Origin of the sequence: Burkholderia sp. AU33545 (assembly GCF_020419685.1) — a bacterium.
GTDB lineage: Bacteria > Pseudomonadota > Gammaproteobacteria > Burkholderiales > Burkholderiaceae > Burkholderia > Burkholderia diffusa.
This window is the reverse complement of sequence record NZ_JAIZRQ010000002.1, coordinates 343,943-458,427: the sequence shown is the minus strand read 5'-3', so window position 1 is coordinate 458,427 and position 114,485 is coordinate 343,943. Positions and strand designations below refer to the sequence as shown.

101 protein-coding genes and 5 pseudogenes (2 of these 106 running past the window's edge) are annotated in these 114,485 nt (G+C 65.4%); 60 read left to right on the top strand and 46 right to left on the bottom strand.

Going from position 1 to position 114,485, the window contains the following annotated elements; genetic code table 11:
• The 15 genes from tssC to LGM71_RS07845 form a co-directional block, all read left to right on the top strand.
• Positions 1-1,028 carry the 3' portion of a type VI secretion system contractile sheath large subunit gene (gene tssC, locus LGM71_RS07915; RefSeq protein WP_226114552.1) on the top strand. Its footprint begins 466 nt before the window's first position, so only the last 1,028 of its 1,494 coding nucleotides appear in the window; its start codon lies beyond the left edge, outside the window; its stop codon occupies positions 1,026-1,028.
• A 92-nt stretch (positions 1,029-1,120) separates the two neighbouring features.
• Entirely contained in the window at positions 1,121-1,606 is a 486-nt protein-coding gene (locus LGM71_RS07910; protein ID WP_226114551.1) for an Hcp family type VI secretion system effector, read from the top strand.
• Positions 1,607-1,685: 79 nt separating this feature from the next.
• Positions 1,686-2,189 (top strand): type VI secretion system lipoprotein TssJ, encoded by a 504-nt coding sequence (tssJ, locus tag LGM71_RS07905; protein ID WP_226114550.1) that lies wholly within the window; start codon positions 1,686-1,688, stop codon positions 2,187-2,189.
• A 31-nt stretch (positions 2,190-2,220) separates the two neighbouring features.
• Entirely contained in the window at positions 2,221-3,567 is a 1,347-nt protein-coding gene (gene tssK / locus LGM71_RS07900) for a type VI secretion system baseplate subunit TssK (RefSeq protein WP_226114549.1), read from the top strand.
• 52 nt (positions 3,568-3,619) lie between these two features.
• Positions 3,620-4,882, top strand: coding sequence for a type VI secretion system protein TssL, long form (tssL, locus tag LGM71_RS07895; RefSeq protein ID WP_226114548.1), 1,263 nt, complete (start codon positions 3,620-3,622; stop codon positions 4,880-4,882).
• Between the two features lie 26 nt (positions 4,883-4,908).
• Complete coding sequence (tssM, locus tag LGM71_RS07890; RefSeq protein WP_226114547.1) at positions 4,909-8,958, top strand: type VI secretion system membrane subunit TssM; 4,050 nt, start codon at positions 4,909-4,911, stop codon at positions 8,956-8,958.
• A gap of 14 nt (positions 8,959-8,972) precedes the next feature.
• Entirely contained in the window at positions 8,973-10,190 is a 1,218-nt protein-coding gene (gene icmH / locus LGM71_RS07885) for a type IVB secretion system protein IcmH/DotU (protein ID WP_226114546.1), read from the top strand.
• A 172-nt stretch (positions 10,191-10,362) separates the two neighbouring features.
• The gene (gene tssF / locus LGM71_RS07880; protein ID WP_226114545.1) at positions 10,363-12,252 is read left to right on the top strand and encodes a type VI secretion system baseplate subunit TssF; all 1,890 of its coding nucleotides are present in this window, start codon (positions 10,363-10,365) and stop codon (positions 12,250-12,252) included.
• 64 nt (positions 12,253-12,316) lie between these two features.
• Entirely contained in the window at positions 12,317-14,491 is a 2,175-nt protein-coding gene (locus LGM71_RS07875) for a type VI secretion system Vgr family protein (RefSeq protein WP_226114544.1), read from the top strand.
• Positions 14,488-15,405: a hypothetical protein gene (locus LGM71_RS07870; RefSeq protein WP_226114543.1), complete on the top strand. Its 918-nt coding sequence runs from the start codon at positions 14,488-14,490 to the stop codon at positions 15,403-15,405. Before LGM71_RS07875 ends, LGM71_RS07870 begins: the two co-directional genes overlap by 4 nt.
• A gap of 12 nt (positions 15,406-15,417) precedes the next feature.
• Positions 15,418-18,594 (top strand): T6SS effector BTH_I2691 family protein, encoded by a 3,177-nt coding sequence (locus LGM71_RS07865; protein ID WP_226114542.1) that lies wholly within the window; start codon positions 15,418-15,420, stop codon positions 18,592-18,594.
• The gene (locus tag LGM71_RS07860) at positions 18,591-19,406 is read left to right on the top strand and encodes a DUF6708 domain-containing protein (protein WP_226114541.1); all 816 of its coding nucleotides are present in this window, start codon (positions 18,591-18,593) and stop codon (positions 19,404-19,406) included. The genes LGM71_RS07865 and LGM71_RS07860 overlap by 4 nt, the downstream gene beginning before the upstream one ends.
• A gap of 49 nt (positions 19,407-19,455) precedes the next feature.
• On the top strand, positions 19,456-20,253 hold the full coding sequence (locus LGM71_RS07855) for a DUF6708 domain-containing protein (protein ID WP_226114540.1): 798 nt from the start codon (positions 19,456-19,458) through the stop codon (positions 20,251-20,253).
• 58 nt (positions 20,254-20,311) lie between these two features.
• Entirely contained in the window at positions 20,312-20,899 is a 588-nt protein-coding gene (locus LGM71_RS07850; RefSeq protein ID WP_226114539.1) for a DUF6708 domain-containing protein, read from the top strand.
• A gap of 255 nt (positions 20,900-21,154) precedes the next feature.
• A complete protein-coding gene (locus LGM71_RS07845; protein ID WP_226114538.1) occupies positions 21,155-21,412 on the top strand; it encodes a PAAR domain-containing protein in 258 nt (85 codons plus the stop codon).
• A gap of 324 nt (positions 21,413-21,736) precedes the next feature.
• Here LGM71_RS07845 and LGM71_RS07840 read toward each other — a convergent pair whose 3' ends face one another.
• A complete protein-coding gene (locus tag LGM71_RS07840) occupies positions 21,737-22,015 on the bottom strand; it encodes a MurR/RpiR family transcriptional regulator (RefSeq protein ID WP_226114537.1) in 279 nt (92 codons plus the stop codon).
• 129 nt (positions 22,016-22,144) lie between these two features.
• On the opposite strand from LGM71_RS07840, the pseudogene LGM71_RS07835 reads away from it, so the two are divergent.
• Together LGM71_RS07835 and LGM71_RS07830 are read left to right on the top strand one after the other, a co-directional pair.
• A pseudogene (locus LGM71_RS07835) lies at positions 22,145-22,599 on the top strand (gamma-glutamyltransferase); the annotation flags it as partial.
• 95 nt (positions 22,600-22,694) lie between these two features.
• A pseudogene (locus LGM71_RS07830) lies at positions 22,695-22,892 on the top strand (dicarboxylate/amino acid:cation symporter); the annotation flags it as partial.
• A gap of 2 nt (positions 22,893-22,894) precedes the next feature.
• On the opposite strand, the gene LGM71_RS07825 reads toward LGM71_RS07830, so the two are convergent.
• Both LGM71_RS07825 and LGM71_RS07820 read right to left on the bottom strand, forming a co-directional pair.
• Positions 22,895-23,284: a DUF3331 domain-containing protein gene (locus LGM71_RS07825; RefSeq protein ID WP_226114536.1), complete on the bottom strand. Its 390-nt coding sequence runs from the start codon at positions 23,282-23,284 to the stop codon at positions 22,895-22,897.
• 44 nt (positions 23,285-23,328) lie between these two features.
• Positions 23,329-24,621, bottom strand: coding sequence for an NAD(P)/FAD-dependent oxidoreductase (locus tag LGM71_RS07820; RefSeq protein WP_226114535.1), 1,293 nt, complete (start codon positions 24,619-24,621; stop codon positions 23,329-23,331).
• Positions 24,622-24,767: 146 nt separating this feature from the next.
• Between LGM71_RS07820 and LGM71_RS07815 the strand changes: the two genes are divergently transcribed.
• A complete protein-coding gene (locus LGM71_RS07815; protein WP_226114534.1) occupies positions 24,768-25,421 on the top strand; it encodes a TetR/AcrR family transcriptional regulator in 654 nt (217 codons plus the stop codon).
• Positions 25,422-25,445: 24 nt separating this feature from the next.
• On the opposite strand, the pseudogene LGM71_RS07810 reads toward LGM71_RS07815, so the two are convergent.
• Positions 25,446-25,734 (bottom strand): annotated as a pseudogene (locus LGM71_RS07810) (LysR substrate-binding domain-containing protein); the annotation flags it as partial.
• A 3-nt stretch (positions 25,735-25,737) separates the two neighbouring features.
• Between LGM71_RS07810 and LGM71_RS07805 the strand changes: the two are divergent.
• Positions 25,738-26,031, top strand: a pseudogene (locus tag LGM71_RS07805) (SDR family oxidoreductase); the annotation flags it as partial.
• 33 nt (positions 26,032-26,064) lie between these two features.
• Here LGM71_RS07805 and soxR read toward each other — a convergent pair.
• Positions 26,065-26,541, bottom strand: coding sequence for a redox-sensitive transcriptional activator SoxR (soxR, locus tag LGM71_RS07800; RefSeq protein WP_124628937.1), 477 nt, complete (start codon positions 26,539-26,541; stop codon positions 26,065-26,067).
• A gap of 79 nt (positions 26,542-26,620) precedes the next feature.
• Between soxR and LGM71_RS07795 the strand changes: the two genes are divergently transcribed.
• The 4 genes from LGM71_RS07795 to LGM71_RS07780 all read left to right on the top strand — a co-directional run bounded on the left by LGM71_RS07795 (position 26,621) and on the right by LGM71_RS07780 (position 34,342).
• Positions 26,621-27,829 (top strand): efflux RND transporter periplasmic adaptor subunit, encoded by a 1,209-nt coding sequence (locus LGM71_RS07795; protein ID WP_226114533.1) that lies wholly within the window; start codon positions 26,621-26,623, stop codon positions 27,827-27,829.
• A gap of 13 nt (positions 27,830-27,842) precedes the next feature.
• On the top strand, positions 27,843-31,016 hold the full coding sequence (locus LGM71_RS07790; protein WP_226114532.1) for an efflux RND transporter permease subunit: 3,174 nt from the start codon (positions 27,843-27,845) through the stop codon (positions 31,014-31,016).
• On the top strand, positions 31,013-32,509 hold the full coding sequence (locus tag LGM71_RS07785; RefSeq protein WP_226114531.1) for an efflux transporter outer membrane subunit: 1,497 nt from the start codon (positions 31,013-31,015) through the stop codon (positions 32,507-32,509). Before LGM71_RS07790 ends, LGM71_RS07785 begins: the two co-directional genes overlap by 4 nt.
• Positions 32,510-32,824: 315 nt before the next feature.
• Positions 32,825-34,342: a purine-cytosine permease family protein gene (locus LGM71_RS07780; protein ID WP_226114530.1), complete on the top strand. Its 1,518-nt coding sequence runs from the start codon at positions 32,825-32,827 to the stop codon at positions 34,340-34,342.
• A gap of 138 nt (positions 34,343-34,480) precedes the next feature.
• Here the strand turns inward: LGM71_RS07780 and LGM71_RS07775 are convergent, their stop codons facing one another.
• The 3 genes from LGM71_RS07775 to LGM71_RS07765 are packed head-to-tail and all read right to left on the bottom strand — an operon-like array spanning position 34,481 to position 35,763.
• Positions 34,481-35,236, bottom strand: coding sequence for a glucose 1-dehydrogenase (locus tag LGM71_RS07775; protein ID WP_226114529.1), 756 nt, complete (start codon positions 35,234-35,236; stop codon positions 34,481-34,483).
• Complete coding sequence (locus LGM71_RS07770; RefSeq protein WP_226114528.1) at positions 35,233-35,463, bottom strand: hypothetical protein; 231 nt, start codon at positions 35,461-35,463, stop codon at positions 35,233-35,235. The genes LGM71_RS07775 and LGM71_RS07770 overlap by 4 nt, the downstream gene beginning before the upstream one ends.
• A 57-nt stretch (positions 35,464-35,520) precedes the next feature.
• Positions 35,521-35,763, bottom strand: coding sequence for a VOC family protein (locus tag LGM71_RS07765; RefSeq protein ID WP_226114527.1), 243 nt, complete (start codon positions 35,761-35,763; stop codon positions 35,521-35,523).
• A gap of 480 nt (positions 35,764-36,243) precedes the next feature.
• On the opposite strand from LGM71_RS07765, the gene LGM71_RS07760 reads away from it, so the two are divergent.
• On the top strand, positions 36,244-36,855 hold the full coding sequence (locus tag LGM71_RS07760) for a cysteine hydrolase family protein (protein ID WP_226114526.1): 612 nt from the start codon (positions 36,244-36,246) through the stop codon (positions 36,853-36,855).
• 868 nt (positions 36,856-37,723) lie between these two features.
• Entirely contained in the window at positions 37,724-38,842 is a 1,119-nt protein-coding gene (locus tag LGM71_RS07755; RefSeq protein ID WP_012366341.1) for a porin, read from the top strand.
• Between the two features lie 188 nt (positions 38,843-39,030).
• Here the strand turns inward: LGM71_RS07755 and LGM71_RS07750 are convergent, their stop codons facing one another.
• The gene (locus LGM71_RS07750; protein WP_226114525.1) at positions 39,031-39,429 is read right to left on the bottom strand and encodes a GreA/GreB family elongation factor; all 399 of its coding nucleotides are present in this window, start codon (positions 39,427-39,429) and stop codon (positions 39,031-39,033) included.
• 513 nt (positions 39,430-39,942) lie between these two features.
• Between LGM71_RS07750 and LGM71_RS07745 the strand changes: the two genes are divergently transcribed.
• Positions 39,943-40,272, top strand: coding sequence for a DUF4148 domain-containing protein (locus LGM71_RS07745; RefSeq protein WP_059468447.1), 330 nt, complete (start codon positions 39,943-39,945; stop codon positions 40,270-40,272).
• 153 nt (positions 40,273-40,425) lie between these two features.
• Here the strand turns inward: LGM71_RS07745 and LGM71_RS07740 are convergent, their stop codons facing one another.
• Entirely contained in the window at positions 40,426-40,887 is a 462-nt protein-coding gene (locus tag LGM71_RS07740) for a CBS domain-containing protein (protein WP_059608487.1), read from the bottom strand.
• 177 nt (positions 40,888-41,064) lie between these two features.
• Here LGM71_RS07740 and ribA point away from each other — a divergent pair, with 177 nt between their 5' ends.
• The gene (gene ribA / locus LGM71_RS07735) at positions 41,065-41,715 is read left to right on the top strand and encodes a GTP cyclohydrolase II (RefSeq protein ID WP_059468449.1); all 651 of its coding nucleotides are present in this window, start codon (positions 41,065-41,067) and stop codon (positions 41,713-41,715) included.
• A gap of 375 nt (positions 41,716-42,090) precedes the next feature.
• Here ribA and LGM71_RS07730 read toward each other — a convergent pair whose 3' ends face one another.
• From LGM71_RS07730 to LGM71_RS07720, 3 genes are all read right to left on the bottom strand, one after another.
• On the bottom strand, positions 42,091-42,849 hold the full coding sequence (locus LGM71_RS07730; protein WP_226114524.1) for a hypothetical protein: 759 nt from the start codon (positions 42,847-42,849) through the stop codon (positions 42,091-42,093).
• 52 nt (positions 42,850-42,901) lie between these two features.
• Complete coding sequence (locus tag LGM71_RS07725; RefSeq protein WP_059608485.1) at positions 42,902-43,510, bottom strand: acyl-homoserine-lactone synthase; 609 nt, start codon at positions 43,508-43,510, stop codon at positions 42,902-42,904.
• Between the two features lie 208 nt (positions 43,511-43,718).
• A complete protein-coding gene (locus tag LGM71_RS07720) occupies positions 43,719-44,162 on the bottom strand; it encodes a DUF4902 domain-containing protein (RefSeq protein WP_124628955.1) in 444 nt (147 codons plus the stop codon).
• Between the two features lie 73 nt (positions 44,163-44,235).
• On the opposite strand from LGM71_RS07720, the gene LGM71_RS07715 reads away from it, so the two are divergent.
• Positions 44,236-44,955, top strand: a complete 720-nt coding sequence (locus tag LGM71_RS07715) for an autoinducer binding domain-containing protein (RefSeq protein WP_059526503.1) — start codon at positions 44,236-44,238, stop codon at positions 44,953-44,955.
• 49 nt (positions 44,956-45,004) lie between these two features.
• On the opposite strand, the gene LGM71_RS07710 is transcribed toward LGM71_RS07715, so the two are convergent.
• The 5 genes from LGM71_RS07710 to LGM71_RS07690 all read right to left on the bottom strand — a co-directional run bounded on the left by LGM71_RS07710 (position 45,005) and on the right by LGM71_RS07690 (position 50,955).
• Positions 45,005-45,712 carry an MgtC/SapB family protein gene (locus LGM71_RS07710; protein WP_124628959.1) on the bottom strand — a complete coding sequence of 236 codons (708 nt, stop codon included), beginning with the start codon at positions 45,710-45,712 and terminating at the stop codon, positions 45,005-45,007.
• Positions 45,713-46,043: 331 nt separating this feature from the next.
• Positions 46,044-47,588 carry a TolC family protein gene (locus LGM71_RS07705; protein WP_226114523.1) on the bottom strand — a complete coding sequence of 515 codons (1,545 nt, stop codon included), beginning with the start codon at positions 47,586-47,588 and terminating at the stop codon, positions 46,044-46,046.
• Positions 47,575-49,635 (bottom strand): FUSC family protein, encoded by a 2,061-nt coding sequence (locus LGM71_RS07700; RefSeq protein WP_226114522.1) that lies wholly within the window; start codon positions 49,633-49,635, stop codon positions 47,575-47,577. Before LGM71_RS07700 ends, LGM71_RS07705 begins: the two co-directional genes overlap by 14 nt.
• A complete protein-coding gene (mdtN, locus tag LGM71_RS07695; protein WP_226114521.1) occupies positions 49,616-50,665 on the bottom strand; it encodes a multidrug transporter subunit MdtN in 1,050 nt (349 codons plus the stop codon). The genes LGM71_RS07700 and mdtN overlap by 20 nt, the downstream gene beginning before the upstream one ends.
• Positions 50,662-50,955 carry a hypothetical protein gene (locus tag LGM71_RS07690; RefSeq protein ID WP_124904925.1) on the bottom strand — a complete coding sequence of 98 codons (294 nt, stop codon included), beginning with the start codon at positions 50,953-50,955 and terminating at the stop codon, positions 50,662-50,664. Before LGM71_RS07690 ends, mdtN begins: the two co-directional genes overlap by 4 nt.
• A 506-nt stretch (positions 50,956-51,461) precedes the next feature.
• Here LGM71_RS07690 and LGM71_RS07685 point away from each other — a divergent pair.
• The gene (locus tag LGM71_RS07685; RefSeq protein ID WP_059608477.1) at positions 51,462-52,610 is read left to right on the top strand and encodes a metallophosphoesterase; all 1,149 of its coding nucleotides are present in this window, start codon (positions 51,462-51,464) and stop codon (positions 52,608-52,610) included.
• A 7-nt stretch (positions 52,611-52,617) separates the two neighbouring features.
• Here LGM71_RS07685 and LGM71_RS07680 read toward each other — a convergent pair whose 3' ends face one another.
• Complete coding sequence (locus LGM71_RS07680) at positions 52,618-53,205, bottom strand: malonic semialdehyde reductase (protein ID WP_059608503.1); 588 nt, start codon at positions 53,203-53,205, stop codon at positions 52,618-52,620.
• Between the two features lie 253 nt (positions 53,206-53,458).
• Between LGM71_RS07680 and LGM71_RS07675 the strand changes: the two genes are divergently transcribed.
• The 3 genes from LGM71_RS07675 to LGM71_RS07665 all read left to right on the top strand — a co-directional run bounded on the left by LGM71_RS07675 (position 53,459) and on the right by LGM71_RS07665 (position 55,907).
• Positions 53,459-54,064, top strand: coding sequence for an alpha-ketoglutarate-dependent dioxygenase AlkB family protein (locus tag LGM71_RS07675; RefSeq protein ID WP_059608476.1), 606 nt, complete (start codon positions 53,459-53,461; stop codon positions 54,062-54,064).
• Between the two features lie 316 nt (positions 54,065-54,380).
• A complete protein-coding gene (locus LGM71_RS07670) occupies positions 54,381-54,587 on the top strand; it encodes a hypothetical protein (RefSeq protein ID WP_174912242.1) in 207 nt (68 codons plus the stop codon).
• A gap of 375 nt (positions 54,588-54,962) precedes the next feature.
• The gene (locus LGM71_RS07665; protein ID WP_124904921.1) at positions 54,963-55,907 is read left to right on the top strand and encodes an IclR family transcriptional regulator; all 945 of its coding nucleotides are present in this window, start codon (positions 54,963-54,965) and stop codon (positions 55,905-55,907) included.
• Between the two features lie 112 nt (positions 55,908-56,019).
• Here the strand turns inward: LGM71_RS07665 and LGM71_RS07660 are convergent, their stop codons facing one another.
• The gene (locus LGM71_RS07660) at positions 56,020-57,099 is read right to left on the bottom strand and encodes a porin (protein ID WP_124628972.1); all 1,080 of its coding nucleotides are present in this window, start codon (positions 57,097-57,099) and stop codon (positions 56,020-56,022) included.
• Between the two features lie 445 nt (positions 57,100-57,544).
• On the opposite strand from LGM71_RS07660, the gene LGM71_RS07655 reads away from it, so the two are divergent.
• The 16 genes and pseudogenes from LGM71_RS07655 to LGM71_RS07580 all read left to right on the top strand — a co-directional run bounded on the left by LGM71_RS07655 (position 57,545) and on the right by LGM71_RS07580 (position 71,877).
• Entirely contained in the window at positions 57,545-57,862 is a 318-nt protein-coding gene (locus tag LGM71_RS07655; RefSeq protein WP_006758060.1) for a non-heme iron oxygenase ferredoxin subunit, read from the top strand.
• 1 nt (position 57,863) lies between these two features.
• Positions 57,864-58,175 carry a recombinase-like helix-turn-helix domain-containing protein gene (locus LGM71_RS07650; protein WP_059608472.1) on the top strand — a complete coding sequence of 104 codons (312 nt, stop codon included), beginning with the start codon at positions 57,864-57,866 and terminating at the stop codon, positions 58,173-58,175.
• Between the two features lie 54 nt (positions 58,176-58,229).
• Positions 58,230-59,306 (top strand): aromatic ring-hydroxylating oxygenase subunit alpha, encoded by a 1,077-nt coding sequence (locus LGM71_RS07645; RefSeq protein ID WP_059608471.1) that lies wholly within the window; start codon positions 58,230-58,232, stop codon positions 59,304-59,306.
• Positions 59,299-60,069 carry an SDR family oxidoreductase gene (locus LGM71_RS07640; RefSeq protein WP_124628974.1) on the top strand — a complete coding sequence of 257 codons (771 nt, stop codon included), beginning with the start codon at positions 59,299-59,301 and terminating at the stop codon, positions 60,067-60,069. The genes LGM71_RS07645 and LGM71_RS07640 overlap by 8 nt, the downstream gene beginning before the upstream one ends.
• 33 nt (positions 60,070-60,102) lie before the next feature.
• Positions 60,103-60,630, top strand: a complete 528-nt coding sequence (locus LGM71_RS07635) for a cupin domain-containing protein (protein WP_009692519.1) — start codon at positions 60,103-60,105, stop codon at positions 60,628-60,630.
• 18 nt (positions 60,631-60,648) lie between these two features.
• A complete protein-coding gene (locus LGM71_RS07630; RefSeq protein WP_226114520.1) occupies positions 60,649-61,545 on the top strand; it encodes an alpha/beta fold hydrolase in 897 nt (298 codons plus the stop codon).
• Positions 61,542-62,399 (top strand): IclR family transcriptional regulator, encoded by an 858-nt coding sequence (locus LGM71_RS07625; protein ID WP_059608468.1) that lies wholly within the window; start codon positions 61,542-61,544, stop codon positions 62,397-62,399. Before LGM71_RS07630 ends, LGM71_RS07625 begins: the two co-directional genes overlap by 4 nt.
• Entirely contained in the window at positions 62,396-63,193 is a 798-nt protein-coding gene (locus LGM71_RS07620; RefSeq protein ID WP_059686267.1) for an SDR family oxidoreductase, read from the top strand. The genes LGM71_RS07625 and LGM71_RS07620 overlap by 4 nt, the downstream gene beginning before the upstream one ends.
• The gene (locus tag LGM71_RS07615) at positions 63,186-64,856 is read left to right on the top strand and encodes a thiamine pyrophosphate-binding protein (RefSeq protein WP_059686269.1); all 1,671 of its coding nucleotides are present in this window, start codon (positions 63,186-63,188) and stop codon (positions 64,854-64,856) included. The genes LGM71_RS07620 and LGM71_RS07615 overlap by 8 nt, the downstream gene beginning before the upstream one ends.
• Positions 64,849-65,676: an aspartate dehydrogenase gene (locus LGM71_RS07610; RefSeq protein WP_059608465.1), complete on the top strand. Its 828-nt coding sequence runs from the start codon at positions 64,849-64,851 to the stop codon at positions 65,674-65,676. Before LGM71_RS07615 ends, LGM71_RS07610 begins: the two co-directional genes overlap by 8 nt.
• A gap of 89 nt (positions 65,677-65,765) precedes the next feature.
• Positions 65,766-67,256, top strand: a complete 1,491-nt coding sequence (locus LGM71_RS07605; RefSeq protein ID WP_124628982.1) for an aldehyde dehydrogenase — start codon at positions 65,766-65,768, stop codon at positions 67,254-67,256.
• Between the two features lie 18 nt (positions 67,257-67,274).
• Positions 67,275-68,237, top strand: coding sequence for a VOC family protein (locus LGM71_RS07600; protein ID WP_059608463.1), 963 nt, complete (start codon positions 67,275-67,277; stop codon positions 68,235-68,237).
• The gene (locus LGM71_RS07595) at positions 68,234-69,478 is read left to right on the top strand and encodes an NAD(P)/FAD-dependent oxidoreductase (RefSeq protein WP_226114519.1); all 1,245 of its coding nucleotides are present in this window, start codon (positions 68,234-68,236) and stop codon (positions 69,476-69,478) included. The genes LGM71_RS07600 and LGM71_RS07595 overlap by 4 nt, the downstream gene beginning before the upstream one ends.
• 28 nt (positions 69,479-69,506) lie before the next feature.
• Positions 69,507-70,907, top strand: coding sequence for an MFS transporter (locus tag LGM71_RS07590; RefSeq protein ID WP_226114518.1), 1,401 nt, complete (start codon positions 69,507-69,509; stop codon positions 70,905-70,907).
• Positions 70,908-71,113: 206 nt separating this feature from the next.
• Positions 71,114-71,296: pseudogene (locus LGM71_RS07585) on the top strand (DUF3079 domain-containing protein); the annotation flags it as partial.
• Between the two features lie 179 nt (positions 71,297-71,475).
• A complete protein-coding gene (locus LGM71_RS07580; RefSeq protein ID WP_226114517.1) occupies positions 71,476-71,877 on the top strand; it encodes a PPC domain-containing DNA-binding protein in 402 nt (133 codons plus the stop codon).
• Between the two features lie 36 nt (positions 71,878-71,913).
• Here LGM71_RS07580 and LGM71_RS07575 read toward each other — a convergent pair whose 3' ends face one another.
• From LGM71_RS07575 to LGM71_RS07560, 4 genes are all read right to left on the bottom strand, one after another.
• Positions 71,914-73,200 (bottom strand): NRAMP family divalent metal transporter, encoded by a 1,287-nt coding sequence (locus LGM71_RS07575; RefSeq protein ID WP_226114516.1) that lies wholly within the window; start codon positions 73,198-73,200, stop codon positions 71,914-71,916.
• A gap of 432 nt (positions 73,201-73,632) precedes the next feature.
• Complete coding sequence (locus LGM71_RS07570; protein WP_059608455.1) at positions 73,633-73,881, bottom strand: hypothetical protein; 249 nt, start codon at positions 73,879-73,881, stop codon at positions 73,633-73,635.
• Between the two features lie 469 nt (positions 73,882-74,350).
• A complete protein-coding gene (locus tag LGM71_RS07565) occupies positions 74,351-74,785 on the bottom strand; it encodes a universal stress protein (protein ID WP_059608454.1) in 435 nt (144 codons plus the stop codon).
• 210 nt (positions 74,786-74,995) lie between these two features.
• Positions 74,996-75,148: a hypothetical protein gene (locus tag LGM71_RS07560; RefSeq protein WP_226114515.1), complete on the bottom strand. Its 153-nt coding sequence runs from the start codon at positions 75,146-75,148 to the stop codon at positions 74,996-74,998.
• Between the two features lie 21 nt (positions 75,149-75,169).
• Between LGM71_RS07560 and LGM71_RS07555 the strand changes: the two genes are divergently transcribed.
• From LGM71_RS07555 to LGM71_RS07530, 6 genes are all read left to right on the top strand, one after another.
• Positions 75,170-76,654 carry an amidase gene (locus LGM71_RS07555; RefSeq protein WP_226114514.1) on the top strand — a complete coding sequence of 495 codons (1,485 nt, stop codon included), beginning with the start codon at positions 75,170-75,172 and terminating at the stop codon, positions 76,652-76,654.
• Positions 76,655-76,900: 246 nt separating this feature from the next.
• Positions 76,901-77,593, top strand: a complete 693-nt coding sequence (locus LGM71_RS07550) for a hypothetical protein (RefSeq protein WP_059608452.1) — start codon at positions 76,901-76,903, stop codon at positions 77,591-77,593.
• 127 nt (positions 77,594-77,720) lie between these two features.
• A complete protein-coding gene (locus LGM71_RS07545) occupies positions 77,721-78,554 on the top strand; it encodes an arylamine N-acetyltransferase family protein (RefSeq protein ID WP_226114513.1) in 834 nt (277 codons plus the stop codon).
• Between the two features lie 93 nt (positions 78,555-78,647).
• A complete protein-coding gene (locus tag LGM71_RS07540) occupies positions 78,648-78,824 on the top strand; it encodes a ribbon-helix-helix domain-containing protein (protein ID WP_226114512.1) in 177 nt (58 codons plus the stop codon).
• A gap of 1 nt (position 78,825) precedes the next feature.
• Positions 78,826-79,176 carry a VOC family protein gene (locus LGM71_RS07535; RefSeq protein WP_124904887.1) on the top strand — a complete coding sequence of 117 codons (351 nt, stop codon included), beginning with the start codon at positions 78,826-78,828 and terminating at the stop codon, positions 79,174-79,176.
• A 10-nt stretch (positions 79,177-79,186) separates the two neighbouring features.
• On the top strand, positions 79,187-80,047 hold the full coding sequence (locus LGM71_RS07530; protein WP_226114511.1) for a class I SAM-dependent methyltransferase: 861 nt from the start codon (positions 79,187-79,189) through the stop codon (positions 80,045-80,047).
• A 25-nt stretch (positions 80,048-80,072) separates the two neighbouring features.
• Here LGM71_RS07530 and LGM71_RS07525 read toward each other — a convergent pair whose 3' ends face one another.
• The 4 genes from LGM71_RS07525 to LGM71_RS07510 form a co-directional block, all read right to left on the bottom strand.
• Complete coding sequence (locus tag LGM71_RS07525; protein WP_226114510.1) at positions 80,073-84,914, bottom strand: NAD-glutamate dehydrogenase; 4,842 nt, start codon at positions 84,912-84,914, stop codon at positions 80,073-80,075.
• Positions 84,915-85,210: 296 nt separating this feature from the next.
• The gene (locus LGM71_RS07520) at positions 85,211-85,399 is read right to left on the bottom strand and encodes a 4-oxalocrotonate tautomerase (protein ID WP_014898956.1); all 189 of its coding nucleotides are present in this window, start codon (positions 85,397-85,399) and stop codon (positions 85,211-85,213) included.
• A 60-nt stretch (positions 85,400-85,459) separates the two neighbouring features.
• Positions 85,460-86,236: a class II aldolase/adducin family protein gene (locus LGM71_RS07515; RefSeq protein WP_226114509.1), complete on the bottom strand. Its 777-nt coding sequence runs from the start codon at positions 86,234-86,236 to the stop codon at positions 85,460-85,462.
• Entirely contained in the window at positions 86,211-87,104 is an 894-nt protein-coding gene (locus LGM71_RS07510) for an urea transporter (protein ID WP_226114508.1), read from the bottom strand. The genes LGM71_RS07515 and LGM71_RS07510 overlap by 26 nt, the downstream gene beginning before the upstream one ends.
• Positions 87,105-87,375: 271 nt before the next feature.
• On the opposite strand from LGM71_RS07510, the gene LGM71_RS07505 reads away from it, so the two are divergent.
• Complete coding sequence (locus tag LGM71_RS07505) at positions 87,376-87,930, top strand: putative glycolipid-binding domain-containing protein (protein WP_124629023.1); 555 nt, start codon at positions 87,376-87,378, stop codon at positions 87,928-87,930.
• Here the strand turns inward: LGM71_RS07505 and LGM71_RS07500 are convergent.
• From LGM71_RS07500 to LGM71_RS07480, 5 genes are all read right to left on the bottom strand, one after another.
• Entirely contained in the window at positions 87,891-88,805 is a 915-nt protein-coding gene (locus LGM71_RS07500; RefSeq protein WP_226114507.1) for an alpha/beta fold hydrolase, read from the bottom strand. The two genes, LGM71_RS07505 and LGM71_RS07500, sit on opposite strands and share 40 nt — an antisense overlap.
• A gap of 4 nt (positions 88,806-88,809) precedes the next feature.
• The gene (locus tag LGM71_RS07495; protein WP_124629027.1) at positions 88,810-89,715 is read right to left on the bottom strand and encodes a metal-dependent hydrolase; all 906 of its coding nucleotides are present in this window, start codon (positions 89,713-89,715) and stop codon (positions 88,810-88,812) included.
• Entirely contained in the window at positions 89,712-90,650 is a 939-nt protein-coding gene (locus tag LGM71_RS07490) for an SDR family NAD(P)-dependent oxidoreductase (RefSeq protein ID WP_226114506.1), read from the bottom strand. Before LGM71_RS07490 ends, LGM71_RS07495 begins: the two co-directional genes overlap by 4 nt.
• Before the next feature lie 21 nt (positions 90,651-90,671).
• Positions 90,672-92,255: a flavin-containing monooxygenase gene (locus LGM71_RS07485; RefSeq protein ID WP_226114505.1), complete on the bottom strand. Its 1,584-nt coding sequence runs from the start codon at positions 92,253-92,255 to the stop codon at positions 90,672-90,674.
• Between the two features lie 243 nt (positions 92,256-92,498).
• On the bottom strand, positions 92,499-93,173 hold the full coding sequence (locus tag LGM71_RS07480) for a lysoplasmalogenase (RefSeq protein ID WP_226114494.1): 675 nt from the start codon (positions 93,171-93,173) through the stop codon (positions 92,499-92,501).
• 454 nt (positions 93,174-93,627) lie between these two features.
• Between LGM71_RS07480 and speB the strand changes: the two genes are divergently transcribed.
• A complete protein-coding gene (gene speB / locus LGM71_RS07475; RefSeq protein WP_226114492.1) occupies positions 93,628-94,590 on the top strand; it encodes an agmatinase in 963 nt (320 codons plus the stop codon).
• A 190-nt stretch (positions 94,591-94,780) separates the two neighbouring features.
• Here the strand turns inward: speB and LGM71_RS07470 are convergent, their stop codons facing one another.
• Complete coding sequence (locus tag LGM71_RS07470) at positions 94,781-95,455, bottom strand: class I SAM-dependent methyltransferase (protein WP_226114490.1); 675 nt, start codon at positions 95,453-95,455, stop codon at positions 94,781-94,783.
• A 254-nt stretch (positions 95,456-95,709) separates the two neighbouring features.
• On the opposite strand from LGM71_RS07470, the gene LGM71_RS07465 reads away from it, so the two are divergent.
• On the top strand, positions 95,710-96,096 hold the full coding sequence (locus LGM71_RS07465; protein ID WP_124904063.1) for a hypothetical protein: 387 nt from the start codon (positions 95,710-95,712) through the stop codon (positions 96,094-96,096).
• 680 nt (positions 96,097-96,776) lie between these two features.
• On the opposite strand, the gene LGM71_RS07460 is transcribed toward LGM71_RS07465, so the two are convergent.
• Positions 96,777-97,856, bottom strand: a complete 1,080-nt coding sequence (locus tag LGM71_RS07460) for a linear amide C-N hydrolase (protein ID WP_226114488.1) — start codon at positions 97,854-97,856, stop codon at positions 96,777-96,779.
• 1,216 nt (positions 97,857-99,072) lie between these two features.
• Positions 99,073-100,047 carry an SDR family NAD(P)-dependent oxidoreductase gene (locus LGM71_RS07455; RefSeq protein ID WP_226114485.1) on the bottom strand — a complete coding sequence of 325 codons (975 nt, stop codon included), beginning with the start codon at positions 100,045-100,047 and terminating at the stop codon, positions 99,073-99,075.
• A 127-nt stretch (positions 100,048-100,174) separates the two neighbouring features.
• Between LGM71_RS07455 and LGM71_RS07450 the strand changes: the two genes are divergently transcribed.
• Positions 100,175-100,807: a TetR/AcrR family transcriptional regulator gene (locus tag LGM71_RS07450; protein ID WP_226114483.1), complete on the top strand. Its 633-nt coding sequence runs from the start codon at positions 100,175-100,177 to the stop codon at positions 100,805-100,807.
• A gap of 214 nt (positions 100,808-101,021) precedes the next feature.
• Here LGM71_RS07450 and LGM71_RS07445 read toward each other — a convergent pair.
• From LGM71_RS07445 to LGM71_RS07410, 8 genes are all read right to left on the bottom strand, one after another.
• Positions 101,022-102,163, bottom strand: a protein-coding gene (locus LGM71_RS07445; RefSeq protein ID WP_413226860.1) for an IS3 family transposase whose coding sequence is annotated in 2 segments (ribosomal slippage) — positions 101,022-101,926 and positions 101,926-102,163 — 1,143 coding nt in all. Because the reading frame shifts where the segments join, the coding sequence is not laid out codon by codon here.
• A gap of 87 nt (positions 102,164-102,250) precedes the next feature.
• A complete protein-coding gene (locus LGM71_RS07440; protein ID WP_226114482.1) occupies positions 102,251-103,261 on the bottom strand; it encodes a hypothetical protein in 1,011 nt (336 codons plus the stop codon).
• A gap of 416 nt (positions 103,262-103,677) precedes the next feature.
• On the bottom strand, positions 103,678-104,322 hold the full coding sequence (locus LGM71_RS07435) for a trimeric intracellular cation channel family protein (protein WP_226114481.1): 645 nt from the start codon (positions 104,320-104,322) through the stop codon (positions 103,678-103,680).
• Entirely contained in the window at positions 104,319-105,587 is a 1,269-nt protein-coding gene (locus tag LGM71_RS07430) for a M20 family metallopeptidase (protein ID WP_226114479.1), read from the bottom strand. Before LGM71_RS07430 ends, LGM71_RS07435 begins: the two co-directional genes overlap by 4 nt.
• A 617-nt stretch (positions 105,588-106,204) precedes the next feature.
• Complete coding sequence (locus tag LGM71_RS07425) at positions 106,205-107,185, bottom strand: sulfonate ABC transporter substrate-binding protein (protein WP_226114474.1); 981 nt, start codon at positions 107,183-107,185, stop codon at positions 106,205-106,207.
• Positions 107,186-107,308: 123 nt separating this feature from the next.
• Complete coding sequence (locus LGM71_RS07420; RefSeq protein WP_124623148.1) at positions 107,309-108,148, bottom strand: MerR family transcriptional regulator; 840 nt, start codon at positions 108,146-108,148, stop codon at positions 107,309-107,311.
• Between the two features lie 9 nt (positions 108,149-108,157).
• Positions 108,158-108,718 carry a GNAT family N-acetyltransferase gene (locus LGM71_RS07415; RefSeq protein ID WP_059607114.1) on the bottom strand — a complete coding sequence of 187 codons (561 nt, stop codon included), beginning with the start codon at positions 108,716-108,718 and terminating at the stop codon, positions 108,158-108,160.
• 95 nt (positions 108,719-108,813) lie between these two features.
• On the bottom strand, positions 108,814-109,728 hold the full coding sequence (locus tag LGM71_RS07410; protein WP_226114471.1) for a LysR family transcriptional regulator: 915 nt from the start codon (positions 109,726-109,728) through the stop codon (positions 108,814-108,816).
• 125 nt (positions 109,729-109,853) lie between these two features.
• Here LGM71_RS07410 and LGM71_RS07405 point away from each other — a divergent pair, with 125 nt between their 5' ends.
• Positions 109,854-110,852 carry a quinone oxidoreductase family protein gene (locus LGM71_RS07405; protein ID WP_226114469.1) on the top strand — a complete coding sequence of 333 codons (999 nt, stop codon included), beginning with the start codon at positions 109,854-109,856 and terminating at the stop codon, positions 110,850-110,852.
• An 87-nt stretch (positions 110,853-110,939) separates the two neighbouring features.
• Here LGM71_RS07405 and LGM71_RS07400 read toward each other — a convergent pair whose 3' ends face one another.
• On the bottom strand, positions 110,940-112,454 hold the full coding sequence (locus LGM71_RS07400) for an MDR family MFS transporter (protein ID WP_226114468.1): 1,515 nt from the start codon (positions 112,452-112,454) through the stop codon (positions 110,940-110,942).
• 228 nt (positions 112,455-112,682) lie between these two features.
• Between LGM71_RS07400 and LGM71_RS07395 the strand changes: the two genes are divergently transcribed.
• Positions 112,683-114,242 carry a methyl-accepting chemotaxis protein gene (locus LGM71_RS07395; RefSeq protein WP_226114466.1) on the top strand — a complete coding sequence of 520 codons (1,560 nt, stop codon included), beginning with the start codon at positions 112,683-112,685 and terminating at the stop codon, positions 114,240-114,242.
• A gap of 53 nt (positions 114,243-114,295) precedes the next feature.
• On the opposite strand, the gene LGM71_RS07390 is transcribed toward LGM71_RS07395, so the two are convergent.
• Positions 114,296-114,485: the 3' end of an ATP-dependent helicase gene (locus LGM71_RS07390; RefSeq protein WP_059607118.1), read on the bottom strand. The gene runs 1,475 nt beyond the window's last position; the window shows 190 of its 1,665 coding nt (coding positions 1,476-1,665); the start codon falls outside the window, past its right edge; it ends in the stop codon at positions 114,296-114,298.

Below are 114,485 nucleotides of genomic sequence, written 5' to 3'. Positions count from 1 at the left end.
CTTACGGGTGCATCGTGGCCGACTACTACTTCGACCATACGCCGCCGGACGTCGATCTGCTCGGCTCGATTGCGAAGGTGGCGGCGGCCGCGCACACGCCGTTCGTGACCGGTGCGGCCCCGTCGGTGCTGCAGATGGAGTCCTGGCAGGAACTGGCCAACCCGCGCGATCTGACCAAGATCTTCACGCAGAACCTCGAATACACCGCGTGGAATTCGCTGCGCAATACCGAGGATGCGCGCTACATCGGCCTCGCGATGCCGCGCTTCCTGGCGCGCCTGCCATATGGCGCGAAGACCAATCCGGTCGACCAGTTCGATTTCGAGGAAGACACGAACGGCTCGAACCACAGCCGCTACGGCTGGGCCAACGCGGCCTATGCGATGGGCGTCAACATCAACCGCTCCTTCAAGCAATACGGTTGGTGCTCGCTGATCCGCGGCGTCGAATCGGGCGGCACGGTCGAGAACCTGCCGTGCCACACGTTCCCGACGGACGACGGCGGGATTGACATGAAGTGCCCGACCGAGATCGCGATTTCGGATCGTCGCGAGGCCGAGCTGTCGAGGAACGGCTTCATTCCGCTCGTGCATCGCAAGAACACCGGTCACGCGACCTTCATTGGCGCCCAGTCACTGCAGAAACCGGCCGAGTATCACGATCGCGACGCAACCGCGAATGCCAACCTATCCGCACGTTTGCCGTATTTGTTCGCGTGCTCGCGCTTCGCGCATTACCTGAAGTGCATCGTGCGCGACAAGATAGGCGCATTCAAGGAGCGCGAGGACATGCAGCGTTGGCTCAACGAATGGATCATGCATTACGTTGACGCCGATCCCGCGAACTCGTCGCAGGACACGAAGGCGCGCCGGCCGCTTGCGGCGGCGGAGGTGCTCGTCGAGGACGTGGAAGGCAATCCCGGCTACTACCAGGCGAAGTTCTTCCTGCGCCCGCACTTCCAGCTTGAAGGGCTGACAGTTTCGCTTCGACTCGTGACGAAGCTGCCGTCGATCAAGGAAGCCGCCTAACCAATCAGTGGGTCCCGCAGGGCCGGGTAGCGGGATGCTTCGCACCCGATGATCGGCCAGTTCTCAATCGTTTAATAAAAGGAGTACTACGCATGGCACAGGACATTTTTCTGAAGATCGACGGCATCAACGGCGAATCGCTCGATGACAAGCACAAGGACGAAATCGAGATCCTGAACTGGGACTGGGAAATCCAGCAGGAATCGTCGATGCATTCGGGTAGTGGCGGCGGCGCGGGCAAGGCGACCGTCAAGGATCTCACGTTCGAACACAACATCGACCGTGCGAGCCCCAACCTGATGAAGTACGCGCTGACGGGAAAGCACATCGACCAGGCCGTGCTGGTGATGCGCAAGGCGGGCGGCCACCCGCTCGAATACCTGAAGCTCACGATGAGCGACGTGATCGTCACGCGCGTGAAGCCGTCCGGCAGCAAGGCAGGTGAAGAGAAGAGCCGCGAGACGGTGTCGCTGTCGTTCTCGAAGGTCAAGCAGGAGTATGTCGTGCAGAACGCGCAGGGCGGCAGCGGCGGTGCCGTCACGGCGAGCTTCGACATCAAGGGCAACAAGGAAGCGTAAGTGCGGGGCGCCGCGCGTGGCCGAGAAGTCGTGTTCTCCGCGCGCGGCGCGTTTCGCGCTTCATCGAGGGGAATTCTGCATGCGTTCGATTCTGACTGCCGCTTCGCTCGCCGGTGTCGTGCTGCTCTCGGCCTGTGCGAGCGGCGAACCGAAGCCGAAGGAGCCGGTTCGGCTCGAACTGGCCGTCAAGGCGGCATCCGACGTCAATCCGGATGATCGCGGGCGCGCAGCGCCGATCGTGATACGCATCTATGAGCTGAAGAACGACAACGCATTCGCGGCGGCGGATTTCTTCACGCTGGAGAACCAGGAGAAGACCGTACTGGCCGACGACGTCGTCAAGCGCGACGAGTTCCAGTTGCGGCCTGGAGAGCATCGGAAAGTCGTGCGGCGGCCCGCTCCGGAAACGACCGCCATCGGCGTGATCGCGGCTTATCGCGATTTGCCGAACGCGGTGTGGCGGTCGGTCTACACGATGCCCGCTGCGCCTGACAAGGCGTGGTACCGCTTCACACCCAAGGTGAAGCTGACTGTCGATCTAGAGGCCAGGGCCGTCAAGATCGAGGAAGCGAAGAAGCAATGAAACACGTCGCGCAACACAACGGACGAAATGTATGAGCTGGTACGCCAAGGTCGCCTGGCAGGAAGGGTTGTTTTTCAGACCACAACTGTTCCAGCAACAGGAACGCTACTTCGAGAAGTACGCACACATGCGTGCGGCGCCGCTGTCGCCATTCTTCTTCGGCTTCGCGCATTACGGGCTTGATCTGGAGTCACTCGCGCTTGGGAAAGTGATCGTCAAGTCGGCCGCAGGCGTGTTCGCCGACGGCACGCCGTTCGATGCGCCGGGGAATACCCCGCTACCGCCACCGTTGACGATCCGCCCGGAACACCTCGACCAGGTGATCTATCTGGCGGTGCCGGTGCGCTTGCCGAACTGCGAGGAAACGACGTTCGAAAACACTGCGGATTCGATGGCGCGCTATCAGGTATTCGACACCGAGCTGCGCGACTCGAATTCGGTCGGACTGGCACCCGAGTCCGTGCAGTTGTCGAACCTGCGGCTGCGACTCGTACCGGAGAAGGAACTGGGCGATGCATGGATCGGCCTTGCGCTGACGTGCGTGAAGACCATCCGCGCGGACGGGAGCATCGAACTGGACGACACGATTGTGCCGCCGGTGTCCGGATACGGCGCGAGCGATTTGCTGACGAGCTGGATCACGAAGATCCACGATCTGGCCCACCTGCGCGCGAATGCGCTGTCGCAGCGGCTGGCCGGCACCGATGACACGACTGCGAGTGCGGCGACGGTTACGGATTACCTGCTGTTGCAGATCCTGAACCGATACGAGCCATTGCTGCAGCATATGCTGCGCGTGCCTACCACGTCGCCTGCCGATGTTTACACGCTGCTGATCGCGATGGCCGGGGAGCTTTCGACGCATCTGCGCACGAATACGCGCCGCCCGCTCGATACGCATCCGCCTTATCGGCATACGACACCGCATCTTTGCCTGAAGCCGGTGGTCGACGACACGCATCGGCTGCTCAATGCCGTGCTGGTGCGCAGTGCGCAGAGCATCGCACTCGAGGATCGGGGCCACGGCATGCGCAATGCGGTGGTCGATCCGGTGGATATGCAGGGCTTCGCTTCGCTGGTGCTGGCCGTGCATGCGGCGATGCCGCCCGATGCGCTGCGGCAGCAGTTTCTCGCGCAGGCGAAGGCGGGGCCCTCGGAAAAGCTGCCGAGCCTGGTGCGCAGTCATTTGCCGGGTATCGGCATGCAGGTCCTTCCGGTGCCGCCGCGACAGATTCCGTTCAACGCTGGATACATCTATTACGAGTTGATGCAGGGCGGGGCGCTGTGGGAGGAGGTGGTGCGCCATGGTGGGATCGCGCTGCACGTAGCCGGCGACTTCCCGTCGCTCGAGCTTGAGCTGTGGGGGGTTCGCGCGTGAATACCGAAAGTTCCTCCCGGAATTGTGGAATCGCGATCAGCGACGTATCGCCATGAGCAATCAATCTACCGGAACGAGTCCGTCGGAGAGCGGAACGAAACCTGATTCCATCAATCGGGAATCGAATGCGTCCAGCGGGTCGGGTATTCCTTTCCGAGAACGCCTGATTGCCGTCGAACGGGCGACGAATCCGTTGCGCGAAGCGGCATGGCCGCTTCTTCGAGCACTCGCCGAGATGCCGAATCATCTCGACGCGGGTGAAACATTCGTACTGCACGACCTGCTCACGCAGGAGGTGCGTACCTTCCAGAAGCTGTGCGAGCAGGCCAATGTTCGACGCGATCATGTGATCGGGGCCCGGTATTGCCTTTGCACGGCGCTCGACGAGGCCGCGGGACGAACCGAGTGGGGGAAAGAGGGCTCGTTCGGCATCCAGTGGATCAAGGCCGGGCTCGCCACGACGTTCCACGAGGATCGCGATGGCGGAGACAAGGTTTATCTGTTGATCGCCCGATTGCTCAATGAGCCAGGGGAGCATCTGCCACTCCTGGAAGTCATCTACGAGATGCTCAGTCTCGGCTTCGAGGGACGTTACCGGCACGAAACGAACGGAACGCGCAAGCACGAAGTGATTCGTCAGCGGCTCTATAACGAAATCACCATGCGGCGCGGATCGGCGCCCGCGAAGCTGTCGCCGCATTGGCAGTCGGACGCGAAGGGCAAGCGGCTGTCTTTTCACGATTTCCCGGTGTGGATCAGTGTTGCGTTCCTGTCGGTCATCCTGCTCGCCATCTTTGGCTGGTTCAAGTACGAGTTGATGAGCCGGAGCGCTTCGGTGCAGAAGCAGATTGCCGAGATCGGTCGAATGACGCCGCCGCCGGCACCACCGAAATTGCACCTGAAGCAGCTCCTGAAGGACGAGATTGCGGCGGGCACGGTTGGCGTTGACGAAGATGCACGTTACAGCGCGGTGACGTTCCGTGGAGATGCGATGTTCCAGCCCGGAAGCGTCGCGATCAAGAGTTCGATAGCACCGCTCGTTGCGAAGATTGCCAGTGAAATCGTGAAGGTGCCTGGCAAGGTTACCGTGCTCGGCTACACGGACAACGTGCCGATACGCAGCCGCCAGTTCCCTTCAAACGAGGCGCTGTCGGAGGAGCGGGCAACGCAGGTCATGCAGATGTTGCAGTCGGCTGGCGTCCCCCCTGGTCGCCTTGAAGTGGTCGGCAAGGGCGATGCCGATCCGATCGGTGACAACGGTACAGCCCAGGGGCGCGCGCAGAACCGGCGCGTCGAGATCGTCGTCGCGCAATAACGCGGGGCCCGCTTCCGGAAACGTATATGAAGAAGTTTCGCTTGTTTCTCGCATCCCGGCAGTTTCTCGGGTTTCTCGCGCTGATCGTTGCGGCGCTGGTCATCTGGTTCGTCGGGCCATTCTTTTCGTTTGGCGGCCTCAAGCCGCTTGCCGGTGCAGGCATGCGTGTGCTGCTGATCAGTCTGCTGCTCGTAGGGGTATTGCTTTGGCTCGCGGATCGGTCGACGCGCATTGTGTTTGTTGCACTGTCCTGCCTGCTGATCTGGTACGTGTCGCCCTTGCTGTCATTCGGCCGGACCTCGCCGTTTGAGCCAGCTGCCGTACGGCTCGCGGCGATTGCAGTGGTGGTGACCGTCTTCGTTGTCTACCGGATGTTCCGGCTCTGGCAGCGCGCGCAGGAAGACGAGGAATTCCTGAAGAAGATGCTGCACTTCGGCCGCAAGAAGGCGCAGTCACCCGCCGCGCGACGGCTGCAGAAGGTCGACGCCATTGTCACGAGTGCGATCGCGCGATTGAAATCGATGCGCACCGGCGCAAGAGGGCCGGGAAAGCTGTTTCAGGGAAAGCGTTACCTCTACGAGCTGCCGTGGTACATCTCGCTGGGCTCCAACGGTTCCGGTAAGACGAGTGCGTTGCTCAATGGCGGGTTGTCGTTCCCGATAGCAGAACAGATGCAACGTGCGGTCGCGGCGTCGGCCGGCGACGCGAATGCCGTGGATTGGTGGTTCACCAATGAAGCGGTGCTGATCGATACGACCGGTTACTACACGCGTCACGGTACATCGCCGGCCACGGAGCTGGACGCTCCGATTGATCTGCCGGATCCACGGGTGGTCAAGGACGGTGACGGGACAAAAACGGCCGGAGAAGGCAACGCATCGACCGTGCACGCCGCTGCAGGGGCTGCGTCGAGCGGAAATGTCTTTCAGTTTCGAAACGATACGCGCGAATGGCGCGAATCGCTCGACCGCGCTGAATGGCTGGGCTTTCTCGGTATATTGCGCAGGCATCGGCCTCGTGCCCCCATCAACGGTGCGCTGCTGACCATCGAGCTGACCACGCTGGCGCGCGCGGACGAGCAGGCGCGTATTGCCGAAGCGTCCGCGCTGCGGGCGCGTCTGGCTGAATTGCGCCAGGAGCTGGGGATCCGCTTCCCCGTCTACCTGCTGGTGACCAAGATGGATCGCCTGACGGGATTTCCCGAGTATTTCGGTGCGTTGACGGCCGAGAGCCGTGGGCAGGCATGGGGTTTTACGCTTCCGCAGAGCAATGGGGCAATTGCGAAGGAAGGTTTGCGCGCGCGTTGTCGTGATGAATTGACTCAACTGGCCGATCAGTTGTCGAGCACGGCTCATACGCGCCTTCAGGATGAAGACGAGGCCAGGAAAAATCGCCAGCTCATTCTGTTGCCGAAGGAGTTTTCGGCGCTGATCGAGCCGCTGGTCGACCTGATCGATCGTGTGTTTCTTGATTCGCGCTATGACAGCACGCAGCTTCATTCGAGCCTTCGCGGCGTCTATTTCACCAGTGCGCAGCAGGCGGGCAGCGCGGTCGTCGCCGAGCGCGACACGATCGTTCAACGTCTTGCACCTAAACGGTGGCAAGGCGGATCTGGTAAAGGCGACGGCAATTGGAGCTTCTTCCTGCATGATGTGCTGACTCGCGTCGTGTTTCCCGAAGCGCATCTCGTCAGTCCCAACCTGCGGTGGGAATACCGCTATCGGTTGCTGCGCCTGATCGGTCATGCGCTTGCCTTGCTGTTGTTCGTCTGGCTCGCGCTCGGCCTGCGCGTGAGCTTCGGTCACAACAGCGACTATCTCGACGTAATTGGGCGCAAGGTAACGGCGCTGGCGACGCGCGTCACGCAGTTCTACAAGGAACCGAAGCCCGCAGCCGTACCCGATGTGCTGACCGAAGCGCACTATTTGCCCACGGTTCCCAATCTGGATTTGTCGAGCCCAGTCAGCACCTGGCGCTATGGCCTCTATACGCCTCCGGAGATCGTGAAGGAAAGCGGTCGCACGTACGACGCGCTGGAGGACAATCTGCTGCTGCCGCAGATCGTGCGACGTATGGAAGACGTGATGTCCGGAGCGATTGCCGGCAAGGATGCGAAGACGGTTTACGACGCGCTGCGCGTGTATCTGATGCTGTACGACCGGGACAAGTACAACGCTGCCGATATCAAGGCATGGGTGCTGGATGATTGGGCGCGAACGGACAGCGCGGCAGTGTTCGGTGGCCGCGCCTCGATGATCGATCATGTCCAGCGGCTTTTCTCGGGCGACCGCGTCGTCCAGTCGCCGCTCATTCGCAACGATGCGCTGATTCAGCAGACCCGGGCGTTTCTCGACGGCAGCAACGCGACGGATCGCCTGTACCAGCGGGCAAAAGTAGCCATGCTGAAGGCGGCGCCGGACGAGTTCACCTTGCTTCGCGCGGTCGGCCCGCAGGCCGGCACGGTGTTCACCCGGGCAAGCGGGCAGCCGCTTTCGCGCGGCGTGCCGGGCCTGTTCACGTTCGACGGTTACCGGAACCTGTTCGCCAAGCGGTTGCCGGAATTCGTGCAGCTCGCCCGCGACGACGACGCCTGGGTCATGGGGCGTTCGTACCTGGGCGAGGCTCAAAAAAAAACGGCTGAGATCGTGAGCAATGCGATCGGGGCGGACGATGCGCTGACGGATGCAGTTCGCCGTGAGTATCTGGCCGAATATGCGCAGCAATGGGATGCGTTTCTCAACGACATCCGGACCGTGAGCGGCACGAGCCTCGCATTCGATCTGCAGGTGCTGCGCAGATTTGCGGCACCGGACTCGCCGCTTGTCCGGCTTACGCGGGCGGCCGTGCGCGAAACCACGCTCGCACAAGTCGTTTCCGGTCAGGATGGATCGTTGCTGCAGAAGGCAGCTGATCAGATTGGTCAGAAAGCGGACAAGTCGCTCGGCATTCGCGCGTCCGAGCGTGTGGAACGCGAGCTGGTCGACACGCATTTCGCCGCGTTGCGCGAGGTGGTGACCGGCAGCGCCGAGACGGGAGCAGGCACGCAAGCAACGGCCGCCCAGGCCGGCAAGTCGGGCCTCGACGAGGTTACGAACCTGCTGAACGATTACTACACGGCGCTGACTATTTCCGACAACGCGTTGTCGAACAACAGCATGCCGCCGGCAAACGATACGTCGGCAAAACTCAAGATGTCGGCGGATACGATGCCGGCGCCGTTTCGTGCGGTGCTGCTCCAGCTTGCCGCCAGCGGCTCGCGCGAAGTCAATCAGGGCATCGGGCAACTGCTCTCGCGCCAGATGCAGGCGTTGGTCGGGGATACCTGCCGGCTTGCCATCGAAGGCAATTATCCGTTCTCTCCGAACAGCAAGCGCGACGTCAGTATCGGCGACTTCACGCGGGTCTTCGCACAAGGCGGCGTCATCGACGACTTCTTCGTGAAAACGCTGGCACCGTTCGTGGATACGTCGACCAAGCCTTGGCGCTATCGAACGCTGCCGGGGGCGACGGAGCCGGTGCAGGGGCCGGACCTGGAACCGTTCGAGCACGCGAAGGCGATTCGCGATACGTTTTTCAATGATCCCGGCCGTAAGCAACTGACGTGGAAGGCCGACATCCGGATTCCCGAGCTCGATCCGACCATTACGAGCCTGTCGCTCGACATCGACGGTCAGACGACGCTTTACCGACATGGTCCGGTTGCGCCGTTCACGGTGTCGTGGCCGGGGCCGCGCGGTGGGGTGCATACCGAAATCACGGTCAGCCCGCGGATTCATCCCGACACGTCGACGATTGCGGCGGACGGCCCGTGGGCACTGATGCGGCTTCTGCAGAAAGGGCAGGTCGTCGAAGCGGCAACGGCCGGCCGTACCCGCATCGCGCTCGATTTCGATGGCCGCAAGGCGGTGCTCGACGTCACGAGCGCCGGGAGCGTCGCGAATCCGCTGACCAGCAATGTCCTCACGACATTCCGGTGTCCCACGACGATGCCGTTGTTCAACCTGGTGGACAGCGGCCCGCCGGCCGGATTGCCGCGCGGCGCCGTTCCGGTTCCGTCGCTCGACGCATCACATTGACCAGGACGGGAGGAATGGCGCAATTGCTTGAACATTGGGAAAACCGTGCCGGCGCACAGACATCGTCGATCGCCGTGCGCCTCAGGGCAGCGGAGCAGGCCGTCAATCCGTTACTCGAAGCGGCGCGTACGCTGTTGCAAGCTTTGGCGGATATGCCTGATCGGCTCGATGCCGACGGTATCGCATGGCGACGCCAGTGGCTGGAATCAGAACTGAGGGTGTTTGCGCGCGTGTGCGGCGAGCTTCGGCTTCGGCCCGAGCATGTCAGGTGCGCGAGCTATTGCCTGTGTTCGGCGCACGACGAAGCTGCCATGCAGACGAATTGGGGAGCGGGGCAAACCGGCGGCTTCGACTGGCAGACAAGCGGTCTGGCGGTAGCGCTGGGACACGATCGCCAGGGTGGGGACCGCGTGTTCCGGCTGATCGAAGACGCGCTGCGCAATCCTCGCGAACACCTCGATCTGATCGAGGTGTTTCAGGCCGTGCTCAATCTGGGCTTTCAGGGGCGTTATCGTTTCGTGAGCGGCGGCCGGCAGCAGCTTCAGGCCATTCACGAGCGCATACATGATGTGGTGGTCACAGGCGGACTATGTGCGGATCGCGACGTGGTGCCTGTTCGGTCGGCAAGACTGCCGGTCGAGCCTCGGATCCGCTCCCGCCCCTTCGTGCGCCGGTCCCGCAGGTGGATCGTCGGCGGACTTGTCGGGGCATTGCTACTTGGGGCCGGGGGATATGCGGCAGTGGAGCGTTGGACGCGCAGTATGCGCGAGCAGCGCGGCGCGTTCGCACTCGATGCGCTGGCAAGGCAACTCGAAGACCGGCTCAGGGATGAAATCGCTGCAGGGAATGTAGAGTTGATCCGCGATGCTGGAAAAAGTGCAATGACGATCCGATTCGGAGGGATGTTTGTATCCGGTGATTCAACCGTAGCCCCGTGGGGCGCATCCATCGTGGCGCTGGCCGGTCGGGAAATTGCCGGATTGATTGGCAATGCGAACGTACTGGTGGAAGGATACGCGGACAACTCGCGAGTCAGTCAGTCGCGTCGGGGATCGAATCAGGCTCTTTCAGAGGCGCGTGCCCGGCAGGTTGCGCAGATTCTTGTCTCGGCCGGCGTACCCGTGAAGCGTGTCGAAATCGTTGGAAAAGGCGATGCGGATCCTTTGGCGGACAACGGCACGGCTCAGGGGCGAGCCAGAAACCGTCGCATCGAGGTGACGGTGTCTGATTGATTCGTTATGGCAATCGGAATCGTCTGAATCGAGACGCATGCGCCGCGAACGCATTTGTTTGGCCAAACGTATTCGGGGTGTTTTTTGAGATGTTCACTGCGGCTAACATCTGACGGATTGCTGACGAACATCGCATCGAATCGCTAACCCGGAAGTACGAACTGCTTACGTCATGGATCCTCGTCTTCTTGCTGCGTACAACCAGGAGCTGCTCTATTTCAAGGAACTCGCGGCGGAGTTTGCCGACATGTACCCGAAGGTTGCGCGTCGGTTGGGTATGCAGTCGGGTGAGATCGGCGACCCCTATGTCGAGCGCCTGATTCAGTCGGCGAGTTTCGCGGCCGCGCGAATGCAGATCAGGATCGATGCGCGGTTTCCGGAATTTTCCGAGCGTCTGCTTGAAACCGTCTATCCGAATTTCATGGCGCCGACGCCATCGATGTCGGTCGCACGATTGCTTCCCGATCCCAGGGAGGGCGACCTGACAAACGGCTTTGTGGTCCGACGCGGTGCCCGGTTTGTGGGCGAGGTTCCGGATGGAGAACAAACACCCTGTGTGTTTACATCCAGCCAGGATGTCGCGCTTTACCCTCTCGAGATTGTCGATGCGAAGTTGACGGGCATTCCACCCGATATCCCGATGTTGCAGCGTTGGGTGCCAGCCGACAAACGGGTAAAGGCGGCGCTGCGCTTGCGCGTCCGCACGAGCAACCAGCGCAACATGGCGGAATTGACAGGACTCGATCGCTTGCCCGTGTACCTGTCCGGCGAAGCGTCGATCGCTTCGAAGCTGTTCGAATTGATCCATGCGGCAGGGATCGCAACGATCACGGGCGCGCCGGGTGAGTTCGGTACGTCGGGTGCGTCGTTCCACGCCGTCCGTGAAGGTGCAGTCGTACATGAAGGGCTGGAGCCGGGGCAGGGCCTGCTGCCGCTGACCTCACCCAGGTTCCACGGGCATAACCTGCTTCATGAGTTTTTCTCTTGTCCGGCTCGCTTTCACTTCTTTACGTTGACGAATCTGAAGAGAGGGCTGGCCGCGGTTCGTGGGCGCGAAGCCGAAATCGTCGTGCTGCTCGATCAAACGGGGGGCGAGTTGGCGAATCATGTCAATGCTCGATGCTTCGCGCTTTTCTGTACGCCGGTCATCAATCTTTTCCCGCACGCCGCCGACTCGATCGAGCTGCCATCCGGCAACGCGGAAGTGTTGTTGCGTCCGGTCCCGCTGAATCCGATGGACTACGAGGTGTTTTCGATTGATCGCTTTTACGCGAAGCTCGATGAGGACGCGGAGAGGCAGGAATTCATGCCGCGCGATGCGATGTTGCCGCGGGACGAGGGCGGACATGGGCGGTATTACAGAATCAGGCGCGAGCAATTCGTGCGGTCGAATACCGTGAGGCGCTATGGCACGCTTACGCCGCATTCAAGTACCGAATGCTACGTGTCGCTCGTCGACGAGGACGATCGACCGTATCCCGAGCGCATGAGCTGTGCGGCTGCCCATGTGTGGTTGACCAACGGCGATCTGCCGACTCTCTTCCATCGCCGTGGCGGACGTAGGCTGACGCCGGACATTTCGATGCCGATTGAACACGCTGCGCTTGTCCATCCACCGTCACCTCCACGGCCTCCGCTGGCGCAAAGTGACGTCGCGTGGGATTTGATCCGGCAACTGGGCTTCGACGGTCAGGCGTTGATGGATGCGCCTGCTGACGATGCGGCCCGCAGCTTGCGTCAGGCACTGAGCCTGTTCGTGTCTCCCGATAACACGCGTCAGCTACGCCAGATCGACAGTCTCGTCGGTATCAAGATCGGCGCCATCACCAGGAATTTGCCGGGCAATGGCCCACTCCGATTCGGCCGTGGCCTGGCCGTCGAGCTCACTGTCGACGAACGCGAGTTCGATGGCGTGAGTCCATATTTGTTCGGCTTGATTCTGGACCACTACCTGGCGCGATGTGTATCGGGACATTCGTTTATCCAGACGAGCCTCGTTTCCTTGCAGCGTGGTGCTGTCATGCGGTGGCCGGTGCGCATGGGAATGCGTGGCGTCGCGTGAACAGCGGTGCTATTTCAACTTGATCAAATAGACCGCTGTCGAGCGGCGTATTACGAGGGCTGTCATGTTGAGCTTCACTTCCAACCGAACGATTTCAGTGAGAGGCGTTGCACTGCCGAAGTCGTCTCAAGACGAACCGCTGCTGGAGCTGCGCGCGATTCACGGCCAGGAAGCGCTGTCCGAGGTCTACACGTACACGCTGGATCTGGCGACCCCTTCCGAGCCGTTCGTAGGTGAAACCCAGGCGGCCAATCTCGACCTGAAGTCGATGATCGGCAAGGAACTGACGGTGGTGGTCCAGCTGGACGGCATGGGCACGTACGCTGCGGGACAGCCGGGCAACACCGGCCGGGCGAACGTCGGCGCGGGCGAGCGCGAGATCAGCGGACTGGTATTCGAAGCACGCTACCTTGGCCAGGACAATCGTCGGGGCCGATACGAGCTCAAATTGAAGCCTTGGATTGCACTGGCGGCAGAGCGCAAGGACTACCGGATCTTCCAGAACAAGACGGTGATCGAGATCGTCGACGAGGTGCTCAAGAGCCATTACCTGTACTCGTACGACAAGCGCCTGGGCGAGATGTATTCGAAGCTCGAGTATCAGGTTCAGTACGGCGAGACGGACCTCGATTTCATTCAGCGGCTGATGCAGGAGCACGGCATCTACTGGTTCTTCGAGCACACGAACGGGTTCCACCGGATGGTGCTGGTCGATAGCGTGAGTGCGCATCGCCCCGTGGAGAGCGAAGCGTATCGGACGCTGCCGTACTACCCGCCGGATCAGCGCATCGACCAGGAGCATGTGAGCCGGTTCGACGTCTCGCAGAGCCTGCAGGCCGGGGTGTGGACGACGGACGACTACGACTTCCACCAGCCGAAGGCGAAGCTGACCGTGAATCGCCAGTTGCCGCAGAACACGGCGCAGAACGACCTTGAGCGCTACGAGTGGCCGGGCGACTACGTGGAGAAGAAGGAGGGTGAACAGTTCGCTCGAATCCGGATCCAGGAGTTGTACGCGAGGGGCGACCGGGCATACGGCCAGGGGAACTTGCGCAACGTGGTGTGCGGGACGGTGTTCACGCTGGCGAACTACCCGCAGGGCGATGCGAACCGCGCCTATCTGGTGATCGCGTCAAGCATCCGCGCGACCGAGATCGGGGACGTCAGTGGCCAGGGACAGAGCCGGTTCGAGACAGAGTTCGTGGTGCAGCCGCGTACGGTGATGTACCGCCCGGCGCGCACGGTGAAGAAGCCGCGCACGACGGGCCCGCAGACGGCGATGGTGACGGGCGCGCCGGGTAGCGAGATCTGGACCAACCAGTATGGGCAGGTGAAGCTGAAGTTCCACTGGGATCGCTCGCCGGCGATGGACCATACGTCGTCGTGCTGGGTGCGGGTGGCGTATCCGTGGGCGGGTCAGAACTACGGTTCGATACATGTACCGCGGGTAGGCAGTGAAGTGATCGTGGACTTCGAGAATGGGGATCCGGATCGTCCGATCGTGACGGGTCGGGTCTACAACGCGATGTCGATGCCGCCGTGGGAACTGCCGGAGAACGCGACGCAGAGCGGGACGCTGACGCGCTCGACGAAGAACGGCGGCTACGAGAACGCGAACGCGATCCGCTTCGAGGACAAGAAGGGCGAGGAGGAGCTGTGGATCCACGCGGAGAAGGATCTGCGAACGGACGTGGAGCACGACGAATCGCACGTGGTGGAACACGATCGGAGAAAGTCGATCGAGCACGACGAAACCACGACGGTGGGCCACGATCGGAACGAGACGGTCGGGAATAACGAGCAGGTCGCCATCAACGAGAACCGCTCGCACCGGATTGGCAACAACGACCTGAAGAAGATCGGCAACAACCATGTGGTGGAGATCGGTTCGGATCGTACCGAGACCGTGGGGAATCATCGACGTGACCGGATCGGGGCGAACCATACGACCGAGACGGGGGGGCATGCCGAGCACGCCGTGCAGGGGCAGTACAAGCTTCAGGCCGGTCAACGCATTACCCAGACGACCCGGATGGCAGAAGTGAACGCCTCGGATCGCATCGTCATCAAGGGGCCGGGCGGCACGATCACCGTCGATGCAGGCGGCGTGACCATCGAAGCCGTGGCGATCAGGCTGAAGGGCCCAGTGACGCAGTCGAGCGGCGCAGGTAACGGGTTGAGCATGAGCGGCACGCCATCGCCGGGCCGGCTGGCCAACTGTTCGGAGAGCACGCGATGAATGCGCCATCGAATCGGGAGAGGCTTGCCGCCGCGCATCGCGATGCCGATTATTTCTACCTGCTGGTTGATCCGCTGGCGAGCGGCGCGGGTTACAGCCCGATCAGCTTGCCGAATCTCTACGACGCGCTGGGCGATGCGGCAGTGACGCTGATCGAGCGTGCTGACCTTGCCTATGCGCCTGATCATTGCCCGCGTCTCGTGACGTTGGCTTCGCCCGGTTCGATACCGGATCCCGACTTGCTGGATGCCTCGTTGAGCTATGCCGAGGCAGAAGCCGGCAACGACAAGCGCTATGTGTGTGGATGGTTGAGCAGCGCAGAGGCACCGGAGTTACTGGCGCTCGATATTGCACAACGCTGCATCGTCGATCGAGGCGACGAAGCGGCATTCGTTCCGCTATTCGAGCCGATACGCCACGAACTGCTGGCGGCGCTGGCTCCCGACGAGGCGGCATCGTGGCTCGGGCCGGTCAAGCGCTGGCTGTACCCGTCCGCTAACGGAGAAGTCCTGCAGACGACGGAGCGACGCGGCGATGAGCGCCCGGTATCGGCCAACAGCCTGACCGTGCAACGGGATGTCCCGTCAGTTGTTCGCATTCTGGCTGGATGGCGTGCATCGCTGTCGTTGCCGCTGAGCTATGCCCCTGCCCGGGGACACGGCTTGGAATTGCCCTCGGATGCAGCGACGCGCGCGTGGCGTGAATTGCAGGATGCACGCGCGTTGGGATTGAACATGCTCGAGGATCAGATCGTGTTCGCGCTGCACCGGCTGAACCTGCATCCGAAACTGGACGAGTACTCGATCGTCCGCGAGGCGATTCACCACGCAGTGGCGACGGGTACGCCGCTCGCGGATCAATTCGATCGCTTCAGCGATACGACATGGGCGCAGATTCTGTCGGCCCGGCGATAAGGAGAATGAACTATGGCGGTCTCCGCTCAACTGAACGAATGTTCGAAACAAACCGCGCAATGCGATCCCGCCCGATGCAAGTCGTGCAAGCGGACGGGTATTCCGATTCTGCCGTTGCGCAAGGCCGTGACGCCGATTTTCGGGAAGCGGTCGATTTCGATGGAAGCATCGGGCTTCAACGAATCGCTGCGCATGCTACGCGCGGGTTACCTGTATGTGCTGCTCGACGGCAATGTCTGGCAGGCATACCAGGTGACCTATCAGGGCGCGCTGCGTCAATTCGACCCGCTGCAATCGCCGCCGCTCGACGCGGACGGCAACATTCCGCCGCTGCCGGAAAGCTGCATCAGCAATGGAGATGAGGTGGCGGCGGCGTTTCTGAACATCAGCGGCAACTATAGAAAAGCGCAGATCGCATTTGCGAACGACCCGTGGCCGAAGGAAGTGCTGAATGCCTATCGCACTGGCAAATCGCCGATGTCGCGTTTTGCGACTTACGACATCGCCAAGCTGAAGTCGGACCCGTCGAGCGCCGGCGCCGACAACGACAGCAACGCGATGGGCCTGACCCAGGTAACCGAGCTGGGTTCGAAGGTCTGGGAGTTCGTGGCGAATTCGGTGGATTTTCACAGCGTGCATGGGTTCTATGCACGTGCGCACCGGGTGGCCGCGATGCAGGCGTTCGTCACGTCGAGCGTGGCGAAATACCAGTTCAAGAAAGGCGTGCCGGTTCTGATCCTGCCTGATGCGGTCGGGATGGTGCAGGAGTACAACAGCCTGCGCGTCTATTGGATGCAGCAGCTTCAGAACTATGCCGGCGATCCGGAGAATCAGTACAAGTGCTTCACGTCGCAGGCGTTGTTGAAGCTCAGGGAGGTGGAAGCCGGGTGGGCCAAGCAGGAAGGTTTGGCGGCTGCGAAGGAGCAGGTCAAGCGCGTGAAGGACTGGAATTCGAATCCGGTGCTGGCGAACAAGGCCGCGCTACCGCCTGTCAACGTCGGGCAGGTTGCCGATCGAGTGGCGAAAGAGAAGACGAAAGCGTATCACCGGCGCCTGGAAGATGCCTACGATGAGTCGCTCCGCAGCAAATTCCAGACCGCGTATGACAACAAGATCAAGTATTTCGAGTCGCAGATCGATGCATTCGGCAAGCATTGGGATCGCTGGTGCGGGACGGATAGCTGGATGCGCCAGTGCGAGCACGATTACGACGGCGACAATCTGAAATCGGGATCGTGCCATGCGTACGCGAACATGATGGCCATCTGCATAGCGGGTGGGCCATCGGGTGCGCCAGCGCAGCGTGATCCGAAGGATCCGAAAAAGCCACCGCTGCTGATAGATGCGACGCAAAAGCGTTGGGAAAAATGGCTGCGCGACCCGAAGAGTCCGGTTTATCAGGCGCTATTGGCGAAGAACAAGAACTTCCTGGCGGGGTTGATGCCGAGTTCCGATGGCCTGAACGATTCGTCCAAGTTGTATGGGGCCATTCGCACCGCGGTCGAAAGCAAGGACATAGGCGGGGCATTCCTGCAGCCGAAGATCAAGCATACGGCCGGGGTGCTGTTGATGGCGGTGAATAGTGCAGCGATCAGCCTGTCGGCGAATGTCGGCGAGGAGGTGTCGAAGTGGGTGCGGAACTTGAATATCGGATGTCAGTACCTCTATAGCCGCACGCAACCCACGCGATTCCAGGTGGACCTGACGCTGACGGAATACATGTCGCTGCTCTCCGAGTCTCTCCATCGAGGCATGGAGAGCGGTGGAAAGAAAGTGCGTTCATTGCTGCTGGGAGGGCTGATCTCGATTCCGAATCCCAAGTTGAGGAATACGGTGATCAAGGTCACCGGCTGGGCCATGGATAGTGCCGAATCGATTGGCAAGCGATTGCGCGACCTGGCGGGCAAGCCGAGTGGCGAAGCACTTGCGATCGGCAGTCTGTCGATGCGGTCGCTGGTGATGCTCGAGACGTTCGATCCGGCGGCCAGGAAGTTTTTCCAGGCCGTGAAGGTGAGAAGTAGCGATGCGGTGAAGTTCACGCAGATCACCGCGGTGTCGATGCATCGGAGATCGGGGCCGCAGAGTTTGCTGTTTTCGGCGGTGGCGCTGTGGATGTCTTATGACAGTTTGAAACAGTCGATGGACAGTGTGAAGACGACGGTGGGCGCGGCTTATCCGGAGGCGGAGATCGGTGCGGTGTCTGCGTCGATTGGTGCACTGGCGGCGGTGGTAGAGACTGTGGGGGTGTCGCTGAAGGCGTTCTCGAGTAGTGCGAGGACGGCGGCCAGGATGGGCGGGGCGTCGCGTGCCACGGTGGCGACGTTGAAGAATGTGGCGGATGTTGGTGGTGTGCTCGTTAAGGGGGCTGGGTGTGCGTTCGCGGCGCTAGCGTTTTTGGATGCGGCGCAGAGTGTCATGATGGTTAGACGGGCGGCGAAGCAAGGCGACGGGAAGTCTGAGATTGCATACAAGGTTTCACTGGGGCTTTCATTGCTAGCAGGTGTCTTTGGCGTTGCTTCCACTGTTGTCATGGTGGGTGTTTTTTGGGGGCCGTTGGGAATTGCCGCTGTCTTTGGTGTCTTGGCTTACTCTGCAACCAAGTGGGGGCAATCCGAAGAGTCTACACCGGTCGAAATATGGGCGCGCCGATGTGTGTTTGGAAAAAATAATGGAAGTCTGCTTTCCTGGAAAGCACCAGATCAGGCGGGCGACGCCGTTGCTGCACTGAATGCTGCATTATTGGGATTCAGTGTTGATGTTGGCTTTGAGAATGAATGGGATGCGGTGAGTGGTATGGGGGGTGTCGATGTAATAACAGCCAGCCATCAGACGCTGAATTACAGAATTGTGATGCCTAATTTCGACCCCATAATTTCTGCGTATGCGTATACCGTAAATGTGACGCGGCGTGGTGGTAAAACACAAGTGCTGACAGGTGGCCATGAAAATACCCAGGCGTTGGCGAACATTCAACCACCGCCTAATGGTAAGGCCGACTACAAATTCGATATGTCGAGGGGCAAATCGTCCAAGTCTACGAGGTTAGGTAAGCCAAAAATTGTAAGTGGAAGAATTCACCTGAACCCTGATAGCAAAGTCGTTGAGGTATCGATAACGGCTAGGTTTTATAAGGATCGTGTGGATGAGTACGGCTTTGCTGAAATAACATCTCAGGAAAAGTTGCAATGACGATTCAACCAAAGCTGAATCCTCCAGTTCGCGGCTGGCAAGCTGATTTGCCTGGGCCAAATTCTTCGCCAAATGATGAGCCGGGCTTGAGTGGAGATTTGCTTAATCACCTTGATGACGTATATTTGGAAATTGCTCGCTCATTTTTGAGTGTTAGGGGGGTGTTGTTTTGGTTAAATATTATTTGCATTCCAGTTTATTTTTGGTGTGCTGGTGGAATATTTGAATATCCGGATGATATTTTTCTTGTGACGATAAGTGTTGTGTTTGTATCCAGTTGCGTGTGGGGGGTACTGGTAATGTTCCGGATGGATATATCTCCTCCAAGAGATCTTCCTCTGCGCTTCAACCGGATGCGCCGCAAGATGTATGTGTATGAGATTGATGTGGTCTGGTGGAACCCGTTTATCCGCTGGCCGATTCGAGCTGTTGCTTACGACTGGGATGATGTTCGGGCCGAAGCATGGCAGAAGCAAGGCGCACTCAACGGTGGCCACGTGATGAAGTGGGGCGTGGTGTTGTCAGTTGTCAAGCCGGGCACGAACGAGGTGATCGATCGGTTCCAACTGGGGGCGAAAGGTGACGGTGAAGCAACATGGGCCTATATCTGTACGTACATGCAAGAAGGTCCGGGTTCACTGCCGCCGCCTGATTACCCGCCACGCGACAACGAAGACGAGCGCACATTGAACATAGCGTACCTATTGGCCCCGAAGGTGAACTGGCCTGCCGAGATGGACATCGAATCGCGAACTGCACCTGCGGATTCGGCCTGTCGTGCCTCGATTGTTGGCGGGGCATCACGATGGTAGTCGAGTCAAATGCCTTATCGAGCATGGCTTGCATCTCTCGGGACTCGCGATGATTCGACCGAAATTGAATCCTCCCACGCGCGGCTGGCAGGCTGATTTGCCGGAACCGAATGCCGTTCCGAACGAGGAACCAGTGTTGGATGGTTACGTGCCGAACCATCTAGGTGATGTTTATCTGGAGTTACCTCGATCTTATTTGAGGGTGCAGGGAGTTTTGATGTGGTTGGGTTTCGGTTCTGCGTTGTTTTCAGTTTTTATTTTCTCTAATTTAACGTTGGTTGATGTCGAGTCCTTCTTGATTTCTGGCGCTTTCTTCGTGGTATGCATTTGGTGTGTGATGCTAATGCTACGCTTGGATATATCTCCTCCTCGCGATTTGCCATTGCGTTTCAATCGCCTACGTCGAAAGATGTACGTATACGAGATCGATGTGGTGTGGTGGAACCCGTTTATCCGCTGGCCGATTCGAGCGGTTGCCTATGATTGGGACGATGTTCGGGCCGAAGCATGGTTACAGCAAGGCGCAATCAATGGTGGCCATGTGATGAAGTGGGGCGTGGTGTTGTCGGTTGTCAAACCGGGGACCAACGAGGTGACCGATCGGTTCCAACTGGGGGCGAAAGGTGACGGTGAAGCAACATGGGCCTATATCTGTACGTACATGCAAGAAGGTCCGGGTTCACTGCCGCCGCCTGATTATCCGTCACGCGACGACGAAGACGAGCGCACATTGAACATAGCGTACTTGCTGGCCCCGAAAGTGAAATGGCCTGTCGAGATGGACATCGAATCGCGGACGGCTCCGACGGATTCGGCCTGTCGTGCTTCGATTGTTGGCGGGGCATGACGATGGCAGTCGAGTCAAATGCCTTATCGAGCATGGCTTGCTTCTCTCGGGACTCGCGATGATTCGACCGGAATTGAATCCCCCCGTGCGTGGTTGGCTGGTAGATTTGCCAGGACCTAATGATGTACCGCATGATGAACCAAGTCTGGGCGGCCAGGCGCCAAATTATCTGAGTGACGTTTATCTCGAGTTGCCTCGCTCATTTGTGGATGCTCGGGGGCTTATGGTTTGCATGAATTTTATTTATGTTCCGTTCTTGGTTTTTTGTTTTAGATATCTTTTTGAGGATTTTGAGAATGTGGAGAGCGTAATGTTAGGGGTGGTTTCATTGATAATATCGATGTGGATTGTACTTGTAACTGTCCGATCCGATGTTTCTCCTCCGCGCGATCTTCCACTGCGGTTCAATCGTTTGCGCCGAAAGATGTACGCGTACGAAATCGATGCAGTATGGTGGAACCCGTTCATACGCTGGCCGGTTCGGGCGATTGCCTATAACTGGGATGATGTTCGAGCCGAAGCCTGGCAGCAGCAAGGCGCAATCAATGGTGGCCACGTAATGAAGTGGGGCGTGGTGCTATCAGTTGTCAAACCTGGCACTAACGAGGTGATCGACCGATTTCAGTTGAGAGCAAGGAGACGGTGAGTCGGCATGCGCCTATATCTGTACGTACATGCAAGAAGGCCCGAACTCGCTACCGCCGCCAGATTATCCGTCGCGCGACAGCGAGGACGAACACAGATTGAACATAGCGTACATGCTGGCCCCAAAGGTTAACTGGCCTGCCGAAATGGACGTCGAATCACGAACAGCCCCTGCAGAATTGACATGCAACGAATTGGCAACCGACGCTAACTGAAGTCAACAACACAACCTCAAACATCATTCAACGGAGCTACGATGAGAGCAATAGTCTTGGTGGGACACAGGCACATGTGCCCGGAGCACGGCGAGGGTGTTGTCGTGAGCGGTTCGACGGGGATGATCATCAATGGCCGGGCCGTGGCAGGGGTAGGCGACCGGATCAGTTGTGGCGCGGTGATTACCAGCGGCGCGTCGTTTTTTGATTTGGGCGACCGACAAGCTGCCCGAGTGGGTGACCGAACGAGTCACGGTGGCGAGTTGATCGAAGGAGAAGAGAGCTTTTGTGTGGAATGAATGCACTGACTTCGCCGTCGACATGCCCTGAAGGATTGCCACTGGTTGGACGGAGCGGCCAATCCTTCTTCTACATGGTGAGGCGACTTACCCGCGTCAATCCTCCCTTCGGCAAATCCCGCTGACTGATATCCGGCTCGATCCCCCCAGAATTGAGATATTCGATCTTCTCCATCCGCTGCAGTGCCAATTCGGCTGCTGATTCGTCACACCGATCACGAGTGCCGCGGCAAGCGCAAGCGCAGGCACATTGGTCTGCAGCATCGCGAACGGCTGCCCCTGAATTCGCAGCACGATTTCGGCAAACTCGCCGATCGGCGAATGCTATTCGTCGGTGACCAGCAGCACACGCGTGCCGAGCTTGTGCGCGGCTTGCGCGCCCCGGATGCTGTCGCGCTGGTAGCGGCGGAAATCGAAAATGACGAGCACGTCGCCGGGCTCCATGTCCGTGAGTGCGGCCGACGCCAGATTGACATTCGGTTCGACATACGGAGCATGCGGTCGCGCATAGGCGAGGGTGAACGAAATCAGCGAAGCGAGCGGCGCCGTGTAGCGTCCGCCGCCGCAGAAGATGCGGACTTCCGGCTTCGCCCGCAGCGCCACGCCGCATCGAACGCGCCGCGTCTAGCCCTTCGATCGTGGAGGCGAGCGACTGCGAGAGCCGCTGGAAGATCGATGCCCGAGGTCGAGTGGAACGCATCCATTCGAGAGAGCGACGAATTCATCGCGGTGTCGATCGCGCCGGGCAAGCGTCCGCTGTCGTCGATGGCGCCGACGATCTTGAAGAAGGACGGCAAGGTCTTCGAGGTGGTCGGCTCTCCGGGCGGCTCGCGGATCATCACGATCATGCTGCAAACCGTGCTGAATGTGATCGACTACGGGATGACGCAGCAGGATGCGGTCGGTGCGCCGCGCGTCCATCATCAATGGCTGCCGGACGAAGTCTATTGCGAGACCCGCGGCCTCTCGCCGAACACCCCTCGCGATCCGCGCAACATGGGCTACAAGATGGTCGAGCAGACGCCGTGGGGCGCCGCGGAACTGATCTTGGTCGGCCTGCCCGGCACGGAGGCGGTGAGCCATCAGAGTTCGGGCAACATTCTTCGGTGTCCGGCAACGTGCGGGTCGGCTACATCTATGGCGTCAACGATCCGCGCCGTCCGGCCGGTTCGTCGATCGGGTACTGACCTGCTCGCGGTCGCGCCACCCTGAAGGGCCGTAACCGGCGTTCGCGATCGTGCGAACGCCGGCACGGCGAACAGCGCGTCCGTTCGCGGACTTTCTCAGTATCGACACGTTCCTCGACATGGGCCGTTCGGCCACGAACGCGGTTGGAGACTCGATCGCAAGCGCCGTGGTCGCGAAGTGGGAAGGCGAGCTGATGCCGGAGTCCAAAGCGCGACCGCATGCCGCGCATCTCGACGCGGAACCGGAGCGCCAGAACGGCGATCCGGCGTATGGCGCCGGCCGGGCGACGTCCGTTCAAGTCTCAGCCGCGTCGTCGATGCACGCCGCGAGCACCATCGCGGCGGCGTTGCCCGGCGCCGAGCCGAGCAGTTGCGGCGCATAGACGCTGTCGCCGATCTCGATCGGCTGCCCCGACAGCGCGCACACGCCGCGCTTGCGCGTGGTGAACAGCCGCCACTTCTGATAACCGTAGTGCCCGGTGCATGCGTCGCGCCACGAAATCATCGCGGTGTCGGCCGTGGGCCGCTCGAGCACGCTGATCGTCGGCTTGCTCGTTGCGTCCCACGACGGCAGCCGGTCGCGCGTGACGCTGCGCCGCCGCGGCACGCCCCACGAGACGGACGGCATGTCGAAGCTGCCGATCGCGGCGACGGTCACGAGCCAGGGCGCTAAACGGTTGTTCATGTCAGTTTTCCTCGAAACGTTGCGCGACACCGCCATACGCGGCATCACGACAGGCGGATGCGCGGCTGCGCGCAGCCGTTGATCCGTTCGGCGATCCACAGCAGCGTCGCCTTGGAGAAGCCGTGCAGCGCCTGCTGGTGCCGCCGGTAGAGCATCAGGTGGCTGAACTGCGCGAAGCGCCCCTGGATGAAGCCGCCGCGAAAGAACCCGAACTGCCCGAGCGTGCCGAACGCGTCGTAGTCGCTGATCGACACGAGCGAGCCAAAATCGTGGAATGCGAACGGCGGAATCGGCGTGCCGTCGAGCCAGGCGGGCAGGTGCTTCGCGAGATGCTCGGCCTGCTGCGTCGCGACCTGCGCGGTCGGCGGCAGCGGCCGTTCATGGCCGTCGGGCAAGAGGCTTGCGCAATCGCCGATCGCGAACACGTGCTCGTCGCCCGTGGCCTGCAGCGTCGGCCCGACGACGATCTGGTTCGCGCGGTTCGTATCGAGCCCGTCGAGCGCCTGCATGAAATCGGGCGCCTTCACGCCGGCCGCCCAGACCATCAGGTCCGCTTCGGCGAACGAACCGTCGCCGTAGTGGAAGCCGTTCGCGTCGGCCGACGTGACGCGGGTCGACGTCAGCACGTGAAAGCCGATCTGTTCGAGCCGCCGCTGCGCCGACGCGGAAATCCTGGGCGGAAACGCGGCGAGGATGCGCGGGCCGCTTTCAAGCAGCGTGAGCTGCAGCCGCTCGCGCACCGTCGCGTCGCCATACGCCTGCGCCACTTCCAGCAAGCGGCTCAGCTCCGCCGCGAGTTCCACGCCGGTCGCGCCCGCGCCGACGATCGCGACGCGGAACGGCTCGTCGCGCGCGATGCTGCGAAAGACGCGCATCCGCAACGCTTCGTTGAAGGTCTCGGCCTGCTGCTGGCTGTCGATGAAGTAGCAGTGCTCGCGCACGCCCGGTACGCCGAAATCGTTGGCCTGGCTGCCGAGCGCGACGATCAGCACGTCGTATTCGAGTTCGCGTGCCTCGAGCACGAGTTCGCCGTCCTGCGAGCGGATCTCGCGGAGCTGCATACGGCGGCGTGCGCGATCGAGCCCCTTCAGTTCGCCGGGCTGGTACGTGTAGCCGTGGTCGCGTGCATGGGCGAGGAAGATCACCTGCTGCTGCTGGACGTCGCGCGTACCGGCCGCGATCGTGTGCAGCATCGGCTTCCAGATGTGCGTCGGACTGCGGTCGACAACCGTGATCTGCGCCCGCCCGGACCGGCCGAGGCGCTCGCCCAGACGGGTCGCGAGCTGCAGCCCGGCGATTCCGCCGCCGACGATGACGATGCGTGTAGGGGTTGTCATGGATAAATCATCACGTGATGAATAAGGTATGATCCTAGCGCTTCCCGGCTTCGCGTGTCAACGGAGCGGGGCGGCCGTCCAATGCCGGGGAAATGAAACCGGGCCCGAACGCGGGCATTCGAACCATTCAAGGGGAGCAGGAAAACGTGGCTGAAGTCACTGAGCGCGCGCCGTCGAAGCGGCGTACGCGCGGGCGGCCGCAGGCGGACGCATCCGTCGGTCCGGACGTGATACTGCGCGCCGCGCGCCGCACGTTTGCGAAGCGCGGCTACGACGCGACGAGCGTGCGCGAAGTCGCGCGCGAGCTGGGCATCGACGCGGCGTTGATCGCCCATCACTTCGGCACGAAGGAAACGTTGTGGCTGGCGGTCGTCGAGCAGATCGTCGAGCTGGCCCAACCGATGTTCGACGCGCTGCGTGCATTGCGCACGTCGTCGCTGCCGCATCGCGAGCGCGTACGGCGCGCGCTCGAGCTGTGCGTCGATCACGAATTCGACGAGCCCGACATGGGCATGTTCTTCTCGACGGCGGCGACCGAGGAGGGCGCGCGGCTCGACCGGCTGCAGGAGCGGCTCGTGCGCCCGTATCACGAGGTGATGTTCCCGCTGCTGGCGGAAGCGGTGGAGGCCGGCGAGATTCGGGCGGCGGACCCGAACGTGCTGTTCTTCATGATCGCGAGCGCGATCGGCATGACCGTGTCGTACAGCCACATGATGCGGGAGTTCACGTCGCTGCCCACGCGGCAGCACGAATTCAGGCAGGCCGTGCTCGCGGTCGCGCTCAACATCCTCGGCGATTGAGCGCCGCGCGCGCGATGCGCGCGGTCACGTCGCCGCAATCAACACAAGTTCGTGCACCGCGTTGCGCGCGCTTTCGCGCAGCGCATCTACGAGCGGACGGCGGCGTGCGGTACGCGATCGCCAGCTCGTACGCGAGCGGGCTGCACGTGCCAGTCAGTTCGCATAGCGTAATATATTGCGGCTGCATCGGCACGAACAGGCGCGGCATCAGCGCGACGCCGATTCCGACCGGGACCAGCCCGGCCGTCGTCTGCATCTGGCGCGGCTGCTGGACCACGCGCGGTGCGAAGCCCGCCTGCGCGCACGCCGTCACGAGTACGCGGCGGCGAAGGCCGGCGCCGAAGGGTTCACCGTCGCGCTCGGGCGCGAACTCGGGCCGCGCGGTGCAACGGTCAATACGGTTGCGCCCGGTTACATCGCCGAGACGCGCTTCTTCGGCGACGGTGGCGTCGCGCCGGCCATCGCGGCGACCATCCGCGAGCAGACGCCGGCCGGCCGCGCTGGCCATCCGGACAACATCGCGGACGCGGTCGCGTGGCTCGCCGGGCCGCGTGCGTCGTTCGTCACCGGCGCGACGATCGCGGTGAACGGTGGTTGGCGCGTCGGTTGAGGTGAGGGGGCAATGTGGTGCCGGCCGCGCGCATCAGTCGAGATCCGGCGGCGCATCGCCGAGCCAGCGCCGCGCGCCAGGCCCGTTGCGGCCCGCGCGGTCTTCCGGGTTCGTCAGCTTGCAGCGCTTCAGCGACAGGCAGCCGCAGCCGATGCATTCGTCGAGGTTGATGTAGAGCCGCTGCAACTCCTCGATCCGGTTCGCGACGCGCTGCTTCCAGCCGCGCGACAGCCGCTGCCAGTCCTTGTTCGTCGGCGCGGTGTCTTCCGGCAGGCTCACGAGTTGCTCGGCGATCTCGTCGAGCGAATAGCCGATCTTCTGCGCGAACACGATGAACGCGATCAGCCGCAGCACCGCACGCGAATAGTGACGATGGCTCGAGCCGTTGCGGTGCGACTTGATAAGCCCGCGCTTCTCGTAGAAGCGCAGCGTCGATGCCGGCACGCCGCTGCGCGCGGCTACTTCGCGGATCGACATCAGCGGCCATTGCGTGGTTTCGTCGATACCCATGACGCCCTCCGGGAAAGCTTGACTTGAAGTTAACTTCAACTTTTATGCTACGCGGCAGTTTAACCCGTCGCGAGGCATCATGCTCTTCTTATCCCCAGGCAGGACGTCGCCTTTGAGCGCCGCCTGCGCATTGCTGCTGACGTTGTCGGGCTGTCATGACGGCAAAGGCGAATCGTCGGTCCATCCTCTGCCCGAAGTCGGTGTGACGACCGTCGCGCCGCGCACGGTCCGCCTCGCGGACGAATTCAACGGACGCGTCGAAGCGGTCGACGCGGTCGAGTTGCGACCGCGCGTGAGCGGCTATCTGCAGCGCATCGCGTACAAGGAGGGCGACCTCGTCGCGCAGGGCGCGGTGCTGTTCGAGATCGATCCACGCCCGTACCGGATCGCGCTCGACCGCGCGAACGCGCAGCAGCAGCGGGCGCGCGCGGCCGCGAGCCTCGCCGATGTACAGCTCAAACGCGTGCGGACGCTGATCGATGCGCATGCAACCTCCCAGGAAGAACTCGACAACGCGCGCTCGACCGCGGAGCAGGCGCGCGCCGACCTGCGGGCGGCCGACGCGGCCGTCGCGGACGCGAAGCTCAATCTCGGCTTCACCGAAGTGCGTTCGCCGATCGCCGGGCGAGTCGGCCGCGCGATCGCGACCGCCGGCAACCTCGCGCGCGCGGACGAGACGCTGCTGACGACGGTCGTGTCGCAGGACCCCGTCTACGTCTATTTCGACTGCGACGAGCAGAGCTACCTGCGCTACAACGCGCGGCGCGCCGACCGGAAGCATCGGGCGATCGGCGCGGACCCGGTGCGCGTGGGCCTCGCGAACGAGACGGGCTTCCCGCACGCGGGCACCGTCGATTTCCTCGACAACCGGCTCGATCCGCAAACCGGCACGATCCGTGCACGCGTGCGGCTGCCGAACGCGGACCACACGTTCACGCCGGGCCTCTATGCGCGGGTACAGCTCGTCAGCGGCCGCGACCAGGACGCGCTGCTCGTCGACGACAAGGCGGTGCTCACCGACCAGGATCGCAAGTACGTATACGTGATCGGCGCCGGCGACAAGGCGCTGCGTCGCGACGTGACGATCGGCCGTGTGCTGGACGGCGAGCGGATCGTCGAGAAGGGGCTGCAGCCAGGCGATCGCGTGGTCGTCGACGGCGTGCAGCGGATCTACTATCCAGGTGCGCAGGTGAAGCCGAAGGCGCTGGCCGTGCATGCGGACGCGGGCACCGGGCCGGGCAGCGGCATGCAGGCCGTGGCCGACGCCGGCGCGCCGGTCGCGCAATAACGGGAGCCCTGCGATGGATTTTTCCCGATTCTTCATTGACCGGCCGATCTTCGCGGTCGTGCTGTCGATCGTCATCTTTGCGCTCGGCCTGATCTCGATCCCGATGCTGCCGGCCGGCGAATATCCGGAAGTCGTGCCGCCGAGCGTCGTGGTGCGTGCGACGTACCCGGGCGCGAACCCGAAGGAAATCGCCGAATCGGTCGCCGAGCCGCTGGAGGAAGCGATCAACGGCGTCGAAGGGATCATGTACATGAAGTCGGTCGCGGGCTCGGATGGCAGCCTGCAGGTCGTCGTCACCTTCCTGCAGGGCGTCGATCCCGACACGGCCGCCGTGCGCGTGCAGAACCGCGTGAGCCAGGCGCTGTCGCGCCTGCCCGACGAGGTGCGCCAGTACGGCGTGACCACGCAGAAGCAGTCGCCGACGCCGCTGATGTACGTGAGCCTCTATTCGCCAGACAACAGCCGCGATTCGCTGTACCTGCGCAACTACCTGACGTTGAACGTGAAGGACGAGCTGTCGCGCCTGACCGGCATCGGCGATGTCGGCGTGTACGGCTCCGGCGACTACGCGATGCGGCTCTGGCTCGACCCGAACCGGCTGGCATCGCGCGGGCTGACCGCGAGCGACGTGATCGCCGCGGTGCGCGAGCAGAACGTGCAGGTATCGGCTGGCCAGCTGGGTGCGGAGCCGACGCCGAAGAAGAACGACTTCCTGCTGTCGATCAATGTGCGCGGCCGGCTGCGCACGGTGCAGGAATTCGGCGACATCGTGCTGCGCAACGGCGACGACGGCCAGGTCGTGAAGCTATCCGACGTCGCGCGCGTCGAGCTCGGCGCGGGCGACTACACGCTGCGCTCGTATTTCAACGACCGGCATTCGGCCGTGGTCGGCATCTTCTTGTCGCCGGGCGCGAACGCGCTCGAGGTCGCGAAGGCCGTGTATGCGAAGTTCGACGAGTTGTCGAAGCGTTTCCCGCCGGGCATCGCGTATCGCCCGGTGTGGGATCCGACGGTGTTCGTGCGCGAATCGATCGGCGCGGTGCAGCACACGCTGATCGAGGCCGTCGTGCTGGTCGTGCTCGTCGTGGTCCTGTTCCTGCAGACGTGGCGCGCGTCGATCATCCCGCTCGTCGCGGTGCCGGTATCGGTGGTCGGCACGTTCGCGTGGCTTTATCTGCTCGGCTATTCGATCAACACGCTGACGCTGTTCGGGCTCGTGCTCGCGATCGGGATCGTCGTCGACGATGCGATCGTGGTGGTCGAGAACGTCGAGCGCAACATCGCACAGGGGCTGAGCCCGCGCGACGCCGCGCATCAGGCGATGCGCGAGGTGTCGGGGCCGATCGTCGCGATCGCGCTCGTGCTGTGCGCGGTGTTCGTGCCGATGGCGTTCATGTCGGGCGTGGCCGGCCAGTTCTACAGGCAGTTCGCGGTGACGATCGCGATCTCGACGGTGATCTCCGCGATCAATTCGCTGACGCTGTCGCCCGCACTCGCCGCGAAGCTGCTGCGCCCGCACGGCACGCCGAAGGATGCGCTCGCGCGTGGGCTCGACCGCGCATTCGGCTGGCTGTTCCATCCGTTCAACCGCTTCTTCGAGCGCAGCTCCGACCGCTATCACGGCGTCGTCGGTCGCGCGCTGAAGCGGCGCGGCGTGGTGTTCGCCGTCTATGCGGTGCTGCTCGCGGCGACCGCGCTGCTGTTCAACGCGGTGCCGGGCGGTTTCATCCCCGTGCAGGACAAGCTGTACCTGTTCGCGGGCGCGAAGTTGCCGGAAGGCGCATCGCTCGCGCGCACCAGCGAGGTGACCGAGCAGATGACGAAGGTCGCGCTCGGCACCGACGGTGTCGAGATAGTGCCGGCGTTCGCGGGGCTGAACGCGTTGCAGGGCGTGAACACGCCGAACATCACGAACTCGTATGTGATCCTGAAGCCGTTCGACCAGCGCCACCGCAGCGCCGCGGAAATCAACGCGGACCTGAACGCACGCTTTTCGGCCATCGGTGGCGGCATTACCTATGCGCTGATGCCGCCGCCGATCCAGGGGCTCGGCAACGGCTCGGGCTATTCGCTGTACCTGGAGGACCGCGGCGGGCTGGGTTACGGCGCCTTGCAGAACGCGCTCACCGCGTTCCAGGCCGCAGTCGCGAAGACGCCGGGGATGAGCTACCCGGTCAGCTCGTACCAGGCGAACATCCCGCAACTCGAGATGAAGGTCGACCGGTTGAAGGCGAAGGCGCAGGGTGTCTCGCTGACCGACCTGTTCAGCACGCTGCAGGTCTATCTCGGCTCGATGTACGTGAACGACTTCAACCTGTTTGGCCGCGTGTACCGCGTGATGGCGCAAGCGGATGCCGGTCACCGGCAGACGGCCGCCGACATCGCGAATCTGCGCACCCGCAACGCGAAGGGCGAGATGGTGCCGATCGGCTCGATGGTGACGGTCGCGCCCGCGTACGGGCCGGATCCGGTCGTCCGCTACAACGGCTATCCGGCTGCGGACCTGATCGGCGACGCGGACCCGAAGGCGATGTCGTCGTCGCAGGCGATCGCGAAGCTGCAGCAGATCGCGAAGGACGTGCTGCCGCCGGGCATCACGCTCGAATGGACCGACCTCAGCTATCAGCAGGTCACGCAGAGCAACGCGGCGATCGTCGTGTTCCCGCTCGCGGTGATGCTCGTGTTCCTGGTGCTCGCGTCGCTGTACGAGAGCTGGACGCTGCCGCTCGCGGTGATCCTGATCGTGCCGGTATGCATGTGCGCGGCGCTGTTCGGCGTATGGCTTTCCGGCGGCGACAACAACGTGTTCGTGCAGGTCGGTCTCGTCGTGCTGATGGGCCTCGCGTGCAAGAACGCGATCCTGATCGTCGAGTTCGCGCGCGAGCTTGAAATCCAGGGCAAGGGCGTGATCGAAGCCGCGCTCGAGGCGTGCAGGCTGCGGTTGCGGCCGATCGTGATGACGTCGGTCGCGTTCATCGCGGGCGCGGTGCCGCTGTTGATCGGCAGCGGCGCGGGCAGCGAGGTGCGAGCGGCCACCGGCGTCACCGTGTTCGCGGGGATGCTCGGCGTCACGCTGTTCGGGCTGTTCCTCACGCCCGTGTTCTATGTGGCGATCCGCAAGCTCGCGGGCGGCACGCCGGCCGTGTGGAGCGAACAGCACGGCACCCTCGAAGGAGAAAACCGATGAGCGCCGCGTTCCGTCTTTCCGCGCTCGTGATGTCGTTGACGCTCGCCGCGTGCGCGGTCGGCCCCGATTTCAAACGGCCAGACACGGCGGCTGCCGCGCGCTTCGCACGCGACGCGCATCCGGCCATGCAGGACGCGACGTCGCCCGACGCGTCGGCGGCTGCCGATGCCACGTTCTGGGGCGGCTTCGGCGATCCGGCGCTGACGCAGCTGATCGACTCGGCGCTCGCGGCGAACCACGACCTGCAGGTCGCCGTCTCGCGCTACGACGCGTCGAACGCGTTGCTGTCGCATGCCACCTTCGACCGCTATCCGACGATTACCGCGAGCGGCCAGATCGGCCACCAGCTAATGAGCAAGGACCAGGCGTTCGGCGCACCGCGCAGCCAGCGCGATACGCCGATATCCAATGTCGGGATCAACGCGGCGTGGGAACTGGACCTGTTCGGACGCGTGCGCAGGTCGATCGAGTCGCAGCGCGCGGAAACGGCCGCGAGCGCGGCCGACGTACGCGCGGTGCGTGTCGTGATCGCGGGTGAGGTCGCGAGCACGTACGTGGATCTGCGCGGCTCGCAGGAGCGGCTGCGGATCGCACGCGAGAACGCCGACAACCAGAAGCAGACGCTCGCGCTGATCAATGCGCGCGTCGGCGCGGGGCGCGGTTCCGAGCTCGATGCGGCGCGTGCGCGCGCACAGTACGAATCGACGATGTCGCGGATCGCCGTGTATGAATCGGCGATTGGCGTCGACGAGCACCGGCTCGCGGTGCTGACCGGACAGACGCCGGATGCGCTGATCGGCCGGTTCGACATCCCGAACGACGACGCATCGAAAGGCACGCCGGTGCCGCTGCCGGCGCTTGCCGCCGACATCGATCCCGGCACGCCGGGCGACCTGCTGCGCAGGCGCCCCGATGTCGCGGCTGCCGAGGCACGGCTGCACGCGGCGACCGCGCGGGTCGGCGTCGCGACGGCCGACCTGTTTCCGCGCTTTACGTTGTCGGGGCTGCTCGGCAGCGCGACGAGCAGCTATGGGTTCTTCCGTGCGGGCAGCGACACGAACTTGATCGCGCTCGGCGTTGACTGGTCGTTCCTCGACGTCGGCCGCGTGCGCGCGCGGATCGCGGCGAGCGACGCGGAGGCGGCCGGCCAGCTCGCGCAGTACCGGCAGACTGTGCTCGGCGCACTGGAGGAAACCGAGAACGCGCTGCTGCGCGTTGCCCGCACGCGGGACGAGACCGCGCACCTCGTGCGGGCGGCGGACGACAGCGCACGCGCGGCGCAGCTTGCGCAGACGCGCTTCGCGGCGGGCGCGATCGACTATTACGAAGTGCTCGACGCGCAGCGGACGCTGCTGCAGGCGCAGGACGCGGCGGCCGACGGGCGGATGCGCAGCGCGGCGTCGACGGTCGTGCTGTACAAGGCGCTCGCGGGAGGCTGGCCGGCGGGAACGGCGCAGGCCGCACCGGGGCCGGTCGCGCGATCGGTGCAGTAGCACGCCGGGCCGCGAGGCAGGCTGGCGCGGGTCGTCCGCCCGCCGTTCAACAGGGGGCGGAGCGCCGACCTGGTGTCCGCTGACGGCAGCCCCGCGCATCGCCGTCGCACCTGCCTTGCATCGCCGGCACCGCATGCGCGGCGCGGCAAACGGACGATTTCCCGCCGCGAAACATTGTTCTCCTTCGTCGTAAACGTCTCGAATGCGTGATATTTGCGCCGCCCGATCCGGTTTAGAGTGGCCGCAAATTGATGACGATGTGTCGTATGGCCGAAGTCGCAGGCCGTACCGATGCACCAGAGGAGTTGGAGACAAATGGCTGAAGGCAGGATTACGCAAGTTGAATCGTTCGGTTTCGAGCGCATTCCCGACGCATCGCGCTATGCACGTCCGATCGATCTGTTCCGGTTGCTGTTCGGCGGCTGCAATACGTTTTCCACGTCGGTGCTCGGCAGCTTCCCCGTGCTGGTCGGGCTGTCGTTCAAGTCGGGCGTCGCCGCGATCGTGCTTGGTGTACTCGCCGGCACCTGCATCCTCGCGCCGATGAGCCTGTTCGGCCCGCGCAACGGCACGAGCGACCCCGTGTCGTCCGGCGCGCATTTCGGCATCCACGGCCGGATCGTCGGTTCGTTCCTCGCGCTGCTCACGTCGATCGCGTTCTTCTCGCTCGCGGTGTGGAGCTCGGGCGACGCGCTCGTCGGCGGCGCGCACAACATGGTCGGCGTGCCCGTCAACGGCTTCACGCTCGGCGCGGCCTACATGGTGTTCGCGGTGCTCGTGCTGATCGTCTGCATCTACGGCTTTCGCTTCATGCTGTGGGTCAACAAGATCGCCGTGTGGGCGGCGAGCCTGTTGTTCGTCGCAGGCCTGTTCGCGTTCGCGGGGATGTTCGACATGAACTACGCGGGCAAGCTGAGCCAGGGCAGTGCAGGATTCTGGGCCGCGTTCGTCGGCGCGGTGCTGGTCGCGTTGAGCAACCCTGTGTCGTTCGCGTCGACGCTCGGCGACTGGGTGCGCTACATCCCGCAACAGACGCCGAAGCGGCGCGTGATGGGCGCCGTGTTCGCTGCCCAGATCGCGACCTTCGTGCCGTTCTTCTTCGGCCTGGCGACCGCGACGATCATCGCGTCGAAGGCGCCCGCGTTCATCGCATCGAACGACTACGTCGGCGGGCTGCTCGCCGTGTCGCCGCGCTGGTTCCTGCTGCCGATGTGCCTGATCGCGATCATCGGCGGGATGTCGACCGGCACGACCGCGCTGTACGGCACGGGCCTCGACGTGTCGAGCATGTTTCCGCGCTTCCTGAATCGTGTGCGTGCGACGTTGCTGATCGGCACGATCGCGATCGCATTCATTTTCGTTGGCCGTTTCTGGTTCAACCTCGTCGAAAGCGTCGCGACGTTCTCGACGCTGATCGACACGTTCAGCTGCCCGTGGATGGCGATCATGGTGATCGGCTACGTGACGCGTCGCGGCTTCTATCTCGCCGACGACCTGCAGGTGTTCAACCGCGGGCTGCGCGGCGGCCACTACTGGTTCACGCACGGGTGGAACCTGCGCGCGATGGGCGCGTGGCTGCCGGCGGCGTTCATCGGGCTGTCGTTCGTGAACCTGCCGGGCCAGTTCGTCGGGCCGCTCGGCAACCTGGCTGGCGAGTTCGATCTAAGCGTGCCGGTGTCGCTGCTGGTCGGCGGATTGCTGTATTTCGTGTTGCTGACGCTGCATCCGGAAGCGGAAGGTGTATACGGCCCGAACGGACGCTTCCTCGTGCGCGGCCGCAGGCAGGCGGCGCGTGGTGTCGGCGCGCCGGCGATCCAGCCGAAGGGGTATTGAGCGCCGCATCGCTTGCTGCTTCGTTTCGGTAGCCATCGTGCCGCCGCGCGGGAAAGCCGCCGGCGGCATGATCGTTTTCGGATCCGTGATTGCCGGTGCGGATGAGCGGCCTGACCTGTCCGTCAGCCCCGCAGCGGATCAGTGGAACGTGCTGCCTGCGAGCATCCCGCCGTCGACGATGAATTCCGCGCCCGTGCAATACGCGGATTCGTCGGACGCGAGAAACAGCACGAGGCTCGCCACTTCGTCGGGTTTGCCGATGCGCGCGATCGGCAGCCCGCTGTAGATCGACGATGGGTCGAAATCGGCGTATTCCGGCGGGCGTGCCATCACCGTGTCGATGCCGCCCGGATGGACCGAGTTCACGCGGATTCCATAGCGGCCGAACTCGAGCGCGGCGGCCTTCGTCATCCCGCGCACCGCGAACTTGCTCGCCACATACGCGCTGCCGCCGGCCACGCCTTCCATCCCGGCCGTCGACGACACGTTGACGATCGAGCCGCCGCTCGCGTCCTTCAGCGCGGCCAGTGCCGATTTCATGCCGAGCCAGCAGCCGACCTGGTTCACGTCGATCACCTTGCGATAGTCGTCGAGCGAACAGGACTCGATCGGCACGAGCTTCAGGATTGCCGCGTTGTTCACGAGGATGTCCAGCCGGCCGAAGTGCGCGAGCGTCGCATGAACGGCGGTGTGCCAGTCGTCTTCGTTCGTCACGTCGAGATGCTGGTAGCGCGCGGCGTTGCCGAGTTCGGCCGCGACGCGTTGTCCGGTGTCGTCCAGAACGTCGGCGATCACCACGCGTGCGCCTTCGGCGACGAATCGGCGTGCCTCCGCCTCGCCCTGGCCGCGGGCACCGCCCGTGATCAGCGCCACCTTGCCTTCGAGTCGTTTCATCGTGTTTTCTCCTGTGAGTGAAAGGGGACGCACGAGCCCGCTCGTGCGGCTGTCGACGCGTCGATGATGCGGACCGGATCGGCGCCATCCCGTGCGCGTGCTTCGGCGATGCCGCGCGCGATCGAGTCGCGCATGCCGGCGCGTTCGATCACTTCGACGCGCACGCCGGGATCGTCGGCGTCGTGGAGGTAGGCGACGCGCGTGACCGGGTTGCGCGCTTCGAACACGACGCGCAGGTCAAGCGCCGTGAGCTGCGCAACCGCGGCATCGAGATCGTCGACCGCTCATGCGACGTGATGCAGGCCCGCGAGCGGTTGCCCGTGCATGTCGCGGTACGGAGACGGGGCATCGTTCGTCACGTGGATCAGTTCGATCTGCAGGTTGCCGGGATACGAGAGACCGACATCGATCGTGACCGTCGCCGCTTCACCGAGGTAGCGGCCGCCGAGACGCACGTCGCCGGACACGGTCGACGGGATCGCATCGTAGCGGGCGCCAGCGCGCGATGCTGCGGTCGAGATCGGCAATCACATAGCCGATCTGGTCGACTGTGCCGAGGACGGGGGCGTTCATGGTGTCTCCATGGCGGGGGCGCGAGCATGCGCGGCGCCGTTCGATGCGACATGCGACGAATGACGGCCATGATGACAACAAACCTGGCGCTTCGTGCCATCCAAACGGACGAGCCGCGGGGGCACGGCGCGATGGGGGAGAGGCGAGTGGGCGCCTCCGCGCGTTATCGCGCGTTCGGGCCCTCGACCGTCACGTATCCGCTGTTTTCATGGCGGGCAGCCGCGCTGTCGTGGACGGTTGCGCGCAGGTTGGCCCGATCCTGTCGGACGTTGTCTCGCGGTCCGCTGTCGCGCAGGGTCGCACGGCCCGACACTGGCGCCTCGCGGTCACGGCAGCCGATTCACGACGGCAACCTGCCTTGACCGCGTGCGGCGGCGCGGCTGTGCCGGGCCGCCGCTCCGTTCGATGTGCCAACCTTGAGTAGAGAGCGACCCATGCAACATCCGACCATCCGTACCCTGGCCGGCGCGAGCGCGCCGAGGTCGATCGACGCCGCCCGCACCGCGCTGCTGGTGATCGATTTCCAGAACGAGTATTTCAGCGGCCGCCTGCCGATTCCGGAAGGACCGCGCGCGCTGGGCAATGCGCGACGCGTGATCGCGTTCGCCGATCGCGCCGGCATCCCGGTATTCCACATCCAGCACGTCGGCGCTGCCGGCGGCCCGCTCTTCGCCGACGGCAGCGACGGCTTCCGCTTTCATGCGGACCTGCTGCCGGCGCCGCATCACGCGGTCGTGAAGAAGACGTCGGTGAGCGTGTTCCCGACGACGGACCTCGACGCGCGCCTGAAGGCGGCCGGCATCGACACGCTGATCGTCACCGGGCTGATGACGCATGCGTGCGTCGCCGGCGCGGCCCGCGATGCCGTGCCGCTCGGCTACGGGGTGATCGTCGTCGACGACGCGTGCGCGACGCGCGATCTCGATGTCGCGGACGGCGGCACGGTGCCGCACAGCGATCTCCATCGCGCCACGCTGGCCGCGCTGTCGGACACGTTCGGCGACGTGTTGACGACCGGACAGGTGCTCGCGCTCGACGTCGCCTGATGCGCGTGCGGCCGGGCTCGAGCCGTGTGCGGCGGCGCGCAGGCGGACGACGCCCCTGGCGCGGTCAGGCGGCGCGAGGCGGCATGGCGGCGAAGCCCGGGCGATCGAGATGAGGCGGCCTGCCCGGGGCCCGGAGGCGGGCCGGGAGGCCTATACCTGGGCGGTGCGGGTTGGGCCGAGCGGGGCGCAGCCGATCGGCGGTGGCGGCGACGGCGGCGGTCAGTCCGATGGCGCGCAACAGCGAACGCCGATTCATGGCGAGTCCTCTATCTAATATGTAATCGGGGCGCCTTACGTTAGTCTGCTGGTCCTGCGACCGGGTTACACGGGTCATCAAGGCTGTTACCGCATGTCACGACGGCTTGCGGGCAGCCGGGGCGCCGGCCGCCGGTCCCACGCTTCAGACGCTGACGGCCCAATAGGGTCGGCCACGGCCACACGGGCATGTGTTTACAGTTCGGTCGCAGCGTTTTAGGCGAGCAGGCCCAATATTTGAGACTGATCTGGGTAAAAATTACCGTTTTTGCGTGGTTCCATCGATTCCGTTTGTTGTTTCTATGCAACCGTCAAGACGATGACACGAAAGAATGGTGGGATGAAAGCCTCCAAAAAGCATCCGTCAATCAGTCAAAAAAAGACGTTAAAACAAATACTTATAACGCTCCCCCACTTTCATTATTTCTAGTTCTGGAAAAGCTTATTTCTTTATTTGCGGATCGCGCCCCTAGGGTACACCCCTAAACTCACGGTTCCCAAACGGGCAACTATCCGGGCGCGGCCAGAAGGACCGATGGCGTTCCCGGGCGGTTGCAGACCGTTTATGAACAAGGTCGCGAGACCTGCCTCTTTTTAGAAGGGAGCTCCACGAATGAACAAGACTCTGATCGTTGCAGCAGCTGCAGCATCGTTCGCTACCGTCGCTCACGCGCAAAGCAGCGTCACGCTGTACGGCGTGCTGGACGCAGGCATCACCTACACGAGCAACGTCCAGCCGGCACTCGGCCAAGCTGGCAAGTCGCGTTGGGCGATGGGTTCGGGCATTGACCAGAGCCGTTTCGGCCTGCGTGGCTCGGAAGACCTGGGTGGCGGCCTGAAGGCAATCTTCACGTTGGAAAGCGGCTTCGGCATCGGTAACGGCAAGCTGGGCAACAACGGCGGCATGTTCAACCGTCAAGCATTTGTCGGTCTGTCGAGCCAGTACGGCACGGTCACGCTGGGTAAGCAGTATGACGCAACGCAAGACTACCTGGCGCCGCTGACGGCAACGGGCTCGTGGGGCGGCACGTACTTCGCGCACCCGCTGAACCTCGACCGTCTGAGCACGACCGGTGACGTCGCAGCGAACAACACCATCAAGTTCACGAGCGCGAACTACGCTGGCCTGCAATTCGGCGGCACGTACTCGTTCTCGAACAACACGAACTTTGGTAACAACCGTGCGTACAGCGCAGGCGTTGCATACCAATTCCAAGGCCTGAAGCTGGCGGGTGCATACTCGCAAGCGAACCTGGGTGACGGTACGAACGCAAACGGCGCGACGTCGTCGGCAATCGGTGGCATCGCTAGCCAAGGCCGCGTCCGCACGTACGGTGCTGCTGCCGGTTACGCATTCGGCCCGGCACAAGTCGGCGCTGCATGGACGCAAGCACGTCTCGACAACAACGCAGTTGGTCTGGGCACGCTGCGCACGGACAACTACGAAGTCAACGCGAAGTACAACCTGACGCCGGCTCTCGGCCTGGGCGCTGCTTACACGTACACGAACGCGAAGATCAACAACGGCAGCACGCACTGGAACCAGTTCGGCCTGCAAGCTGACTACTCGCTGTCGAAGCGCACGGACGTCTACGCACAAGCTGTGTACCAGCGTGCAGCGAAGAACGGCATCGGCGCGTCGATCTACAACGGCGACAGCTTCAGCAACAACCTGCCGAGCTCGTCGATCAACCAAACCGCAGCAACGGTTGGTCTGCGTCACCGCTTCTAAGCGTGACAAGCGGGGTAACCCGCTTCGCAGTATCGAAAAGGCGCCTTCGGGCGCCTTTTTTTCGCCTGTCGAATACGACGACGCGGATCGCGACGACGGTGCGTCTCGTCCGGACGCAAGAAAACGAGGCTCAGAGCCTCGCTTTTTGTTTGATATGGCCGGAGGTACGCTGCCGGCCCGCAGCGGCGTCAGCGCGTGTATTCGCCGTTGGCTTCCGGCTGGAACACGATCGCCGCGACCTTCATCAGCTTTTCGGCGCCGCTTGGCTGCAGCACCTTCACCAATTGACCGCGTTGCGTGCCCAGCAGCGCCATGCCGACCGGCGAGAACACGTTCAGGCGTCCGAGTTCGAGATTGGCGGCATCCGGATAAACAATCGTCCAGGTGGCCTGTTCCTGGGACGCTTCGTCGAGCAGCGTGATCTGCGAGTTCATCGTGACGACGTTCGCCTTGATGGCGTCGGGCTGTACGATATCCGCGCGCTCGAGCAGCGTGTCGAGCATCGTCTGGAAGCGCGGGTTGTGTTCGGCGTGCTTCTCGAGACGAGCGACGTCGAGTTCGGTCAACTGGTAAAGGCGTTGTTTCATGGCAGTTCTCCAAATGATCGGCATGGGGCAGGCATGGCGTGCCTATGGGGATCGCCCGGAGCCTGTCTGACCTGGCTCCGGGAGGAGGCCGTGCTGTCAGATCAGGCGCCGGGCAGGGGCGAGCGGTGCCTGGGCCGTGCGTCGAAGGCAGGGGTGCGCCGGATGGCCGGCGCGCGCACGCACGCCGGCCGGGCCGGACAGCGAAACCGAGAGAGGCGTGGGTGCGTGCATGGTGAATAGGGTATCGACGGGCGAATAAAACCTTACGATTCTACAACACAACCTTCCGGATCGGTGATTAGGCTGTCGGCCTTTCGTCAGGCATTGTTGTGGAAATGATTTAAGTAATGACGATCTCGCGCGGTGACACCGGTCGATTTTTTCCGAAAATGCAACGCTGTATGTTCAAACCAAGGGTTTCCCCTTGGTATTGCGAGCACTACACTTGATCCATCGCTTCAGACAGTCCCGCCGGAAGCGACGCCAAAAGAGAACATATTTCGGAGGTCCACCATGAAGTCGATCATCTACGCAGCGATCGCTGCATCCGTGCTTGCCGCCCCGATCGCATCGTTCGCGCAGTCCGAGCAGGGCTTGACCCGCGACCAGGTCCGGGCCGAACTCGTGCAACTCGAACAGAACGGCTACAAGCCGCTCGCGAGCGATGCGCAATATCCGCAGAACATCCAGGCCGCTGAACAACGCATCCAGCCGAACCAGCCGATGCTCGCCCAAGCCGACACGAGCGGCTATGGTGCGGTGGCGACGGGCGCAGGCCAGTCGGGCCGCCGCATGACGCGTGAAGCCCCGAATCCCGTGAACTCCGTCTACTTCGGCAACTGAACATCCCCGGGTCTGCCCGAGCACAGCATGTGACCGACGGGACGCGCGCTACTCGCGCGCGTCTGCGTCAGCAGAGCAGAACCTCCGTCGCCGCATTCCGGCGGCTTTTCCGCCCAGACGCTCGCGCGTTTGGGCCTTTTTTGCTGGGATGGGTCAGACGGACGTGACCGCCGGGGTGCCGTGGATATAGTGTTCGAGCTGGCTGATCGTGAATTGCTGATCGGCAATCACACTCTTCACGAGGTCGCCGATCGAGATCAGGCCGATGAGCTTGCCGTCCTGGAGGACGGGCAGGTGGCGCATCCGGTGTTCGGTCATCAGCGCCATGCACTCGTCGGTGGATTGCGAAGGTTCGACGTAGCGCACCTTGGCCGTCATGATTTCCTCGACGCGGGTGGCCTTCGACGAACGGTCCTGCAGCACGATCTTGCGCGCGTAGTCGCGCTCGGTGACGATGCCTGCGATGTCGTCGCCCTCCATGACCAGCAATGCGCCGATTCCCTTTTCCGCCATCAGCTTGACGGCGTCATAGACGAAATCGGCTTTCGTGACGGTGTAGATCGTGCGGCCGGAATCCGGCTTGGCTTTGAGAATTTGCGCGACAGTCGTGCTCATTTGCTTTCTCCGTGTGCGGGACGATGCAGGGAAGGCAGGGCGTGATGCGCGGCACCCGATGGGCCCAGTATAGCCGGGCCTGCTACGGCAGTCGCGTGACGTTTCCAGATTAGCGGTAAACTCCGGGCACGCACTATCCACACAACTCCTACATTCCTGATCGTTTCGATTGAATTCATGATGTCTTCGCGTCCCCAATCGCCCACGCAGGGCAATGGCCAGGCCGACGAGTGCGTGACACTCGTCGCCACCGCGTCGCTGCCCACGCGCTACGGTACGTTCACGTCGTACGCATTCCGCGTATCGGGCAGCGATGCCGAACATCTCGCGCTCGTGATGGGTGACGTCACCGGCGAGCAGTCCGTGCTGACGCGGCTGCATTCCGAATGCCTGACCGGCGACGTGTTCGGCTCCTACCGCTGCGATTGCGGCGAGCAACTCGATCTCGCGCTGCGTTACATCGCGGCGGAAGACCGCGGCGTGCTGCTGTATCTGCGTGGCCACGAAGGGCGCGGCATCGGCCTGAGCAACAAGATCCGTGCATACGCGTTGCAGGAGCAGGGGCGCGACACCGTCGAGGCGAATCTCGATCTCGGCTTGCCCGACGACGCCCGCGAATACGACTCGGCCGCAGCGATCCTCCGGATCCTCGGTGTGACGTCGGTGCGACTGATGAGCAACAACCCGAAGAAGTTCGACACGCTCGTGAAGCACGGCATTCCCGTCTGCGAACGCGTGGCGCTTGCGGTACCCGTACGCGAGGAAAACGAGCGTTACATCCGGACCAAGCAGGCGAAGTTCGGGCATTACTTCGAAGAAAACGAGTAACGAAAACAAGGGGCTCTTCGGAGCCCCTTGTCTCATCTGGATTTCGATGCCACACCGCGAGCAAGCTGCCTGCGCGCCAACTATCCGGTAGCCGTCTGCTTCCTCGAGCGTCTGTACGGATGTATCCCAATACTGCTGTCCGGGGCCGGCCAGGTGTGCGGACCATGGGCGGATAGCGGAGATGATATGTCCCCGATAAATTATCGCAGGCAAGAAAAAGCCCGCTACTGGAGCGGGCTGAATCCATGTTTGGAGACATGGAGGAGACGGATGTAACTTTAAGGGAAAACCCGAGGTCTGGCAAGCCCTAGTTGTAATTGTGCAACGCAGCGTTGGTGAGTTTTCCTGGCTGTGTCCGCGAAGCCGTTGCCGCTCTCACATTCCGGCCGCCCATGCATGCGCCGCAAACGCGCCGAACCGCTCCTGCGCAACCGGCACCGCGTACTTGTCGCGCATTTCCATCTCGATCCACGCACAGGCCTCGCGCGCGCAGTCGGTCAGCGCGTGCCGCGTCGCGTGTCCGTCGATGTCGTAGACGAAGCGCACGCCCACCTCGTCGTCGGCGACTTGCCGCTGCAACTGCTTGAGCTGCAATTGCGGCCCGTGCCGTTGCGACAGCGCGCGCAGCTCGTCGAAGTGATATTCGAGCCAGTCGGCGAAGAACAGCGCATCGCTGCGGCAGCGCAGACGGAACGCCGCACTGCGCGACGGACGCCGCGTGGCGCCGGCGGCCTGCGGCTCGCCGTTCGGCGCCATGGCTGCGTCGACGGGCGCAAGCGGCTGCCCGATCTGCCGGTACGGTTCGCGGTCGCGCAGCGCGTGCCACAGTAGTTCGTCGCCGGTGGCCCCGGACGGCTGCATCGTCAGGTCATGCTGGCCGTCGCCGATAGCGGCGACGTCGCGGATCACGAGGCGCAGCGAGCAGAGCGGCTCGTCCGCAACCAGTAGCGTCGCCGCGCGCGGCAACCCGCACACGAGCGGTGCCGCGCCGGCCGCCCGGAACACGAGCCCGTTGCGATCGAGCCGGACGAGCGGCAGCGGCCGCGGAAACGACGGGTAGGTGACTGTGATGCGGGCGCCGCCGGTACCCGTCAACCCGGGCATCATCGCGCGAAAGACCTGAGACTGGTCCACGGTGGTTCTCCTTCGTTACGGTTCCGCCCGGCCGGACTACGCGCGTTCCGGCTCAGGCGGCGATGGCCTGCCGGGCAGCCCGTCCCGGCTCAATTCCAAGTGCGGCAAACGTTTGCGGATCGATGTCGATCCAGCACGCGACAACCAGACGACCGTCCACCGGTTTCGGGGGGCCTGCCCGGTGCGCGTGCACGCCGATCCGGCGGAACAGCCTCTCCATGCTCGCGAACGTCACGCCGATCAACTGCCGCGCGCCCAGTTGCGCCGCGCATTCGACGACCGCGGCGAGCATCGGGCGGACGGCCCACTCGGCATTGCCCGGAGCGCCTTCGTCGCCGGTTGCAGCGAACCGCGACAGCTCCCAGACGGCTGCCGATTCCGGCAGCGCGACGTCGTCGGCGATCAGGTCGGCGAACAGCGACTTCAGCAGATACGGGCGCGTGGTGGGCAACAGGCGCGCACATCCGCACACGTCGCCGTCGGCGTTTCTCGCGAACACGTAGACGGTATCGTCGCGATCGAACTGGTCGCGCTCGAAACTTTCGTTCGCCGACGGGAGCGCCCAACCGAGCTGTTCGACGAACACGCGGCGCCGATAGCGCCCGAGATCCGCTGCAAGTTCGTGTGGCAACCGCCCTTCCTCGTGAACGAAGGTCCGCATGGTGTCCTCGGATCTGTACTTTGGTATGCACGCATTACAGCGCGCGTCCCGAGGGGGCGGTAACTAGTAACTCTTACAGGGTGAGGGTGGCCGATACCATTTGACCGATGGTATCGGTTTCCTGATCGGCGGGATTGAAATGCGGGCGGCTTTTGCTTATAAAGAGCGCCAGTCGTACGGAAATGTCAGAGGAAAGCGCGGCCGGTTGTCACTGGAGCGTGGGACCGGCATGATAGGCGTCGTTGCGACCGAGCAGCGACGATGCGACCGCGGCCGGCCAGTCGACGTGTGCGAGCCGCGCGGCGAGCACGGCGGCGGTGCGGAACATGCCGAGATCGGCGCCGGTGGCGTCGACGGCCATGATGTTGCTGCGCACGTCGCCGCCCGCGATCACGAACGTGCCCGTCGCGCGCTCGAGATACCAGTCCCAGCCGACCGTCAGGTATGCGACGCCGGCACTGGCCGGGCGATGCCATTCGGTGTAGCCGGCCAGGCGCGCGTCGATGGCGCTGTCGCGTAGTTCCGCGAGCAGCGATGCATCGAGGCCGCTCGCGACGTGGTCGAGCACGAGCGCGGCCAGTGCGCTTTCGGACAGGCGCACGTAGCCGTCCGGAGACGGGCCGCGGACCGGATGCAACAAAGGTGAAGTCATGCGCGGAATGTATCAGCCCCGAACCGGCGCTGGCACCTGACAGGTATGACAGCGTAACGTTGTCGGAGAATGAATGGAACTGCGCTGGCAGGATGCCTACCAACAATTCAGCGCCGCGGAAGACGAGCAGCAGCTCTTCCAGCGGATCGCCGCTTATTCTAAACGCCTCGGCTTCGAATATTGCTGTTACGGCATTCGCGTGCCGCTGCCGGTGTCGAAGCCGGCCGTCGCGATCTTCAATACTTATCCGGACGGCTGGATGGCGCACTATCAGGCGCAGAACTACATCGAGATCGACTCGACGGTTCGCGACGGCGCGCTCAGTACCAACATGATCGTCTGGCCGGACGTCGACCGGATCGATCCGTGCCCGTTGTGGCAGGACGCGCGCGACTACGGACTGTCGGTGGGCGTCGCGCAGTCGAGCTGGGCGGCGCGCGGCGCGTTCGGGCTGTTGAGCATCGCGCGTCACGCGGACCGGCTCACGCCGGCCGAGATCAACATGCTGACGCTGCAGACCAACTGGCTCGCGAACCTGTCGCATTCGCTGATGAGCCGCTTCATGGTGCCGAAGCTGTCGCCCGAGTCGAGCGTCACGCTGACCGCGCGCGAGCGCGAGGTGCTGTGCTGGACGGCCGAAGGCAAGACCGCATGCGAGATCGGCCAGATCCTTTGCATCTCGGAGCGCACGGTCAACTTCCACGTGAACAACATCCTCGAGAAGCTCGGCGCGACCAACAAGGTCCAGGCGGTCGTCAAGGCGATCGCGGCCGGACTTATCGATACACCCTGATCCGGCGCTGGCGGCGGGGCGATCGTGCCGCGCCGGCCGCCGCCGCCGCTCACTCCATCATCGGCTCCGCTTCCTTCGCGGTCCAGCTCACGCTGGAAATGCTCTTCTCCATGCTCATTCGGCTCGCGATCTGCTCGAGCTTCTGCTGATCCTTCGGGTGCAGCTTCAGCGTCGCGGTCACTTTCAGCCGGTCCGGCTGGTCGGGCACGTCTTCGCTCGTCAGGCTCTGGAACGACAGCGGCTTCGCGTACATCGAATTCGACAGCAGCGTGCGGATGTGCACTTCGTCGGCGTCCAGGCAGATCACCGTGATCTGGTATTCGCGCACGAGGTCGGCGTTCGACACGGGGGTTGCGTTGATCGCCTGGCTGACGCCGCGCAGCACCGTGTTGGTGAGCAGCACGACGCCCGTGCCGGCCAGTGCCGGCACGAAGTGCCCGGAGCCGGCCAGTACGCCGACGGCGGCCGAGCACCACAGCGTCGCGGCCGTGTTGATGCCCTGGATCGAGCCCTTGTCGCGCATGATCACGCCGCCGCCGAGAAAGCCGACGCCCGACACGACGTACGCGGCGATCTGCGTGACGCCGGCCACGCCGTTGCCGGTCAGCACGCCAAGCGTGACGAACAGGCAGGCGCCGCTCGCGACGAGCGTGATCGTGCGCAGGCCGGCCGTGCGTTGCCGCATCTGGCGTTCGAGGCCGATCGCGACGCCGCAGGCGAACGCAGTGAAAAGACGGAGTGCGAAATCGAGAGTCATGTTTGTTCTGCCGTGCCAAGTGCGCATGCCGGCCCGCGTCGCGGCGGCGCGAGGCCGAACGCGGCACGATGGCCGTCATCGCGCGGTACTGTACCGCGCGAATGCGTCATTCAGTGTGAAACGGATGGCATGCGGGCTCGCGGAACGCGAGCCGCGGCAGGAGAACTGCGTCGGACAGGCGTTCAGGCGGCAAGCGGCGCACGCAACGGAGTGCTGCAACTGTCCACGATGGTTCCTGAAGGAAGAATGGGCGGCATTCTAGTGGGCCGCCCGCGCAGGCGTCAACCCGTCCGGTGGCCGGCCGCGAACGGCCGATGCGTCACGGCGACGGCTACTGCGACGCGCCGATCGTCCCCGTCGCGAGCGCGAGCGCGGCGGCGGCCGACAGCGCGCCGGCATAGCTGTCGACTTCCGCGTTGCGGGCCGCGAGCAGCTGGCTTTGCGCGATCGTCGTATCGGTGACCGAGCCGACACCGTTGCGGTACGCGGTCAGCGCCGCGTCGTAGCTCGTCTGGGCGGCATCGACGAGCGCCTTGGCCGCGTCGTGCGACGCGAGGCTCGTCTGCACCGCGTTCTGCGCGGCGACGACCTGGCGCACGGCTTCCTCCTTGGTCCGCGTGAGGCGCGCGGACGCGCTTTGCGCGTCGTTGCGCGCCTGCATCAGCACCGCCGAGCGCAGGCCGCCGTCGTACAGCGGAATCGTCACGCCGAGGAACACGCCGCCGCCGTAGCGGCTGCCGTTCAGGTTGACGGTCGGCGCCTGGTCGCCGATCGCGGGCAGTGCGGTGATGGCCGTGCCGCCGCTTGCGTACGACGTCGAAGCGGACAGGAAGACTTTCGGCATGAACGCGGCTTCCGCGGCCTTGATCTTTGCGCGATTGGCCTGTTCGAGCGCAAACGCGCCCTGCAGGTCGGGGCGGCGCGCGATCGCGTCCGACACGATCGCGTCGACCGACGAACCGAGCGCGGGCGGCAGCGGCCGTTTCGGCAGCGCGGCGATCGTCGGCTTCGACAGCGGCGAGATGCCGAGCGCGGAGACGAGGGCGAGGTAGCTGTCGCTTTCCGTGCCGCTCGCCTGCACGAGCGCGAGGTTCGCCTGCGCACGGTTTTGCGTCGCCTGCGCAAGCTCGACGACCGTCCCGACGCCATGCTTGAGCCGCGCGCGGGACGCCGCGAGGATCGCGTCCGCGTTCGCGAGGCCCTGCTGCGCACTGGCCGCGCGCGAGCGGGCGGCTTCGTACCGGTAATACGCGACGGTCACGTCGTGGATCACCTGCTGGTGCACGGCCGTGAACGCGACGTTCGACGCGATCGACGCCTGCTCGGCCGCTTCGACGCGCGCCGCGCGGCCGCCGAAATCGAACAGCAGCCATTGCAGCGACAGCGCCGAGATCGTGCCGTGCACGGTCGTGTTGCTCGACGCGTCGCCGAGGAGCGTCGACGTCGAGCCGCGGCTCGTCTGGTACGCGCCCATCGCGGTCGCGGAAAGGTTCGGCAGGTACGCGGCCTTCGCGATGCCGACCGCGAGCGCCGCGTTGCGCGCGTCGTTCCATGCGATGCGCGTCAGCGGGTTCGCCGATTCGGCGAGATCGATCAGTTCGGGCAGCGTGTACGCATGGGCGGCATCGAGCGTGGCTGGCGGCGATACCGATGCGAGCGCGGGCGTGGCCGGCAGCGTGTAGTCGTGCGCGCCTTGCGCGGTCGTGAGCGGCGGCGCGGGCACGATGTCGCCCGCGGCCGATGTTTGCGGCTGCCACGGGCGGTCGGACGCCTCCGGCGCCAGATCGATCGACGACGTCGCGCAGCCGGTCAGCGCGACGGCGGTCGCGAGGGCGGCGGCGGCGATCGAGGCGGCCGGCGGTTCAGGTAGGCGCATGGGGAACAGGCTCCTTCGGTGTGGCTTGACGGGCGGCGTCGGCAATGTGCGCGAGCCGCGTGTCGATCAGGTTCAGCAGCGCGTCGCGTGCGGGGTCGATGGGGGCAGCGGGGGCGGCGCCCGGCGGTGGGGCCGGCGGCGCGGGGGAGGCCGCATGAGGCGCGGCTTCGCCGTCACGCAGGTCGACCACGCGTGCGAGCCGATCGCCGATCGCCGCGTCGCCCGGAGCGCGTTCGGCGAGCAGGAACAGCGGGCCTTCGAGCGCGCCGAGTTCCGCGAGTGCGCGCCGTCGCGCGGCGAGCCATGTGGCGGCCGGCCGCACCCACGACGGTTCGTAATGGATCAGGCCGAGCTCCTGCGCGATCGCGCCGTGGCGTGCGAACGCTTCGGCGGCCAGTGCGCGCCGCTCGGCCGGCTGCGCGATCTGCGCGAGGCGCCGCCACTGGTCGAGCAGCGCCGCGAGCGCGGTGTCGATCTGCTTGCCGATGCTGACCGGCCAGATGCGCGTGAACACGAGATACACGACCACGTTGCCGAGCAGGATGCCGATCGTGCGATCGCGCGCGAGCGTGAGGTCGAAGCCGGGGCCCGCGCCCTGGATCACGCACAGGAAGAACGCGAAGGCGACCTGGAAGCCGGCGTAAGCGATGCGCGGCGATCCGAACGCCACCCACGCGGCGAGCCACGCGCCGGCGAACACGAGCGCCATCAGCTCGCCGATCGACGACAGCGACGGCACGACGAACACGAGTGCGGCCGTCCCGATCAGCGCGCCGACGATGCAGCCGGCGATGCGCAGCGTCAGCTTCTCGACCGTTTCGGCCGTCGAGCCGAGCGACACCATGTAGCAGGTGATGAAGCAGGTGTGGATGCCCGACCAGTCGAGCTGGGAGTACAGCAGGTAGCAGAACATCGCGGCGACCGTCGTTTTCAGCGCATAGCGGACGTGGTCGGGATTGGTGCGCGCATCGGGCAGGAGGAAGCCGCCGCCGGGGGCGGGCGGCGCAGGCGGTGCGGCGGGCTCGGCAGGCGTGTCGGCGGTGGCCGTATCGGCCGATGCGTCGTTCGAGGCCGGTTCCGCGAAATGCGTGATCGCCGTGTGCAGATCCGTTGCGACGACGCGCGCGAGCGGCGGCAGCGTATCGGTTGCCGGCAGCGCGAGCGTCACCTCGACCGGATAGCCGCCGCGTTCGAGGATGGCGGCCATGTCGTCGAGCGTCGTTGCAATCGGCTCGACAAACGTGTCGGGCAGCCTTGCGTCGGGTTCGCGGTCGGCGAGCGCGACCGCGACGAGCAGCGCGGTGCTCGATGCGATGGCCTGCCGCAGCGCGACGACGTCGACGGCCGCCGACGAGCCTTCGAGCTTCGACAGCTTGAGCCACGTGAGCAACTGCTTGTCGCCTTCGCGCAGGCTCGCGTCGAACGCGGCGCGCGCGTTGTCGCCGTCATCGCCTCGCAGCCGCCGGGCGGCGAGCCGCAGCCGTTTCGCGAGCTGCGCCTGCGCGAGCTTGCGCGGCGACGGTGCGATCAGCAGGTTGACGACGATCGCGACGCCGACCGGGATCGCGACCATCAGCCACGCATAGAGCAGCGCGCGCGTCGCGGCTTCGCCGAACGGTGCCAGGCCGAGCTGGTCGAGCCCGAAGCCGACGATCATCGCGAGGATCGCGCCGACCGGGCGCAGCTTGCTTGCCGACGTCAGGTAGAGCAGGCCGACCGACAGCACGGCCATGCACGCGACGCGGAGGATCGAATAGTCGATGCTGAAGATCGCGACGCCCATCACGAGCGCGATGACGACCGTGACGAGCAGCAGCATCGCGACCGCGAGCACGACGCTCGTCACGCGGTCCGCGCGGTTCAGGAAGAACACGACGTATACGGAGATCGCGGCCTCCGGCGTGCCGTACCCGCTCGTCACCAGCACGACGAGCGCGCAGATCAGCGCGACGCGCACGGCCATCGCCGTGCGCCCGGGAAACGGCGCGAGCAGTCGCAGGACTTCGCGCGGGCCCGGCGAGCGGACCTCAGCGGCAGGCTGAGCCATGCCGGACCTCGACGATCGCACTGGCGCCGACGCGCACGAGCTTGCCGTCGGGTTCGTCGAGCTTCACGCGCACGGGGAAGCGTTGCGCGACGTGCACCCAGTTAACCGAGTTCTGCACGATCGGCAGCGAGCGCGGCAGGTTGATGCGAGCACTGTCCGCGATGCCCGCGCCGATGCCGACGACCTTGCCCGTCATCGGGCGGCTGCGGTCGATCATCGAATAGACGGTCGCGCAGTCGCCGAGCTCGATGCGGTTCAGCGACGTCTCGCGGAAATTGCCGACGGCGAACCATTCGCTCGCGTCGATCAGCGTGAAGATCGACTGGTTCGGTGCGAGGGTTTCGCCGGCGAGCACGCTCAGGCCCGTCACGAGCCCGTCGTGCGGGGCGCGCACGACCGTGTCGTCGAGCGCGTGCTGCGCGCGGGCCAGCGCGGCCTCGCGCGCATGCAGCGTCGCGATCGCGTCGGCGTCGTCGCCGATCGTCTGCGCGGACGCGCGCTGCTGCTCCTGCGCCTGCGCGAGCGACACGGCCGCGTCGCGCTGGCGGACCTTCGCCTGATCGAACTGCTGCGCGCTGACGTAGCCCTGCGCGGCAAGCGGTGCGAGCCGGTTCACGTCGCGCGTTGCGAGGTCGGCGTTCTGCGTCGCGCGCTTGACCTGCGCGGCGGCGACCGCCGCGTTCGAGCGCTCACCGATCAGCGACCGGCGGCGCGTGTCGAGCGATGCGCGTGCGAGCTCGAGATCGGCCTGCGCCTGCGCAACCGTCAGCCGGTACGGCACCGGATCGATTTCATACAGCAGGTCGCCTTTCGCGACGCGCTGGTTTTCATGCACCGCGAGCCGCACGATGCGCCCGCCGACAGGCGATGCGACATGCACGACGTCCGCGTCGATCGACGCGTCGTCGGTGGACGGGTAGGCCGTCGTGCGGTGGTACGCGTATGCGAGCGCCGCGATGCCGAGCGCGACGATCGCGAGCGCGATCGCACGGCCTTTGATGGACGGGCGGGCAGTTCCGGCGGCCTTCATGCGAACGGCCCCGTGCCGGTGAGCCAGACGATCACGGCGACCACGAGCCCGATCGCGGTGCAGACGGCAAGCTGGTAAGGGACCGTGGCGGCCCAGCCGGTCGCGACGAATATGCGGTGCGCGACGATCGCGCCGACGATGCCGATGATCGCGCTGACGAGCCAGAGCGGGAAATACGCGCCGAACAGCACGTACGACGGTGCGCCGCGCGATGCGCAGCCCGCGAGCGGCAGGGCGGGCGCCAGGGCGGCGGCGACGCGCAAGGGCGCGCGCGGCGTTGTTTTTCTCATGGTGTGGCGAGCTCGACGATGGGGGTGGATGCCGGGCGCGGCGCAATGCGGTTCGCCGCCGCGACGACGATTCCGCGATACGGAGCCGATAATAAAGCAGCACGATGCGGACCGCCAGCCGTCCGTCCCGCATGTGCGACACGCCCCGTGGCCGGCCGTGAAAGGCCCGGCGGCCATATCGGGCCGTCCGGAATCGCGTTTCGGCAGCGGCGTGCGGATCGTCGCGATTCTGCCAGCGTGCGCTCGTGTAGGGTTGCTAACGGACTGTAAAGGATCGTCAGATTAACGAGGGCGCGCTGCATTTCTCGTGCCGACGCGGCGGAATCGGCGTGGAAACGGCGCGATCACCGCCCGAAGCCACGCGAACTTCCACCCGTGGCCGCGACCGGTCGTCGTAGCCGGGATCTGTGTACCATCGTACGTATGGCGCGAAGCGCGGCATGGGGCGTCACGGCCCCGTGTGACGGATTTCGCGGAAGCCGTATTGCAACGAAGGTGAGCGCTCCATGCGAAGTTTCTTTGTCCGGTTCATTGCAATCGGCGTGTTGTTCCATCTGTACGTCGGGATGCGGATCATTCCCGACGCGTTCGCGTCGCCGGCGGCGCGCACGATCGCGGCGCTCGTGCTGGCGAGCTTCGTCGTGCTGATTCCGGTCGGCATGTTCTCGCGCCGCTTCGACGAAGGCTGGGCCGCGACGCTGGTCGGCTGGGCCGGCTCGCTCGTGATGGGCTTCTTTTCGTCGCTGCTCGTGCTGACGTTCCTGCGCGAATTCGTGCTGCTCGGCGTGTTCGCGTGGCGGCATCTCGGGCACGACGGCGCGTGGAGCGGCGCTGCAGCCGACACGGCGCTCGGCGTCCTGGCGGCCGCGGTGCTCGTCACCGCGATCGGGTTCGTCGGCGCGCGCCGCACGGCGGCGGTCAAGCGCGTGTCGATTCCGGTCGATGGGCTGCCGGCCGCGCTCGACGGGCTGACGATCGTGCAACTGTCCGACATCCACGTCGGGCCGACGATCAAGCGGCCCTATATCGAACGGATCGTGCGCGCGGTCAATGCGCTCGAGGCCGACCTCGTCGTCGTGACGGGCGACGTGGTCGACGGCTCGGTCAAGCGCCTGCGCGAGCATACGGCGCCGCTCGGCCGCATGCGGTCGCGGCACGGCAGCTTTCTCGTGACGGGCAACCACGAGTATTACGCGGGTGCGCACGAGTGGATCGACGAATTCCGGCGCATCGGGCTGACGGTGCTGCTGAACGAGCACGTGCTGATCGAGCACGACGGCGCGCGCGCGGTGCTCGCGGGCGTGACCGACTTCACCGCCGGCGGGTTCGATCCCGCGCATCGCAGCGACCCCGAGCAGGCGCTGGCGGGCGCGCCGCGCGACGTCGGCACGAAGATCCTGCTCGCGCACCAGCCGCGCAGCGCGGAAGCGGCGAGCCGCGCGGGTTTTACCGTGCAGTTGTCGGGGCATACGCACGGCGGCCAGTTCCTGCCGTGGCCGCCGTTCGTACGGATGCAGCAGCCGGTGATCGGCGGGCTGAGCCGCTTCGGCGATCTGTGGCTCTATACGAGCCGCGGCACCGGATACTGGGGGCCGCCGAACCGTTTCGGCGTGCCGTCCGAGATCGCGCTGATCCGGCTGACGCGCGGCGGTTAGCGAGGCGTCACTCGATGCGCGCGATATCGTCGAAGTCGAAGCGCGGGCTGCGCGGGAACAGGCCGGCCGGGTCGCCGTAGCCGAGATTCACGAGGAAATTGCTCTTGATCGCGGTGCCCGCGAAGAATTCGGCATCGACCTTCGCGCCGTCGAAGCCCGACATCGGGCCCGCATCGAGGCCGAGCGCGCGCGCGGCGAGGATCAGGTACGCGCCTTGCAGCGACGCGTTGCGGAATGCGGTGGCCTCGATCAGCGCAGCGTTGCCGGCGAACCAGCTCCGTGCGTCGGCGTGCGGAAACAGGCGCGGCAAGTGATCGTAGAACGCGAAGTCCATGCCGACGATCACGGTGACGGGCGCGGCCATCGTCTTCGCGAGATTGCCTTCGGACAACGCGGGCTTCAGGCGCGCCTTCGCCTCGGGCGACTTGACGAACACGAAGCGCGCCGGGCTCGAGTTCGCCGACGTCGGGCCGAATTTCGTCAGGTCGATCAGCCGGTGCAGCAGCGCGTCGTCGACGGGTTTGTCCTGCCACGCGTTGTGTGTGCGCGCGGTGCGGAACAGTTGATCGAGGGCGGCATCGGAGAGCGTCGTCATGATGGGATCCGGAAAGAAAGCGGCCGGGTCGCGCCGGCCGGCATGGCGGAAGAAAGCGGCGCCCTGGATAAGGGCGCGCTGCGACACGGCGCGATGATAGCGTGGCGCGCGAAAACGCACCGGCGTCGCAATCGGCGATTCGAGCGCTCGGGCGTGTGACGCGCCGGAATGACAGCGCATGGCGGCGCGCGTCGCCGTTGGCTACCATGCAGACATGGTTCGCCCGGATCGTTCACCCCTGCCTGATTCCGACATGTCGACGCCCGATCTTTTCGCCGATACGCCCGCGCCCGACGTGGACTGGTACCCGGACTGGCTCGCGCCGGCCGAGGCCGATCGCGTGCTGGCCGCGCTGATCGACGAGGTCGCGTGGCGGCAGGACACGATCCGCACGCCACGCGGACGCATTCCGCTGCCGCGGCTCACCGCGTGGCAGGGCGAGCCCGACGCCGTCTACGTGTATTCGGGAATCCGCAACGTGCCCGCGCCGTGGACGCCGGCTGTGCTCGACCTGAAGCGCGCGGTCGAGGCGACCTGCGGCGCGCGCTTCAACAGCGTGCTGCTCAATCGCTACCGCAACGGGCAGGACAGCCTGGGCTGGCATGCGGACAACGAGCCCGAACTCGGCGACGCGCCGGTGATCGCGTCGGTGAGCCTCGGCGCGATGCGCGTGTTCGACCTGCGTCATCGTGTGACCGGCGTCGTGCATGCGTACCGGCTGACGCACGGCAGCCTGCTGGTGATGCGCGGCCGCACGCAGGCCGAATGGCAGCACCGAGTGCCGAAGGCGCCGGCCGTGCAGGGCGAGCGCGTCAACCTGACGTTCCGGCGGGTGGTGACGGCGGAGGCGGGCCCGTAGCCGCGCCGACCGGATGGTTCGCCACCCGGGGTCGCGACCCGTTTTCAACCGATCCAGCCCATCGGTCGTCCATGCGGCACGTTGCCGCACACGTTGTGTGCGTGCGGGGGGAATAGGCCCGTAAGGCCCGTGCCATAAGGATTTCAGGTGGATTTCATCGACCGCCCGGTTCTGATAGGCAGGTGTAAGCCCTGATGGTGCGTCGCAACATTCCTTGACTAGACTGTCGAATAGCTGAAACGCGCCGCGAGCCGGCGCATCTTTTCGACATGTCCGACGCGTTGCCGATGCGGCGCGCAGGGCAGGAGCACAACCCGTGACCGTACTGGACTCATCCCTCGAACCCTCGCTGCACGTCTTCGAACAAGACGGCGGATGGCAATGGGCGCTGACGGTGAAGCGGGCGACCGGCGTCGGGGTGAAAGTCGTTGCATTCAGTCGGGAAGGCTTCCGCGGCGAAGCCGACGCCTATGCCGCCGGTCAGCTCGCGCGCGTCGAGTACGACGCCGCCGTGACGGCCTGACGCCGTCGCGCCGATCCCGTTCGCGGATCGGCGCGGTCGTTTATTTCCATCCGCTTTTCCATCCGTTTCCTTTCGTGCATCGGTCGGGACTATGCCGCCCGATGCCGCGCACGACGCACCCGAACGCATATCGAGCATTGCCGGCAGGCCGCCGTCATACCCGGCGACGTTCCGATGGGCAGTCCTGTCTATCGCTGTTATCCTTCCGATCGCATCAGGCTATATGAAGGCCCCGCGGTCCGGTCGGGCGCATCGGGCCGCCGGCCGCATGAGCCGGATCGTGTTGATCCGGTCCGGTCGAAAATCCATAATCAAGCATTGCGGGTCTTTCTTGAACGCTTCCATTCCGTCCATGTGCAGAGGGTCAATCCAACGATGAGCGGCGCATCGAAACCGCCGGCGAAGCCGGCAAGCGCGCCGCGTGCGACTGCGGGCGAGGACGTCGACCACGACGCGCCGAAGCAGGGCGCCAGCGACGACGAATCGTCCGGCGGCGCGTCGTCGTATCTGGTGCCGGGCCTCGAACGCGGGCTGCGGATCCTCGCCGAATTCTCGGCGCGCGAACCCGTGCTCGGCGCGCCCGAGCTGTCGAAGCGCATCGGCATCCCGCGCACGACCACCTTCCGCCTGCTGCAGACGCTCGAGGCGCTCGGTTTTCTCGAGCGCGTGAACGGCGACCGCCATTTCCGGCTCAGCGTCGGCGTGCTGCGGCTCGGCTTCGAATACCTGAATTCGCTGGAACTGACCGATCTCGGCACACCCGTGCTCGAACGGCTGCGCGACGCGACGGGCCTGTCGACGCACCTGCTGATCCGCGACCAGCGCGACGTCGTGTTCGTCGCGAAGGCGCAGAGCAACACGTCGATGTTCGGTTCGGTGAAGGTACACGTCGGCACGCGGCTGCCCGCGCACGCGACCGTGCACGGGCACGTGCTGATGGGCGACCTCACGCGCGACGCGTTGCGTCAGCTGTACCCGGAAAAGCGGCTCGAACAATTTACCGAACGCACGCCGGGCACCGTCGACGAACTTTACGAGCGCGTGCGTCACTACGCGCGGCTCGGCTACGCGGTCAGCGAGGCCGCGTTCGAGAGCGGCATCTCGGCCGTGACCGCACCCGTGCGCGACCATTCGGGCGCGATCGTCGCGGCGATCACCGCGACGGTGCCGCGCTCGGAGATCGGCGAGGCCGGCGAGAAGGAGCGCCTCGTCGAAGCGGTTTGCGGTGCGGCGGTCGACCTGTCGCAGCGCCTGAACTACCGGCCGCTCGAAAGCGACCCGACATTCGCGCACGCGCGCCACCGGGTCGCGATGTTCTGATCCGTCGCACGCGCCGCGTCGTGCGGCGTTATCCATCCATCGCCAATGAAAAAGAGCAGCCCGCGGGCTGCTCTTTTCGTTTCCGGCCTCGGGCGCGTGCGCCCGTCGCCGCTCAGAACGAATGGTGGATGCCGGTCAGCACGATCACCTGGTTCGCGGTGCTCGAAGCGCCGGCCGTGAAGAACGCGGCCTTCGCGCCGCCCGAGCCGTGCTCGTACAGCACGTTCGCGTACAGCTGCGTGCGCTTGGACAGCGAATAGATGTCCCCGAGCTCGACCTGCGTCCAGCGGCGGCCGGCCAGCGTCGTGGTCGCCGCGCCGCCCGCGATCGTGTTGAACGCGCTGCTGCGGTAGTTCACGCCCGCGTCGTAGCTCTGGAACGTATCCGAAAAGCCGTTCGACTGCATCTTCGTGCGCGTGTACAGGCCGTGCACGAGGAAGTCGCCGAACTGGTACGACGCGCCCGCGCCGATGTTCTCGACCTTGCTCGCGATGTAGCCGTTCGCGGTGTTCTGCCCCTGGAACGACGTGATGCCGGTCGTGCCGATCAGGATCGAGCGGTCATGCTCGTTCGAGTACACGGCGGACGCCTTGAACGGCCCGTTCGCATAGTTCAGCGCGACGCCGACCGACTTGCCGGTCGAGAAGTTCGTCGTGTTGCCGAGCGCCATCGTCGCCGCGGCCGAAAAGCCGGCGAAGCTCGGCGAACGGTACTTGACCGAGTTGTTATACGGCACGTTGCCGGTCGCGGCGAGCCCGTCGATGTTGCCGGGGTGGAACGCATACCAGCTCATCGCGAGGTAGGCCGTGCTGAGCGGATCGAGATAGTCGAACGTCAGCGGCGTCTGCCGGCCGAGCGTCAGCGTGCCGTAGCGTTCCGAGCTGAGGCCGACGAATGCCGCGCGGTTCCAGATCGTGTTCGCGGTCGCGAACTGGCCGTTGTTCGTATAGAAGCCGTTTTCGAGCTGGAAGATCGCCGACAGGCCGTCGCCGAGGTCTTCCTTGCCCTTCAGGCCCCACCGATCGGGCTGCGTATTGCCCTGGATCATCGCCCACTTCGCATGGCCGCCGACGTTGTTCACGTACGCGACGCCCGCATCCATGCTGCCGTACAGCACCACGCTGCTCTGCGCCCACGCGCCCGACGCGGCGCCCAATCCGATGACTGCCGCTGCTACCGCATGCTTGACCATTTGATCTCCTGAATCTCCAACCTGATGAAAACGTGCCGTGGCGGCACGCGCGGGAACGGCCGGCCGTCGCGCGTTTTCGCCATCGAGTGGGCATTCGTGTGTTCCATATAAGGAACAATGTGCCTCTGATGGAATGGAGTATAGAGGCGTCCAGCACCGGATCAAAAATAATTTTTTCGGGACGGATGGGTTTCGGGCCGATGCCCGGTGTCGGCGCGCGAAGCCCGCGTAAACCCGGTAAATCCCCGCCATATAACAAAAAAATTCGTTTGACGAGATCGGCGCGAGAGAGCGCCGACCCAACGGTCAGTGTTTTCCCTAGGACGTGCAGCTTTTTGTTTTACTCGCGGAAAGTCGCTCCTATAATCACCATCCATAAACTGCTGTTCCGGATATGGAACAAATCCGGAGCGAACCGAGAGTCGATCAGAAGGAAAGGTGTGAGATGTCTGAACAATGGGTTTGTGCCGGGCACGCCGGCGCGCTGTCGGAAGACACGCCGATCGAGTTCAAGCGGACCGACGGCGTCGAAATCGGGATCTACCGCGTCGGCGACGAGGTATATGCGCTCGAGAACGTGTGCCCGCATGCATACGCGCTACTGACGCAGGGGTTCGTCGACGAAGGCACCGTCGAATGCCCGCTGCACGAGGCCGTGTTCGACATCAAGACGGGCGAATGCCTGAAGGGTCCGGGCGGACGCGCACTGAAGCAGTACGCGGTGCGGCTGGCCGGCGAGGAAATCCAGATCAAGGTGGAATGACATGAAAGAAGCGACCGTCAACTTCAATCCCTTCCTGAAGCCGTGGGTGGCGCCGCAGCCGAACAACGTCGCCGGCAAGGGGCAGATCGAGATCCCGGGCCAGGTCGAGAACCAGGTCTGGCAGAACCGCAAGGCCGAGCCCACCCAATATGAAAACGACCTCGGCGACGCGCTCGAACGCGTGTTCGAGAGCGGGGCGACCGAGCTGGACGATGTCGTCGCGGGCCTGAACCGCATCGGCTTTCGCGCGCCGGACGGCACGGCGTGGACGCCTGAGCGCTTTCGCGCCGAAATGGCCTCGCTGGCGGAATGAGCGCGCGCACCGCGTGACCGCCGACCCGACGACAACCGCATCCGGAGCACACTGATGACGTCCCCCGCACAACACGAAACACAACACGACCCGGTCCGCGCGTATCTCGACCGCGGCATCAAGAACTACTGGTATCCCGTCGCCCCGAGCTGGCAGGTGTCGAACGCGCCCGTCGGCCTTACGCGCCTGTCCGAGCAGATCGTGCTGTGGCGCGATCACGAAGGCAAGGTTCACGCGCTGGAAGATCGCTGCCCGCACCGCGGCGCGCGCCTGTCGCTCGGCTGGAACCTCGGCGGCAACATCGCCTGCTGGTATCACGGCATCGAAGTCGACGGCGGCGGTACCGTCAATCGCGTGCCGGCGGTCGCGAACTGTCCGCTCGAAGGCATGAAGTGCGTGAAGTCCTATCCGGTCGAAGAGAAGGCCGGCGCGATCTTCCTGTGGTTCGGCGACGAAGCGCACGGCGAGCCGGCGCCGCTGAACCTGCCCGAGGAACTGGTCGACGACGCATACGGCCACTTCCTGTGCGTGTCGAACTGGAAGTGCAATTACCAGTACGCGATCGACAACGTGATGGACCCGATGCACGGCGCGTACCTCCATGCCACCTCGCACTCGATGGCCGAAGGCGACAAGCAGGCCGACATGCGCGTGCGCAAGACGGAAACGGGCCTGATGTTCGAGAAGATCGGCCAACGCGACGTGAACTTCGACTGGGTCGAGCTCGGCGAAACGGGCTGCCTGTGGATGCGCCTCGCGATTCCGTACAAGCAGAAGTTCGGCCCGGGCGGCAATTTCGGGATCATTGGCTTCGCGACGCCGGTCGACGGCGACAATTGCCAGGTCTATTTCTGGCGCACCCGCAAGGTCAGCGGCTGGCAGCGCGACGTGTGGCGCTTCATGTACCGCAACCGCCTCGAGGGCCTGCACTGGGACGTGCTCGAGCAGGACCGCTACGTCCTCGAAAGCCTCGCGCCGAATGCGCGCGATCACGAATACCTGTACCAGCACGACGTCGGCATGACGCGCGTGCGCCGGATGCTGCGCACGCGTGCGCAGGAGCATCTTTCCGCGCTCGACGCGCATCGCGCGGCGCAGGCGCAGGCCGCATCGGAGCCGGCAAATGGCTGAGCGCGCTCCGGTCGTGTCGCTCGCGGGTCGCCGCGTGCTCGTCACGGGCGGCGCGCGCGGGCTCGGCGCGGCGTTCGTGACGGCGCTCGTCGACGCGGGCGCGCAGGTCGCGTTCGGCGACGTGCTGGCCGACGAAGGCCGTGCGCTTGCCGCACAACTCTGCGAAGCGGGCCACGTCGCGCATTTCTTCGCACTTGATCTCGCCGATCCGGCGAGCGTCACCGCGTTCGTCGCGCAGGGCGCGGCGGCGCTCGGCGGCATCGACGCGCTGATCAACAACGCGGCGATCACGAACTCGGGCGGCAAGCTGTCGACGGAACTCGACGTGTCGACGTGGGATGCGGTGATGAACGTGAACGTGCGCGGCGTGTGGCTCGTCAGCAACGCGGCGCTGCCGTACCTCGCACAGTCGGGCCGTGGCGCGATCGTGAACCTTGCATCGGATACCGCGCTCTGGGGCGCGCCGAAGCTGCTCGCGTACGTCGCGAGCAAGGGCGCCGTGATCGCGATGACGCATGCGCAAGCGCGCGAGTTCGGCGCGCACGGCGTGACGGTCAACGCGATCGCGCCGGGGCTGACCGAAGTCGAGGCGACGGCCTACGTGCCGGCCGAGCGCCACGCGTTCTACATGCAGGGCCGCGCGCTGACGCGCGCGCAGGTGCCCGACGACGTGACGGGCCCCGTGCTGTTCCTGCTGTCGGACGGCGCGCGCTTCGTGACGGGTCAACTGCTGCCGGTCAACGGCGGCTTCGTAATGAATTGAATTGAAGTTTCACTCTGAATGAAGGAGAGGACGATGGCGGATGCAGATCTCGAACGCAAGTCGTGGGACCAGCCGGAAGGCGCAAGCTTCGGCGACTGGATGGAAGGGCGTGTCGCGCGCTACGCGACGCGGCGCTACGACTGGGATGCGCTGAAGTTCCAGGCCGACTACGACCCGAAGTATCGCCGTGCGCAGATGCGCTACGTCGGCACGGGCGGCACGGGCGTCGCGAAGGACGTCAACACGGTGCCGGCCGGCAACTTCACGTTTTCGACGATGGTCATCCCGGCCGGCAACATCGGCCCGAGCCACATCCACATCGACGTCGAGGAAATCTTCTTCGTGCTGCGCGGCAAGATGAAGGTGATCTGCGAGCGCGACGGCGAGACCTGGGAAGCGATCCTCGGTGAGCGCGACCTGATCTCGGTGCCGCCGGGCGTGTATCGCACGGAAATCAACATCGGCGAGGAAGACGCGCTGATGTGCGTGATGCTCGGTTCGCCGAAGCCCATCACGCCGACGTATCCGCCGGATTCGCCGCTCGCGAAGATCAAGCGCTGAGACGGGGCGGAGCAAGCAATGAGTGTCATCGACAAACGTGAACGCGACCGCACCGCGGCGTTCGCCGCGCTGCTCGGGCAGTTTCCCGAACAGCGCTGCGCGGCCGGCGCGGCGGGCACGATCGGTTATCGCGAGGCCGGCGCGCAGCATGCGGGCCACGCGCTGCCCGTCGTGCTGCTGCACGGGATCGGCTCGGGCGCTGCATCGTGGGTGCGCCAGCTCGACACGCTCGGCGCGTCGCGACGCGTCCTGGCGTGGGATGCGCCCGGCTACGGCGTGTCGACCCCCGTGCACGGCGCGTCGCCGGCGGCCGCCGACTACGCGGCGTCGCTGAACGCGTGGCTCGAGGCACTCGGCATCGAACGCTGCGTGCTGGTCGGGCATTCGCTCGGCGCGATCGTCGCAGGCGGGTTGGCCCGTCTGATGCCCGCGCGGATCGCCGGCCTGCTGCTGATCTCGCCCGCGGGCGGTTACGGCAGCGCGCCCGCGGAAACGCGCGACACGCGCCGCGATGCACGCCTTGCCCTGCTCGAGGAACTCGGCCCGGCCGGACTCGCCGAGCAGCGCAGCGGCAACATGCTGTCGGGCGTCGCGAGCGAGGATGCGCGTGCGTGGGTGCGCTGGAACATGGCGCGCATCGTGCCGGCCGGCTATGCGCAGGCCACGCATCTGCTCGCGAACGCCGATCTCGCTTCCGATCTCGCCGGCTTTCGCGGTCGCACGGCGGTGGCGGTCGGCGCGAACGACGCGATCACGCCGCCTGCCGCGTGCGAGCGCATCGCCGCGGCAGCGCACGTCGGGTTGCAGGTGATTCCGCAGGCAGGTCATGCGGGTTACGTGGAAGCACCGGGGGTTTATTCGTCGCTGATCGACGCGTTCTGCCGTCAGTGCGATCGTCAACGGGGGCTGGAATGAGCGAACCGTTGCAGCAGCAGGATGCGGACTCCGCGAAGTCCGAGGCCAACTACGTGGTGCCGGGCCTCGAACGCGGTTTGCGAATCCTCGCCGAATTCTCGCCGCGTGAGCCGGTACTGGGCGCGCCGGAGTTGTCCAAGCGGCTCGGCATTCCGCGCACGACGGTGTTCCGTCTGCTGCAGACGCTCGAATCGCTCGGCTTTCTCGAGCGCGCGGACAAGGATCGAAACTACAAGCTCGGCATCGCCGTACTGCGGCTCGGCTTCGAATACCTGAGCTCGCTCGAGTTGACCGATCTCGGCCTGCCCGTGATCGAGAGCCTGCGCGACGCGACCGGTTTCACGACGCACATCGTGATCCGCGACGGCCGCGACGTGGTGTTCGTCGCGAAAGCGCAGAGCCAGTCGCCGGTGTTCAGCTCGATTCGCGTGAACGTCGGCACCCGCTTGCCCGCGTATGCAACGACGCACGGCCACGTGCTGATGGGCGACCTGTCGTTGAATGAGCTGCGCGCGCTGTATCCGGAGGGCACGCTGAACCGGATGACGAGCGCGACGCCGGAGACGGTCGACGCGCTGTACGAAGTGATCCGCGAGGATGCGCTGCGCGGCTACGGCGTCAGCAATTCGTCGTTCGAACGCGGCATTTCGGTGGTCACGGCGCCGGTGCGCAACGACACGCAGAGGATCGTCGCGTGCATCACCGTGACGGTGCCTCGGCCGGAGATCGACGCGGCGCTGATCGCCGACGGCCTGATCGACAAGGTGCAGCGCGCGGCGGCGGAACTGTCGCGGCGGCTCAATTACCGCTCGGATGACGAGCACACGTTTATGAAGGCTTTAGGACTCCGATGATTGAGATCGATCTGACGGGGCAGGTGGCGGTGGTGACGGGCGGTTCGTCCGGCATCGGCCTCGCGACTGCCGAACGGTTCCTGCAGGCCGGCGCGTCGGTCGCGATTTGCGGCCGCGACGGCGAACGCCTCGCGCGCGCGCAAGCGCTGCTCGGCGAGAAATACCCGGACGCGCAACTGCTCGCCGTGCGCTGCAACGTGCTCGACGAAGCCGATGTGGCCGCGTTCGCGCAGGCCGTGTCCGACCGCTTCGGCCGCGCCGACATGCTGGTCAACAACGCGGGCCAGGGCCGCGTGTCGACCTTCGCGGACACGACCGACGACGCATGGCGCGAAGAGCTCGATCTGAAGTACTTCAGCATCATCCGCCCGACGCGCGCCTTCCTGCCGCTGCTGCGCGACGCGCAGGCGCCGACGATCACCTGCGTGAACTCGCTGCTCGCGCTGCAGCCGGAGCCGCACATGGTCGCGACGTCGTCGGCGCGCGCGGGTGTGCTGAGCCTCGTGAAGTCGCTCGCGACCGAACTCGCGCCGCAGCGCATCCGCGTGAACTCGATCCTGATCGGCATCGTCGAGTCGGGTCAATGGCGCCGCCGCTACGAAGCGCAGGCGCAGGCCGGCGAAAGCTGGGAGGACTGGACGGGCGCGCTCGCCCGCAAGAAGAACATCCCGCTGAACCGCTTCGGCAAGCCTGACGAGGCAGCCTGGGCACTTTTTTATCTCGCTACGCATCTGTCGTCCTACACGACGGGCAGCCATATCGACGTTTCTGGAGGCTTTGCACGCCATGTCTAAAAAAACCACGGTTGGCGAGCTGATTGCCGCCTTTCTCGAGCAGTGCGACGTCAAAACCGCATTCGGTGTCATCTCGATCCACAACATGCCGATCCTCGACGCGATCAACTCGCGCGGCAACATCCGGTATGTCGGTGCGCGCGGTGAAGCGGGCGCGGTGAACATGGCCGACGGCCTCGCCCGCGTGTCGGGCGGCCTCGGCGTCGCGTTCACGAGCACCGGCACGGCGGCGGGCAACGCCGCTGGTGCGATGGTCGAGGCGCTGACGGCCGGCACCGCGCTGCTGCACATTACGGGGCAGATCGAGACGCCGTACCTCGACCAGGATCTCGCCTACATCCACGAAGCGCCGGACCAGCTCACGATGCTCGACGCGATCTCGAAGGCCGCGTTCCGCGTGCGCACGGTCGAGACCGTGCTGCCGACGATCCGCGAAGCGGTGCGCATCGCGCAGACCGCGCCGACGGGGCCCGTGTCGGTCGAGATTCCGATCGACATCCAGGCTGCCGAAATCGAATGGCCGGAAGATCTCGCGCCGGCGCACGTCGCGGTGCGCGAGCACGACGACGCACGCGTCGCGAAGCTCGCCGATGCGCTGGCGGCCAAGCGCCGTCCGCTGTTGTGGATCGGCGGCGGTGCGCGCCACGCCCGTGCGGAAGTCGAACGCCTGGTGAAGCTCGGCTTCGGCGTCGTGACGAGCGTGCAGGGGCGCGGCGTGCTGCCGGAAGATCACCCGGCGACGCTCGGCGCGTTCAACGTGCATGCGTCCGTCGAAGCGTTCTACAAGACCTGCGACGCGCTCGTCGTGGTCGGCTCGCGCCTGCGCGGCAACGAGACGCTGAAGTACAAGCTCGCGCTGCCGCAGCCGCTGTTCCGCATCGACGCCGACGCGCTCGCCGACAACCGCGGCTATCGCAACGAGCTGTTCGTGCACGGCGATTCGAAGCGCGTGCTGGCCGAGCTGGCCGATCGCCTCGAAGGCCGCCTGTCCGTCGATCCGCAGTTCGCGGCCGATCTCGCGGCGGCACGCGAGCAGGCCGTCGCCAGCGTGTCGGAAGGTCTCGGGCCCTACAAGAAGCTGGTCGATACGCTACAGGGCGCGGTGGGCCGCGACTACAACTGGGTGCGCGACGTGACGATTTCGAACAGCACGTGGGGCAACCGCCTGCTGAAAATCTTCGAACCGCGCGCTGGCGTGCATGCGCTCGGCGGCGGCATCGGCCAGGGCATCCAGATGGGCATCGGCGCGGCACTGGCCGGCGCGGCGGCGAAGACGGTCTGCCTGGTCGGCGACGGCGGCCTGATGGTCAACGTCGGCGAGCTCGTGACGGCCGTGCAGGAAAACGCGAACGTGATGATCGTGCTGATGAACGACCAGTGCTACGGCGTGATCCGCAACATCCAGGACGCGCACTATGGCGGCCGCCGCTGCTTCGTGCAGCTGCACCAGCCGGATTTCGCACAGTTCTGCGCGAGTTTCGGCCTCACGCACTACCGGATCTCGTCGCTCGACCAGGCCGAAGCGATCGTGCGCGAAGGGATGGCAAAGGAAGGGCCGGTGATGGTCGAGGTCGACATGCTGTCGGTCGGCTCGTTCGCATCGCAGTTCGCAGGCCCGCCGGTGAAGAAGGAAGAAACGCCGTCGGAGCGGCAGTATGCGTAACAACCACGCCCACGGGCATGCGCCCGTCGACATCGCGATGATCGGCTTCGGCGCGATCGGTGCGGCCGTGTACCACGCGGTCGAGCACGATGCATCGTTGCGCGTCGCGCACGTGATCGTGCCCGAGCACCAGCGCGACGCGGTGCAGCGTGAGCTCGGAAGCGCGGTGGAGGTCGTATCGTCGGTCGATGCACTGGCCCACCTGCCCGAGTTCGCGCTCGAATGCGCGGGCCACGGCGCGCTCGTCGATCACGTCGTGCCGCTGCTGAAGGCCGGCACCGATTGCGCGGTCGCATCGATCGGCGCGCTGTCCGACCTTGCGCTGCTCGACGTGCTGTCGCAGGCCGCCGACGAAGGCGACGCGACGCTGACGCTGCTGTCCGGCGCGATCGGCGGAATCGACGCGTTGGCGTCGGCGAAGCAGGGCGGCCTCGACGAGGTGCTGTACGTCGGCCGCAAGCCGCCGCTCGGCTGGCTCGGCACGCCTGCCGAGGCGTTGTGCGACTTGCGTGCGATGACCGAAGAGAAGGTCATCTTCGAGGGCACCGCACGCGACGCCGCGCGGCTGTATCCGAAGAACGCGAACGTCGCGGCGACGGTCGCGCTCGCGGGCCTCGGCCTCGACGCGACGCGCGTGCGCCTGATTGCCGATCCGGCCGTCGCGCGTAACGTGCACCGCATTACCGCACGCGGCGCATTCGGCGAAATGTCGCTCGAAATGAGCGGCAAGCCGTTGCCCGACAACCCGAAGACGTCCGCGTTGACCGCGTACAGCGCGATCCGCGCGCTGCGCAACCGCGCGGCCCGCTGCGTGATCTGAGCGTGCGACGCAGCCATTCGGGCCATTGAACGGCCGCCGGCGCCACGGCGCGGGCGGCTGCGCAGAGACAGATTAGTGGGACTTGTGACATGACTCCATTCGATACGAGCCTCGTACCCAACGGCGACATCCTGATCGGCGGCGAGTGGCGGCGCGGTCGCGGCGCGCCTTACGCGAGCATCTATCCGGCCGACCAGTCGCTGAACATGGAAGTATCGACGGCGAACGCGGAAGACGCGGCCGAAGCCGTCGTGGCCGCCGACGCCGCGTGGCGCCGCGCCGACTGGGCCGGCCTCAAGCCGCACCAGCGCGCGCTGGTGCTGTACCGGATCGCCGACCTGATCATGCAGCGTCACGAGGCGCTCGCGAACCTGCAGCGCCGCGACAACGGCAAGCCGATCGGCGAGACGCGCGTGCTGGTGGCGAGCGCCGCCAACACGTTCCGCTATTTCGCGGCGTGCCTGGAAACGCTCGACGAGGAACTGACACCGTCGCGCGGCGACTACCTGACGATGAGCGTGCACGAGCCGATCGGCGTGATCGCGGCGATCACGCCGTGGAATTCGCCGATCGCATCCGACGCGCAGAAGCTCGCGCCGGCGCTCGCCGGCGGCAACGCGGTGGTGCTCAAGCCGGCCGAAGTCACGCCGCTCGTGTCGCTCGCGCTGGCCCGCATCTGCGAGGAGGCCGGCGTGCCGAAGGGCGTGCTGAGCGTGCTGCCGGGCAAGGGCTCGGTGATCGGCGACGTGCTCGTGCGCCATCCGCTCGTGAAGAAGGTGTCGTTTACCGGCGGCACCGAAGTGGGCCGCGGCATCGCGCGCATCGCCGCCGAGAAGCTGATGCCCGTGTCGCTCGAACTCGGCGGCAAGTCGCCGACGATCGTGTGCGACGACGCCGATCTCGATCACGCGGTCAACGGCGTGCTGTACGGCATCTTCAGCTCGTCGGGCGAGGCGTGCATCGCGGGTTCGCGCCTGTTCGTGCAGCGCGCGATCTACGACACGTTCATGCAACGCCTCGTCGAAGGCGCGCGCAAGCTGCGCGTGGGCGACCCGACGCGGCCCGACACGCAGATGGGCCCGCTGATCACCGCGAAGCATCGTGAATCGGTGGAGCGCTACGTCGCGCTCGGGCTGGAGGAAGGCGGCCGCCTGCTGTGCGGCGGCGAGCGGCCGTCGGGCGACGGGCGCGAGGACGGCTTCTTCTACCAGCCGACGATTCTCGAAGGTTTGCCGAACACCGCGCGCATCTGCCAGGAAGAAATCTTCGGACCGGTGCTGGTCGCGATGCCGTTCGACGACGAAGCGTCGCTGATCGCGCAGGCGAACGACAGCGTGTTCGGCCTTGCCGCCGGCATCTGGACGCGCGACTACAAGCGCGCGTGGCGCATTGCGCGCGCGCTCGAGACGGGCACCGTCTGGATCAACACGTACAAGCTGTTTTCGATCTCCACGCCGTTCTCGGGCTGGAAGGAGAGCGGGATGGGCCGCGAGAAGGGCCGTCTCGGCATCCGCGAGTACATGCAGCAGAAGAGCCTCTACTGGGGCTTGAACGACGCGCCGCTGCCGTGGGCGAACTGAGCGAAGGGGAATGACGCAATGAGCATCTTGGGTATCGAGCAGATCACGTACGGTGTCGACGACCTCGCGACGTGCCGGCGCTTTTTCGCCGACTGGGGGCTGAAGGAAGTCGCGCACGACGACACGCGCGCACGTTTCGAAACGCTGAACGGCTGCACCGTGCTGGTCGTCAAGGCCGACGATCCGTCGCTGCCGCCGGCGTTCGAGGCGGGTCCGACGCTGCGCGAGGTGACGTGGGGTGTCGCGACGAAGCAGGAACTCGACGCGCTGCGCACGAAACTGGCCGGCCAGCCCGGCTATTACGCGCACGACGACGCGGTGGGTTGCATCGATCCGAACGGCATGGCGATTCGCGTCGAAGTCACGCGCAAGCGCGAACTCGACATCACCGGCTCGCCGTCGAACGTGTGGGGCCAGACGCTGCGCGTCGACCAGCCGAGCCCGATCTATCCGCGCGCGGAACCGGTCGAGGTTGGCCACGTGGTGTTCTTCACGAACTGCCTCGACGCGCAGGAAACGTTCTATCACGAGCTGCTCGGCTTCGAGACGTCGGATCGCTATCCGGGCCGCGGCGCGTTCATGCGTTGCGCGCCGCATGGCGGCCACCACGACCTGTTCCTGCTCGCGTTGCCGAACGGCAAGCGCGGCCTGAACCACGTCGCGTTCACCGTGCGGGACATCCACGAAGTGTTCGGCGGCGGCATGCACATCGACCGCTGCGGCTGGGAAACGCAACTCGGCCCGGGCCGTCATCCGGTGTCGTCCGCGTATTTCTGGTACTTCCAGAACCCGGCTGGCGCGCTGATCGAGTACTACGCGGACGAAGACGTGCTGACGCCCGAGTGGCAGCCGCGCGAATTCGAACCTGGCCCGACCGTGTTCGCCGAATGGGCCGTCGACGGCGGCCTCGACGGCAACACGCGCCGGCAGAAGGACGCGAAGGCGCCGGAAGGCAAGTTCATGACGGAGCGCAAATCATGACCGAAGCGAACACGCAGGCGTCGACCGTGCCGAGCACGGTCGTCGTGATCGGCGGCGGCCAGGCCGCCGGCTGGGTGCTGAAGACGCTGCGCGCGGAAGGGTTCGCGGGCCGCCTCGTGATGATCGCCGACGAGCCGCACCTGCCGTACGAACGCCCGCCGCTGTCGAAAGCCGTGCTGGCCGGCGATGCCGACATCGAGACGGTGCGCGTCGTGCGTCCCGACGAATTCGACGCGCTGAACGTCGAGGCGTGGCAGCCGGAACGCGCGGCGTCGATCGACCGTGCGCGCCGCGTGGTGAAGACCGAAAGCGGGCTCGAGATCGAATACGACCGTCTCGTGATCGCGACTGGCGGCACGTCGCGTCGCTTGCCTGATGCAATCGTCAGGACGCCGAACCTGCACTACCTGCGCACGCTCGACGAAGCGGCCGCGCTCGGCGAGAAACTGCGTGCGAGCCAGCGCGTGCTCGTGATCGGCGGTGGCTGGATCGGCCTCGAAGTCGCTGCGACCGCACGCAAGCTCGGCGTCGAAGCGGTCGTCGTCGAAGGCGCTCCGCGTCTGTGCGGGCGTTCGGTGCCGCAGATCGTGTCGGACTTCCTGCTCGACCTGCATCGCGCGAACGGTGTCGACGTGCGTCTGGGCGCGGCGCTCGCATCGCTCGACGCGCAACCGGGCGACGCGTCGAAGGTGCGCGCGACGCTCGCCGACGGCACGACGATCGACGCCGATTTCGCGGTGGCCGGCATCGGCCTCGCGCTGAACGCGACGCTGGCGAGCGACGCGGGCCTGGCCGTCGACGACGGCATCGTGGTCGACGAATTCGGTGCGACCAGCGACCCGGCGATCTTCGCGTGCGGTGACGTCGCGAATCATCACAACGGCTGGCTGAAGCGGCGCGTGCGGCTCGAATCGTGGGCGAACGCGCAGAACCAGGCGATCGCGGCAGCGAAGGCCGTGCTCGGCGTGCGCGCGCCGTACGCGGAGATTCCGTGGTTCTGGTCCGATCAGTACGACGTGAACCTGCAGATCCTCGGCGATCTGCCGGCCGATGCGCAGCTCGTCGTGCGCGGCGATCTCGCCGCGCGCCGCGCGACGCTATTTTTCGTAGGCGATGGGCATGTGAGAGGTGTCATCGCCGTCAACAACGCACGCGAGCTCAAGCTCGCACGCAAGTGGATGAACCAGGGCCGGGCTGTGGATACGGAAGCCCTGGCGGACACGACCAAACCGCTTGCCTGACCGGCGAACGATCCAGGAGACCCCCCGCATGAGCACTTTCGACAACGTCGTGGCCGGCAGGGCCACGATGGAAGCTGCCGCCTCCACGCCCGGCGCGATCATCGCGCGGCTCGAGCGGCTTCCGACCAACGCGATGCAGATCCGCGCGCGCGTGCTGATCGGCACCGCCACGTTCTTCGACGGCTTCGACGTGATCACGATCGCGGCGACGCTGCCGCTGCTGATTCACAAGTGGGGGCTGTCGCCGACGCAGATCGGCATGCTGATCGCGTCCGGCGCGATCGGCCAGCTGATCGGTGCGTTCCTGTTTCCCGCGCTCGCGGAAAAGCATGGCCGCGTGAAGGCGATCGCGTGGAGTTCGGCCGTGATCGGCATCACGAGCATCGCGTGCGGTTTCGCGCCGACGTTCGAGATATTCGTGCTCCTGCGGATCTTGCAGGGGCTCGGTCTCGGCGGCGAACTGCCGGTCGCAGCCACGTACATCAACGAAATCACGCGTGCGCACGGTCGCGGCCGCTTCGTGCTGTTGTATGAAATCGTGTTTCCGATCGGTTTGCTGGTGTCGATGGCGCTGGGCGCATGGCTCGTGCCGCGGTTCGGCTGGGAGATCATGTACTTCGTCGGCGGGCTGCCGTTGATCCTCGCGCTGGTGCTCACGCATCTCGTGCCGGAATCGCCGCGCTGGCTCGCGTCGCGTGGGCGGCTCGCGGAAGCCGGGCGCGCGGTCGGTGTGTTCGAATCGTCGGTGCGCGGCGAACTGCCGCCGGTCACGCAGGTGGCCGCGTACGACGAGATGGTCCGCCAGCACCCGAAGCGCCGGATGAGCGACCTGTTCAGCGCCGCGTATCGCAAGCGCACGCTTGCGGTCGCGACGCTCTGGGCGACCTGCGGGTTCATCCAGTACGGGCTGTCCACGTGGCTGCCGACGATCTACAAGAACTTCTATCACGCGCCGTTGCAACTCGCGCTGAATCTCGCGGTGATCGGCTCGGTGATGGGCGTGCTCGGGTCGCTTGCGTCGGCGCTGCTCGTCGACAAGCTCGGACGCAAGCCGGTGATCGTGTGGTCGTTCGTGCTGTGCGCGCTGTCGTTGGCGTTCGCGGGCCTCTATCACGCATCGTCGGTGTACGTCGTCGCTGTGTTCTGCTCGCTGTCGCTGGGGCTGATGGCATCGGGCTTCATCACCGCGTACGTCTATACGCCGGAGCAGTATCCGACGAGCATCCGTGCGTCGGGCTGCGGACTCGGCAGCGCGTGGCTGAAGATCGCGTCGTTCGCGGCGCCGATGATCGTGCCGCACGCGATCATCGGCGGCAGCCTCGCGCCGGCGTTCTACCTGATCGGCATCGTGCCGCTGATCGCGGCGGTGACCGTGCACTTCGTCGGGATCGAGACGAAGGGGAAGGTGCTGGAGGCGCTCGAAGCGTAAGCGCGGCTGGCCGCAACGGCTGATGTGGAAGGCCCGGACATCGTCCGGGCCTTCTTGTTTTCCGGCGACCGCGTTCGGCGCTCGCGAGCGAGCGGCGCGGGTAGTGCGGTGCGTCCGGTGCGAACGAATGTCGCATCGGCATCGTTTCGCGGTGGACTTAGAGTCGAACGGTAGCGAACGCAACGATACCGGGAGGATGACGAACGATGGCCAAGACATTTCCGCTGCATCCTGGGCATCCGGAGCGGATCTGCTGGGGATGCGACAACTACTGCCCGACGCATGCGATGCGGTGCGGCAACGGCTCCAGCCGCACGCAGCACCCGAGCGAACTGCTCGGCGACGACTGGTATCGATACGGCGACTGGGGCATCGAAGACGCGGACGCCGGCAACGAGAACGACAACGGGAATCGCAACGACAACGAATGCGCGACCGCGGCCGGCGATGCGCGTGCCGCGCGTTGCCGTGACGCAGGCGCGGTGCGCGATCCGGCAGGCGGCTTGCCGGATGGCCCGGTCGAACGTACGCTTTGTCGACACCCCGGCCCACCAGCAGGTTATCGACCATGCAAGCCCATCCTTTGCGTCTTTCCCCCGGCGACGATCTGCGCGTATCGGTCGAGCAGGCATTGTGCCGGCTCGACGCACACGCGGCATTCGTGATCCAGGGGATCGGCAGCCTGACCGTCGCGCAGTTGCGCTTTGCCGGTGTCGACGCGCCGACCGAACTGCGCGGCGACCTCGAGATCCTGACGCTGGCCGGTTCCGTCTCGCCGGACGGCGCGCACCTTCATATGTCGGTGTCCGATGCGAACGGCCGTGTGTCGGGCGGACACGTCGCGAGCGGTTGCGTGGTGCGGACGACCGCCGAGATCCTGCTCGTGCTGTTGCCCGCATATCGTTTCTCCCGTGAACCCGATGCAGGGACCGGGTTCAACGAGCTGGTGATTCGTCCGGAGTCAGGCTGATCGTGCGCACGGTCTGGCGTAGGTGACCGATGCGGCTTACCCCGGCACGAACACCCCCATCGCCGCGATCGCCATCGCGACCGTCGCGGCCCAGCCGCCCCACGCCAGCGCGCCCGTCACGGCGAACTTGCCCATGATGCGTCGGCTGCCGGCCATCAGCATCATCACGATCATGATCGGAACCGCGGTCACGCCGTTGATGACCGCACTCCAGTAGAGCGCGCGGATCGGGTCGAAATGCATGAACGTGATCGCGACGCCGCCCACGATCGCCAAGGCGATCACCGCATAGAATTCGGGCGCGACGCCGAGCCGAAGCGCGAGGCTGTTGCGCCAGCGAAAGCTGCCCGAGGCCGCATACGCGGCCGATCCGGCGAGCACCGGCAACGCCAGCAGGCCGGTGCCGACGATCCCGAGCGCAAACAGCATGTACGCGAAGTGCCCGGCAATGGGCTCGAGCGCGCGCGCGGCATCGGCGGACGTCTTCACTTCGATGTGGTGCATGTTGAGCGTGGCCGCTGCGGTCAGCGTGATGAAGAACGCAATGACGTTCGATACGCCCATGCCGACCCAGGTATCGAAGTTGATTCGTCGCAGCTGCGCGGGTGCCTGATGCGGTGCGTGCCGCAACGCGTGCTGGTTCGGCTCCGCATGCAGTTCCTCGACCTCCTGCGACGCCTGCCAGAAAAACAGATAAGGGCTGATCGTGGTGCCGAGCACGGCGATGACCGTGGTCAGGTAGGCGGCGGTCAGCTGGATATGCGGCCACACGATCGCGCGGCCGACCTCGCCCCAATGGACGGGCACGATGAGCGCCACCGCGACATACGCGAGCAGGACCAGCGCGATCCATTTGAGCAGGCGCGCATAGCGGTCGTACGGCACGAAAATCTGCAGCACGGCCGACACGCCGCCCAGACAGACGACATAGACTTCCTGAGGGCCGTGCAGCAGAAGATTGACCGCCGCGCCCATCGCCGACAGGTCGGCCGCGATGTTGATCACGTTCGCGATCAACAGCAATGCCACTGCGCTGTAGAGCAGCCATGACGGGTAGTGCGCGCGCATGTTCGACGCGAGGCCCTTGCCCGTCACGCGGCCGATGCGCGCGCTGACCAGCTGGATCGCCGTCATCAGCGGATAGGTCAGCAGCAGCGACCAGAGCAGTTCGAATCCGAACTGCGCACCCGCCTGCGAATAGGTTCCGATGCCTGACGGATCGTCGTCGGCGGCACCGGTGACGAGGCCCGGCCCGAGGCGCCGGAGCCACGTTACCGCGCGCGGACGAGGCTGCGCGGTATCGAGGGACTCGTTGTCGTTCATGTCGGCGGCCCGTGGGAAGGGGGCAACCGAGTCGCAATCGGCGTGCCCGGGCCATGGGACGGGCGGCGCCGGTCGGCTGATGCGTGTCGAACGCCGAGCGCGGCGCAGCAGAAAACCGGCTTGGCCGAGGCGCGGGAAGCGGGGCTGCGGGAGAAAACGGACCGGGCGCTCGCGAACGAGGGCGGCCGGACCGCGGCGCGAAGGGCGCAGCAGCGGCGATACGCGTCGGCGCGGGCGACGGGGCGTGCCAGACGTGCCGCGTCGGCCGCTCGACGGTTGCATCGCGCGCCGGATTGGCGGCGTGTCGTCGGCTGTCGGCGGCACGTCAGTGCCGGCGGTGCGGAATGCAAAAGACGGAAAGCCCCGGGTGTGACCGTCTCCGGGTCAGGGGCGCGCCATGAGCGCAACCGGTCCGGCGGCGCCCGTTCGGCGTCAACGGTCAGTCATTGCAACATCCCGATTGCTGCGCCCGGTCACCAGGCAGCCGGACATGAACGCCTCGCTCTGGCTGCTGGCGGCCGCGTTGCCGAAGCCTCGGCTGAGCGCATCGTATTTCACCTGCTCGGCACCCTGCGAACACGCCATCGGGCTGGCGTCGCGGCCTTGCGCGTGCAGCAGCGCTCGATCGCCGATCAGGTAGGCCAGCAGCGCGAAAAACGCGATGTGTACCACTCGTCTCATGATTCGTCTCCTCGTTGCCGAAGCGTAACGCGGACACGTTTCGTGAAGCACTTGGGGCTTCCCCCGGTAAACGTCTGCTGAAACGGCGACATGCCTGTTGTAATTGCGTCCCGTTCTTGTGCCGCGCGAACGCGGAAGGGGCAGTGGCCGGCCGCACCGGCGCGCGATTGACGCGAGTTTGACGAATGTCAGGGTACGGGCAGGGCGAGACGGTCGCGCCGGCACTCAAAGCGATAGCATGAATGCATGTTTCAACGGAACGCGATGCGCGCAAGCGATGGGCGCAGCGGATCCGAACGCAACGGGCACGTGCCGAACATCGCTATCGAAATAGTGAGGAATCCAAATGCTTAACGTCTCTTCCGTGCTGATCAGTCTCGCGCCGATGTGGGCCATTCTGCTGATTGCGTCTTCCGCCGCGACCTATCTGGTGTTCTGGCGCAAGGTCATCAAGTAAGCGCCGCACCGTTCATCGCACTGCCGTCACCGGCACATTCGAGATCCGCACGAGCCGATCCATCACGCTGCGACGGAACATCGACAGCATCGCGTGAAACGGATCCTGCCGTGGCGCGACGACGACGATTTCGTCGCAGCCGGTCTCGGCCGCGACGGCCGCGATCGTGTCGGCCACCGGCCCGACCTTCTTCACGATGCTGTACCGGACACCGGCTTCCCGCAACACCCGCTCCGCCATCGCCAGGTCGTCGCACGCGAACTTGTCTTCGATCGACTGAAGCCTCGACAGCGGGTGAAACGCCTCGAGCCGCGTCGCCTCGAGCGGCGCCTGCACGTTGATCAGCACGATCTCGGATGCGCAGCGTTCGCGATACAGGAAGGTCGCGTGGCGAACCGCCTGCAGCGAGCGAGGCGAATGTCCGACCGGAACCAGCAGTTTGAGCATGGAAAATGCCCCGTAGTCGAGATGTTCCCAGCGTAGTGCGCCGCCGGATCGCGCGACCTAAAGAGATTGGGCGGCCGCGTAAAAATGTCGTTAACGTCCGCCGCTTCGTGTTGCGCCTATTAGAAATATAAGAAATTTTAGTTTATGCGCATAAACGTTTACACCAGTCGAACGAGTGGCAGCCCGACACGGGCCGATTTAGTCGAATCCTCAATGAATCGCGGCGGAAAATATCGGAGGTTGGCCATCCGGCGTCGCGTAGAGTAGAGCATCGACCGCGGCGCGGCCGCTTTCCAGCGCCTTTCCGGCGCCTTCCCGGCCGTTCGGGACGGACTGCCGCCACCGCGCGGCCAGCCATTCCATTCCGATTCCAGGAGACCTCGCATGCCGCACGGCGCCCCGCAGCTTCTCGCTCCCGCTTCCATCACCGTCGACCCGATCGTGCGCCTGTCGGCCGGCGAGCTCGCGTCGGCGATCCGCGGCAAGGCGGTGTCGTGCGTCGAGACGATGCGTGCCTATCTCGATCACATCGAGCGCGTGAACGGCGCGGTGAACGCGCTGATCTCGCTGCGCGATCGCGCCGTGCTGCTCGCCGAAGCCGCGGAAAAGGACGCCGCGCTGGCCCGCGGCGAGTATCACGGCTGGCTGCACGGGATGCCGCAGGCGCCGAAGGATCTCGCGATGACCAAAGGGCTGCGGACGACCTACGGCTCGCCGATTTTCCGCGAAAACGTGCCGCAGGGCGATTCGGTCGGCGTCGGTCGAATGCGTGCGGCGGGCGCGATCTTCATCGGCAAGACCAACACGCCGGAGTTCGGCCTCGGCTCGCATACGTTCAACGAAATCCACGGCGCGACACGCAATCCGTACGACCTGACGAAGAGTGCCGGCGGCAGCAGCGGCGGCACGGCGGCGGCGCTCGCCGCGCGCATGCTGCCGGTCGCGGATGGCAGTGACTTCGGCGGCTCGCTGCGCAATCCGGCCGCGTTCTGCAACATCTACGGGTTCCGTCCGTCGCAGGGCCGCGTGCCGCGCTGGCCGGGCGTCGACGTGTTCATGCAGCAGCTCGGCATCGAAGGGCCGATGGGCCGCACGGTCGGCGACGTCGCGCAACTGCTCGCGATCCAGGCCGGCTACGACCCGAACGATCCGCTGTCGCTTGCGGAGGATCCGGCCGAGTTCGCGAAGCCGCTCGACAAGGACCTGCGCGGCGAGCGCATCGCGTGGGTCGGCGACTGGAACGGTTATCTCGCGACGGAGCCGGGCGTGCTCGCGCAGTGCGAAACGGGCCTCGCGACGCTGCGCGAGATCGGCTGCGACGTCGATGCGGCGCTGCCGGCGTTCGCCCCCGAGCGCATCTGGCGCCTGTGGCTCGCGCATCGACATCTGTTGTCCGGTGGCGGGCTGCTCGCGCACTATCGCGATCCGGCACGGCGCGCGCTGCTGAAGCCCGAGGCGATCTACGAGGTCGAAGGGCTGCTCGCGATGCAGGGTGTCGAGGTGTTCGACGCGAGCGTCGAGCGCACCGCGTGGCACCAGGCGGTGCTGAGCTTCTTCGATCGCTACGACTTCATCGCGGCACCGACCGCGCAGGTGTTTCCGTTCGACGTCGAGCAGCGTTGGCCGAAGGAAATCGCGGGCCGCGCGATGGACACCTACCACCGCTGGATGGAAACGGTCGTGCCGTGGACGCTGGCCGGCTGCCCGGTGATCAGCGTGCCGGTCGGCTTCAACGACGCGGGGCTGCCGATGGGGATGCAGCTGATCGGCCGGCCGCGCGCGGACCTCGCGGTGCTGCAGCTCGCGCGTGGCTACGAGCAGGCGGCCGACTGGGTCGGCCGGCGTCTGCCCGCGTGGATGGCTGCGTGATGCGTGCCGCGGTGTCGATCGCGGATGTCCGGAACAAGCGCTATTGATGCGGAAAAGGAACGAATCCGGACGCGTGTCCGACATCGCGCGGCAATCGCGGACGAATGCGCGCGGCGAGTCGGGACGGCCGCGCAATTGCAAGCCGCTGCGGCGCGCGATTTCGTTTCGATGTGTTTCAGTCGTTGCGGCGGCGCGCGACGCGCTTCGACAATATTGGCCTCAATCATTCGGGTACGAGGCAAACAGATGAAGCATATTCGCGCGACGGGCAAGCACCTGGCATCGGCGGGCATCGCATTCGGCATCCTGCTGGGCGCCAACGGCGCCGCGCATGCGCAGCTCGACCTGCAGTCGATCGGCTCGGCGCTGCTCGGCGGCGGGCAGCAACAGGCCGCACCCGCGCAGGGCGGCGTCGCGCAGCTGATGCAGGCGTACGTCGGCGCGAACCAGCAGGTGCTGGCCGGGCAGTCGTCGCTCGCGTCGGCGATGGGGCTCACCGGCGCGGCCGGGCAGGCGCAGCAGGCCGCCAGCCTGCTCGGTGGCGGCAACGCGTTGACGCCGGCCGTGCTGTCGCAGATGGGCGGCGCGCAGCAGTCGGTGTCGCAGGCGCTTGGCCAGGCGTTCGCGAGCGGCGGCCCGACCCACGGCCCGATCGACAAGCAGGCGTTCAGCAACGGCCTCGCATCGCTCGGCCAGGGCCTCACGCAGTATTCGCAGCTGCAGTCGGGGCTTGGCAATCTCGGTTCGACCAGCGCCGCTTCGCTGCTGCAGTCGGGCCTGAATCCGCAGAACATGCAGGCCGCGTCGTATATCGCGCAAAGCGCGCCGGGCCAGTTGCAGTCGCTCGCGTCGACGCTCAGCCAGGCCGTGCAATTCGCGACGAGCCAGGGCATTTCGGTGCCGGCGGTCGCGTCGTCCGCGCTGAAGCTGCTGCCGTAACGCAGCCGCACCCCGCACCCCACGCGCCGCGGTGCCGGCGGCGCGCGGCGATCCGGGATGGCCCCGCGCAACATGGGGATATCGCACGATGCTATCGTTCTGTGTTCCCCGTTCCCGGTGCCGGTTCATGACTGACTCGTTCGACCTCCCGCGCTACTTCGCCCGCATCGGCTACGACGGCCCGGCCGAGCCGACGCTCGACGTGCTGCGCCGGCTGCATCTGCTGCACCCGCAGGCGATCCCGTTCGAAAACCTCAATCCGCTGACCGGCGCGCGTGTCGCGCTCGACCTGCCCGCGATCGTCGACAAGGTGATCGGGCGCCGCCGCGGCGGCTACTGCTTCGAACTCAACAAGCTCTTCCACACCGCGCTTACGACGATCGGTTTTCGCGTGACGCCGCTGATCGCGCGCGTGCGCTGGATGCGGCCGCCCGAGGTCGTCACCGCGCAGACGCACATGCTGCTGCGCATCGATCTCGATGGCGCGACGTGGCTCGCGGACATCGGCTTCGGCAGCGCGACGCTGACCGCGCCGCTGCGCTTCGTGCCGGGCGAGCGGCAGCTGACGCCGCACGGCGCGTTTCGCATCGTCGGCGCGCCGGTCGACGGCGAGTTCGACATGCAGTTCGAGATCCCCGACGGCTGGCAGACGACTTACCGCTTCTCGCTGAAACCGGCCGAGTGGATCGATTACGACGCCGCGAACTGGTTCACGTCGACCTATCCCGAATCGATCTTCGTGAACGACCTGATTGCGTGCCGCGTGCTGCCGGACGGCCGCGCGGCGCTGTTCAACACCGTGCTGACGTTGCGCGACGCGGCGGGCGCGGGGCGCACCGTCACCTTCGACGACGCGGCCGCGTGGGGCGCGTGCCTGCGCGACACGATCGGCATCGATACGAGCGGCTTCGATCTCGACGCGCTGTTCACCCGGATGGCAGCGCGGGTGAACCCGATGTAAGGGTGTGGCGAGCGGCGGGGCGTCGACGTCCGCCGCGCCGCCGGTTCCGGTCTCCCGATTGACATTTGCTAGATTGCTAGCATACTAGCCAACATGACCGACGACGAAGTGAAGCAATTCAACGTGTACCTGCCGCTGAGCCTGATCCGGCAGGTCAAGCATCGCGCCATCGAAACGGAGCAGTCGCTGTCCGCGCTGGTGGCCGACGCATTGCGCGCGTATCTGGCCGCTCCGCAGCCGGGGGCCGGGCCATCCACCACGGAGGAATGACATGTCATCCGAGCGAATCGAAGCCGTGTACCTGACGACGCACAACTGGGGCAAGTCCGCAAAGTTCTTCCAGGCGCTGGGCTTCACGCTGGAATTCGAAACCGATCACAACTCGGGCCAGCTGAGAAACGGCGACGGGCCGTTTCTGTTCATCGCCGAAGTGCCGGCCGGCGAGACGCCTGCCATGCAGGTCGTGCTGAAGGTGCCCGACGAGCAGGCGGTCCGGCCGCAGCCGATCGTCGACGTGGTCACTCCGTTCGAGGATACGCACTGGGGTACGCGCGACATGACCGTGCGCGATCCCGACGGCCGTGTCTGGCGCCTGCAGGCGCCGGGCACGCCGGGCGCGTGAGGCCGCGGCGATGACCGACCTCCATCGGGACGCCCCCGACAGCACCGCCGAACGCGTCGCGCTGTGGCGCGCGCTGCACGTCGAACTCGATGCGCCGCCGCACGTGCTCGCCGACGAAGTCGGCCTGCGCCTGCTCGCGCCGGCGCCCGGCTGGCATCAGCGCGGCGACATGGATCCGCGATTCACGCAGCCGTTTCGCGCATCGATCGTCGCGCGGGCGCGCTTCATCGAGGATCTCGTCGTCGAGCAGGCCGCGCGGGGCGTGAGCCAGTACGTGATCCTCGGCGCGGGCCTCGACAGCTTCGTGCAGCGCCGGCCGGAGATGGCGTCGCGCCTGACCGTCTTCGAGGTCGATCCGCCCGCGCCGCAGGCGTGGAAGCGCCGCCGGCTGACCGAGCTTGGCTTCGGCGTGCCGGACTGGCTGCGGCTCGTGCCGTTCGATTTCGAAGCGAAGCAGTCGTGGCGCGACGCGCTCGTGCGCGCTGGCTTCGATCCGGGCAAGCCGGCGGTCGTCGTGTCCACCGGCGTCAGCATGTACCTGACGCGCGACGCGAACGCGGCGGCGCTGCGCGAAGTCGCGTCGCTCGCGCCCGGTTCGACGTTCGCGATGACGTTCCTGCTGCCGCTCGAGCTTGCAGATCCGGATGTGCGTCCGGGGCTCGAAATGGCCGCGAAAGGCGCGCGCGCGAGCGGCACGCCGTTCATCAGCTTCTTCATGCCGGAGGAGATCCGCGCGCTCGCGACGGAGGCCGGCTTCGCACGGGCCGAGCACGTGTCGGCCGCGGAGCTTGCACGTCGCTACTTCGCCGACCGCAGCGACGGTCTGCGTCCGCCGGACAACGCGGAAGAGCTGCTCGTCGCGACGGTGTGATCCCGGCGCGACCCGGGCTCACCCGTCACGCGCGTTCGAGCACGGCCATCTCGCGCACGACCACGAGCAGCACCGCGAGGCTCGCGCCGCCCGATGCGCGCAGGTCGGCGAGCAGGTGCTCGTAGCGCTGCAGCGCGGCGTCGCGGCGTTCGCGCCACGCATGGACGATCGTCTCGGGCGCCGTCGAGTCGGCCGATTCCGCGAGCGCGCTGGTGGCGAGCGTGCGCTTGAGCCGCGCGACTTCCGCGAGCGCAGCCGCACGCGCCAGCATGTCCCAGTGCGTCGGGGTCGGCAGCGTGGCCGCGCGTTCGCCGATCCACCCGTAGTTCAGCAGCGTGCCGAGCGAGAAGTAGACGCCCGCGACCAGTTCGAGGCTGCGATCGCAGGTCGCGGCCACTTCGGCGATGTCGAGCAGCGCGGCGGAGATGTCGCCGCTCGCGACGCGCACCGCGAGCGCGCTGTCGACGCCGGCATCGACCAGCACGCGCTGCCGCTCGGACAGCGCTTCCAGATCGTCGGCCGGCAGCAGCGACGGCAATTGCGGCGCAATGCGCTGCACCGCGTCGCGGCAGCGCGCGATCAGTCCGGCGACGCCGCCGTTGGCCACCGCGCCCGACTGAAGCTGCCGCAGGAACCACAACGCCGCGCGTTCCAGCAGCCGCGCGACGTCGACGAACATGCGCGCCTGCACGTCGTCGGCGACGCGGTTGTCGAGTGCGTCGATGTCGCGCCATACCGCATCGAGATCGAACACGTCGCGCGCCATGATGCAGGCGCGCACGATGTCGCCAGGCTTCGCATCGGTTTCCTCCATCAGCCGGTGCACGAACGCGCAGCCGACCCGGTTGACGAGCGCGTTGGTCAAGTGCGTCGCGAGGATCTCGCGGCGCAGCGGGTGGCGATGCATCGGTTCGCTGAAGCGCTGTTGCAGCGGCTTCGGGAAATAGTCGACGAGCATCGCGGCGACGAGCGGATCCTCGGGCACGTCGGATTCGAGCAGCGCGTCGTACAGCCACATCTTGCTGTAGGCGAGGAGCACCGCGCGCTCCGGCGACGTGAGCCCCTGTTTCGCGGCCTGCCGTTCGGCGATCTCGTCGTCGGTCGGCAGGAACTCGATCACGCGGTTCAGGCGGCCCGCGCGTTCGAGCCAGCGCATCAGGCGCGCCTCGGCGTCGAGCAGATCGACGCTGTAGCGGCCCGCGATCGACAGCGCCTGCGTCTGGTAGTAGTTGTCGCGCAGCACGAGCAGCCCGACTTCGTCGGTCATTTCCGCGAGCAGGGCGTTGCGCTGCTTCTCGGTCATCTCGCCGTCGGAGACGACGAGCCCGAGCAGGATCTTGATGTTGACTTCGTGATCCGAACAATCGACGCCGGCCGAGTTGTCGATCGCGTCGGTGTTGATGCGGCCGCCGCGCTGCGCGAACTCGATGCGGCCGAACTGCGTGCAGCCGAGGTTGCCGCCTTCGCCGACGACCTTGCAGCGCAGGTCCGCGCCGTTTACCCGCACCGCGTCGTTCGCGCGATCGCCGACCTGCTGGTGGGTTTCGCGCGCGGCCTTCACGTAGGTGCCGATGCCGCCGTTGTAAAGCAGATCGACAGGCGCCTGCAGGATGGCGCGGATCAGCTCGGTCGGCGGCAGCGCGTGCGCGTCGATGCCGAGCGCGGCCTGCACGGCCGGCGACAGCGGGATCGTCTTCGCGGTGCGTGGGTAGACGCCGCCGCCCGCCGAGATGACGGATGTGTCGTAGTCGGCCCAGCTCGAGCGTTCGAGCGCGAACATCCGCTGGCGCTCCGCGAAGCTCGTCGCCGGATCGGGGTTCGGGTCGAGGAACACGTGCCGGTGATCGAACGCCGCGACGAGCCGGATATGCGGCGACAGCAGCATCCCGTTGCCGAACACGTCGCCCGACATGTCGCCGACGCCGACCACGGTGAAGTCGGTCGTCTGCGTGTCGATGCCCATCTCGCGGAAGTGCCGCTTGACCGATTCCCATGCGCCGCGCGCGGTGATCGCCATCTTCTTGTGGTCGTAGCCGACGGAGCCGCCGGACGCGAATGCATCGTCGAGCCAGAATCCGTATTCGTGAGAGATCGCGTTCGCGTAGTCGGAGAACGTGGCCGTGCCCTTGTCGGCCGCGACGACGAGATACGGATCGTCGGGGTCGTGCCGCACCACGTCGGGCGGCGGCACGATTGCGTTGCCGGCGAGATTGTCGGTCAGGTCGAGCAGGCCGCGCAGGAAGGTCTGGTAGCACGCGACGCCCTCGCGCATCCACGCTTCGCGATCGCTCGGCGGCGGCGGGTTCTTCACGACGAAGCCGCCTTTCGAGCCGACCGGCACGATCACGACGTTCTTCACCATCTGCGCCTTCATCAGCCCGAGCACCTCGGTGCGGAAGTCCTCGCGACGGTCGGACCAGCGCAGCCCGCCGCGCGCGACGCGCCCGCCGCGCAGGTGCACGCCCTCGACGCGCGGCGAGTACACCCAGATCTCGAACATCGGCTTCGGCTCGGGCAGGCCGGGCACTTTCGCCGGATTGAACTTGAACGACAGGTACGGCTTCGATTCGCCGTTCGCGTCGTGCAGGAAATAGTTGGTGCGCACGGTCGCGTTGATCACGCCGAGGAACTGGCGCAGGATCCGGTCCTCGTCGAGGTTCGGCACCTGGTCGAGCGCCGTCTCGATCGCCTTCAGCAGGTGTTCGACCTGCACGTCGCGCGTGCCGCCGGTGGCCGGGTCGAAGCGCAGCAGGAACAGCTCGACCAGTTGCCGCGCGATCGCCGGGTTGCCGGTCAGCGCGCGCTCGATATAGGCATCGCTGAACGTCGAGCCGACCTGCCGCAGGTATTTCGCATACGCGCGCAGGATCGTGACCTCGCGTGCGCTCAGGTGCGCGCGCAACACGAGACGGTTGAAGTCGTCGTTCTCGATCCGGCCGGTCCAGATCCGGTCGAACGCGTCCTCGAACAGGCCCTTCACGCGCTCGATGTCGAATTCGGTATCGTCCGCGAGTTCGAGGCCGAAGTCATGCACCCACGCGGGCGCGGCATCCTGCGTCTGGATCCGGTACGGCCGCTCCTCGTCGACGCGCACGCCGAGATGCTCGAGCATCGGCAGGCTGCGCGACAGCGCGATCGGGTCGCCCGCGCGGTACACCTTGAAGCGGAATGCGCGCGCCTCGGCCTCGATCGGGCGGTACAGGTTCATCGCGAGCTGGCCCGACTCCTTCACGCGCTCGATCAACTCGATGTCGCGCACGGCCGTGCGCGCCGGGTAGTCGTCGCGATAGCCGGCCGGGAACGAGTCCGCATAGCGCTGCAGCAGGCGGTTGCCTTGTTCTTCTCCGAAGGCGTCGAGCAGCGCGTCCGCGAGATCGTCCTGCCAGCGGCGCGTGACCTGCACGAGCCGCGTTTCGAGCTCGCGCGTGTCGACGTCGGGCATCGTGCCCGGTTCCGCATGGACGACGAAATGAATTCGCGCGATCGCCGATTCCGACAGCAGCGGCGTGAACTCGACGGTCACGCCGTTGTACGCGTCGACGAGCAGCTTCGCGATGCGGCGGCGCAGGTCGGTGTTGTACTTGTCGCGCGGCACGAACGCGAGGCACGACACGAAGCGGTCGAAGCGGTCGCGCCGCACGAACAGGCGCGTGCGCTGGTGTTCCTGCAGGCGCAGGATGCCGAGCGCGATGTCGTAGAGCTGATCCTCGTCGGCCTGGAACAGTTCGTCGCGCGGATAGGTTTCGAGCACCGTCACCAGCGACTTGCCGAGATGTCCCTTCGGCAGGAAGCCCGCACGCTTCACGATGTTCGCGCATTTGCGGCGCACGATCGGGATTTCGGTGTACGAACCGAAATACGACGTCGACGTGTACAACCCGATGAAGCGGCGTTCGCCGCTCACCTTGCCGTCGGCGCCGACCAGTTTGACGCCGACGTAGTCGAGATAGCCGGGCCGGTGCACGGTCGCGCGCGAGTTCGCCTTGGTCAGGAAGATGGGCCAGGGGCCGGTGACGATCTCGGCGGCGGCCGGCGGCAGCGGCGTCACGTCGGGCGCGCCGGGCGTGCGCAGCGATTCGCGCAGCAGGCCGAAGCCGGAGCCTTCCACGCCGCGCAGGCCGAAGCCCGTGCCGTCGGACACGAGCGCGTAGTCGCGCTGGCCGAGGAACGTGAAGTGATCGGCGGCCATCCACTCGAGGAACGCGCGCGCCTCGATGTCTTCCGCGGTGGATTCGCGGGCCTTCATGTCCTTGATCGTCGCGCGCGCGATGTCGACGATCTTCGGCCAGTCCTCGACCGACGCGCGCACATCGCCGAGCACGCGCGCGATGTCGTCGCGCAGCGTGTCGAGCAGCGCGGCGTCGCCGCAGCGGTCGACTTCGAAGTGAATGAACGACGCGAGTTGCGAATGGCCGTCGCCGGGCGTCGCGCCACCGGCGTCGACACGCTCGATCCCGCCGTTGCCGGCGCGCCAGATGCGGAACACCGGGTGCAGCGCGGAGTGCAGCGCGAGCCCGAGGCGATTGACGGCCATCGTCACCGAATCGACCAGGAACGGCATGTCGTCGTTGACGATCTCGATCACCGTATGGTCCGAGTGCCAGCCGTGCTGTTCGAGGATCGGGTTGTAGACGCGCAGCCGCTCGCTGCCGGGCACGAATTTCTGGGCGGTCTGCCAGTGCGCCATCGCGGCGCCGTAGAGGTCGGCGATGCCGCGATTCTGCAGATCATCGGCGTCGACGAAATCGTAGTAATGACGCAGGAACGGTTCGACGATCCGGAACGTGGCTTCGGGCAGCCGCCCGCGCGCGAATTCGACGACATCGGAGAGCAGGTGTGCGACGACTTCCTCGTTCTTCGCTTCCATGGCGGTCTCCCGGGTGGCCACTGGCTGCTGCGTGTGTTCGGCATTATGCGCCGATTGATGTGCCGGTTGCGTGACGGAGCGATGTGCGGACGCACAACGCGGAGCAGGGAAGGGAGGCCGCATGCAACGCCTGGCGCCGGCGTCGTATGGGCGGTCGGGCCAGGTGCGGTGGCGCCTGTCGTCGATCACGCGGTCTCCCTGACGCACCGCATCGTGCGCCCGGATGTCCCCGCAATCTCACCGCGATTCGAACGCACGTCGCCGGGCAGGTTGCACCGGCGCCGAAGTTGCCGGAATCAGCGCTCGTCGCTCCACAGCTTGCCGGCCGTCGCCCAGTTTTCCTTCTTCACGTCGGCGAGGATGATGTCGACCGAGCCCGGGTCGCAACCGAGCGTCTCGCACGTGACGCGCGTGATCGCTTCGACGAACGCGCGCTTCTGCTCGACGGTGCGGCCTTCGAACAACTGGATATTGAAAGTCGGCATGACTGAATGCTCCGATGGTTGGGGTGAACGATTCGTAGAGAGCGTGGCGATGGTATCGGTTCAGTCGCGATACGACGGATCGATTCGGTCGAGGCGGCGCAGCAGCGCCGGCCATTCCAGTTCACCCTCGATCGCGCCGCCGTCGCGCAACTGCTCGGCCGTGCGGTCGGCGACGGCCGGCTCGGGCAGCACGAGCGGCCCGCCGCCGGCCTGCGCGCGTATCTGGATGTCGCAGGCCTTGATCAGCGTATCCATCAATACATACGCCTCGGCAACGGTCCGGCCGACCGTCAGCGTACCGTGGTTGCGCAGCAGCATCGCGGATTTCGCGCCGAGGCTGGCGGTGAGCCGCGCACCTTCGGCCGGCGAGAACGCGAGCGCCTCGTAGTCGTGATACGCGAGATCGCCGTGAAACCGCAGCGCGTGCTGCGACGCGGGCAGCAGCCCGTCGCGCTGGATCGACACGGCGATGCCCGCCGTATTGTGCAGATGCATCACGCAGACGGCATCCGGCCGCGCGGCATGCACGGCCGCGTGGAGCGCGAAGCCCGTCACGTTGACCGCGTGTTCTCCGTCGCCGATCCGGTTGCCGGCCAGGTCGATCTTCACGAGATTCGATGCGCGAACCTCGTCGAACGTGAGGCCGAACGGGTTGATCAGGAAATGCCCGGGTTCGTCCGGCACCGTCGCGGACAGGTGCGTGTAGATCAGGTCGTCCCAGCCGTTCAGCGCGACGAGGCGATAGGCGGCGGCGAGATGGACGCGCAACCGGCGCTCGGCGTCCGAGATCGGGCCGCCGGGCTTCACGGTGTCAGGACGGTGTGCGAATGACGACATCGGGTTCTCCGAGGGTGAAGCGGCGCGCGACGATCACCGTGACCCACGACGCGAGTGCGAATGGGGCCGTGAACGCGGGGACGCCCGCGCGCGTCGCGAGCCACTGGATCAGCGCGGCGAGTGCGGCGGCCGCGAACGCCGCGCGCGGGCCGCGCGACATCAGCGCGAGCGCGGCGAGCGCGCCGTTGAAGCCGAGCAGGCCATCCGCGAACGACGCACCGTTCGCGCCGGACGCGACCAGCAGCACGGTCGACACGATCGCGCCGCCGAGCGCGAATGCGGCCGCGCGGCGCGACGCGACGGCGAGGCCGGCGACGATCAGCATGCCTGCCCATGGGCCTTGCGCGAAGGTGGTCTGTGCAATGCCCGAAAGCAGCGCGTCGGCGATGGAAGGCAACGTAAGGGGGGCACCTGCCGCCGCGTTGCTCGCATGCTGCGGTGCGACAAACGGTAGCCACAGCGCGGTGATGACGAGGCACGGGCTCGAATACGGGCACTGGCGCCAGCGGGCGAGCAGCACGCGCATCGCGCGCTGCACGAGTGCCGCGCCGATCGAGACCACCGGCACCAGCGCGATGGCGGCGAGCGAAGAAGGTGCGAACAGCACGGCGATCAGCGCGGCGAGCGCGCCGTTGAAGCCGTGCAGCCCTTGTTCGACGTCGCGGCGCTCGGCGCCCGTGAGCACGGCGGTCATGCTGGCGGCGGCCGAGCCGACCAGTGCGGCGGACGCGAGCCGCAAGTCGGTCAGTGCCAGCGCGGCGAGCAGCAGCGCGCCGCTGACTGCATTCGCCTGCAGGACGATCTGCCCGATGCCGCGCAGCAGCGTATGCAGGTCGATCGTCGGCGAGGCAGGGCGGGCGGTAGGCATGGCGGCGGTAAGGCAGGACGAGCCGCGAGCATAGGACACAATCCCGTGCACCGGAATAGGGAATTCTGGATAGTCAGGATTTGTGGCGGATGCCCCAAATTGGGGAATGCCCGGGGGACTGCGCATTGGCGTTTTCGGGCGAATTGTTGGCTTCGGTCGCGAATTCGGGCAATGGCCGGTACCTTTGACCCAAGTACGCGTGGTGGTTCACGTCTTCGATCGGGGATTCGTGCGACGATGTCCAGCATCGGACCAACCGGGAGGCGAAGGAATGCGCGCGGTGCGTTGGGCGTCGCTCGAGGGCGACGGCGTCGAACATCTGACGTTCGACCGGAGTGGCGGCGGCATCGTCGTCGAAAGCGCGGTGGTCGGCCAGCGGTACGGCCGCGCATACGGGCTCGCGTATCGCGTCGAGTGCGATCCGCACTGGCGCGTGACGTACGCGGTGCTCAAGGTGATGGGCGGCGGCACGCTGGCGTTGCACGGCGATGGCGCCGGGCACTGGCGCGACGGTTCAGGGCGTGTGCTGCCGGAACTGGACGGTTGCGTCGACATCGACATCGCGGCGACGCCGTTCACGAATTCGCTGCCGATCGGCCGCCTCGGTCTCGCGCGCGGCGAGCGGCGGCCGATCGACGTCGCATACATCTCGACGCCGGACTTGGAGGTGACGCCGGTCAAGCAGGCGTACACGTGCATCGAGCCCGGCCGGCGCTACCGCTACGAAGGCATTTTCCGGAATTTCACGGCGGAAATGGACATAGACGCCGACGGGCTCGTGATCGACTACGAAACGTTGTTCAAGCGCCTGCCGGCATTGCGCTGAACCGCCGCTCGCGTTGCCGCCGCGACGGCCGGCCTTTCATGCGCCGCCGCGAACCGGTCGATCCGCGCCGCGATCAGCTCCGGGTTGCGCGTGACGATCCAGTGCGCGCCGTCGATTTCCTCGCGCACGTGCTCGCCGAGCCAGCGATCGAGATCGACCGACATCTCGGGCGTCACGTAGCGGTCGCGCATCGGCACGAGGATCTGCACCGGCGCCTGCGCGTACCGCTCGCGCGGCTTTCTCGCCCGCGCGAGGAAGTTCGCGCGGTAGAGCTGCAACCCGTTCAGCGCATTCTTCAACTGCGCGGGGTCGCGTTCTGGCCGCACGCGCTCGGTCAGCTGCAGCCAGCGCGGCCACAGCGCGGCGCCGCCGAGGCGCCAGACCAGCGACGGCACGACCGGCAGATGGAAGAACGCGATGTACCACGACTTCAGGCTCTGCCTGAGCCGCATCTTCGCGCGGAACACGTGGTCGAGGCACGGGCCGGAGATCGACGTATAGGACGCGATCCGGCCGCGGAACGCGGGGTCCGTCACGGCCTCCCAGCACTGGATCGACCCCCAGTCGTGGCCGACCAGATGGAACGGCCGGTTGCCGCAGGTCGCGTCGGCCACCGCCTTCAAGTCCTCCGCGAGCCGCGCAAGGGCGTAGTCCGCGCGGCGGCGCGGCGCATCGGATGCGCCGGCGCCGCGCACGTCGTACGCGATCACGCGATAGCGCTTCGCGAGCCGCGCGCGGATCGGCGCCCACACGGCCGCCGAATCGGGATAACCGTGCACGAGGATCAGCGGCGGCGCGCGCCGCAGGCCGCTGACGTAGACGGCGAGTTTCACGTCGCCGGAGCGGACGGTCAGCATCTCGTGTGCGCGCGCCACGACGTCATGCCTGCGGAACCGGATGCAGCGGCACGCGGCGCGGGGCGGCCTGCGCGGCATGGCGCGCGTTGGTCGCGTCGATGTTCGCGAGCAGCGTGTCGAGCTCCTGCAGGTACTGATGGTTGTCGTGGTCCCACGGATGGAAGCCCGGGCGGAAGTAGTCGAGCCATTCGCGGGCGATGCTCGGGAACACGCCGTGCCTCGGGCTGTACAGATACTTCACGAGGCGCCACATGCCGCCGAACCTGCCGTGTTCGCGACGGTGCGCACGCATCAGGCGAACGTGGAAGTCGAACACGATCGCCCAGAACAATACCGTCGTCGTCAGCATCGTGCCCGTGCGCAGCAGGTAGCTGCCGAGGCCCGGCTTCATCACGGCGTTCCATACGTCGTACGACACCGCCTTGTGCTCGGTTTCCTCCATCGCGTGCCACATCCACATCTGCTGATAGCCTTCGACCGATCCGTCGATCCGGTGTTCGTGGCCCGACAGCAGCTGGTTCGCGAGGATCGCCGTGTAGTGCTCGAGCGCGATCGTGATCGCGAGCTGCATCGAATGCGGCAGCGTCTTCTTGAAGAAGCCGAGGATCGTCCACAGCCGCTTGTCGAGCTTGTGCGCGGGCAGGCCGGACGACTGCAGCAGGTCGTTGTACTCGATGTGCTCGCGCGTGTGCATCGCTTCCTGGCCGATGAAGCCGAGCACCTGCTTCTTCAGCTCCGGATCCTCGATGCGGTCGCGGTAGTTGCGCACCGAATCCATGAAGAAGCGCTCGCCGGCCGGGAACAGCAGCGACAGCGCGTTCATGAAGTGCGTGACGGGCACGCCCTGGACGTGCCAGTCCTTCGCGCGTTCGGGCGGCAGCGCGAAACGGATGTCGCGCCGCACCGGCATCATGTTCGGGGTCTTCATGATTGTTCTCCTCCCTGATTGCCTGCATTGTTGTAGGTGGCGTGAAGCGGCGTGGCCGCCGGCGCGCCGTAGCGCGCGGCCGCGCGGCGGGCCTTCGCGGCCTCGCGGCGCGTCGCGAGCACGACGAGCGCCTGGTACGCGGCCGGCAGGATGCGTGCCATCCAGTCCGCGCCCTTCGCGTCGCGGCCGATCAGCACGCGGCGCTTGTTCTTGCGCACGCCGGCGAGGATCGTGCGCGCGGCGTCGTCGGCGGTCGTGATGAAGAACTTCTCGAAGCTGTCCTTGCCCTGCTGCTCGCTCTCGACGATGAAGCCGACCATGTTCTTCGCGACGCGGCTCGATTGCGCGATGTTGGTGCGGATGCCGCCCGGATGCACGCAGGTGGCCGACACGCCGCACTTCATCATGTCGAGTTCCTGCCGCAGCGATTCAGTGAAGCCGCGCACCGCGAACTTGGTCGCGTTGTAGCCGCTCATCCCCGGCTGCGCGAAGATCCCGAAGATGCTCGACGTGTTGATCACGTGACCGTCGCCCGATGCTTTCAGGTGCGGCAGGAACGCCTTCGTGCCGTGCACGACGCCCCAGAAGTTGATGTTCACGATCCACTCGAGATCGCCGTATTCCATGCCTTCGATCGTGCTCGACAGCGCGACGCCCGCGTTGTTGAAGATCAGGTTGACCTTGCCGTGTTCCTTCGCGGTGTCGTCCGCCCACGCGAACATCGCGTCGCGGTCGCCGACGTCGAGCACGCGCGTCGACACGCGCACGTTCGGCGCGATCGTACGGACGATCCGCTCGGTTTCGGCGAGGCCGACGCCGTTCTTGTCGGCGAGCGACACGTGGCAGCCGGCCTGCGCGAGCTGCACGGCGAGCGAGCGGCCCATGCCCGAGCCTGCGCCCGTGATCGCGGCGACCTTGTTGGCGAAATCTGTCATGTCGGTGGCTCCTTGTCTGACTCAGGCCGCTTCGGCGGAAGTGGAAGCGGAAGCGGCGGGCGCGACGACGGGCCGCGCGCTCGTGTCGTGGTGCGGCGCGCGATACGCGTGGTAATCGGCGATCGAGAAGTGCGCGGTCGCCTGGCGGAAGCGCCAGGTGAAGCCCGGCCACAGCGTCGTGTTCTTGCCGGTGCGCGGATCGAGGTACCAGCTCTTGCAGCCGCCCGTCGACCAGATCGCCTTCTTGAGCCGGCCCTGCAGGTCGCTGTTGAACTGCGCCTCGACGAGCGGGCGCACCTCGATCGCGTCTGCACGTTCGCGGCGCATCGCCTGCAGCGCGCCGAGGATGTATTCGATCTGCGACTCGATCATGAACACCATCGAGTTGTGGCCGAGGCCGGTGTTCGGACCGACGATCATGAAGAAGTTCGGGTAGCCCGGCAGCGTCGTGCCGAGATACGCGTGCGCGCCGTCGCGCCAGGCGTCGACGATGTCGAGGCCGCCGCGGCCGATGATCGCGCCGCGCGGATACGGATCGGCGACCTGGAAGCCCGTGCCGTAGATCAGGCAGTCGACTTCATGACGGCGGCCGTCGGTCGTCACGACCGCGTCGGCTTCGATGTGGTCGATGCCGGTCGTGATCACGTCGACGTTCTTGCGCGACAGCGCCGGGTAGTAGTCGTTCGAGATCAGCACGCGCTTGCAGCCGAGCGTGTAGTTCGGCGTGACGGTCTTGCGCAGTTCCGGATCGGGAATCTGCTTGCGGATATGGCGCAGCGCGAGCTTCTGCACGTTCTTCATCAGCGACGGATGGATCGCGAAGCCGAGCACGCGCGATTCGAGCATCCAGTAGATGCTGCTGCGCACCGCCTTCTGCGTGAACGGCAGCGTGCGGAACAGCCATTTCTCGAAGCCGGTCAGGTTGCGGTCGGGCTTCGGCATGATCCACGGCGGCGTGCGCTGGAACAGCGCGAGCTGCTTCACGCGCGGCGCGATCTGCGGCACGAACTGGATCGCGCTCGCGCCGGTGCCGATCACCGCGACGCGCTTGCCTTCGAGCGCGTAGTCGTGATCCCACTGCTGCGAATGGAACGCGCGCCCCTTGAAGTTCTCGACGCCGGGAATCGCCGGCAGCGCGGCGCGCGACAGCCCGCCCATCCCCGACACCAGCACACGCGCCGACAGCCGCTTGCCGTTCGCGAACGTGAGGTGCCAGCGTTGCGCGACCTCGTCGTATTCGGCGCGCTGCAGTTCGTGGTTCAGGCGCAGGTGAGGGCCGACGCCGAAGCGTTGTACGCAGTCTTCCAGGTATGCGCGGATCTCCGGCTGCGGCGCGAACATGCGCGTCCAGCGCGGGTTCGGCGCGAACGAGAATGAATAGACGTGCGATTGCACGTCGCAGGCACACCCGGGGTAATGGTTGTCGCGCCACGTGCCGCCGACCGACGCGGCCTTCTCGAGGACGACGAAGTCGGTCACGCCTGTCTGCCGCAGGCGGATGGCCATCCCGAGACCGGCGAAGCCGGTGCCGATGATGGCGATGTCGATGGTTTCGTCCAGGCCGTCGTGGCCGGGCGGGCCGAAAGGCAGCGTGCGAGCATTCATCCGGGTGTCTCCGATTTGGCTCATTTTTTAATGTTACATTGGTTGATGTAACGATAGTGGGTGAGCCGGGAAACCGCAAGAGGCTAGAAGCGGCGCTCTAAGGGCCAGAAACCGCGCGGGAAAAGGCTGAGCGGGGTTTGGAACGGGACGGCTTCCGCATTGCGGGATGCGCGGAAACGGCCGTCGGCAGGGCGGGGGAAGCGAGCGGCGGGGCCGCCGGCGCGCGGCGGCCTGTTTGAAACGCTATCGGGGACGGATCGGGCGGGCGACCGTCTCATGGAAAACCCCGGCGACGATCGTGACCTGCGCGAGCGCGTAGAGGCCCCAGATCAGGTAGTCGATGCCGGGAAAGCCGCCGAGGAAGCGTCCGACGCCGATCAGCGTGTCGGAGCCCACGAAGATCAGGCTGCCGACGGCGACCAGCGGGCCGCGCGTGCGGGCCGCGAGCGCGAAGCTCGCCATCGCGCACAGCACGAGCATGTAGACGGCGACCGGCGCGAGCAACTCGCCCAGGTGCGGAAGGAAGGCCACGTAGAACGCCGGCGCGGCGATCCAGAGCCCGATCAGCGCCGCGATGCGCCAGCCGTGCGGCCGCGCGCGCCAGCGCACGAAGATCGTGCAGTAACACAGATGAGTGAGCAGGAACGCGCCGAGGCCGAGGACGAACGACAGCGGCCAGTCGGGCAGCCCGAGCAGTACGTCGCCGAGCACCGCCGTGGCGAGCGCCGCGCACAGCCACGCGCGTTCGCGCGGTGCCGCGCAGGTGCTGCCGGCCGCGAGCAACAGGATGCCCATCGCGGCTTTCGCGGCGGCCTGGCCGGGATAGGGCGCGGCGGCGAGCGACAGTCCGTACAGCAGCGCGGCGGCGACGGCCAGCGGCCAGAGCCGGCGATAGGTGGCGGGAAGCGTGGCGATCAAGGGGGGGCTCCGGATTGTCGTGGTCCGCGGTGGACGGCGCGCCGTCGTGGGCGCGGCTGCTGGCCATTATCCGGAAGAACGGCCGGGTAAAAACCGGCGAATCCTTCTAGGCGCGGCATGGTGACGGTGCGGCGGTGTGGCGGTGCGACGGTTCGGCGATGTGGCGATGCGGCGATGCCGGTTCGGGCCATGCGGCGCCGGTACACCTGCCGCCGCGCCGGTTGTTCCGATGCGTTTGCCCCGGTCGAACCGGGGCAAACGCAGAGGTTTCGGCTTGCTATCATCGCCGCGTATCGACGTTGTCCCGCCCGGCCGCGCTACAGGGTTCGCAGGCCGGCGCGACGGCCGCGCCCGGCGAGGGCAGGCCGCCGCGTTTTCAATGAATCCGTGCCGGGTCCCGCCAGCGCACCCGATGCAGAGGCTGCGTGCGGTCCTCATGACCAACAGGTTCGACATGACCGAACTGCTCCACGGCGACGGCGCGATCCGTCGCACGACGCCATACGGCTCCTCGATCGAAAACACCTATGCGGGCGTGCTGTCGTTCATGCGCCGCACCTATACGCGCGCGCTCGACGGCGTCGACGTCGCGATTTCCGGCGTGCCGCTCGACCTCGCGACGACCTATCGTTCGGGCGCGCGGCTCGGGCCGGCCGCGATCCGCGCGGCGAGCGTGCAGCTCGCGGAGCTCCATCCGTATCCGTGGGGCTTCGATCCGTTCGACGATCTCGCGGTCGTCGATTACGGCGATTGCTGGTTCGATGCGCACAACCCGCTGTCGATCAAGCCTGCGATCGTCGAGCATGCGCGCACGATCCTGCGCTCGGGCGCGAAGATGCTGACGCTCGGCGGCGACCACTACATCACGTATCCGCTACTGGTCGCGCACGCGGAGCGCTACGGCAAGCCATTGTCGTTGATCCACTTCGATGCGCACTGCGATACGTGGGCCGACGACGAGCCGGACAGCCTCAATCACGGCACGATGTTCTACAAGGCGGTGAAGGAAGGGCTGATCGATCCGGCGACGTCGGTGCAGGTCGGCATCCGCACGTGGAACGACGATTTTCTCGGGATCGAACGACTCGATGCCGCGTGGGTGCATGAGCATGGTCCGCGCGCGGCGGTGGAGCGGATCGTCGACATCGTCGGTGCGCGGCCCGCGTACCTGACGTTCGATATCGACTGTCTCGATCCGGCGTTCGCGCCCGGCACGGGGACGCCGGTCGCGGGCGGGTTGTCGTCCGCGCAGGCACTCGCGATCGTGCGTGGGCTCGGTGCGGTGAATCTGGTTGGCGCGGATGTCGTCGAGGTTGCGCCTGCTTATGATCACGCGGACATCACCGCAATTGCGGCAGCGCATGTCGCGTGCGATTTGCTGTGCCTCTGGCGGCAGAAGAAGGTGGTGGGCGGCTGAAGCGGGTAGGCCGACGTGCACGGCCATGTCATGCAAAAGGCCGGCGGGACGGGTGCCTGCGGGCCTTTTTTCATGCGCTGCGCGCAACGTCGACGGATCGATGGCCGTGGGTGGATTGCTTGCCGTGGGGCGAGCAGAAAAACTCGTCGTGCGCTTTCGTGGAGGGTGCCTCCCGCCCCGAAGCCGGTATTCACCGCGCCTGATAGCGGTAACTCGCGCGGGGATTCCAAGCTTCCCGGCAGCCCTGCGCGCCGTCCTTGACGAAAGCAAGGCGACTCCACATCACGCGCATGTGCCGATTTCCTTGCTGAGAAGATTCGGTCCGAACGTTCATGACGGTTCGCAGGCCATGAGCATTCGCGAGTTGCATCGTCTCCTCGGCCCGAACATCGAACATCCGTCGGCCTTCCGGAACGGGGCCGTGACGCAGGGACATGACCAGTACCGCACCATCGCAAAGAAGAGCACTGACATTCGGCATCGCGCGGCGACGTTCGTGCTCGTCAAGGTGCATCCAAACAGCGGACAGCAGTACAAAGTGGAACTCTTTTCGTCTGGAACGCAGTAGCGCGAGATCCGGAAGGCTATCGTCCAGCCATTCAATCCGGGGAGACGGATACTGCCGGATTCCTGCAACTCGCAGCGCGTCCACCGGTTCGACGGCTACGACCGAATGCCCCATCGTCGCAAACGCAGCAGCGTCGGTTCCGATACCGGCTCCGACGTCGAGGACGCAGGACGGCGCCATCGGCACGAGATGCATGATGGGCGCGTGATGCTCCGCAAACGAAATATGTTGCCATTGCTCGATGAGCAATGGCGCATTCTCCGCGTAGCCCTCCGTTCCGCTGACATTAACGGACACGCAGCCCTCCATGCGCCGGTGTTTCGGAAAGTTTGCCAGATTGTCGTCGATTCAGCGCCAGTGACCCGATGTGCGGAACTGGCCGAAACCGGAAGTTTGCCTCAGGTTCATGTTTCGCTCGCTGGGCTGCAGCGTCGATATTTCGTTGTCGACCCGAAGCGGTCTTCCGAATGCACCGATAGCGGCCACTCGTTGTTGGGTTTCCGCGTTAGTATGATTCGCATCTGATTGAGACGGATCGAGATAGATCAACTATGAAACTCGAAATCGAGGGCAGACCGGTAAACACCGTGCCGACTCCGATACAGGTTACACGTGCGCTTAAGTCGCTGCGAAGCTACGGCAAGTCATCCTATGCGTCATTGACTGACGATGCAGGCAATTACGTGCAAGTAGCCGGCGGTGGCGCCAGCTGTATGATCGAGCGCTTTGAATTCGGCGCGCAACGATGGAGAGCCTTCCATAACAAACCTTCGCCTGTACGCCCTGACGGCACGATCCTGGTCTTCCGAGCGGGCAACCTTCCGATGCGCTCAGATGAATGGTTCACGGCCGATCAGGTCGTGGAAGTATTTCTGGCCTTCCTTGGCGGAACATCGTATCCGCCATTTGTTCACTGGCGGTCAGCGCCGGACCTCTGAGCTTGAGGCCCTCAGTGAGCCGTCTCGAAGCAAGTAGGCCGACTGGCGCTCGTACGCAGCGGGTGAATAGGGTTGCCGATCAAGATCGGCCTGCACGCTATATTCTCCGTAGCCTACAAATTCATAGTAGACAGCCATAGTCTCTGCATGTGAACGCGTCCAGAATGTCCAGACCCATTCACTTCCAGGTTCATTAAGCGCACGTGCTGCGTCGCCATCTGGTCCATATGGAATGCATGCTGGAAGCGATTGTCCGTGCCCGTTGGGGCATAGCCAAATCTCATGCAGATATCCGAGGGAGTGTCTCATTTCGGGGCGGCCTAGATTAGTGATTCGGTCATCCTGTGCGAACGCGTGGCAATCGAACTCTTGAACGAAGCATTGTCAACCATCTCCGTACTTGTTGCGAGTGTCTCTTCCTGGCCGATCGCGGCCGGCCGCCGCCCTGCAACGCGCGACCGACGCAGTTCGGCCCTGAGCAGCCGTTGGTTGCCTCCACTCTCAATGTCCGTTTCCAGAGGCTACCCGCCAACGGAACCCAAAGGGTGCCACTGGGCCAAGTTGCCGACTCAGCGCTGGCGATAGCTCCGCGAGATGTAACGTGCTCGCGACAGGCATCCGGCCGGAACGAGTCATGGCACTGACAGAATGCGTCGACGATGAAGCCGTCACGCCACGCCTCAGCGGGACTTGCTCGCGCCGGTGCCGAGGAAGGGAAACGCGGGTGCGCGTTGAAAGTCCTTGGAGACTTCGCCGCCGAATGAATTGCGCTGATCCTTGCCGAGGTCGAGACGTTTGACAGGTGCGCCGGCGGAGAAGTCGACCTTGTTGAGATCGACCCAGAAAGTACTCGGGGTGACGGCCGATTCGAAGAAGTAGAGCATGCGCTTGTGATCGGCGACGGTGCGCCAGCGTGTGGACGATATATTCGGCTCGCCCGGGGTGGTGATCCCGAACGGCACCGACACGTTACGGATCACGCTGAAAACGCTGGCAAGTGCAATGGCTGGGTCTTCACTCTTGGGGATAGCGTTGACGTAGAACGAGGCGCGCGCAAACCGGTCAGCAGAGCGATTGGTGCCAGGCAGCCAGACGGTGCCGCCTATCTGCTTCCAATATTCGTTCAGTGCAAGCTGCTCGTCGAAGGTCGGTGAATTGGTCATGACCTGGTACTGCCGACCATGATGGATGATCTGCTTGCCGCCGATGTACTCGACGATGGCGCTGTCGCCAGTCGCGTCTGACATGGCGAGGTGCAGTGTGGCGAGGCGCTGTTCTCCGGGGACGTTGTCAGTGACGATTGTGAACGGCTCTTTCTCAAGCGCAGCGACCGCTTCCGCGACGGTGGCGAAATTGTCCAGCACGTACTGCGCCCATGCGGCGATGGTGAGTCCCGGTTTCGAGTTTTTGTCGAAGGGGGGATATTGCGACTCGACGAGCCAGAGCAGTTCAGCGGCTAGCCCCTTTTCGTTCATGCCGTCGGTGGTGGAGACGTCATAACCGGTAGCCACGACGCTACCGTATTTGGCGGTCCATTTAAGAGAGTTCGGACCGGATTCACCGGTGCGGGTGATGCCACGCGGCAGGATGTAAAGATTGGTGGCGACGTCGAGCTTCCAGTCCATCGATCGGGCGGTGATAACGTCGTCGTTGTCACCGTGATAGACGACGCGTGTGCAGGCTAGCGATCCGGCCGGATCGACGAGGAGCGTCGCTGCTGCGGCGAGACAGGTCAGAACGACGCAAAAAGGGCGGCGCATGGCAATTCCTCACGCTGTGTTGGTGATTACAGATCGCTCGACGCCGACGCTCGCTGCGAAGGCGACTCGTGTCCGCCTGCTGCGATTGATTACCCGGGCAATATCGCGTCGACAACGTCTGAGGAAAAGGGAAGTATTGGATTTCCGTAATGCAGTTGTCAACTGGGCCGTTGCAGTCAAGTGTGAGATCGGAATGCACGCTGGGTTGTACCTTCTCTCCTTGCGGTGCAATTTCGTTACTCTTTCAGCGGAGTACGATCGGCTCCTCAAAGCCGATAAATGGCCATTCTCGATGGCGCAGTGAATGTCGCTTCCTGGCCGAAACCGGAAGGTTGCCTCAGGTCCATGTTCCGCTCGCTGGGCTGCAGCGTCGATATTCCGTTATCGACCCGCAGCGGTCGTTCGACGCGAAGGCTGCCGATGGCCGAAGGAAGCCAGAAATCGGTCGGTCAAGATGTGGCACGGGAAAACGCAGAGTAAAGAAGCATGTCGGCCGTGAGCTGCCGGTAGCGCCAAGAAGAAGCGGTCATTAACGCTCGCATTATGCGGTGCTGGAGCGCAAAGCACGGAAAGTACTTACACGGGGAGGCGGAATCTTCCTGGTGCCAAACAACGCTTCTTGAAGTGAATCCAATGTTGAAATTGACCGGTGCGCGGAGGCATTGCGCTGCGGGGCGTACCCTCACCAGCACGCTTCGTGGCGCAATGCCGGTATTCATCGAGTGTACTGCTTCTTGTCGACATGGGCGTCGAGCGATCCCAGTAGATGCAATATGACTTCGTCGACACGATTAGCAATGCAAAACATGTCGTTCGTCGCTTTGGAGCGCCCGAACGTCACGGGACGGGTGCCGCCAGCTGCGTGATTTCGCATAAGGTCGCTTGCAGCGAGTCTCGGACGATTCGCTCAAGGAGTGCGGCTAGCCAGACGTAGGCTGAGGATCGTACGGCGGCACCGCTCTCTTGAATTGGCGAAGATGGTGAAATGACTGCGGTATCCGCGTGGGCTCTGTCGAACTCGGCCTTCACCTGAACGGCGAGGGCGTCGATGTCGGTTAGCTATCCTTGAGAGAGCTGGGGTTGATTTACCGATATTTGACTACTTGGCATTACTATTCATTTCAACTGCCGTTATGCCCACTGGGGTGATCATGTAACTCCGCAATCGCCTGCTGATTCTGGTCACTGTGACCATTTCACGGCGACCGGCGCGCCTTCAGGACACCGCGCGTAAGGATTCCGCGTACGACCAGTTGACGCCAGAGACGTTGACGACGGCCTGCCACGCGGCTTCTTGATTAGCGCCGTCGAGGAGGTGTGGGTGGAGCTGCGCCTCAATTGGGCCTGAGAACTTCCCTTGAGCGGAAGCGAAGAATTGCCCTGAAACCTCGGTTCCGAACTTCGAGGCCTGGACATACCGGCCCGCTGCCGTCTCCGGCTTCTGATTCATGCCGGGAATGAGGTTCGCAATTGGGATAAACAGATACTTCACGGCCAGGCTAGCATGTCGCGAAACGTTGGTCGCAGTCGCCGCACCGGGCGAGACAGCGTACACGGCCATGCCGGAAGGTAGCCGACGCGCCAGCGCCGCAGCCCACCACGCAACGATGAGCTTCGCGTCGGCATACGCATTGTTGGGCACGTACCTCACGTTCGGCCCGTTGCGCAGCAGGGCTTCCATAGCAGCGGTCAGGTCGCCCTGGTGGTATTTGGCAGCGAGTGCGTCCACGTCGGTGTACTTGAACATGGGTACACCCCCTCGGGCAGGTTCCGCACTGGCAATAACAATCCGCGCGTTGGGGCTCAGCAAGTTGGCGCGGAGCAATCCGACAGTCAATCGATGATGGCCGATGAGCGGGGCCTGAGAAGCCTCGACGCCTGCCGCAGTGATTACCCGCTGCTTACCTGGGACCATCCCGGCATTGAGCAGTAGGAAATCAATCGGCCGACCTCGCTTGACGAGTTCGGCGAGCGCGGACTGGACGCTGGCCGGCGCGTCCAACTCCAGCTCCAGCGGCGTGAAGACTTGTCTTTTAGTTTCCGCTGCGAGCCGAGCGGCCGTTTCCTGGACCCGAGCCAGGCTACGGCCAGTGACGATGATCTCGCGCCAGCCGTCTCCGGCAAGTATGCGGGCAGCCGCATAACCAAGCCCCGAGGTGGCGCCGGTGACGAGTACGATCGAATGTTCCATGGGCGTCGCAGTGATGAAGGGGGAAGGTCGAGTCGTGAGGGCACGCGTGGCCACGGACGACTTGCTAATTTAGAACTATTCAGTTATATATTGACGCGATGACGAGTGTCAAGGATTTTTGAACCAAATGATTCAAAATGCTGCTAGACCGAGGGGCAGACCGCGCAGCTTCGACGAGACAGGGGCGCTGGAAAAGGCGACTCAAGTGTTCTGGTCGAAAGGCTACGACGGAGTGACGATTGACGATCTCGTCGCCGGGATGGGTGTGGGACGGCCGAGCCTGTATGCCGTCTTTGGGGACAAGCGGGCGATATTCTTGCGGGTCCTTAAGGTGTACGCAGAACGGAAAGGCGCATCAGCCGCGAAGGCACTCCTCTCACCAAAGGGTCTTCGCGACTCGATCACGGGCTTTCTCAGGTACGCCGTCGAAAGTGCGACCGAGAAGGAGTCCGCCCGGGGCTGCCTTCTGATTTGTGTCGCGCCGCTTGTGGACGACCCTGAGGTCCGGCAGTTTCTGCAAAACGCGGCCGCTGGTGGCACCGCGCTGGTGGAAGGTCGTTTCCGGGACGCTATCGGCGCGGGAGAAATCCCATCTGACTTTCCGGTAGCCGTGCGCGCAACCCAAGTCACGGATTTAGCGCGTGGGCTGACCATGCGTGCACAGTTAGGCACGCCGCGCAAGACGCTCCTCAAAGATGCTGAGGAAGCGGCCGACCTGGTGCTCCAATCGCGTCGTGGAAACGCGGTGCCAGAAAGTTGAGGCTAGCGTTAAGCGGCGTTGTGGGGCAGCAGGCTTTGATAGTTGCCGCTTCGCGGCAACATGAGTTGACCATGCTCTCTGGCAATCGTCGCGCGCAATCTCGGCAACTGGAAACCCCGCGGCATCGAACGGCTTGTCTGTGAGTCATCCTAATCCGACCTCAAGATGCAGCTGCTCGTACTGCTGAATGGACCGGCCAGAGTTTCATAGACACTCACGAGCCGTTTAGCGCGTAGCGCCGCTCAAACTCTACAGGTGACAGGTCGCCGGCGAAACCATGCCGGCGAATCGGGTTGTAGAACATCTCAATGTAATCGAATACGTCCGTGGCAGCAGTAGCCCTGTTCGGGTAGATGCGCCGCTTAATTCGCTCCTTCTTCAACGCGCTGAAGAAGCTTTCGGCAACGGCGTTATCGTGGCAATTACCGCGACGACTCATGCTCGGCACCATATGGTGAGCCCTCAGGAATGACTGCCAGTCATCGCTGGTGAACTGACTGCCCTGATCCGAATGCACCATAACGCCGGGACCCGGTTTGCGTTTCCAGACTGCGGCCAGCAAAGCCTGCAATACCAGGTCGCTGGTCATCGTTGATCGCGTGGCCCAGCCGACGATCTGACGCGAGTACAGATCCATGACCGCCGCCAGATACAGCCAGCCTTCATAGGTTCGGATATACGTGATGTCGGTGACCCAGACCCTGTTCGGCGCGTCGGGGGCGAACTCCCAATTCAGGACATTGGCCACCACGCCGACCGGACCGCCACGATGCCGAGGCTTGCTGCCGTAGCCAACCTCGGCGCGCAATCCTTCTGTCCGCATTAACCGGAGCACGCGGTGACGACTGCACGTCTCGCCCGACTCTCGCAAATCCATCGTGATTTTGCGGTAACCGTAGACGCCGCCGCTGGTCAGCCAATGAGGCTTGATCAGACCCAGCAGCCGGTCCTCCTCGCGCTTGCGCGCACTGCCCGACTGACGCTGCCAAACGTAATAGCCGCTGCGATGAACGCCAAGCACTCGGCACATCGTACGCAGACAATACTCGTTGATATGGGCCCGCATGAATGCGTACCTTGCCGTCATACCTTTGCAAAGTACGCGGCGGCCTTTTTTAGAATGTCGCGCTCCTCGGTCACCCGCTTGAGTTCGGCCTTCAGTCGCCGCACCTCGGCGCTCTGGTCCAGTTCAGCCTGGCGCACGACATCTGGCTTATCGAACTTCGCCCGCCAGGCATATAGGCTGTGCGTCGTAATGCCCAAACGCTGGGCAACATCTGCAACCGAATGACCACGCTCGGTGACTTGCTTGACTGCTTCGATCTTGAACTCATCCGTGTACCGCTTGCCGCTCATATCGACCTCCTCGGTTGCCATAAATTATGGCTCGAAGATGTCTACGAAAGGCTGGCCGGTCCATAAAGAGAGCCCATCGGACGTGTCTTACTGGCCGTGCGTCGACGCGAATGCGAACGCGCCCTGGGGATACGATTCGAATGGGGTTTCGTCGGCGCAGTATGGAAAATTGACTTTCACCCGCCCGTCGTCGCCATAGATCTTCGACAGTACTTCGCACATCCGCTTCGGATGAAGACTGACTATGCCGAATGGAGGCGCGCCACTCTGCACTTGTCTTCCCATGAGTCTAATGATCGGTGTTACATGGTCCTTCGCTGATTCACCTGAAAAATAGATTCCCCACGCTAACTCATAGAGTCGATCGCGGGTCGCCAGTGGAATAGGCTTGTCGTCCGGAACCGTGGCAAGAAGCTGATTCATAAGTGACTCTATCCGTGAAAGCGCCCCTGGATGTCCCCCAGCGGCTGCCACTTGCGCTGCGCCAGTGCCAATGGAACTGGCGCTCGAAATTTGCTCAAACGCAGTACTCGCGTATCGCGCCGACTCGTGTCCAAACCCTGCCAATGTAGTTCTCGCAATCGGCCTAATATCGCCCTTGACCTGTCCATCAATGCCGTCGCCTATCACAGGCCGGGGATCAAACGCCACTCGTGCCACGGCATCAACTACTTCGGCGGGCGGAGATTGCATTCGCGAGGCTAGCTCGACTTCATAGAAATCAAACGCGCCCTTGATAGGTTTCCCTGCAAAGGCGGCAGCAACACGGGCATATATAGCTGGCGGACTACACACCCTCGGGCCGTGCTGGCCCGGACTACTGCGGTGTAGGTCTTGACTGAGAGCGCGTTCGGCCCCGATGGCGAGCCAGTCAGGGGAATGCGGGTCGATATGTTCGAGAGTCGAAGCGGCGATTTCAAAGTGCTCGCTTTCTTTGATATTCGCTGAAACGCATTGGGGATTTTTCCAGATGGGCATGGCTGGCATCGCCCTGAGCTTCCGGAATTCCGTCTTCCGAGCGGCTGCCCCATGATCTCCCACCCAGAAGCCTGCAAGGAACGTCAGTACGAATCCAACCAGCACATATCTGCGGTCCATTTCCCCGTTGCTCCGACAAGAGTTAGTTTTTCGTTTTTGCAGTTCGGTCTAGCGCGATTTACGTCCGTGTCGGACGGCAGAACTGATTTCTGCCCGTGGTGATCTCGCGCGGGTGCGTGCGCAAGATGAGCGGAATTGTCAACGATTCAGATGCTGAAGTCGAGTGACGGCTTCTGGCCGAACGCCGACGTTCGTTCCCGGCGTTCCCCGGAAATCCGCGATGAACCTTTCTTGTCTGGATCGGGTTACGACGGCGCGGTATGCAGTGTCGGCGGGTGATCAGGAACATCAATCGAGTGCATCGCGTTGTACTTGCAAGGGCAGCACGAATCCGCACCTCCCCTGAGCCGACCTGCACGCGGTAAACATGCAATCGTGAAGACCTGGGCGTTGTCGGATTCGCACGTCCACGCAGGCTATTCGTCGTCGGGAAGCTCGCTGGCGCGCTGCCCACGAAAGGTGGGCAAGCGCCAGCTAAACCGAAGCGAAGCAAGCCGAATGGCGACGCAGAGGATTGTCGCGAACCATGGCGTCCACCACTGCGTCCAGTGCGCGGAGGAGAACAGAACTTGTGCGCCCGCACCGGCGAGCGCAGCCGTCGCATAGACCTCGCGGTCCAAAATGGCCGGCAGGCGCGAAAGCACGACGTCGCGCATGACACCGCCGCCGACCGCAGTCACGATGCCGAGCAAAATGGCGAGCTCCGCATTGTGTCCGAAGCTCAGTGCCTTTTGCGCACCCGCAACGGCGAACAGGCCGAGCCCGATCGCATCGAAGAAGAGGACGGGCTGCCGTAGACGGCGTACCGGCGCATACGCGAAAATCGCGACCGCGGTCGCGAGCACGGAAGCCGCCAGATATCTCCAGTTTGAAAGCCCTGCGGGCGGAATCGCGCCAATGCAGACGTCACGCACGATTCCGCCGCCGCATGCCACCATGAACGCGATGGACAAGATGCCGAACAGGTCCAGCCGCTTTTGGCGAGCGGCAACAGCGCCGCTCATCGCGAATACGAAAGTTCCGACCAGATCGAGGGTGAAGTAGGCCGCGTGCGAATTCACGCCGATGTATCTTGCTTGTCGAGCCACGCCCCGGCCGCGCATAGCATCGCTTCCAGCCCCGTACGCAGCGTCGGGTCGAGTACCGGCGCGAATTTCGGCGAATGGTTGCTGGGAATCTCGTTGAGCTTTTTCTCTGCCAACGCCTTTCTAAACGTATCCGGATCGGTTCCGCCGATGAACCAGAACCCATACGGCACGCCCCATTCGCGCCCGAATACGCTGAAGTCCTCGCTCGCCGCTGCCGGGGGCGTTTCGTAGGCGCGCTCGCCAAAGTGTGCTTCGAAAGCCGCCCGCACACGCTCGGTTGTCTGCGCGTCGTTGATCGTCAGCGGATAGCTCGAGAGCGTCGTGAATTCGGGCTCGCGTGGTGCGTTGGAAGCCATGCATTCCGCGCAACAGATGCGCCGGATCGCACCCAGCATGTATTCGCGCACGTCTTCGTCGAATGTGCGCATGTTGAGCTTGAGCGTCGCGTCGTCGGGGATGATGTTCTCTTTCGTTCCAGCCTGCAGCGCACCAATCGTCAGCACCGCACTATCGCGCGGGGAGATTTCCCGCGATACGATCGTCTGCAGACGGAGCGTCGTCGACGCCGCCATGATGACCGGATCGATCGAGGTTTGTGGCTGCGATCCGTGCGAACCGCGTCCAAACAGCCTTACCTTCAAACTGTCGCCCGCCGAAAGAATCGTGCCGCTCCGATAGCCGACCGTGCCCGCCGCGCCAACCATGACGTGCTGGCCAAGGATCACGTCAGGCTTAGGGAAGCGTTCGGCCATGCCGTCGTCGATCATGCTGCGGGCGCCGCGCGCCACTTCCTCGCCCGGCTGAAAGACCGCCATCAGCGTTCCGCGCCAGACGTCCCGGTGCGCAGCCATCAGGTGCGTCACACCCATCAGCCAGGTCACGTGCATGTCGTGGCCGCACGAGTGCGCGACGCCCACTTCGAGGCCATCCTCGTCCTTCGCCCGCGCCGTGCTGGCATACGATAATCCGGTCGCTTCTGCCATCGGAAGCGCATCCATGTCGGCGCGCAACATGACAGTCGGACCGTCGCCGTTGCGTAACACCCCCACGACGCCGGTCACGCCGACACCCCGCGTAACGTCATAGCCGACATTTTCGAGATAATCGGCTGCAATACGTGCGGTGCGCACTTCCTGCATCGACAGTTCGGGATGCTCGTGCAGGTCCTTGTAGATCGCTTCGAGCTCAGGCAAGAGGCTTTCGATGGCGTCCTTGGTCGCTTCCACCAATGCAGGCATGATCGATCCTTTCAAATGGTTCTTTGCGGTGGCCGATGTCGCATCGCACGCGCCGGCCGTCGGTGAAGCCTGGCAGCGCCTGCGCCCGATCTGGCGACCCGGCGGCAGGACCGCGGTACGCAATCCGCCGACTAGTCCGATGCCTGCGACAGGGCGAAACACGGAACATCCGGGCGAGCCGCCTCTACCCTGGCACTCCGTATTACGGTTCCGTCAAATCGCCTACTGCCGCCGAAGCGGGACAGGAATACAAGAGAACCATAGTCTCGATAGCGGTAATCCGGAAGTCCTGTCGATTCATGAGACAAAGCGGTCACCCGCAGGTCCGGCTCGGCGAGACGGCGTATGACTCCTCCTGGCCGAACCCGGAAGTACGCGTCGCGCCCTGCAGCGAAGTATCGGCACGATAGCCGAACGTTCGTAGCTGCCTCACCGGACCTCGCGCAGAAGATCAATTGTCCGAGCGGAATCGACGTTCGAATGGCAGTTCAAAAGTGCTGCAAGATGGCTGAACGCCGACAGTGCGCTCGACGTTCCCCCTGAAATCCGGGAAGAACGAAAAAAGGCCGACGGGCAGGGCACCCGTCGGCCTTTTCCAGATGCGTGCGCGCCGCCCGTTACTTCGCCACCGAAGCCGTTGCCACGCGCTTGTCGGTCCACGCGTTATCCGCGACGCTCAGCTTCTGCGGAATCAGTTTCGCGGCGAAGAACGCATCGGCCACTCCCTGCTGCACCGCGACGATCTTCTCGTCGATCGGCACCGCACCGAACGGCACGCGCTTGATCCACGTTTCCACGAGCGGCGACGGCAGCCCGACCTTCGGCGCGATCAGCGCGGCCGTCTCGGCTGGATGGCCGTTGACCCACAGCCCCGTCTCACGCGCCTGCTTCAGGAGCGCGCCGATCACGTCGGCGTGCTGCTCAGCAAAATCACGCGTTGCCTCGTAGAAGTTGTTCGCGGGCGTAAGACCCGTGTAGTCGGACAGCGTGCGAATCTTCAGCGAACTCTGCGCGGCGGCGTAGTACGGATCCCAGACGGCCCACGCGTCGACGTTGCCGCTCTCGAACGCGGCGCGCGCGTCGGCGGGCGGCAGGTACACGGGGCGGATCTCGTCGTAGCGCACACCTGCTTGCTTCAGCGCCTGGAGCAGCAGGTAGTTCGCGCTCGAACCCTTCTGCAGCGCGACCTTCTTGCCGCGCAGGTCGGCGAGTGAGCGGATCGGCGAATCGGCCTTCACGAACACAGCTTCGTTGTGCGGTGACGGCGGCTCCGCGCCGACGTACACGAAGCGCACACCGGCCGCTTGCGCAAACACCGGTGGCGGCGCGCCCGTATAGCCGAAGTCGATGCTGTTCGCGTTCAGTGCCTCGAGCAGTTGCGGGCCGGCCGGGAATTCGAACCACTGGACGTTGTAGCCGAGCGGCTTGAGGCGCGCTTCAAGCGAGCCCTGCGCCTTGATGATCGACAGCAGGCCGGCCTTCTGGTAGCCGATGCGCACGACCTTGTCGGCGCCGCCCTGCGCGAACGCGGATGTGGCTGCGACGGCGACGAGCGCCGTCGCAGCGGCGCGGGTGATCCAGCGGGTGAAACGAATCATCGAACAGGCTCCATGCGAAACGTCTTCGGGGAGCGGCGCGTGCCGCTCGGTTGGAAGAATCGTCGCATGGGCGGTCGGGCCCGCAAACGAAGCATTGCCGATATGAATATGACGGCGGCGGTCCTATGCTTTGTCGCCGTCGCCTTGTGGGTCGGGCGTGCCGGCCTGTCGTGCCGCTTCGTCGCTGAGCTTCTTGTCGAGGATCGTCGCGACGCGGCCGCCGAGATAGGCGCTTGCCGCCGTCTCGAGCGCTCGGTTCGTCTCGCCTTCGACGAAGACGGCCGCAAGCGGGCGCAGGCGCCAGATCGCGTCGACGAGCGCGGGCACGTCGGTGACCGGCGGCAGCGTGCCGGCGTCGTAGCGGTCGAGCCGCTTCACGACGAGATCGACGAGCAGCCGCGCGATCGCGTCGAAATGCGGCCGCGCGAGGCTGATCACGTCGAGCAGCTCGCGCGGCGGGATGCCTTCCTTGGTCATCGCGGCTGCCGCTTCGAGCAGCGCGGGGCTTTTCGCGACGAACGACAGGCCGCGCCGTTCGAGCAGACCGAGTTCGGTCACGCGTGACAGTTGCGATGCCGTCTGCGGGCCGAACATCTGTGCGAGCTGCGCGAGCGAATAGGTCTTCGGCAGTTCGTGCGACCAGCGGCCGCCGATCGCGTTCTCCAGGCCGAGGATCGAACGCAGGTCGTGGCCTTCGTCGATCGCCATGATCAAGTCCTGGATGTTCGACAGCGTGTAACCGCGCGCGAGCAGGTGGTTGATCAGCTTCAGGCGGGCGACGTGCGTGTCGTCGTAGATGCCGACGCGCCCGCGCTTCTCGGGCGGCGCGAGCAGTCCGCGATCCTGGTATGCGCGGACGTTGCGCACGGTCGTGTCGGACACGCGTGCGAGTTCGTCGACCGTGTACTCGTTGCGGGAATCCGGTGCGGCCTCGTCTGGCATGGTTGGAGTCTGTCTTGGCATGCGGCCATTCTAGCGCGACGCGCCAGGCTCGGGCGAGGCGGGAAGGGTGCGTGCGCCGTCGCCGAGCGCGCGCTGCATCAGCGCGGTATCGATCCAGCGGCCGTGCTTGAAACCGACCGCCTTCAGCACGCCCGCCGGCTCGAAGCCGAATGCGCGGTGCAGCGACGTCGAGCCGCCGGTGCCGCCGTCGGCGATCACCGCGATCATCTGCCGCCACGGGCCGGTCTCGCACCGCGCGATCAGCGCCGCGAGCAGCGCGCGGCCGATGCCGCGGCCGCGCTGCGCGTCGTCGATGTAGATCGAATCCTCGATCGTGTGGCGGTACGCGCTGCGCGTGCGATACGGCGTCGCGTACGCATAGCCGGCGATGCGGCCGTCGCATTCCGCGACGAGATAGGGCAGCCCGTGACGCAGCACCGCGTCGCGGCGCGCGCGCAGTTCGTCGACGTCGGGCGGCGTCTCCTCGAACGACGCGACGCTGTGGCGCACATGGTGTGCATAGATCGCGTGAATGGTGGGGAGATCGGTATCGGTCGCGTCGCGGACGACGCAGGCGGGGGCGGCGGACATGGTGGCGGACCGGGTGGACGAAACCGCTACTATGCCGGCCGCGAGGCGGCGCCGTAAAGGCATGGGTCGCGTCGCGCGGTCAGGAGAAGCCGCGCCTACAAATGGCCGTCCGCGTCGCGAACCGCGTCGGCGATCGCATCCGCGACGCGCTGCACGCGCGGCGAGCGCCGCACGTCCGGGTGGACGACGAGCCAGATCTCGCGCTCGACATCGCATCGGGGCGCGGACGTCAACTCGACGAGCGCGGCGGCAGTCGACAGCGACGGATCGGCCGAAGCCGGCGTGCCCGCGTCCGCATCCGTCGCCGACGTGTCGACGAGAAAGCGCGGCAGCAATGCGACTCCCGCGCCGGCCACGCACGCACGATGGAGCGCGGCCAGATCGTTGGCGATGAACGCGAAGCGGCGCCCGGCCGCGAAGCGTTCGAGCCATTGCTGCTGCGGCATTTGTGCGAGTGCGTCGTCGTAGCCGAGGAATGCCCAGGTGTCGGGCGGCGCGGCGGCCCAGTCGGGCGACGCGCACAGCGCGAAGCGCATCGTGCCGAGCCGGCGCGCGGCCAGCCCCGGCTCGCTCGGCCGCGACAGGCGCACCGCGAGGTCGGCTTCGCGCGCGTAGAGGTTGGCCGCGTGCATCTCGCCCATCAGGTCGATCCGCAGCGCGGGCCATGCGCGCTGCGCGCGGGCGAGCCGCGGCGCGAGGAAGTGGCTCGCGAATACCGGCGACGCCGACACGCGCACGACACCCTCGAGCGCCGCCGCCCCCTGCGCGGCGCGCGCGAACGCATGCACGTCGGCTTCGACGCGCGCGGCATGCTCGGCGAGGTGCAGGCCTTCGTCGGTCGGCGGCCAGCCGCGTGGCAGCCGGTCGAACAGCCGGATGCCGAGCGCGGACTCCAGCGCATCGATGCGCCGCGCGACCGTCGAGTGCTGGACCTGCAGCGTTCGCGCGGCGGCCGACAGGCTGCCGCCGCGCATCACCGCCAGGAAATAGCGGAGGTCGTCCCAGCTCATCGGCGGCGCGGACGCCGGCGTCGGATCGGTCGAATTTTGCACGGTAGATGGGCGTGAAACGGGAATTCCGATCGATTATGCACGATGAGATGATCGTGTCACATCATTCGATTGCGAGGAACGTCATGACCCAGACTGCCACTGCCACCCGGATCGGGATCGACCGCTACGGCGATGCCGGCGTGCTGCGACGCGTCGATGCGCCCGTCGCGCCGCCCGGCGCCGGCGAGGTGCGGATTCGCCAGACTGCCGTCGGCGTGAATTTCGTCGACATCTATTTCAGGACCGGCGCGCATCCGTTGCCGGCACTGCCGGACGCGCTTGGTGTCGAGGCGGCCGGCGTGGTCGATGCGGTCGGGCCCGGCGTGACGGGGCTGGTACCGGGCCAGCGCGTCGCGTATGCGGGGCTGCCGACCGGCAGCTACGCGAGCCTGCGCACGCTGCCTGCCGAGCGCGTGGTGCCCGTGCCCGACGGCGTGAGCGACGACGCGGTCGCGGCCGGGCTGCTGAAAGGCATTACCGTCTACATGCTGCTGCACCGCGTGCGCCACGTGGGGGCCGGCGACACCGTCCTCGTGCACGCGGCGGCCGGCGGCGTCGGGTTGCTGGCGACGCAGTGGGCGCGCGCGCTCGGCGCGCGGGTGATCGGCACGGTCGGCTCGGCCGCGAAGGCGGCACTGGTGCGCGCGCGAGGGGCGGAAGTGGTGGTCGACTACCGCGAGGAGGATTTCGTCGCGGCGGCGCGTGCGTTCGGCGGCGGCGCGGGCGTCGACTATGCGATCGACGGGATCGGCGGCGACGTGCTGACGCGCACGCTCGGCGCGGTCCGGCCGTTCGGGATGGTCGCGAGCATCGGGCAGGTTGCCGCGATCGGCGCCCGGCAGACGATCGACCTCGATGAACTGGGCCCGGCCCGCTCGATCGCGCTGGCGCGGCCGAGCGTGCTGGGCTTCATCGCGCGTGACGTGGCGGGGTATCGGGAGGCGGCGCGCGCGACGCTCGAACGGCTCTCGGGCGGGATGCACGTGGAGATCGGCGCGCGGCTGCCGCTCGACCAGGCGGCCGACGCGCATCGTTTGCTGGAATCGCGACAGACGACGGGCGGGGTGGTGCTGGTGCCGTGACGGCGGACCGCGCGTCGTGAACGGTCGCCTCGCTGCGCCCCTCTGCGGACAGGCGGCGGAGCCACGGTGCCGCTGCGTGCCCGCCGATCAGTGATGCTTGCGCAGCGGCGCGCTTTCGACGAACCACGCGAGCACGAAAGCGATCGCGATCACGCACGCGGCCGAGAGATACACCACGTGCAGCGACCCGGCGAACGCATGCAGGTACGCCTCGCGCACCGCAACCGGCAACTGGTGCACGACCGCCGGACCGAGCGCGGGCGGCAGCTCCGTGCCGGCCGGCAGCGCCTGCGTGATTCGCGACTGCAGCCCGTGCGAGAACAGCGCGCCGAATGCGGCGACGCCGAGCGAGCCGCCGATCGAGCGGAACAGCGTCGCGCCCGACGTCGCGACCCCCATGTGCCGGAACTCGACCGTGTTCTGCACGGCGAGCGTGAGTACCGGCATCACCATGCCGAGCCCGATCCCGAGCAGCGCCATGTAGGCGTACATCGTGTGCAGCGGCGTGTCGAGCGTCAGCGTCGACAGCAGCGCCATCGCGATGCCGCCGATCAGCGTCCCCGCGATCGGAAACGGCCGATACGTGCCGAGCCGCGAGATCAGCCGGCCGCTCGCGACCGACATCGCGAGCATCCCGCCCATCATCGGCAGCAACTGCATCCCGGCCTGCGACGGCGTCGAGCCCTTCACCACCTGCAGATAGAGCGGAATGAACGTGACCGAACCGAACAGCGCGATGCCGACGACGAAGCCGATCAGGCTCATCAGCACGAAGGTGCGCTGGCGGAACAGTTCGAGCGGCATGATCGGCTCGGCCGCAAGCCGTTCCTCGTAGATGAAGCCGCCGATCGCGACCACGCCGAGCACCAGCGTCATCCACAGCTGCGCCGACGACCACGGCAGTAGCGAACCGCCTTGGCTCGTGAACAGGATCACGCAGGTAAGGGCCGTTGCGAGGAACGCGGCGCCCATATAGTCGATCCGGTGCTTCACGTGCGCGGTGTGCGGCCGGAACGCGACGCCGATCACCGCGAGCGCGACGAAACCGAGCGGCAGGTTGATCGTGAAGATCCAGCGCCACGACAGATGTTCGACCAGGAAGCCGCCGAGCAGCGGCCCGACGATCGTCGCGAGGCCGTACACGCCGCCGAACATCCCCTGATAGCGCGCCCGGCGGTCGGGCGGCACGAGGTCGCCGATCGCGGCCATCGTGACGACCATCAGCCCGCCGCCGCCGAGCCCTTGCAGCGCGCGCAGCACGATCAGCTGCGTCATGTCCTGCGCCATGCCGCACAGCGCGGAACCGGCGAGAAACAGCACGATCGCCGCCTGCAGCACGATCTTGCGGCCGTACAGGTCGCCGAGCTTGCCGTACAGCGGCAGTACGACCGTCGACGACAGCAAATACGCCGTGACCACCCACGACAACTGGTCGAGGCCGCCGAGCTCGCCGACGATGGTCGGCAGCGCGGTCGACACGATCGTCTGGTCAAGTGCGGACAGCAGCATGACGAGCAGCAGCGCGGCGACGATCAGCCCGGTCGGCGCGTCGCGACGGGCCGCTTCGGCGGCCGGTGGGGCAAGGAGGGTATCGGTTCTCATCGAGATATCTGCCATGGCAGGGAATTGGTCGAAATATAGAGTCAATTCATTGCCTGGTCAATTTCTGCCGTACCTGGATTTGTTGCATCGGTAACAGAAGATTGCGAGCCGGAAAATTGATCGCGATCAGCCCGGCAGCGGGCGGGGCTCAAGTTTTTTGCAGGCTAACCGTAATCCAGAGTGCCGCGGACCGATTGCCGCGGCACTCTTTACCGCTCACGTCCCGTCATGAACCTGAACGCCCTGTTTTCCCGCTTCTCGATCCGTACGCGGATTTTTTCCACGCTCGGCCTCGTCGCCGCGCTGCTCGTTGTTTCGGGCCTGATCGGCCTGACCGGCATGCAGAGCTCGAACCGTGCGCTCGACGAGGCCTATACGCGCCAGCTGGCCGCGAAGACCGCGCTGTCCGCCGCGAGCCTGAACCTGACGATCGTGCGCACTACGCTCGACCGCGCGCTGCTGCATCCCGAAGCGCCGGAAGTGCCCGATCTCGTCAACAAGGCCGAGAACTATCTCGCGAAGGCCGACGCCGCGTGGCGCACCTACGCGACGATGCCGCACGACGGCGACGAAGGCCCGCTCGCGACGCGGCTCGACGCCGCGCGCCAGGCGCTGATCGGACAGGCGTTGAAGCCGTTGATCGACGCGATTCGCGCGGGACATCGCGACGATGCCGACCGGCTGCTGATGACGGTCGCGCCGCCGCTGTCGGTCGCGCTCACGCAGGCGACCGATGCGCTTGACGCGTACCAGGCCGTGCGCGGCAAGGACGTCTACGACACCGCGCAGACCTATTACGGCTGGATGCGCGCGGGCGCGATCGCCGGCATTGCGTTCGGTCTCGCCGCGTGCCTCGGCTGCGCGATCGGCCTGCATTTCGCGATCACGCAACCGGTGAACCGTCTGCTGTCGCATTTCCGCCGCCTGTCGGACGGCGACCTGACGTCGGAAGTGCGCTGGTCGTCGCGCGACGAGATGGCCGAGCTGGTCAAGGGCGTGACGGGCATGCAGCGCAGCCTCGCCGATACGGTGCGCCAGGTCAGCCAGGGCTCCGAAGCGATCTCGACCGCGACGCACCAGATCGCGGCCGGCAACACCGACCTGTCGCAGCGCACGGAGGAGCAGGCGTCCGCGCTGCAGGAGACGGCCGCGAGCATGGAGCAGCTGACGGCGACCGTGAAGCAGAACGCCGATCACGCGGTCGAGGCGCAGGCGTGCGCGGACAACGCGAGCGAGATCGCGACGCGCGGCGCGGCGGTCGTCGGCGAAGTGATCGGCACGATGAACGAGATCGACCAGAGCTCGCAGAAGGTGGCCGACATCATCGGCACGATCGAGGGCATCGCGTTCCAGACCAACATCCTTGCGCTGAATGCGGCGGTCGAAGCCGCGCGCGCGGGCGAGCAGGGCCGCGGCTTCGCCGTGGTCGCGGGCGAAGTGCGCACGCTCGCGCAGCGTTCGGCGTCGGCCGCGAAGGAGATCCGCACGCTGATCGGCGAGTCGGTCGAGCGTGTCGCGACGGGGTCGCGGCTGGTCGGCGTGGCCGGCGCGACGATGCAGGACATCCAGCAGGCGATCGGCCGCGTGACGGGCATCATGACCGAGATCGCGGCCGCGTCGAACGAGCAGCGCGACGGGATCGAGCAGGTGAACCGCGCGGTGTCGCAGATGGACCAGGTGTCGCAGCAGAACGCGGCGCTGGTCGAGCAGGCGGCGGCAGCCGCCGCTTCGCTCGAGGAGCAGGCCGACGGGCTGCGCCGGGCGGTGGGGGCGTTTCGCGTCGCGTGACGTGCGGCGGCGGGCGGGGCGGTCGGTCCCGCGCGCACCCGCCGCCCGCCGTGTCAGCCGCCCGTGAGTTGCGCGGCCGAGCGCGCCGACGCGACGAGCAGCAGCTTCATCGTCGCGCGCGTCGCGCCGACGAACAGCTTGCGGGCCGCGCGCGCATCGAGCGTGTCGAAGTCGATCTCGGTGAGGATCACGCACGGTGCGGATTGCCCCTTGAAGCGATAGATCGAATCGAGCAGCACGTCG

Bases quoted from the DNA above. Each gene is read 5' to 3' on its own strand.
- LGM71_RS07775 (WP_226114529.1), bottom strand. From the start codon at position 35,236: ATGAAACGACTCGAAGGCAAGGTGGCGCTGATCACGGGCGGTGCCCGC.
- LGM71_RS07590 (WP_226114518.1), top strand. From the start codon at position 69,507: ATGAGCACTTTCGACAACGTCGTGGCCGGCAGGGCCACGATGGAAGCT.
- LGM71_RS07430 (WP_226114479.1), bottom strand. From the start codon at position 105,587: ATGCCTGCATTGGTGGAAGCGACCAAGGACGCCATCGAAAGCCTCTTG.
- LGM71_RS07540 (WP_226114512.1), top strand. From the start codon at position 78,648: ATGACCGACGACGAAGTGAAGCAATTCAACGTGTACCTGCCGCTGAGC.
- LGM71_RS07715 (WP_059526503.1), top strand. From the start codon at position 44,236: ATGGAACTGCGCTGGCAGGATGCCTACCAACAATTCAGCGCCGCGGAA.
- LGM71_RS07575 (WP_226114516.1), bottom strand. From the start codon at position 73,200: ATGAACGACAACGAGTCCCTCGATACCGCGCAGCCTCGTCCGCGCGCG.
- LGM71_RS07755 (WP_012366341.1), top strand. From the start codon at position 37,724: ATGAACAAGACTCTGATCGTTGCAGCAGCTGCAGCATCGTTCGCTACC.
- LGM71_RS07790 (WP_226114532.1), top strand. From the start codon at position 27,843: ATGGATTTTTCCCGATTCTTCATTGACCGGCCGATCTTCGCGGTCGTG.
- LGM71_RS07495 (WP_124629027.1), bottom strand. From the start codon at position 89,715: ATGAAGACCCCGAACATGATGCCGGTGCGGCGCGACATCCGTTTCGCG.
- LGM71_RS07690 (WP_124904925.1), bottom strand. From the start codon at position 50,955: ATGAGAAAAACAACGCCGCGCGCGCCCTTGCGCGTCGCCGCCGCCCTG.
- LGM71_RS07565 (WP_059608454.1), bottom strand. From the start codon at position 74,785: ATGCTCAAACTGCTGGTTCCGGTCGGACATTCGCCTCGCTCGCTGCAG.
- LGM71_RS07395 (WP_226114466.1), top strand. From the start codon at position 112,683: ATGAACCTGAACGCCCTGTTTTCCCGCTTCTCGATCCGTACGCGGATT.
- LGM71_RS07415 (WP_059607114.1), bottom strand. From the start codon at position 108,718: ATGTCCGCCGCCCCCGCCTGCGTCGTCCGCGACGCGACCGATACCGAT.
- LGM71_RS07650 (WP_059608472.1), top strand. From the start codon at position 57,864: ATGAAAGAAGCGACCGTCAACTTCAATCCCTTCCTGAAGCCGTGGGTG.
- LGM71_RS07595 (WP_226114519.1), top strand. From the start codon at position 68,234: ATGACCGAAGCGAACACGCAGGCGTCGACCGTGCCGAGCACGGTCGTC.
- LGM71_RS07870 (WP_226114543.1), top strand. From the start codon at position 14,488: ATGAATGCGCCATCGAATCGGGAGAGGCTTGCCGCCGCGCATCGCGAT.
- LGM71_RS07745 (WP_059468447.1), top strand. From the start codon at position 39,943: ATGAAGTCGATCATCTACGCAGCGATCGCTGCATCCGTGCTTGCCGCC.
- tssM (WP_226114547.1), top strand. From the start codon at position 4,909: ATGAAGAAGTTTCGCTTGTTTCTCGCATCCCGGCAGTTTCTCGGGTTT.
- LGM71_RS07685 (WP_059608477.1), top strand. From the start codon at position 51,462: ATGCGAAGTTTCTTTGTCCGGTTCATTGCAATCGGCGTGTTGTTCCAT.
- LGM71_RS07865 (WP_226114542.1), top strand. From the start codon at position 15,418: ATGGCGGTCTCCGCTCAACTGAACGAATGTTCGAAACAAACCGCGCAA.
- LGM71_RS07635 (WP_009692519.1), top strand. From the start codon at position 60,103: ATGGCGGATGCAGATCTCGAACGCAAGTCGTGGGACCAGCCGGAAGGC.
- LGM71_RS07740 (WP_059608487.1), bottom strand. From the start codon at position 40,887: ATGAGCACGACTGTCGCGCAAATTCTCAAAGCCAAGCCGGATTCCGGC.
- LGM71_RS07515 (WP_226114509.1), bottom strand. From the start codon at position 86,236: ATGTCGTCATTCGCACACCGTCCTGACACCGTGAAGCCCGGCGGCCCG.
- LGM71_RS07440 (WP_226114482.1), bottom strand. From the start codon at position 103,261: ATGGACCGCAGATATGTGCTGGTTGGATTCGTACTGACGTTCCTTGCA.
- LGM71_RS07780 (WP_226114530.1), top strand. From the start codon at position 32,825: ATGGCTGAAGGCAGGATTACGCAAGTTGAATCGTTCGGTTTCGAGCGC.
- LGM71_RS07720 (WP_124628955.1), bottom strand. From the start codon at position 44,162: ATGACTTCACCTTTGTTGCATCCGGTCCGCGGCCCGTCTCCGGACGGC.
- LGM71_RS07675 (WP_059608476.1), top strand. From the start codon at position 53,459: ATGTCGACGCCCGATCTTTTCGCCGATACGCCCGCGCCCGACGTGGAC.
- LGM71_RS07660 (WP_124628972.1), bottom strand. From the start codon at position 57,099: ATGGTCAAGCATGCGGTAGCAGCGGCAGTCATCGGATTGGGCGCCGCG.
- LGM71_RS07620 (WP_059686267.1), top strand. From the start codon at position 62,396: ATGATTGAGATCGATCTGACGGGGCAGGTGGCGGTGGTGACGGGCGGT.
- LGM71_RS07665 (WP_124904921.1), top strand. From the start codon at position 54,963: ATGAGCGGCGCATCGAAACCGCCGGCGAAGCCGGCAAGCGCGCCGCGT.
- LGM71_RS07410 (WP_226114471.1), bottom strand. From the start codon at position 109,728: ATGAGCTGGGACGACCTCCGCTATTTCCTGGCGGTGATGCGCGGCGGC.
- LGM71_RS07530 (WP_226114511.1), top strand. From the start codon at position 79,187: ATGACCGACCTCCATCGGGACGCCCCCGACAGCACCGCCGAACGCGTC.
- LGM71_RS07460 (WP_226114488.1), bottom strand. From the start codon at position 97,856: ATGCGCCGCCCTTTTTGCGTCGTTCTGACCTGTCTCGCCGCAGCAGCG.
- LGM71_RS07560 (WP_226114515.1), bottom strand. From the start codon at position 75,148: ATGGAATGGCTGGCCGCGCGGTGGCGGCAGTCCGTCCCGAACGGCCGG.
- LGM71_RS07570 (WP_059608455.1), bottom strand. From the start codon at position 73,881: ATGAGACGAGTGGTACACATCGCGTTTTTCGCGCTGCTGGCCTACCTG.
- tssK (WP_226114549.1), top strand. From the start codon at position 2,221: ATGAGCTGGTACGCCAAGGTCGCCTGGCAGGAAGGGTTGTTTTTCAGA.
- LGM71_RS07525 (WP_226114510.1), bottom strand. From the start codon at position 84,914: ATGGAAGCGAAGAACGAGGAAGTCGTCGCACACCTGCTCTCCGATGTC.
- LGM71_RS07425 (WP_226114474.1), bottom strand. From the start codon at position 107,185: ATGATTCGTTTCACCCGCTGGATCACCCGCGCCGCTGCGACGGCGCTC.
- LGM71_RS07400 (WP_226114468.1), bottom strand. From the start codon at position 112,454: ATGAGAACCGATACCCTCCTTGCCCCACCGGCCGCCGAAGCGGCCCGT.
- tssJ (WP_226114550.1), top strand. From the start codon at position 1,686: ATGCGTTCGATTCTGACTGCCGCTTCGCTCGCCGGTGTCGTGCTGCTC.
- LGM71_RS07505 (WP_124629023.1), top strand. From the start codon at position 87,376: ATGCGCGCGGTGCGTTGGGCGTCGCTCGAGGGCGACGGCGTCGAACAT.
- LGM71_RS07875 (WP_226114544.1), top strand. From the start codon at position 12,317: ATGTTGAGCTTCACTTCCAACCGAACGATTTCAGTGAGAGGCGTTGCA.
- LGM71_RS07785 (WP_226114531.1), top strand. From the start codon at position 31,013: ATGAGCGCCGCGTTCCGTCTTTCCGCGCTCGTGATGTCGTTGACGCTC.
- LGM71_RS07710 (WP_124628959.1), bottom strand. From the start codon at position 45,712: ATGACTCTCGATTTCGCACTCCGTCTTTTCACTGCGTTCGCCTGCGGC.
- LGM71_RS07555 (WP_226114514.1), top strand. From the start codon at position 75,170: ATGCCGCACGGCGCCCCGCAGCTTCTCGCTCCCGCTTCCATCACCGTC.
- LGM71_RS07520 (WP_014898956.1), bottom strand. From the start codon at position 85,399: ATGCCGACTTTCAATATCCAGTTGTTCGAAGGCCGCACCGTCGAGCAG.
- LGM71_RS07550 (WP_059608452.1), top strand. From the start codon at position 76,901: ATGAAGCATATTCGCGCGACGGGCAAGCACCTGGCATCGGCGGGCATC.
- LGM71_RS07725 (WP_059608485.1), bottom strand. From the start codon at position 43,510: ATGCGGACCTTCGTTCACGAGGAAGGGCGGTTGCCACACGAACTTGCA.
- LGM71_RS07630 (WP_226114520.1), top strand. From the start codon at position 60,649: ATGAGTGTCATCGACAAACGTGAACGCGACCGCACCGCGGCGTTCGCC.
- LGM71_RS07465 (WP_124904063.1), top strand. From the start codon at position 95,710: ATGAAACTCGAAATCGAGGGCAGACCGGTAAACACCGTGCCGACTCCG.
- LGM71_RS07655 (WP_006758060.1), top strand. From the start codon at position 57,545: ATGTCTGAACAATGGGTTTGTGCCGGGCACGCCGGCGCGCTGTCGGAA.
- LGM71_RS07490 (WP_226114506.1), bottom strand. From the start codon at position 90,650: ATGACAGATTTCGCCAACAAGGTCGCCGCGATCACGGGCGCAGGCTCG.
- LGM71_RS07450 (WP_226114483.1), top strand. From the start codon at position 100,175: ATGATTCAAAATGCTGCTAGACCGAGGGGCAGACCGCGCAGCTTCGAC.
- LGM71_RS07455 (WP_226114485.1), bottom strand. From the start codon at position 100,047: ATGGAACATTCGATCGTACTCGTCACCGGCGCCACCTCGGGGCTTGGT.
- mdtN (WP_226114521.1), bottom strand. From the start codon at position 50,665: ATGAAGGCCGCCGGAACTGCCCGCCCGTCCATCAAAGGCCGTGCGATC.
- LGM71_RS07850 (WP_226114539.1), top strand. From the start codon at position 20,312: ATGATTCGACCGGAATTGAATCCCCCCGTGCGTGGTTGGCTGGTAGAT.
- LGM71_RS07625 (WP_059608468.1), top strand. From the start codon at position 61,542: ATGAGCGAACCGTTGCAGCAGCAGGATGCGGACTCCGCGAAGTCCGAG.
- LGM71_RS07825 (WP_226114536.1), bottom strand. From the start codon at position 23,284: ATGAACAACCGTTTAGCGCCCTGGCTCGTGACCGTCGCCGCGATCGGC.
- soxR (WP_124628937.1), bottom strand. From the start codon at position 26,541: ATGGGTATCGACGAAACCACGCAATGGCCGCTGATGTCGATCCGCGAA.
- LGM71_RS07680 (WP_059608503.1), bottom strand. From the start codon at position 53,205: ATGACGACGCTCTCCGATGCCGCCCTCGATCAACTGTTCCGCACCGCG.
- LGM71_RS07645 (WP_059608471.1), top strand. From the start codon at position 58,230: ATGACGTCCCCCGCACAACACGAAACACAACACGACCCGGTCCGCGCG.
- icmH (WP_226114546.1), top strand. From the start codon at position 8,973: ATGGCGCAATTGCTTGAACATTGGGAAAACCGTGCCGGCGCACAGACA.
- LGM71_RS07580 (WP_226114517.1), top strand. From the start codon at position 71,476: ATGCAAGCCCATCCTTTGCGTCTTTCCCCCGGCGACGATCTGCGCGTA.
- LGM71_RS07845 (WP_226114538.1), top strand. From the start codon at position 21,155: ATGAGAGCAATAGTCTTGGTGGGACACAGGCACATGTGCCCGGAGCAC.
- LGM71_RS07760 (WP_226114526.1), top strand. From the start codon at position 36,244: ATGCAACATCCGACCATCCGTACCCTGGCCGGCGCGAGCGCGCCGAGG.
- LGM71_RS07855 (WP_226114540.1), top strand. From the start codon at position 19,456: ATGATTCGACCGAAATTGAATCCTCCCACGCGCGGCTGGCAGGCTGAT.
- LGM71_RS07910 (WP_226114551.1), top strand. From the start codon at position 1,121: ATGGCACAGGACATTTTTCTGAAGATCGACGGCATCAACGGCGAATCG.
- LGM71_RS07405 (WP_226114469.1), top strand. From the start codon at position 109,854: ATGACCCAGACTGCCACTGCCACCCGGATCGGGATCGACCGCTACGGC.
- LGM71_RS07795 (WP_226114533.1), top strand. From the start codon at position 26,621: ATGCTCTTCTTATCCCCAGGCAGGACGTCGCCTTTGAGCGCCGCCTGC.
- tssF (WP_226114545.1), top strand. From the start codon at position 10,363: ATGGATCCTCGTCTTCTTGCTGCGTACAACCAGGAGCTGCTCTATTTC.
- ribA (WP_059468449.1), top strand. From the start codon at position 41,065: ATGATGTCTTCGCGTCCCCAATCGCCCACGCAGGGCAATGGCCAGGCC.
- LGM71_RS07750 (WP_226114525.1), bottom strand. From the start codon at position 39,429: ATGAAACAACGCCTTTACCAGTTGACCGAACTCGACGTCGCTCGTCTC.
- LGM71_RS07700 (WP_226114522.1), bottom strand. From the start codon at position 49,635: ATGGCTCAGCCTGCCGCTGAGGTCCGCTCGCCGGGCCCGCGCGAAGTC.
- LGM71_RS07605 (WP_124628982.1), top strand. From the start codon at position 65,766: ATGACTCCATTCGATACGAGCCTCGTACCCAACGGCGACATCCTGATC.
- tssL (WP_226114548.1), top strand. From the start codon at position 3,620: ATGAGCAATCAATCTACCGGAACGAGTCCGTCGGAGAGCGGAACGAAA.
- LGM71_RS07485 (WP_226114505.1), bottom strand. From the start codon at position 92,255: ATGAATGCTCGCACGCTGCCTTTCGGCCCGCCCGGCCACGACGGCCTG.
- LGM71_RS07610 (WP_059608465.1), top strand. From the start codon at position 64,849: ATGCGTAACAACCACGCCCACGGGCATGCGCCCGTCGACATCGCGATG.
- LGM71_RS07535 (WP_124904887.1), top strand. From the start codon at position 78,826: ATGTCATCCGAGCGAATCGAAGCCGTGTACCTGACGACGCACAACTGG.
- LGM71_RS07420 (WP_124623148.1), bottom strand. From the start codon at position 108,148: ATGCCAAGACAGACTCCAACCATGCCAGACGAGGCCGCACCGGATTCC.
- LGM71_RS07860 (WP_226114541.1), top strand. From the start codon at position 18,591: ATGACGATTCAACCAAAGCTGAATCCTCCAGTTCGCGGCTGGCAAGCT.
- LGM71_RS07545 (WP_226114513.1), top strand. From the start codon at position 77,721: ATGACTGACTCGTTCGACCTCCCGCGCTACTTCGCCCGCATCGGCTAC.
- LGM71_RS07510 (WP_226114508.1), bottom strand. From the start codon at position 87,104: ATGCCTACCGCCCGCCCTGCCTCGCCGACGATCGACCTGCATACGCTG.
- LGM71_RS07820 (WP_226114535.1), bottom strand. From the start codon at position 24,621: ATGACAACCCCTACACGCATCGTCATCGTCGGCGGCGGAATCGCCGGG.
- LGM71_RS07705 (WP_226114523.1), bottom strand. From the start codon at position 47,588: ATGCGCCTACCTGAACCGCCGGCCGCCTCGATCGCCGCCGCCGCCCTC.
- LGM71_RS07615 (WP_059686269.1), top strand. From the start codon at position 63,186: ATGTCTAAAAAAACCACGGTTGGCGAGCTGATTGCCGCCTTTCTCGAG.
- speB (WP_226114492.1), top strand. From the start codon at position 93,628: ATGACCGAACTGCTCCACGGCGACGGCGCGATCCGTCGCACGACGCCA.
- LGM71_RS07640 (WP_124628974.1), top strand. From the start codon at position 59,299: ATGGCTGAGCGCGCTCCGGTCGTGTCGCTCGCGGGTCGCCGCGTGCTC.
- LGM71_RS07600 (WP_059608463.1), top strand. From the start codon at position 67,275: ATGAGCATCTTGGGTATCGAGCAGATCACGTACGGTGTCGACGACCTC.